This is a genomic window from Empedobacter sp. UBA7248 (assembly GCF_002472945.1).
GTDB lineage: Bacteria > Bacteroidota > Bacteroidia > Flavobacteriales > Weeksellaceae > Empedobacter > Empedobacter falsenii_C.
In genome coordinates this window covers 115,481-202,132 of record NZ_DKSU01000006.1, presented here as the reverse complement: position 1 = coordinate 202,132, position 86,652 = coordinate 115,481, and the positions used below count along the sequence as shown (strand labels likewise).

77 protein-coding genes, 1 CRISPR repeat array and 1 riboswitch are annotated in these 86,652 nt (G+C 31.0%); of the genes, 49 read left to right on the top strand and 28 right to left on the bottom strand.

Annotated features, from left to right (window positions below; all coding sequences use genetic code 11):
* The first annotated feature begins 1,561 nt into the window (after nucleotides 1-1,561).
* From B4A23_RS05630 to B4A23_RS05585, 10 genes are all read left to right on the top strand, one after another.
* Complete coding sequence (locus tag B4A23_RS05630; RefSeq protein WP_038330393.1) at nucleotides 1,562-1,840, top strand: helix-turn-helix domain-containing protein; 279 nt, start codon at nucleotides 1,562-1,564, stop codon at nucleotides 1,838-1,840.
* Between the two features lie 351 nt (nucleotides 1,841-2,191).
* On the top strand, nucleotides 2,192-3,079 hold the full coding sequence (locus B4A23_RS05625; protein WP_291117877.1) for a hypothetical protein: 888 nt from the start codon (nucleotides 2,192-2,194) through the stop codon (nucleotides 3,077-3,079).
* A gap of 110 nt (nucleotides 3,080-3,189) precedes the next feature.
* Entirely contained in the window at nucleotides 3,190-4,017 is an 828-nt protein-coding gene (locus tag B4A23_RS05620) for a hypothetical protein (RefSeq protein ID WP_291117874.1), read from the top strand.
* Nucleotides 4,018-4,220: 203 nt separating this feature from the next.
* Complete coding sequence (locus B4A23_RS05615; RefSeq protein ID WP_291117871.1) at nucleotides 4,221-5,072, top strand: hypothetical protein; 852 nt, start codon at nucleotides 4,221-4,223, stop codon at nucleotides 5,070-5,072.
* 272 nt (nucleotides 5,073-5,344) lie between these two features.
* Nucleotides 5,345-6,007: a hypothetical protein gene (locus tag B4A23_RS05610; RefSeq protein WP_291117868.1), complete on the top strand. Its 663-nt coding sequence runs from the start codon at nucleotides 5,345-5,347 to the stop codon at nucleotides 6,005-6,007.
* Between the two features lie 253 nt (nucleotides 6,008-6,260).
* Entirely contained in the window at nucleotides 6,261-6,899 is a 639-nt protein-coding gene (locus B4A23_RS05605; RefSeq protein ID WP_291117865.1) for a hypothetical protein, read from the top strand.
* 445 nt (nucleotides 6,900-7,344) lie between these two features.
* Nucleotides 7,345-11,454, top strand: a complete 4,110-nt coding sequence (gene cas9, locus B4A23_RS05600; RefSeq protein WP_280046350.1) for a type II CRISPR RNA-guided endonuclease Cas9 — start codon at nucleotides 7,345-7,347, stop codon at nucleotides 11,452-11,454.
* Nucleotide 11,455: 1 nt separating this feature from the next.
* A complete protein-coding gene (gene cas1, locus B4A23_RS05595; protein WP_180906565.1) occupies nucleotides 11,456-12,346 on the top strand; it encodes a type II CRISPR-associated endonuclease Cas1 in 891 nt (296 codons plus the stop codon).
* Entirely contained in the window at nucleotides 12,343-12,681 is a 339-nt protein-coding gene (gene cas2 / locus B4A23_RS05590; protein WP_019976220.1) for a CRISPR-associated endonuclease Cas2, read from the top strand. Before cas1 ends, cas2 begins: the two co-directional genes overlap by 4 nt.
* A gap of 105 nt (nucleotides 12,682-12,786) precedes the next feature.
* Nucleotides 12,787-13,863: direct repeats of the CRISPR family, unit length 49 nt; unit sequence GTTGTAAATACTTTGATAAATATACCAAGATTTGAAATCAATTCACAAC.
* A gap of 728 nt (nucleotides 13,864-14,591) precedes the next feature.
* Nucleotides 14,592-16,319, top strand: coding sequence for a hypothetical protein (locus B4A23_RS05585; protein WP_291117862.1), 1,728 nt, complete (start codon nucleotides 14,592-14,594; stop codon nucleotides 16,317-16,319).
* Nucleotides 16,320-17,419: 1,100 nt separating this feature from the next.
* On the opposite strand, the gene B4A23_RS05580 is transcribed toward B4A23_RS05585, so the two are convergent.
* Entirely contained in the window at nucleotides 17,420-17,623 is a 204-nt protein-coding gene (locus B4A23_RS05580) for a YwbE family protein (protein ID WP_291117859.1), read from the bottom strand.
* Nucleotides 17,624-17,854: 231 nt separating this feature from the next.
* On the opposite strand from B4A23_RS05580, the gene B4A23_RS05575 reads away from it, so the two are divergent.
* The 21 genes from B4A23_RS05575 to B4A23_RS05475 all read left to right on the top strand — a co-directional run bounded on the left by B4A23_RS05575 (nucleotide 17,855) and on the right by B4A23_RS05475 (nucleotide 38,071).
* Nucleotides 17,855-18,307: a hypothetical protein gene (locus tag B4A23_RS05575; protein ID WP_291117856.1), complete on the top strand. Its 453-nt coding sequence runs from the start codon at nucleotides 17,855-17,857 to the stop codon at nucleotides 18,305-18,307.
* Nucleotides 18,308-18,328: 21 nt separating this feature from the next.
* Nucleotides 18,329-20,029, top strand: a complete 1,701-nt coding sequence (locus tag B4A23_RS05570) for a hypothetical protein (protein ID WP_291117853.1) — start codon at nucleotides 18,329-18,331, stop codon at nucleotides 20,027-20,029.
* Nucleotides 20,030-20,047: 18 nt separating this feature from the next.
* Complete coding sequence (locus B4A23_RS05565) at nucleotides 20,048-20,260, top strand: hypothetical protein (protein WP_291117850.1); 213 nt, start codon at nucleotides 20,048-20,050, stop codon at nucleotides 20,258-20,260.
* 38 nt (nucleotides 20,261-20,298) lie between these two features.
* A complete protein-coding gene (locus B4A23_RS05560; protein WP_291117847.1) occupies nucleotides 20,299-20,793 on the top strand; it encodes a hypothetical protein in 495 nt (164 codons plus the stop codon).
* A 40-nt stretch (nucleotides 20,794-20,833) separates the two neighbouring features.
* Nucleotides 20,834-22,348: an ATP-binding protein gene (locus B4A23_RS05555; protein ID WP_291117843.1), complete on the top strand. Its 1,515-nt coding sequence runs from the start codon at nucleotides 20,834-20,836 to the stop codon at nucleotides 22,346-22,348.
* A 241-nt stretch (nucleotides 22,349-22,589) separates the two neighbouring features.
* Complete coding sequence (locus tag B4A23_RS05550) at nucleotides 22,590-23,129, top strand: hypothetical protein (protein WP_291117840.1); 540 nt, start codon at nucleotides 22,590-22,592, stop codon at nucleotides 23,127-23,129.
* Between the two features lie 709 nt (nucleotides 23,130-23,838).
* Complete coding sequence (locus B4A23_RS05545) at nucleotides 23,839-24,375, top strand: hypothetical protein (RefSeq protein ID WP_291117837.1); 537 nt, start codon at nucleotides 23,839-23,841, stop codon at nucleotides 24,373-24,375.
* 326 nt (nucleotides 24,376-24,701) lie between these two features.
* Nucleotides 24,702-25,109: a type VI secretion system tube protein TssD gene (gene tssD / locus B4A23_RS05540; protein WP_180904904.1), complete on the top strand. Its 408-nt coding sequence runs from the start codon at nucleotides 24,702-24,704 to the stop codon at nucleotides 25,107-25,109.
* Nucleotides 25,110-25,295: 186 nt separating this feature from the next.
* Entirely contained in the window at nucleotides 25,296-27,419 is a 2,124-nt protein-coding gene (locus B4A23_RS05535; RefSeq protein ID WP_291117834.1) for a type VI secretion system Vgr family protein, read from the top strand.
* 4 nt (nucleotides 27,420-27,423) lie between these two features.
* Nucleotides 27,424-28,845 (top strand): HNH/ENDO VII family nuclease, encoded by a 1,422-nt coding sequence (locus B4A23_RS05530; RefSeq protein ID WP_291117831.1) that lies wholly within the window; start codon nucleotides 27,424-27,426, stop codon nucleotides 28,843-28,845.
* Nucleotides 28,846-28,847: 2 nt separating this feature from the next.
* Nucleotides 28,848-29,375 (top strand): ankyrin repeat domain-containing protein, encoded by a 528-nt coding sequence (locus B4A23_RS05525; protein ID WP_291117828.1) that lies wholly within the window; start codon nucleotides 28,848-28,850, stop codon nucleotides 29,373-29,375.
* 56 nt (nucleotides 29,376-29,431) lie between these two features.
* Nucleotides 29,432-29,746, top strand: coding sequence for a hypothetical protein (locus B4A23_RS05520; protein WP_291117826.1), 315 nt, complete (start codon nucleotides 29,432-29,434; stop codon nucleotides 29,744-29,746).
* A gap of 3 nt (nucleotides 29,747-29,749) precedes the next feature.
* Nucleotides 29,750-30,742, top strand: coding sequence for a hypothetical protein (locus B4A23_RS05515; RefSeq protein ID WP_291117824.1), 993 nt, complete (start codon nucleotides 29,750-29,752; stop codon nucleotides 30,740-30,742).
* Between the two features lie 12 nt (nucleotides 30,743-30,754).
* Nucleotides 30,755-31,009 (top strand): hypothetical protein, encoded by a 255-nt coding sequence (locus tag B4A23_RS05510; protein WP_291117822.1) that lies wholly within the window; start codon nucleotides 30,755-30,757, stop codon nucleotides 31,007-31,009.
* A 404-nt stretch (nucleotides 31,010-31,413) separates the two neighbouring features.
* Nucleotides 31,414-31,719, top strand: coding sequence for a hypothetical protein (locus B4A23_RS05505; RefSeq protein ID WP_291117819.1), 306 nt, complete (start codon nucleotides 31,414-31,416; stop codon nucleotides 31,717-31,719).
* A gap of 8 nt (nucleotides 31,720-31,727) precedes the next feature.
* On the top strand, nucleotides 31,728-32,351 hold the full coding sequence (locus B4A23_RS05500) for a hypothetical protein (RefSeq protein ID WP_291117816.1): 624 nt from the start codon (nucleotides 31,728-31,730) through the stop codon (nucleotides 32,349-32,351).
* Between the two features lie 196 nt (nucleotides 32,352-32,547).
* The gene (locus B4A23_RS05495) at nucleotides 32,548-33,075 is read left to right on the top strand and encodes a hypothetical protein (RefSeq protein ID WP_291117813.1); all 528 of its coding nucleotides are present in this window, start codon (nucleotides 32,548-32,550) and stop codon (nucleotides 33,073-33,075) included.
* 742 nt (nucleotides 33,076-33,817) lie between these two features.
* Complete coding sequence (locus B4A23_RS05490; RefSeq protein WP_291117810.1) at nucleotides 33,818-35,281, top strand: helix-turn-helix domain-containing protein; 1,464 nt, start codon at nucleotides 33,818-33,820, stop codon at nucleotides 35,279-35,281.
* Between the two features lie 162 nt (nucleotides 35,282-35,443).
* Entirely contained in the window at nucleotides 35,444-36,310 is an 867-nt protein-coding gene (locus tag B4A23_RS05485) for a C1q-like domain-containing protein (protein ID WP_291117807.1), read from the top strand.
* Nucleotides 36,311-36,320: 10 nt separating this feature from the next.
* Nucleotides 36,321-37,124: a hypothetical protein gene (locus tag B4A23_RS05480; RefSeq protein WP_291117804.1), complete on the top strand. Its 804-nt coding sequence runs from the start codon at nucleotides 36,321-36,323 to the stop codon at nucleotides 37,122-37,124.
* Between the two features lie 5 nt (nucleotides 37,125-37,129).
* A complete protein-coding gene (locus tag B4A23_RS05475) occupies nucleotides 37,130-38,071 on the top strand; it encodes a hypothetical protein (RefSeq protein WP_180904893.1) in 942 nt (313 codons plus the stop codon).
* Between the two features lie 157 nt (nucleotides 38,072-38,228).
* Here the strand turns inward: B4A23_RS05475 and B4A23_RS05470 are convergent, their stop codons facing one another.
* The 15 genes from B4A23_RS05470 to B4A23_RS05405 form a co-directional block, all read right to left on the bottom strand.
* On the bottom strand, nucleotides 38,229-39,953 hold the full coding sequence (locus B4A23_RS05470) for a HAMP domain-containing sensor histidine kinase (RefSeq protein WP_291117801.1): 1,725 nt from the start codon (nucleotides 39,951-39,953) through the stop codon (nucleotides 38,229-38,231).
* On the bottom strand, nucleotides 39,950-41,080 hold the full coding sequence (locus tag B4A23_RS05465) for a sensor protein KdpD (protein ID WP_291117798.1): 1,131 nt from the start codon (nucleotides 41,078-41,080) through the stop codon (nucleotides 39,950-39,952). The genes B4A23_RS05470 and B4A23_RS05465 overlap by 4 nt, the downstream gene beginning before the upstream one ends.
* Nucleotides 41,081-42,154 carry a porin gene (locus B4A23_RS05460; protein ID WP_291117795.1) on the bottom strand — a complete coding sequence of 358 codons (1,074 nt, stop codon included), beginning with the start codon at nucleotides 42,152-42,154 and terminating at the stop codon, nucleotides 41,081-41,083.
* Nucleotides 42,154-42,720 carry a potassium-transporting ATPase subunit KdpC gene (gene kdpC, locus B4A23_RS05455; protein ID WP_291117792.1) on the bottom strand — a complete coding sequence of 189 codons (567 nt, stop codon included), beginning with the start codon at nucleotides 42,718-42,720 and terminating at the stop codon, nucleotides 42,154-42,156. Before kdpC ends, B4A23_RS05460 begins: the two co-directional genes overlap by 1 nt.
* Nucleotides 42,721-42,800: 80 nt before the next feature.
* Nucleotides 42,801-44,816: a potassium-transporting ATPase subunit KdpB gene (gene kdpB, locus B4A23_RS05450; RefSeq protein WP_291117789.1), complete on the bottom strand. Its 2,016-nt coding sequence runs from the start codon at nucleotides 44,814-44,816 to the stop codon at nucleotides 42,801-42,803.
* 3 nt (nucleotides 44,817-44,819) lie between these two features.
* Nucleotides 44,820-46,514, bottom strand: coding sequence for a potassium-transporting ATPase subunit KdpA (kdpA, locus tag B4A23_RS05445; RefSeq protein ID WP_291117785.1), 1,695 nt, complete (start codon nucleotides 46,512-46,514; stop codon nucleotides 44,820-44,822).
* An 18-nt stretch (nucleotides 46,515-46,532) separates the two neighbouring features.
* Nucleotides 46,533-46,610 carry a K(+)-transporting ATPase subunit F gene (gene kdpF / locus B4A23_RS16550; protein ID WP_084106879.1) on the bottom strand — a complete coding sequence of 26 codons (78 nt, stop codon included), beginning with the start codon at nucleotides 46,608-46,610 and terminating at the stop codon, nucleotides 46,533-46,535.
* 90 nt (nucleotides 46,611-46,700) lie between these two features.
* The gene (locus B4A23_RS05440; RefSeq protein WP_114999274.1) at nucleotides 46,701-46,991 is read right to left on the bottom strand and encodes a DUF7674 family protein; all 291 of its coding nucleotides are present in this window, start codon (nucleotides 46,989-46,991) and stop codon (nucleotides 46,701-46,703) included.
* 167 nt (nucleotides 46,992-47,158) lie between these two features.
* Nucleotides 47,159-48,499, bottom strand: a complete 1,341-nt coding sequence (locus tag B4A23_RS05435; RefSeq protein WP_291117783.1) for a sigma-54-dependent transcriptional regulator — start codon at nucleotides 48,497-48,499, stop codon at nucleotides 47,159-47,161.
* A gap of 139 nt (nucleotides 48,500-48,638) precedes the next feature.
* Entirely contained in the window at nucleotides 48,639-50,225 is a 1,587-nt protein-coding gene (gene abc-f, locus B4A23_RS05430; protein WP_291117780.1) for a ribosomal protection-like ABC-F family protein, read from the bottom strand.
* A gap of 197 nt (nucleotides 50,226-50,422) precedes the next feature.
* Nucleotides 50,423-50,629: a (4Fe-4S)-binding protein gene (locus B4A23_RS05425; RefSeq protein WP_291117778.1), complete on the bottom strand. Its 207-nt coding sequence runs from the start codon at nucleotides 50,627-50,629 to the stop codon at nucleotides 50,423-50,425.
* A 29-nt stretch (nucleotides 50,630-50,658) separates the two neighbouring features.
* On the bottom strand, nucleotides 50,659-52,053 hold the full coding sequence (locus tag B4A23_RS05420; RefSeq protein ID WP_291117775.1) for a sensor histidine kinase: 1,395 nt from the start codon (nucleotides 52,051-52,053) through the stop codon (nucleotides 50,659-50,661).
* A complete protein-coding gene (locus B4A23_RS05415) occupies nucleotides 52,046-52,729 on the bottom strand; it encodes a response regulator transcription factor (RefSeq protein ID WP_291117772.1) in 684 nt (227 codons plus the stop codon). Before B4A23_RS05415 ends, B4A23_RS05420 begins: the two co-directional genes overlap by 8 nt.
* A gap of 3 nt (nucleotides 52,730-52,732) precedes the next feature.
* On the bottom strand, nucleotides 52,733-53,620 hold the full coding sequence (locus tag B4A23_RS05410) for a diacylglycerol/lipid kinase family protein (RefSeq protein WP_291117769.1): 888 nt from the start codon (nucleotides 53,618-53,620) through the stop codon (nucleotides 52,733-52,735).
* Nucleotides 53,610-55,574, bottom strand: a complete 1,965-nt coding sequence (locus B4A23_RS05405) for an LTA synthase family protein (RefSeq protein WP_291117766.1) — start codon at nucleotides 55,572-55,574, stop codon at nucleotides 53,610-53,612. Before B4A23_RS05405 ends, B4A23_RS05410 begins: the two co-directional genes overlap by 11 nt.
* A gap of 192 nt (nucleotides 55,575-55,766) precedes the next feature.
* On the opposite strand from B4A23_RS05405, the gene B4A23_RS05400 reads away from it, so the two are divergent.
* The 5 genes from B4A23_RS05400 to purM all read left to right on the top strand — a co-directional run bounded on the left by B4A23_RS05400 (nucleotide 55,767) and on the right by purM (nucleotide 63,901).
* Nucleotides 55,767-56,012, top strand: coding sequence for a hypothetical protein (locus B4A23_RS05400; protein WP_038332385.1), 246 nt, complete (start codon nucleotides 55,767-55,769; stop codon nucleotides 56,010-56,012).
* A 192-nt stretch (nucleotides 56,013-56,204) separates the two neighbouring features.
* Nucleotides 56,205-56,303: riboswitch (purine riboswitch) on the top strand.
* A gap of 104 nt (nucleotides 56,304-56,407) precedes the next feature.
* A complete protein-coding gene (locus tag B4A23_RS05395; protein ID WP_291117763.1) occupies nucleotides 56,408-60,115 on the top strand; it encodes a phosphoribosylformylglycinamidine synthase in 3,708 nt (1,235 codons plus the stop codon).
* A 462-nt stretch (nucleotides 60,116-60,577) separates the two neighbouring features.
* Nucleotides 60,578-61,300, top strand: coding sequence for a phosphoribosylaminoimidazolesuccinocarboxamide synthase (gene purC, locus B4A23_RS05390; RefSeq protein WP_291117890.1), 723 nt, complete (start codon nucleotides 60,578-60,580; stop codon nucleotides 61,298-61,300).
* A 19-nt stretch (nucleotides 61,301-61,319) separates the two neighbouring features.
* Entirely contained in the window at nucleotides 61,320-62,825 is a 1,506-nt protein-coding gene (gene purF, locus B4A23_RS05385; protein ID WP_291117760.1) for an amidophosphoribosyltransferase, read from the top strand.
* A gap of 83 nt (nucleotides 62,826-62,908) precedes the next feature.
* Nucleotides 62,909-63,901, top strand: coding sequence for a phosphoribosylformylglycinamidine cyclo-ligase (gene purM / locus B4A23_RS05380; protein ID WP_114999539.1), 993 nt, complete (start codon nucleotides 62,909-62,911; stop codon nucleotides 63,899-63,901).
* A gap of 66 nt (nucleotides 63,902-63,967) precedes the next feature.
* Here purM and B4A23_RS05375 read toward each other — a convergent pair whose 3' ends face one another.
* The 7 genes from B4A23_RS05375 to B4A23_RS05345 all read right to left on the bottom strand — a co-directional run bounded on the left by B4A23_RS05375 (nucleotide 63,968) and on the right by B4A23_RS05345 (nucleotide 69,884).
* Nucleotides 63,968-65,113 (bottom strand): DUF6620 family protein, encoded by a 1,146-nt coding sequence (locus B4A23_RS05375; RefSeq protein ID WP_291117757.1) that lies wholly within the window; start codon nucleotides 65,111-65,113, stop codon nucleotides 63,968-63,970.
* A 13-nt stretch (nucleotides 65,114-65,126) separates the two neighbouring features.
* On the bottom strand, nucleotides 65,127-66,146 hold the full coding sequence (locus tag B4A23_RS05370; protein WP_291117754.1) for a hypothetical protein: 1,020 nt from the start codon (nucleotides 66,144-66,146) through the stop codon (nucleotides 65,127-65,129).
* Complete coding sequence (locus B4A23_RS05365; protein ID WP_286484615.1) at nucleotides 66,146-66,394, bottom strand: hypothetical protein; 249 nt, start codon at nucleotides 66,392-66,394, stop codon at nucleotides 66,146-66,148. Before B4A23_RS05365 ends, B4A23_RS05370 begins: the two co-directional genes overlap by 1 nt.
* 6 nt (nucleotides 66,395-66,400) lie before the next feature.
* On the bottom strand, nucleotides 66,401-66,601 hold the full coding sequence (locus B4A23_RS05360) for a hypothetical protein (RefSeq protein ID WP_180904875.1): 201 nt from the start codon (nucleotides 66,599-66,601) through the stop codon (nucleotides 66,401-66,403).
* Nucleotides 66,602-66,620: 19 nt separating this feature from the next.
* Entirely contained in the window at nucleotides 66,621-67,592 is a 972-nt protein-coding gene (locus tag B4A23_RS05355; protein WP_291117750.1) for an SPFH domain-containing protein, read from the bottom strand.
* An 80-nt stretch (nucleotides 67,593-67,672) separates the two neighbouring features.
* Nucleotides 67,673-68,755 (bottom strand): hypothetical protein, encoded by a 1,083-nt coding sequence (locus B4A23_RS05350; RefSeq protein WP_291117747.1) that lies wholly within the window; start codon nucleotides 68,753-68,755, stop codon nucleotides 67,673-67,675.
* A 22-nt stretch (nucleotides 68,756-68,777) separates the two neighbouring features.
* On the bottom strand, nucleotides 68,778-69,884 hold the full coding sequence (locus tag B4A23_RS05345) for an SPFH domain-containing protein (protein WP_291117885.1): 1,107 nt from the start codon (nucleotides 69,882-69,884) through the stop codon (nucleotides 68,778-68,780).
* Between the two features lie 165 nt (nucleotides 69,885-70,049).
* On the opposite strand from B4A23_RS05345, the gene B4A23_RS05340 reads away from it, so the two are divergent.
* From B4A23_RS05340 to purD, 5 genes are all read left to right on the top strand, one after another.
* Nucleotides 70,050-71,729, top strand: a complete 1,680-nt coding sequence (locus B4A23_RS05340; protein WP_291117744.1) for an AAA family ATPase — start codon at nucleotides 70,050-70,052, stop codon at nucleotides 71,727-71,729.
* A gap of 129 nt (nucleotides 71,730-71,858) precedes the next feature.
* Nucleotides 71,859-72,359 (top strand): FKBP-type peptidyl-prolyl cis-trans isomerase, encoded by a 501-nt coding sequence (locus tag B4A23_RS05335; protein ID WP_286501752.1) that lies wholly within the window; start codon nucleotides 71,859-71,861, stop codon nucleotides 72,357-72,359.
* A 159-nt stretch (nucleotides 72,360-72,518) separates the two neighbouring features.
* A complete protein-coding gene (gene purN, locus B4A23_RS05330) occupies nucleotides 72,519-73,079 on the top strand; it encodes a phosphoribosylglycinamide formyltransferase (protein ID WP_291117741.1) in 561 nt (186 codons plus the stop codon).
* An 89-nt stretch (nucleotides 73,080-73,168) separates the two neighbouring features.
* The gene (gene purH / locus B4A23_RS05325; protein ID WP_291117739.1) at nucleotides 73,169-74,680 is read left to right on the top strand and encodes a bifunctional phosphoribosylaminoimidazolecarboxamide formyltransferase/IMP cyclohydrolase; all 1,512 of its coding nucleotides are present in this window, start codon (nucleotides 73,169-73,171) and stop codon (nucleotides 74,678-74,680) included.
* Between the two features lie 114 nt (nucleotides 74,681-74,794).
* The gene (gene purD / locus B4A23_RS05320; RefSeq protein ID WP_291117736.1) at nucleotides 74,795-76,048 is read left to right on the top strand and encodes a phosphoribosylamine--glycine ligase; all 1,254 of its coding nucleotides are present in this window, start codon (nucleotides 74,795-74,797) and stop codon (nucleotides 76,046-76,048) included.
* Nucleotides 76,049-76,103: 55 nt separating this feature from the next.
* Here purD and B4A23_RS05315 read toward each other — a convergent pair whose 3' ends face one another.
* The 3 genes from B4A23_RS05315 to B4A23_RS05305 are packed head-to-tail and all read right to left on the bottom strand — an operon-like array spanning nucleotide 76,104 to nucleotide 77,707.
* Nucleotides 76,104-76,490, bottom strand: coding sequence for a hypothetical protein (locus B4A23_RS05315; protein WP_291117733.1), 387 nt, complete (start codon nucleotides 76,488-76,490; stop codon nucleotides 76,104-76,106).
* Nucleotides 76,490-76,711: a VF530 family protein gene (locus tag B4A23_RS05310; RefSeq protein WP_291117730.1), complete on the bottom strand. Its 222-nt coding sequence runs from the start codon at nucleotides 76,709-76,711 to the stop codon at nucleotides 76,490-76,492. Before B4A23_RS05310 ends, B4A23_RS05315 begins: the two co-directional genes overlap by 1 nt.
* A gap of 51 nt (nucleotides 76,712-76,762) precedes the next feature.
* Nucleotides 76,763-77,707 (bottom strand): ADP-ribosylglycohydrolase family protein, encoded by a 945-nt coding sequence (locus B4A23_RS05305; RefSeq protein ID WP_291117727.1) that lies wholly within the window; start codon nucleotides 77,705-77,707, stop codon nucleotides 76,763-76,765.
* A 208-nt stretch (nucleotides 77,708-77,915) separates the two neighbouring features.
* Between B4A23_RS05305 and B4A23_RS05300 the strand changes: the two genes are divergently transcribed.
* The 5 genes from B4A23_RS05300 (at nucleotide 77,916) to mtgA (ending at nucleotide 81,447) form a co-directional block, all read left to right on the top strand.
* On the top strand, nucleotides 77,916-78,812 hold the full coding sequence (locus B4A23_RS05300; protein ID WP_291117724.1) for a DnaJ C-terminal domain-containing protein: 897 nt from the start codon (nucleotides 77,916-77,918) through the stop codon (nucleotides 78,810-78,812).
* Between the two features lie 4 nt (nucleotides 78,813-78,816).
* Nucleotides 78,817-79,074 (top strand): chaperone modulator CbpM, encoded by a 258-nt coding sequence (locus B4A23_RS05295; protein ID WP_125349027.1) that lies wholly within the window; start codon nucleotides 78,817-78,819, stop codon nucleotides 79,072-79,074.
* A 67-nt stretch (nucleotides 79,075-79,141) separates the two neighbouring features.
* The gene (rlmF, locus tag B4A23_RS05290) at nucleotides 79,142-80,056 is read left to right on the top strand and encodes a 23S rRNA (adenine(1618)-N(6))-methyltransferase RlmF (protein ID WP_114999549.1); all 915 of its coding nucleotides are present in this window, start codon (nucleotides 79,142-79,144) and stop codon (nucleotides 80,054-80,056) included.
* A 111-nt stretch (nucleotides 80,057-80,167) separates the two neighbouring features.
* Nucleotides 80,168-80,683, top strand: coding sequence for a c-type cytochrome (locus tag B4A23_RS05285; protein WP_180904863.1), 516 nt, complete (start codon nucleotides 80,168-80,170; stop codon nucleotides 80,681-80,683).
* Between the two features lie 92 nt (nucleotides 80,684-80,775).
* Nucleotides 80,776-81,447, top strand: coding sequence for a monofunctional biosynthetic peptidoglycan transglycosylase (gene mtgA / locus B4A23_RS05280; protein ID WP_291117720.1), 672 nt, complete (start codon nucleotides 80,776-80,778; stop codon nucleotides 81,445-81,447).
* Between the two features lie 43 nt (nucleotides 81,448-81,490).
* On the opposite strand, the gene B4A23_RS05275 is transcribed toward mtgA, so the two are convergent.
* Entirely contained in the window at nucleotides 81,491-81,973 is a 483-nt protein-coding gene (locus tag B4A23_RS05275) for an N-acetyltransferase (RefSeq protein ID WP_280046016.1), read from the bottom strand.
* Nucleotides 81,974-82,006: 33 nt separating this feature from the next.
* Entirely contained in the window at nucleotides 82,007-82,762 is a 756-nt protein-coding gene (locus tag B4A23_RS05270; protein WP_291117716.1) for a glycerophosphodiester phosphodiesterase, read from the bottom strand.
* Between the two features lie 169 nt (nucleotides 82,763-82,931).
* Here B4A23_RS05270 and guaA point away from each other — a divergent pair, with 169 nt between their 5' ends.
* The 3 genes from guaA (at nucleotide 82,932) to B4A23_RS05255 (ending at nucleotide 86,354) form a co-directional block, all read left to right on the top strand.
* Complete coding sequence (guaA, locus tag B4A23_RS05265; RefSeq protein ID WP_291117713.1) at nucleotides 82,932-84,464, top strand: glutamine-hydrolyzing GMP synthase; 1,533 nt, start codon at nucleotides 82,932-82,934, stop codon at nucleotides 84,462-84,464.
* Nucleotides 84,465-84,537: 73 nt separating this feature from the next.
* Entirely contained in the window at nucleotides 84,538-85,107 is a 570-nt protein-coding gene (gene xpt, locus B4A23_RS05260; protein ID WP_038334617.1) for a xanthine phosphoribosyltransferase, read from the top strand.
* Nucleotides 85,108-85,181: 74 nt separating this feature from the next.
* Entirely contained in the window at nucleotides 85,182-86,354 is a 1,173-nt protein-coding gene (locus B4A23_RS05255; RefSeq protein WP_291117710.1) for a hypothetical protein, read from the top strand.
* Nucleotides 86,355-86,652: the final 298 nt, after the last annotated feature.

The window sequence follows — 86,652 nt, the reverse complement described above, 5'->3', positions numbered from 1 at the left end:
AACTTTGTTTTTGGGAAAGGGGTTTTTTGTTATGTTTTATGTTATACGCTTAACGTTTTACGGATTATTATCAATTCTATCTTTAACCACAATAGAAACATAGGTTTTTTTAAAAGTTTGACGTTCTACGCTTAACGCTTTACGTTTTTATTCTTATTAATATTCAAATCCTTTTTTAACAACGAATTTTGTCATTCTGAGCTTGTCTCAGAATCGTATCCTTTATAAAACCCCCGATAGACAAGTTTTAAAAAATACATTAATAAATGAAAACTAATAATTAACACTAATTACTTTATGAAGATCATTTACTTTCTTCTTAGGGTGTCTTCGGGGGATAGAATGTGAGTCTATATTTTTTTACATTATACGTTTTTATCTTGTTGTCACATTGAGTGATTTTCGTTTCATAGAAAAAGAAAATAGTATCGAAATGTCTTTTCTTTATTTTCATTTTTTTCTTCTAACTTTTACCTTAATGCAAAAGTTACAAAACATCAAGTCTTTGATTTTCGACGGTCAAAATAAGTTTCAGTCATTGAATGTTTTAAATCATTTGCTCCGCAAACAGTAAAACATTTTAATCATGACTTTCAACTTTTTGACACTCACCTCCAAATCATATGACATTTTTATGATCCTTTTTCAATACTCAAATCCATTTATAACAACGAATTCCAAAATCGTCATTGCTGAAGAGTCGAGTGTCAATTCGACGTAATGAGCGTTAAAAATGATTTACTGTTCGCATTTTATATGCGAATGATTTAAATCATTTAGCGAATAGCCGTTATTGACCGACTTGTAAGCTCGGACTTGATTTTTTTTGATTCGTTTTTTTTATCAAGAAAAAAAATGAATAAATACTGTTCTTCATACTACTTTTTAAGTTACACCCAAAATTCCCCCTCCGACAAGTTTTAAAAAATACATTAATAAATGAAAACTAATAATTAACACTAATCACTTTATGAAGATCATTTACTTTTTTTTAGGGTGTCTTCGGGGGATAACTGTGTGAGTATTTGTTTATGTTATCTCTCTTTTCTTTTCTGTCTTTCTGAACTCGTTTCAGAATCCCATCCAATATGATATTCCAAAATATCTTTCTATCACTTTTCAATTCTAGTAGAATCGAATAACCATCTGCGCATTTCTATTTTAAGAAATACATATTTTTAGAGAGAGTATTTGACTTGATTTGTAGAGGAATAAAACCAAGTGTATTTATTGTATGAAGTTCTGTGCTATTTGTAATGGAAGAAATGACCAAAAAAAGGCGTGGAACTTACAAATCCGAATAGAGGTACTGCCATACCAGGAACGAATAAGTAAGCCCACGCCCTAAGACGTGAGCAAAGATACTTATTTTCCCGTTCCTATTGAAAATTGGCAGTTTTCTATTCAGGAAAAAATAAGACTAAGCTTATATATTTATTTTAATAAAATTCTCTGTATTAATTTTATACATTCAAAAGTACAAATTAAAATTGAATAGTACAATATATTGTACCATTATTTTATTCAAATAGTTACAATTTTATTTTTAACTAAGAATAAAATGACAGAAAAAGAGAAATTAGGTATTTATTTAACCTCTTTGAGAAAGGATATAAAAAGTTCAGATTATATTGATAGAAGTATATCACAACAAGAATTAGCTGATAAAACTAAAGGACTTTCTAAAAATACTTTATTATCGATTGAAAACGGAAGTGCTAATCCAACTCTAGATTCACTAATTATTTTAGCTAATGCTTTAAATCAAGATAAATTAAATATTTTTAATATATCAATAGATGTTAAGAAATATATTAAAGAGAATAATCTTGATTTTTAGTTTTTAAAAATATAAGACATTAAGTGATTAAAAACGTTTTGGTTAAAAACAAATAACTAAATTAGTAAGATTAACCAGTAGGCATGGTTAAAGTTAGTAATAGTACTCTGGAGTTAATTTATTAAGGTTAATTAACTCCAGAGTGTTTTTATTGTAAATACATCAGATTAATATAAATAATGGGTTCTATATAGAACCCTTTGTTTATTTATACAATAATGGTTATAAATTAGTTTTGTTTGTATATTTGTTATTTATACGAAATGTAAGATATAGATGTTTTTTTTATGATACGTGATATATTAATTTCGTGAAGTCACTGAATTAAAGCAATAATTATATTAATACTAAATGGTAACAATACATTTTCAGGAATTTATTAATCAACTTCATATATCTGAACCCAATTTTGAAATAAAAAATGCAGACTCTATTAATATTTTTTTTGAACAAAATGGAAATATTACAAAACATGAAATTCTAAAAAGGTTTAACAAAATACTTTCTGACAATTTTTTATTTTATCTAAGACCTTTAAATAACTTAACTTCGGAATGGGTTATTGATTTAGAGGAAATGAAAGATAATCTAAAAAGTTTGAAAGATCTTAATTATCTTAAGGGTAAGATAACGATAGAACCTGATATAATTTATAATAAAGTATGGAATGAGGTAGATGATACTCACTACATTGATAAAACTATTTTAAAATTTAAATTATTGAAAGAAGATATTAATCAAACTAAATTATATTCGGGGATTAAAGGGATTATGCCTGATGATATAAAAGCTTCAAGCGAAAGGTTTTTTAAAGATAATAACAAAAGTCAAATCACTGCTTTTTTAATGATGAAATTTGAAGATTCTAATATACAATCAAATATAGTAGAAGTAATAAAAAATATTTTTAATAAACATCATATAAAAGTATTAAGAGCAGACGATAAATGGTATTCGGATGATTTATTTACAAATATAAAAACATATTTACATTGTTGTAATTTTGGAATTGGATTGTTTGAAAGAGTAAGATCAGATTATTTTAATCCCAATGTATCATTGGAAATTGGTTATATGATGGCTATGGACAAACCTGTTTTACTTTTAAAAGATGATACGTTAAAATCTTTACATACTGATTTAGTCAGTAGACTTTATTACACTTTTGATTATCAAAATCCAGAAAAACATTTAGAATATGCAATAGAAAGATGGCTAAAGGATAAAGAAATAATATAACTATAGTTATGATTGGTTAATGTGTACAATTTTAAAATAATATATAACGAAGTTAAAGTCCTAGTGCTATTTTATAAATACTTAACTTAAAATAAAACTGAAGAACTAAAATGTTTTTTAAATCAAAACGATTAATAGAGAGATCGGAAGGTCAAAAGCTTTTAAATTTAATTCTAGAAGATAAAAACAAGTCATTAATTATTCATTATTCTTGTGAGTCGTTTGTGACTTCGCATGGAAGAACACCACGTATTACATCAATATGTTTAAGATATTTAGCTTCCTCGCAAACTAAATCATTTTCTATTCATTTACAGGCTCAATTTGAAAATAAGGATTTTAACAATTTAACAACTGAAGAGTATGATCTATTAGAAAAAAAAATGTTAGAAGAATTTTATAAATTTTCAAAATCTCATAAAGAATATAAGTGGATACACTGGAATATGAGAGATTCAAATTTTGGTTTTGATGCAATTGCCAACAGGTATAGGATTCTTGGTGGAGAATCATTTCAAATAGATGATGATAGAAGATATGATTTTCCTAGAATTTTAGGGAAACTTTATACATATGGTTATGAAGAAAATCAACCTTATGGAAGATTGTTAAATTTAGCAAATAGAAATAATATTTCTATTAAAGATGCATTAAAAGGAAAAGAAGAAGCTGAAGCATTTGATAATAAAGAATATTTGAAATTACATAAATCTTCATTAAAAAAAGTAGATATAATAGAAAGTATAATAGATCGTGCAGATAAAAATGAATTAAAAGTAAATACAACTGCAAAACAGATATATGGTTTATCGATCTCTGGTATAATTGAAATCGTAAAAAACAATTGGATTTTAATTTTAATATGGACAATTGTAGTTTATATCTTTGGGGCTGCAAGTGAACCATTAGTTCAAAATTTTTTTGGTACTTCTAATTAAAAAAAAACAAGAAAGACATACATACAATATTGGTAACTATTACTAAACAAAATATTATAGATAATAAAATAACTATATAATCTCGCTAAATGTTTTTAAGCAAGATTGTGTATTTTACACAACAAGGTATACAGTGCAGTTTTGTTTGTATATTTGGGTTTAATTTTACGAAACTAAAGCTATAGTAGTTTCGTGAAAAAACAATGTTAGGTGCAATTATGGAGAACAACCAAATAACAAATTTTCAAGAGCAAAAAATTAAAAAAATTATTTCTGAGATGGGAAGTATTTTTTATGACATACAATTTAGAAATGAATTTTATGACCGTTCTGAAAATGACTATGAAGATATTTTATACCAACTTGAAAATAATTTTATTGATTTAGCGAATAGAGCTTACAAGTTAAGTTCTGCATATTTAGAAAGTAAAAACTTACCTTCTTTCTTGAGTGATTTTAAAAACGAAATAAATAAATATTTTGCAAGTAGAAATGATACTTTAAGTAGTAAATATCATGATGAAAGTGGTGATAGTTATAGTGAATTTATTTCTTCGTTATGGAGTTACTTATCAGTATTTCCGGCTTTTAACGATAATGATGAAAGTCTTTTAAAAAGAAGTGGTTTAATTTATCTTGAAAATATCTTGGAAAGCTCTTCTGTGATTTTAGAAGAAAGAAAAATTAAACCCAAAAATGAAGCTGAAATTTCTAGAAATGTAAAATTTGTTACAAAATCTGTTTTTCCAAATTCACAGTATCCTAGTCAGCCATTTTTAAAAACAGCTAAATGTTATATTCCTGACATTTTAATACCGAGTCTAAATTGTGCTATAGAATATAAGTTAGCTCTAAATGAATCTAAACTAACTGATACTATCGACGAAATATTAATAGATGTGAAAGGTTATGAAAATAATCCTGACTATAAAATTTTTTATGCGGTCTTTTGCGTAAAATCTGGTATCTGTACTAGAAAAAGATTTTATGAAATTTGGGAAGAAAAAGGTTTTCCGCAGAATTGGAAAGGAATTTACGTAGAATCAAATATATAACTGCATATAACAAGGGTAACTATTGCGCAACTCTAATTTCAGGTACAAAAACACAAAATAGTATAAATAACAGCCTCTTTAAAAGCTATTTTAGAGAGGTTTTTTGTTTTTACGTGAAACCGTAGTTTGTTGTTAAATAGTTGTTGTAAGTTTGGAATAATATAACGGAATAATAGATATAGATGTTTTTACGAAACTAATCTATATTTTACTTTGCGAAAAAATAATGTTAATTGCAATTTCATACAAAAACACGTGAAAATTTAAATTATATGAACACACTTTATATTTTTCTAATCATTTTATTTTTTGTTTTATCAATTTTCTATTATTTGAAGTATCATAGAATTGTAAAGTTAAATTCTGATTCAAATTACAAAAATGAAAATCTAATACTTTCTAATAGAATTAATGATCTTTTAAAAAGAAACAAGGAATATGAGTCGACTGCAAAAAGTAACATTGAAGATTTGCAAAATAATATATCAATAAAAGAACAAGAAATACAAAACTTAAAAAAAGAATTAGATGCAAATATTACGAATTATAAAAATGAAATCTTAAATCTAAAAGAAAATTTTCTCATTGAAAAAGAAAAAGTATTTGATAAAGGAATAACAAAAGGAAAAGAACTTTCAAACTATAGAATAGAAATACATCCATATCAAGAAATAAAACAAGTAAAAAAAATACTCGGAAGTGAAGATGTTTTAAATATTGGCTACAAATATATAATGTTTATTAATGATACACCAACTGCATATTCACATATTGAAATTTTTGAAACGGTTTCGAAAAAGGAAATAGACGAAGAAAAAGTCAATAAACTCATATCACGAATTAGTGAAATTAGTAATTTAGTTCCGAACGGAAATGTAAAATTAGTTGGAAACATTGCTGAATTTGGAAAAAACTTACTGAATTTTAGAAAATAAAAACTACAACTAACATCGGTAACTGTTGTACAACTCCAATTTTAGGAGTAAAACACAAAATATTATAAATAACAACCTCTTTAGAAGTGATTTTAGAGAGGTTTTTTGTTTACACAATAAAGTATACAATGTAGTTTTGTTTGTATATTTGAGGTTGATTTTATGAATATAGATATAGGTGTTTTTTAATAAATGCATGCTATATTAGCTTATCGAAATAACAATATTGTGCGAAATTTTAAACCGAAATTACGTGAAAAAGTATTTTTACTTATTAATTCTTTTTAATATCAATTCATTTGCGCAAATGCAAACTGAATTTTACTTAGATGATGTCAAGAATGATATTGAATATTTGACTCTAAACTTTTGTGTAGATAATAGTGGTAAAACTAGCCTTGTCAAAGTACTGCCAGAAAAATCAATCTATCAAAATAAAGAAATTATAAGTCAAATTATAGAATATAGAAAAAATATAGAATATTACTCTGAAACAGATCTTAAGAACAATTGTTATGATCAAATTTTTACTTTTATTAATACTAATTTAAAAGATGCACATATAAATGAAACTGAATTCGATGAATTGAAAAAATTTAGAACTGGTAACTTTCAATATGGAGATTTAAATTATAAAGATGTCAATATTTACAGAACAGAAAATTTTCAAATAGAAGAATTTCAAGGTGAAGTCAGTAAATATAATATTGAGTGGGTGAAACCAAACTCTTATATTTTAACATATCTTGAAGTAAGTAAAGAAGAATATAAATATTTACTTGGTGAAAAAATAAATGTCGAAATTATAAAATTAATTGATGCCAATACCTATGTGTATAAAAGTAATTTACTTAATAGAACATTTATTATAGGTATAATGAAAAAAATATAAAGAAAACTCCGCACAATATATGTAACTGTTGCACAACCTCAATTTAGGTACAAAAACACAAAATAGTATAAATATTAACCTCTTTAGAAGAAATTTTAAGGAGGTTTTTTTGTGTTTACAAAATAAGAAAAATAAAAAAAAACCGAAGATAGTCGAGGCGAAAATTTTCTAAAAATATCTTTCATTATAAATAATTAAGATAAAAAATTTAAATCAATTTACGGTTTTCCGTAATTAATCTTATACTTTACTATTTATATTTGATGTAATTAGGAGTTAAATAAAAATCCCACGGAGTACGCAGGATATAAGTTTTTACTTCGGCTTAAAGCCTTATTGTGAATTGATTTCAAAGTCAAATATAAGGATTTTTATTAAATTACAATATAATTAAGAATAAAATAAAAAATTTTGAGATATCAAAAACCAAGAAATATAAATTACTATGAGAATATTAGGAATTGACGCTGGTACGAATAGCCTTGGCTGGTCCATTAGAGATACAGAAGTTATAAATAATCAAATCATAGATTTTGGGGTTCTTACTTTTGAAAAAGGAGTTGCTTCTGAAAAAGGAAATGAATTTCCTAAAGTTAAAAAAAGAACAGAGAGTAGAGGAAAAAGAAATAATTATCGAGCTGAAAAGTATAGGAAATGGGATTTATTATATTTTTTAATTGAAAATAATATGTGCCCACTTTCACATGAAGAGCTTAATAAATGGAAAAATTATAAAAAGGGAACAAAACGTAAATATCCACAAAATGATTTATTTTTAAATTGGTTACGATTTGATTTTGACGGCGATGGGAAACCTGATTTTCATTTGATAGGAAAAAATAAACATGATAGTTTATTTGCTTTTAGAGCTTTAGCTGTTGATCCTAATTTTCATTCTGTTTATAAAACTAATCCATATTTACTTGGAAGAATTTTCTATCAACTTGTACAAAGACGTGGTTTTAAAGGAAGAGATGAAGAAGAAGCAAAGACGATGTTGCAAGGTAGTGATAAAAATGGTACTAAAGGAAGAGATGATATTGCCGAATTTATCGAAAATCATAAAACGTTAGGAGCTGCTTTATATTATTATCAAAAAGAAACAGGTGAAAGAATTAGACAACGATACAATCTTAGAAAGGATTATGAAGCAGAATTAAAGCTTTTATGTCAGCTATATGATATTAATGATGAGGATTATCAAAAACTATGGAAAGCCATTATATGGCAACGACCTCTTCGTACGCAAAAAGGCTTAGTTGGTTATTGTATTTATGAAAAAAACAAAAAACGTGTACAGGTAAGCCATCCATTGTACGAGGAGTATAGAACATGGGCTTTTATCAATAATTTAAAAATTATTCCTCCTATTGGAGTTGATAAACAGACTTATATTCAAGAAAAAATTTATCCTTTATTTTTTAAGTCATCAAATGATTTTGAACTAAAAACTATTCTTAATCAACTTAAAAAAGACGGCGGTAAAATAGATTCAAAGTTTAAAGAAAAAACAAAAGTAATTTCTGCTAAGCTATTAAAGTCGTTTCAAGATATTTTTGGAGATAATTGGAAAGAGCTTTTGCATTGGGATAATATTAATGAAAGAGATAGTCAGCCATCTAAAAAACAGAATTCATCTTTTAATTATGATGAAATTTGGCACGTTCTTAAAACTTTTGATAGCCAAGAAAATTTAAAAGATTTTGCTTTGAACAAATTAAATCTTGATGATGAGAAAGCTGAGAAGTTTTCTAAAATCAAACTAAATCAAGGTTATGCAACAATGAGTTTGTCTGCAATTAAGAAAATACTTCCTTTTTTGCGAAAAGGTATTCCTTATCATTATGCCGTTTTCTTGGCAAATCTTTATAAAGTTTTGGGAATGGAAACTATTTCTGATAAGATGATCGATTATTTCATTGAGGAATTTAGAGAAGTTGAAAAAAGTAACGAACAAACAAGATTGTTAAATACAGTTGTCAATAGTTTGGTTTTAGATGAGTTAAACAGTAAATATCGTTATTCAATTGAAAATGACAGAGATTTAGACGATTCTGAAAAGAAAAATATTAATGCTAAACTAATTGAAATATTTGGAGAGAAAACTTGGCTTTTATTATCTGATGATGAAAAAACAGCATCTTATGATTATGTAGCCAAATATTACAAAGAGTTTTTGAGAAAATCAGTCCTGTCAAAGACTAATTTATTCATGGAGAATGAGAGAATTCATGATCAAATTTTCAATGTAATTGCTGAAAAATATGACATACCAGAGGATAAGAAGAAATTTTTATGGCATCCATCAGAACAAGAAAATTATACCCAAGCCGAAGAATATGATTATTTTACGCTAAATGGTAAACCTGTTTATATTAAACAAATTGATAGAGAGAATTTTATTAAAAATAATAAAGATGCTGAATTTCAAGGAAGAAGTTTAAAGTTATTAGGTAGTCCAGAACCTGTTACCAAAGGATTAAAAAACCCAATGGCTCTAAAAACAATGCACAAAATGAAGCAGCTTATCAATTTCCTTTTGCAAGAAGGTAAAATAGATGAGGACACTCGAATTGTGATTGAGATAGCAAGAGAACTTAACGATGCCAATAGAAGAAAAGCTATTGAAAAATGGAATAACGAGCGAGAAAAGGAAAATCTAAAGTTCAGTGAAACTATTATTGAAATAAATAAAGAATGCAACACCACTTTTAATCCAAGTGATAAAACGCTTCTTCGTAAAATAAGATTATGGGAAGAACAAAATAAAACTTGTCTTTACACAGGTAAATTGATTAAACTTTGTGATGTTTTAGATGGAAATAAATACGATTTAGAGCATACTATTCCTGCAAGTATAAGTTTTGATAATGAGTTACGAAATTTGACTTTAACTGATACGGAATTTAATAGAAATATAAAAAAGAAACAATATCCGTCACAACTTTATAATCATGTAGATATTTTGAATAATATCCAGTTTATGAAAGAAAAGATAGAGCATTTGGAAGATTTATATAAAGAATGGAAAAATAAAGCTTCGTATGCATCTACTAAGGAAATAAAGGATAATTGTATTCAGCGTTATCATTTCATAAAAATGGATTTAGATTATTGGAGTTACAAATACAATACATTTATTTTGGAAGAATATAAGTCAGGTTGGAAAAATAGCCAGTTGCGAGATACTCAAATTATTACAAAATATGCTCTGCCATATTTAAAAACCTTATTTAAAAGAGTGTCAGTAGAAAAAGCAAGTGTTGTAAATGTTTTTAAAGAAGTATATAATGTAAAATTATTAAGTGATAAAAAAAATCGTTCAACTCATAGTCATCACGCTGGTGATGCAAGTATTTTGACATTAATACCATCAGCATTTGATCGCGAAAGAATTCTTAAACTTTATAACGAAGAAAAAGACAATCATACGGGTAAAATTTATCACGAACAACCTAAAGATTGGAAAGATTTCTCCCCAAGTTATATTAAAGAAATCGAGAATGTTATATTAATTAACAATATAGTTGAAAATAGAACTACTGTTCCAACTTATAAAGTGGTACGCAAAAAAGGAAAAATCGTTTGGGAAGATAAATCACTTGATAAAAAACGAATTGCTCAAGGAGATACTATAAGGGGGCAATTACATGATGAATCTTTGTATGGAGCAATAAAATTACCATTAAGAAACGAAGAAAATAAAATTTTGTTTGATGATAATGGTAAAATGAAACTTACTGAAGAGCCAATTTTGGTTATTCGAAAAGATTTAGTTTATAAACAAAATGCAGATTCTCCAGGATTTAAAACGCTTGAAGAAGTTGAAAAGGTAATAGTCGATAAAGCTCTTTTTGAAATGATAAAAATGCAAGTGGAAGATGCTGTCGGATTTAAAGAAGCTTTAACAAAAGGTGTTTGGATGTTTGATAAGCAAGGAAACAAAGTAAATAAAATAAGAAGAATACGCTGTAAAGGTTTAATGAAATATAATACAGCATTGAAAGTGCATACGCATGCTTTTACTTCAAAATTCGATTATAAAAAAACAACATTAGCAAAAAGTGGAGAAAACGCACTTTGTTTATTTTATAAAAACGAAGATGGAAAAGCAATGGAGATATTAAGTATTTCTGATGTTGCTCAATTAAAATTTAAGAACGATCGTTCTTATTTTTTAGAACCAGAATACAATACAAAATCAATAGGAAAAGGAAAAAAATCAAAAGAAATACCGCTTTATGCTGTTTTACGTTCTGGGCAAAAAGTATTGTTTTATAAAGATAGTATTGAAGAACTAAAAGAATTAGATAATTCTGATTTAACAAAACGTTTATATAAAGTATATCAATTTGAAAGTGATGGTCGTATGAAGTTTAGAAATCATATGGCAGCAGGAATAGACACTGATTTAAAGAAAGAAAATAAGGAAGGGGCATCTTTTAACTTTGAGAATCCAAGTATCTTTTTAAGAATTAGACAAGGTGAATGGAATTTTGCAATTGACGGAGTTGATTTTGAAATGAAAATGGATGGCTCATTAAAATTTAAATAATATGCTAAAACGTACCATTTACATTGGCAATCCATCTTATTTGAAATTGAAAGACAATCAATTAAAAATAGAAGATGTGATAACCAAAGAAATCAAAGGCTCTGTACCTATTGAAGATTTGGGTTTTTTGGTATTGGATCATTATCAAATAACCATTAGTCATCAACTTATAGTGACATTACAACAAAATAATGTGGCAATTATTAGTTGCGACGATAGTCATATGCCTTTGGGATTGATGTTGCCAATGAATGGACATGTAGAGCATAGTGAGCGATTGAAACATCAGATTAATGTTTCGGAACCATTGCGCAAACAGTTGTGGAAACAAACGATTGAAGCTAAAATTTATCAACAGAAAGCATTGTTAAGTAAGTTTGGTTTTGTAGAGGAGCCAATGCAGAATTATTTAACGAATGTAAAATCGGGAGACTCTACGAATATGGAAGGAATTGCTGCGCAATATTATTGGAAACAATTATTTGACAATTTTACGAGAGAACGAGATGGTGATGCTCCTAATAATTTTCTGAATTTTGGATATGCTATTCTTCGAAGTATGGTTGCAAGAGCTTTAGTGAGTTCTGGATTAAATCCTACCATTGGTATTTTTCATCGTAATAAATACAATCCGTATTGCTTGGCTGATGATATAATGGAACCATATCGACCTTATGTTGATGAATTGGTATTAGAATGGATGAATAAGCCTTTTCGACCGACTGAAATGAGTAAAGATGCTAAAGCACATTTATTACAAATAGCAACAAAAGATGTGAAAATAGATGGTTTGAAAAGACCTTTGTTGGTAGCGATAAGCTCTACAACAAGTTCTTTGTATAAGTGTATGACAGGGGAGCAGCGTGTGATTCGTTTTCCTGAAATGACATGAGTTTTAGTCGTTATAATGCTTATCGTATTATGTGGGTTTTAGTTTTGTTTGATTTGCCAACAGAAACAAAAAAGCAAAGAAGTCAGGCAACTCGCTTTAGAAAAGAGTTGATTGACGATGGATTTACTATGTTTCAGTTTTCGATTTATTTGAGACATTGTCCAAGTAGAGAAAATGCTGAGGTACATATAAAACGAACCAAATCTAAATTACCTGAATTTGGGAAAGTAGGAATTATTTGTATTACAGATAAACAATTTGGACAAATGGAAATATTTTTCTCTAAAAAAGAAACCGATTTACCAACAGGTCCACAACAATTAGAATTGTTTTAGAAATAAAAAAATCCGATAGAAAACTCAACTTCTATCGGATTTTACTTTTTTTCTCATTTCTAAATTTCTTCTCAAACCCTTTATAATAATGGTTTGTTAAATGAGGTTGTAAATACTTTGATAAATATACCAAGATTTGAAATCAATTCACAACACTGAAGCGATATCAAATCAATTGTCACTAGTTGTAAATACTTTGATAAATATACCAAGATTTGAAATCAATTCACAACTTAAAAAGAGAATCTTTTCAATCTTTTAAAGTTGTAAATACTTTGATAAATATACCAAGATTTGAAATCAATTCACAACTGAAGCTGTTTTTGGATAAAACATGAAGAAGTTGTAAATACTTTGATAAATATACCAAGATTTGAAATCAATTCACAACCTGGAAAAATCAAAGAATGGGAGGACGCTCTGTTGTAAATACTTTGATAAATATACCAAGATTTGAAATCAATTCACAACTGCAGATATAATCGAAAACAGACTACAACCGTTGTAAATACTTTGATAAATATACCAAGATTTGAAATCAATTCACAACTACACTTTGTTGCGAAAAAAAGAAGATGGTGTTGTAAATACTTTGATAAATATACCAAGATTTGAAATCAATTCACAACTATCAACTCCAATATAAACAACTTCTGCCTGTTGTAAATACTTTGATAAATATACCAAGATTTGAAATCAATTCACAACATGACTCTGTTAACACACCTAATATTAATAGTTGTAAATACTTTGATAAATATACCAAGATTTGAAATCAATTCACAACCTAGTCTTATTCAAATGCGGTGTAAATTGAGTTGTAAATACTTTGATAAATATACCAAGATTTGAAATCAATTCACAACTGTAAAATCTTATTGGACTAAACTAGGTTTGTTGTAAATACTTTGATAAATATACCAAGATTTGAAATCAATTCACAACGTAATAGGATTAATCCCTGCACAACGGGCGGTTGTAAATACTTTGATAAATATACCAAGATTTGAAATCAATTCACAACATACAGATGTTATTATAGATAATGTAGTATGTTGTAAATACTTTGATAAATATACCAAGATTTGAAATCAATTCACAACGACATTACGTTTTCTGTAACCGTTAAATGAGTTGTAAATACTTTGATAAATATACCAAGATTTGAAATCAATTCACAACCCAATTTCAGAGCGTGATTGGTGTACTTCTGTTGTAAATACTTACGTAAAATTACTAAAAAAGCTCTTATCCAAGAGCTTTTTTGTTAAAGAAATGTTTTGGGTAAAAGTACTTTTTACCGAGCTTAAAACAAGGAATCGTCTTGTTTCTCCTCATGCGATACAACGTTTTACAAACGTCACTCTGACTGACGATAATAAGAAGCTGAAATGAATTCAGCTTGACAAATACTCTAACCTCTACTTTTTACATAATACTTTTTACAATATTTATAATTTGCGTTAAGGTTCCCCGTAGGGCATATGAATTCATATGAAAACAATAATAACTCATGAATAAAAAATGAATGAAATATAGTTTTGAAAAACGAGAATAATCTTTCTATCACTTTTTTGAGAGCAAAAAAGTAATCAAAAAACTCTTGTCTTTGATTTTCAACGGTCAAAATTAGTTTCAGTCATTGAATGTTTTAAATCATTTGCTACGCAAACAGTAAAACATCTTAATCATGACTTTCAACTTTTTGACACTCGTCTCCAAATCATATGATATTTTATAATACTTTTTCAAATACCTAATACTTTTTACAATATTTTTAAATTGCATTAAGGTTCCCCGTAGGGCATATGAATTCATTTGAAGAACAATTAAAAAGTTATTTTTAGAAAAATAATTCATTTTATGTTGAATCTTTTGTATTCTCTCTATTTTAGTAAGAAATTAATGATATGAATTTTAAAATACTATTTTTATTTCTTACTTCTACACTACTTTTTGGTCAAAATAATTTTATAACGCCTTACGAAAAAGGAAATAAAAATCAAACCACGACGTATGATGAAATGAATGTGTTTTATCAAAATTTAGCGAATAATTTTGAGACAATACAGTATGTAAAAAAGGGAGAAGACGATAACGGGAAGCCAATTTATGTGGTTGTTTATAATCCATTCAAAGAAAAAGATATAGAGGAATTGCGTAAAACAAAAGCAGTGCTTTTCGTAAACAATGGAATTCATCCTGGAGAACCAGACGGAATTGATGCGACGATGATGTTGATGAGAGATTTGGCAATAAAAAAAATTAAACCGCCTAAGAATTTTATTATTGCTGCGATTTCGGCCTATAATGTGAGTGGTATGTTGAATAGAGGTTCTTTTTCACGTGCAAATCAGAATGGACCTGAACAATATGGTTTTCGTGGAAATGCCAGAAATTATGATTTAAACAGAGATTTTATTAAAAATGATTCAAAAAATGCAAAAAGTTTTCAGACAATTTTTCATTGGTTGAAACCTGATGTTTTTATTGATAATCATGTAAGTAATGGGGCAGATTATCAGTACACATTTACCTATATTTCGTCTTTTAAAGCGCGTGTAGGAAATGTTTTGGGTGATTATTTTTATACGACATATCAAGCAAATAATCTAGCCGAAATGCAAAAAAATGGTTACGAAAGTACGCAATATGTGAACATACATGGCGATGTTCCTGATGTTGGCTTTGCAGCTTTCGAAGATTCTCCACGCTATTCTACAGGTTATGCAACATTGTTTAATGCACTAAGCACAATGCCCGAAACACATATGTTAAAGCCTTATGAAAACCGTGTAGACGCAACATATAAATATATGTTGGTAAATCTAGAAAATTTAGATAAAGAATATTTGACAATCAAAAAATTAAGAAAAGAAAATCTAAAACAATATCAGGTCGGAAATCAATATGGAATTCGTTGGAAAATAGATTCTACTCAATTTACAACAATGGATTTTAAAGGATTTGAAGCAGGATATAAGCGAAGTGAGGTTTCCGGAAAAGATAGATTGTACTATGATCGATCGAAACCATTTACAAAAAAAATTAAATTATTCAATTCTGCAAAACCAATTAGTTACATTACAATTCCGAAATATTATGTTCTCCCACAAGCTGAATATCGCGTTATAGAAGCTTTGAAACGAAATGATATACAGATGAAACGAATAGAAAATGATACATTGATTAATGTAGAATCATATCAAATATCAGATTTCAAAACCAATAAAAATGCTTATGAAGGACATTATAATCATTACGAAACGGTGGTTACAAAATCGATGAAATCGATGAAGTTTTTTGAAGGAGATTACATTGTGCCAACACAACAAGATGGAGTGAAATATATTCTTGAAACTTTAGAGCCAGAGGCATTAGATTCGTTTTTTAACTGGAATTTTTTTGATGGAATATTAGGTCAGAAAGAGTATTATTCGGCTTATATTTTTGAGGATACTGCTGCTGAATTATTGAGAAATAATGTGGTTTTGAAAACCGCATTTGAAGCTGAAAAAGTATTAAAACCAGAGTTTGCTAATGATGGTGAAGCACAGTTGGATTGGGTTTATAAAAATTCGCCTTATTTTGAGAAGAATACTTACAGACAATATCCAATTTACAGGATTCTTAATTAAAATCCGTCATTGCTGAAAAGTCGAGTGTCAATTCGACGTAATGAGCGTTAAAAATGATTTACTGTTCACATTTTATATGTGAATGATTTAAAGCATTTAGCGAGTAGTCGTTATTGACCGACTTGTAAGCACAGACTTGATTTTTGTAATTACATACTCTGTTAGCACAGACTTTGCATTAAGGTAAAAGTTTAAAAATGTACCTAAGCTCTACTAGAGCTTCTCCTTTTAATTTCAAATGTTTTTGCGTCAAGGTAAAAATGAACATATTAGACATTTAGAATAAAAAATGAATGAAATATAGTTTTGAAAAACGAGAATAATCTTTCTATCACTTTTTTGAGAGCAAAAAAGTAATCAAAAAACTCTTGTCTTTGATTTTCAACGGTCAAAATTAGTTTCAGTCATTGAATGTTTTAAATCATTTGCTACGCAAACAGTAAAACATCTTAATCATGACTTTCAACTTTTTGACACTCGTCTCCAAATCATATGACATTTTTATAATACTTTTCTATACTTAAATTCACTTTTAACAACTAATTAAAATCCGTCATTGCTGAAAAGTCGAGTGTCAATTCGACGTAGCGAGCGTTAAAAATGATTTACTGTTCACATTTTATATGTGAATGATTTAAAGCATTTAGCGAGTAGTCATTATTGACCGATTTGGAAGCACAGACTTGATTTTTTTTGATTCGTTTTTTTTTATCAAGAAAAAAAATGAATAATCTTAATTATACCCCTCAACTTCTTGACACTCGCCTTCAAATCATATGACATTTTATAATCCTTTTTCAAATACCTAATACTTTTTACAATATTTTTAATTTTCATCAAGGTTCCCCGTAGGGCATATGAATTCATTTGAAAACAATAATTACTCATGAATAAAAAATGAATGAATAAAGCATTTAGCGAGTAGTCGTTATTTATCGTCTAAGTCTTCGATACAACGTTTTACAAACGTTACTCTGACTGACGATAAAAAGAAGCTGAGATAAATTCAGTTTGACAAATTACATCTCACATCTATTATCTCAAATCTCACATCTCCTATTAATACGAATAAGAGCTTTTAATTTATAATGTGATGCGTTCTAAAAATCGTCTTCAATAATTTCCTGCACACGTCCAATTTGTCCATCCGTCAAACGAACTTTTATACCATGATGATGATAAGGCGAAGAAGTCAATAAATCTTTCACGATACCCTCAGTCAATTCGCCAGTTCGTTGATCCTTTTTCAATACAATATTAACCAGCATATCAGGTTTTATATTTGCTCTTGTTTTACCATCCATGTTACAAATATCTTAAAATAAATGGAAAAGATATTCATTCTGTCGTAAAGGAAATTAAAAAATACATTCATCTGAAAGGTAATAATCAAACGGTAGTTGTTTTTGATCCTCTTTCTCAATAAATATTAAAATTTAGATTTTTTGAAAGTGGTTTTTTGCTTTTACGTGAAACCGTAATTTATTGTGAGATAGTTTTTTGATATTTGATAAAATAGTATAAAACTAAAAATAATGACAAGAATAATTTTACAAAATGACAATATAAATCTTGATACCAGCAAAAAGTCAACAATTACCACAGGTTTTATTAGTGATAGAGATATTTTAAAAAAGCGATCAAAAAAATACATGGATTTGATAGCTGGACTTGATGCAAAAACCCTGACAGAAACAAAAGGAATGGAGGAGTTAATGAATTGTATACAAGAAGAGTTTGGTACAGCCGAATTAGCGAGTTTGCCCCTGGGTATAGTTTCTAAATGTTTTCTTGGACATCCTTATGAAGTACATACACTTGATTTGATTGGTAATCAAATTATTAAACATTACAAAAGTAATGAAATAATGGAGGGTGATTTTGAAAAAGCTAGAACAGTAGCTATGCATAATGCTTATGCAATGGTTGAGGTTTATACTGACAAAATGATCTTAATTCGCGAAGACGGAACAGCATCTAAATTATAAATTTAATAAACACGTATAAATATGTCACAACAGGTAATATCATATGCAGACCTATCTATTATTAATAGTGCTTTACGGTCCATTAGTAGTGATCTTTCAGGCGTACATTCCGAATTAGGAACACTTAATTTTAAACAAGATCAATTAGAAAGTGAATTAGTGAAACTTGCTGAGGCTTTTGCAGATTTTGTTGCAGCAGATATTAAACATAAAGCTTTGCAACTTGCTGAAACACGACAAGGTAACTTGAAACAAGATTTACAGATTAAATTTGGTTATTATGCAGATGTACGAAGAATGGCAACTGGAATTTTACAAGGTGTGGATACAGGTGTTGTGAGTGATGATACATTAAAATTTACAACCGAAGAGGTGATGATAAAAGCACCAGGTTACTGGTTAGCACCCGCTTTAGTAGCGTTAGCAGCTTGGGTAAGAAGTGATAGAGGTACAAATGAAAAAGCATTGAATGAGGCATTAAAAAGAGATGATTATAAAACAACACTTTTCTTTATGCTAATTATGAGGAGGCTTGCAAGAAATGAAGCGAGTATGAAATGGTTAGAACGCTATTTTATGCATCAAAATCCACATCATTTGGACAGAGAATTTATCGTTATTCTTGAGGCTGTAACAACCGGTGTATTTCCTCCTGCTGCAAGACAATTAATGATGACAAATGTAAAAAATTGGTTAGATCAGCTTACGCAAGGAGATACGTATATTAACGAACAAAAATCACAATGGGTAGCATTCTTCGAAGCTAAAGGTCCTTTACCAGAAGGTAAATATCCTTTATTAGAGAAGTTTTCAACCAATTGGGATCTTTTAGAAAATTCTTTGAAAGAAGCTAAAACACATGATATTTTAAATACTCATTTTAATGACATCGTATCTTCTTCAGCAGATTTTTCAAAAAGTGTTAAAGTTCAATTAGATGAGATTCTTTCTTTATTGGTAACAAACTTTGATGATGAAGAATTGCCATTGCAAGAAGAAGTTAGATTGAATCAACTTATCATTCAAATGCATGGAGATAAAACAGCTGCGCAAGCAATGATGAATGCTGAAAAACATATTTTCGATGAAAAGGTTGACTTTTTACAACTTCTAACAAACGCATCGTTTAATCCTGAATTGGCTGGGGCAACAAAAGTTACTCAAGCACTAGCTGTTTCGATAAGTCAACCTTGGATAATTGAAGCTCACGATACATTTACTGCACAAAGTAGAAGTAAAATTCCACAACTAGTTGAACTTAATATAGACGATTTCAAAACAACTACTAAAGATGGTAGTAATGAAAATGAACTTATAGAAGAGCAAGAAATCTTTTATAAGAATATGTTAGATGCTAAACTTCGTGAACTTTCATTTCCTTTTGCTGGTGTATTGATTGGAGCATTTATTTGTATACTAGGTTTTTGGGCTTTTAGTTTGCATCCTATAGCGGGTATAGTTGGACTTGGTATTGGAGCAGTTTTGATATGGAATGCTCTAAATAGTCATAAGAAAAAGAAAAAAAGAATAATAGAGAATATCGAAGAACGTAAGCAAAAAGCAAAAGAAGTTTTAAGAGGATGTATAGCTGAAACAGTTGATTACAGAAAAGAACATACAATGGAAGATAGAAATGCAGAAAAAGTAAGAGAGCTTTTACAATCAATTATTCCCGAAGATTTCTCGAGCATATCAAAAGAAACGGCAAGAAATATTATTTAACATTTTAAACTTAGATTGATGAATAAAATTATTTTAGGTGACAATACCAATGAAAACCCAATAACTAATCAAGAGAATAATATCGAACAAAATAAAGAAAGCAATGTGACTAATCCGAAACCAAATTTGTTTCAGGGAAGAACAGAAGCTGAAAAAGGAAATTCTAAATTTCCTGATTGGGATATAGTTCCGCCAAACCAATTTATAAATCCACGAATCAAACCGCAATAATGGTAGGGCCAACAACATATTCGGACTGGGTTAAACTATTGGATGAATTCGGAAATGGAAATGATACGGTTTTAGAAGACTTGAGTAATGGAAGTTTTACCGTAGATGCTGGAACAGTTTCACGTTTTTATTCAAGAGTAGAAGAAGCTTATAAAAAACGTAAACAATCTTGGCTTGATCAATTTCACCGTTCATTTCAATTTCAAAATTTTAAAACTATGAATGACTTTGAAATTGCTTTGAGAAATGGAAAGCAAAATTTATACCCATTAAATAAATTCGTAGGATTAAAAGGTTTTCCTGAAAATTTACAAAAAACACTAAAGAAAGATCTTGAAGACTTTGTAAATGAAATTAAACAATCTTTAAAAGATAATGTTTCAAAAAATCCTAATGGTAAAGAACAAATGTTAATTATGTTGAATGCATTTAATTTGGGTGAATTACCAGAAGAAATTAAATCTGAAAACAAAAAGAGTAAAGAGATAACAAATACATTAATACCATCAACAGGTAGAAAGATACTATTTTAATATGGCAAATAAAACAGAGTTCAAAACTTCGCTTTTACGAATGTTTCGAGCAAGAATACCTTTTATCTCAATTAGAAGTATAGAAAGAGCACGGGTTTTAGAAGTTATTCAACAATTAGCAGAAGAAATTAATATACCAATTTATGTCCATAGTTTATCTCATGGTACAATGGATATAAAATCAAAGAAGAGTGTAAATGAAGATCGTTCTGTAGCAGGAGGTTTAGATTATGCCGTACAAAATATTTCGCAAAGACAGAATTTAACTTTTGTATTTACAGAAGTTAGTGATGTAGAAGATGATAATTTAGTTTCGAGACATATCTACGATTGTATTGTACAGGCAATAGAAAGAGGAGGAAGTATTTGCTTGATTACGACTAAGAGTATTTGGCCTCAGTTGCAACGTTTGGGAATGACTATAACGCTTGATCCGCCTAATGAAGAAGAAATGCTAGAAGTGGTTAAAGAATGTGTTATTCCTTACAAAGCATCTATATCACTAGAATGGGAAGAAACAGAATATAGAATGGCTGCATCTATTTTAGCTAATATGACAAAGATTGAAGCAGAAAATGTATTGGCAACTCAAATGGCAAAAGGATCTTTGACAAAAGATGATATCAAAGAGTTGAGTAATGCAAAGGATAAGTTATTTAGTGATATATCTGGATTAGAAAAAGTGAAGCTTGATCCTTCTACTTTATCAGTAGCTGGTCTTAGTGGACTCCAAAGCTGGCTTGATAATCAAAAGCAATTATTAACAGCTGATTTAAAAGCTAGAAAGATGAGACCTCCACGTGGTGTATTATTAGTTGGTGTACCTGGTTGTGGAAAATCATTATCAGCAAAATTTATTGCTGCAAATTGGAATTTACCTTTATATCGACTTGATCTTGCAGCAATACAAGGACAATATTTAGGACAATCTGAAAATAGATTAAAAGAAGCATTGGCTTCTGCAGATAATGCGGCACCTTGTATTTTATGGATTGATGAGATAGAAAAGGGGCTTTCTGGTGCTACTGGCGCTAATGATGGAGGAACTTCAACTCGAATGGTTGGACAATTCTTATTTTGGCTTCAGGAAAGTATGGCAAAAGTATTTGTAGTTTCAACGGCAAATGACGTTTCTAAATTACCTCCCGAACTTTTACGTAGAGGACGTTTTGATGAATTATTTTTTGTTGATCTACCAGGAGAAGCTGAACGAATGGATATTATTAATTTATACATAAAACGTAATCTTTTAAATCAACCATCTGCTGAGACTCTCAATCAACTTGTTGAAATTTCAGAAGGATTTGCAGGATCAGATATTGAGGGGGCAGTAAGAGATGTAGCAATACAGGCTGTTATCCATGGGGATGAGATAGTAGATGATACACTTTTTGAAAAATGTTTTAAAAATATAGTTCCATTGAGTAAAACAGCTCCTGAAAAAATTGAATCAATTAGAAATTGGGGTAGAGAAAGAGCTGTACCTGCTTCTGGAGTTTCATGGGGAACCTCTCCATACGATAAAGGAATTGGTAAACGTTCTATTATTATTTAAGCTTATTTATTTTGATCAATTTAGAGATACACATTTTTCTATATTGAAGGAAAGAAATCAATAACCTCGTTTAAATATTTTTAAATGAGGTTTTTCGTTTTTACATGTAATCGTAATTTATTGTGAGATGTTTTTTTTTATATTTATAGGAATATTATATAAAATAAGGATGTCAATAGTATTTTCAGAAAACTTAGTTAATTGATATATTAGCGAAAATATATCGAATTATCGTCAAACTATGAAATTTATAAAAGGTTGCCTTCTTACGTTACTAATTTTTATTACTGCAATAGCCTCTCTGATTTATTTTTACAATCTTAGATTATCAAAAGAACTGATTAAAGAAAACGAAAAACCTAAAAATTCTTTACTTGCATACAAAGACAAAATGTCTGAAAGAAATAAATTAATACTTAATTCTAATGTTTCTGATAGTCTAAAAGTTTTAGCAAAAAAATCGGATTCAATCATCAAAAATTCTAATAAAATAAATGATAATTTATGGACAGAATACAAGATTAATCAGAAACTTTATGATGATAAAAAGTTCAAAAAACTAAATGAAGAATTGCAAGAAAAATATAATCAATATAACTCAGATGCACAGGAATTTAATTTTCGCTGGCTTTTATTTCCTTTAAATATTGTTTTATCTAACAATAACCTTAGAAGTTATGATAATATGTATACAATTGATTATGGAATAGATAATTCCGAAAATATGATAAAACGTAAAAAAGTTGACCATTGGATTGAAACTGGAGAAGTAATAAACTAGAAACCTTTTACTGACAAGTGGAACTACTGTACAAGTATAAAAAAACGTTAGCTGTATTTATAAAATTAAAATCACTGAACCTTAAAAATGTTATTTTCAATTAAGAAAATTCTATCAATATTATTGATCATATTTTTTATCTCTTTCTTTATAGAATCTCCGTTCAGAAAAGGAGGAATTTCTCTAAAATCACAATTATTATTAATAGGTCTAACTTTTGGATTATCGCTAATCTACTCAATTCAAAGACAAAATAAAGAATTTAGTCAAATTCAAAAGTTCGTTAAATTCCTATCAGTTGTTTTATCTACCGGAATTGGTCTAGCTATAAGTACGATCATAAGTCATGATTATTTAGAGAAATTGTATGGTTTGGATTTTCAACTATATTTAAATGAAACAATTTCAACTATTTCATTTTTAACCATATCATTTTTGATATCAGCACTACAAATAGAAATATTAAATAAGATACTTAAAAGTTATAACTACAATTAACTGCGCAATTCTAATTTTAGGCACAATCTCTTTAGAATTAATTTTATAGTTTTTTCTTTTACGTGAAACCGTAATTTATTGTGAGATGGTTATAGTATGTTTGAGGATAATTGTAAGAAGTAATGATATGTTTTTAGGTAACTTAACTATATTTTACTTCGTAAAAATGATAGTAGTTGTATTCTAAAAAAAAACACTCTAAAATTATATTATGTACATTTTCTCTGAATATTTTTCTGAGTTTATAAAGTCTTATAAACCTAAAACTGAATTACCATATTTTCTAGAAATATTAAAATCTATTCAAATTAATTTTGATTATAACTCTTTTAATAAAATTGTTAATCATAACGGAATTGATAAGATAACTGATATTAAAACCGAATCTTTAGACTTCCTAATTTCCTATGCAGATTTTATATTAGAAGATAATGTGATTTCAAATACTGAAATACAAGATTTTACTTTTCTAAAAAGAATTTTTAAGATTAAAGAAGGAGATTTTAAAAAATATAAAAACTTAGAAATGAATGAAATTCTGAAAAAAGAATTTATTAGGATTTATTCAGACAATTTTGTCAATCAAAAAGAAGAACTTTTAAACCTTAATCTTCAATCTCTTTTTAATTTAAGCTACGACGAATTTGAAGAAATAAAAGAAGACGAAATTATAAAATCGTTAATCCAAGGAGCTAATCCTAAAGATCTTGATATTGCGAAATTACCAAAAGGATTTACGCTTATTTAGATACAATTCACAACACTTTTATAATGTTAGTTATAAAAGAAATATATTTCACGCCAAAAAATTCTAAACTTCTTCAAAAAATATTTTTTACAAGAAGTTAAACGTTAATGATTTGGCTTGATTTAATTAAATATACTAAAAATATTATTAGAATAAATATTCATTTTAAAAATATTTTCCTGAATTAATGCGCTACTATGTTATGCATATGTCGTAAAACTACTACATATTCGATTGTAAACGGTTAAAAACGATTAATTAAAATATCTGTTTCTAATTTAGTCCTAGATAAAAATTAAAATAAATCAATCTTAAAATTTACAACTATGGCTAACAATTCAAGAGGAGTCTTAAAATTCAACGGTGGTGAGGACCAAAAAATCATCAAATTAGATTATCAAGTATCAAGAACAACTGATGTTTCGGGGCGTGTAGCTTCTGATCCATCTAACGCTTTAATCAAAGTAACAGTAGAAGCAACTGAAAGTTCTACGATTTTGGAAAGTTTATTAAACGGTAAATATAAACCAACTGTTGGTGATATTACGTTTAATAAAGCACACGAAGAAGGTGTTTTAATTAACTTAAAATGGGAAAACGGTTATGTTATTCAACACGAATTAAATTTTGATGCATTAAACGACAACAATATGTTAATTTCATTTGTAGTGAGTGCTGAAAAAATTGATTACGGAACAGCTTCTTACGACGGTGTTTGGCCTTCTGCTCGATAATTTATTTCAATCGAAAATCGCATAAGTTTACTAACCAACCAACTTATGAAATCTTGAAACTCTTGGTGCGATGCGAAGGCTGCATCAGGAGTTTTTTGTTTGTAAATGAGATGTTTTAACAAAAAATTAATGCATTCTCATTCCTTAATTGTATAATTTTAAGCTAAATACCTAAACTCTATTACTATGTTTCAAGATGATAAACTTCCAAAAAATAAACCATCTGTTGATCCATCTAAACTAAAAGATGATGCAATAAATGCTTTGGACAACAAAATAACGTCGCAAGTTGATGCTAAAATTGCAAAAGTAACGGATGGAAAATTGAATCAATCGTTTGTAAAAACACAAGATTATTCGAAAATGTTCATGAATCAACCGATAGTTCCAAATGCAAAAACGTATGTGGACAAGGATTTATGGGGAAATCAACCTACTTCAAAAATTTACAATGCGAAAACAATTCCTGAACATGATATACTGGGAATTAACCGTGTTGTGAAGCTTAGTTTGGTGATTGAAGGTGAAATAATCAATTTTTTCAAACATTTCAAATTAGTTCAAAGTGCAAAAAAACACCATGAGTTTTCGCTAGAATTAGCGCATGATGTATTGGGTGATGCAGAGAATTACCGCTTGGAGAATGCACAGAAATTTTTAGGAAAAAGGTTAACTGCAATTTTTAGATACAGCGGAGTTGAGGATAGTCCAGAACGTGTTTTTGTTGGTGTCATTACCGAAGTTGGTTTTGTACAAGAACAAGGGAGTTTAGGAAATATTCTGTTAACAGGTTATAGCCCAACAATTTTATTGGACGCTGCTCCTCACACTCAAAGTTTTGGTGGAACAGATTCAATCAGTCTAAATAGTATTGCAGATCAAGTGATCAAACAAGGGATAAGCAAAAGTAAATTTGATTACCGTATTGCAGCAAAATATGGTACTATTACTTATTCAACGCAATATGAAGAGACCCATTATAATTATTTGGCGAGAATGGCAGAAGCTTATGGTGAACAGTTTTTTTATGATGGAGAGGTTTTACATTTTGGAGAACTTCCGCCTCAACAAAAACCAATTACTTTAACATACGGAAGTAGCGTAAATGATATAAAAGTGAATATGCGTGCCCAACATATTAATCCTTCATTTTATGGCTATAACAGTAGTAAAAATGAAAAATTAACCACAGGAACTTCACAAATTAGACATACTTCTGATATTGCAAAAAGAGCTTACTCTATTTCAGAACAAACGTTTAAAACACCATCATTACGTGTTGCACCAATCAAAGCAGCGACTTTCTTAGATATTAGTGCTTCTCAAAAAGGGACAGCTGGTAGTAAGGCAGTTGATGTTTTTGTGACGTCTGGTACCACAACGATTCCATTTTTATATCCTGGCTGTATTGCAGATATCGAAATGCGTCAAACAGATACAAATAAAACCTCTTATTTTACCAAATTAATGATAACCGAAACAACACACGAAGTTGATGCACGTGGTTATTACAACGGAACTTTTGAGGCGATTGCTGCGGATACAGGATTTTTACCACGTCCTGAATTTAAGATGCCGAGAGCCGAAATTCAAGTAGCAAAAGTAACTTCGAATACTGATCCTAAAAATCAAGGACGTGTACAGGTGCAATTTGATTGGCAAAATGGCTATGATAAATCTGAATTCATTCGTGTGATGACACCTGATGCTGGAGGAAGTGATAAAGTAAAAACAAACCGTGGTTTTATGGCTATTCCAGAAGTTGGTGATCAAGTAATGGTTGCTTTTCAACATCATCATCCTGATCGTCCTTTCGTAATGGGTGGTATGTTCCATGGGAAAGTTGGCGGCGGTGGTGGTCAAGGAAATAATGTAAAAAGTTTGAGTAGCCGAAGCGGAAATAAGCTTGAATTAAACGACGGTGTGGGTTCTGTTTACCTTACAGATAAAGGTGGTGCAAACATGAAGTTTGATGGTGCGGGCAATGCAACAACTAACGCAAATACTAATCATACAGTGAATGCAGGGAGTCAACACTCAACTAATGTTGGAAAAGGAGCTTCTGCATTAACCATGGATTCAGGAGGGGTCATTGATTTAAGTGGAAAGTCTCAAATTACTATTAAAACTGGAGCCAGCTCAATTACCATGAAATCCGATGGAACCATTATAATCAGTGGTAAAATTATTGGTATAGGAGGTTCAGATGGTGTCGGAATAAATGGAGGACAAGCAATAGAAATAAATTCTCCTAAAAATCACATAGGTGGAGAAACCAAAATTGACGGAGGAGATTGTTTTATAAACTAAAATTATGGGACACAAAATAATTACCGAAGAAGATTTTTGGATATGTTCAGAAGGTGCAATGCCTACACCGTTCCAAGGAACTCGTACTAGTAATAAAACCATAGATGGTAAAGTTTATATTACTGTAGAAGATACAAAAACAGTAAGTTGGATTGACTTTGGATGCAAAAAATATATGCTCTTGATGGCTATTGTTGCTGCTTTGATTGTAGTTGTAGCAGTTGCTGTTGGCGTTCTTACTGTTGCAACTGGAGGAATTGGACTAGTTTTGTTAGGGGCTATTGCAGGTGTTGCTGGAGGAGTAATAGGTGCTGCTATTGGAAGTATGCTTTGTGGTCATAAAATGGGACCTGCTAGAAAATGGTTAGATAGTAAATCTGATTTTATTTCTACAGGTACTAAAACTATTACGGGTGAACATCAAATGGAATGCAAAGCAGGAGGAATAGTAAAATATGCACCTAATATAAAGAGTTGGTTAGGAGCAATTGGTTATGCTAGTTTAAGTTACGGAAGCGAATTGGTAAAGTGTGCTTTTGCGGGAGCAGCTGTTGGTACAGCTGGTTCTATTTTAGGCGTGGGAAGTGTTGCTACAGCAGGAACAGGAGGAACAATTGGCACAGGTATTAGTATATCTAGAGCAAGCATGCAACTGGCATGGCCGACTTTGCGAAGTGTAGGTAGTAATATTTTAACAAGTTTTGGTATAGGAGGTGGATGGACAGGAGCTGGTATAGCTTTAGGTTCTAGAGGAATATTTGGAGCGGAATCTGCAGCACAAACATATGCGACGGATGCAGTAGATGAAAATGGTAACCCTATTAGCGTGACAGATAGTTTTGCAAAAGGAGCTTTACCAGAATATGAATTAGCTAGTAGATTGCATGAAAAAGGTTTGAGTGGATTACAATGGTCTGATGCGATGTTTTTATTATATTTCTTAAATTTAAAAACAGACCCTCCAGCTACTTATAGAGATAAAAATGGTAAATTACGAAATACAAAAAATAATCCTAGAGGGCAAAAACCAGGAAGTATTGCTAAAGACCCGAGGAAAACGAAGAGTGGTGGGAAAGGAAAGGCGTATGAAGATGGTAGACCATCTTATAAAAATGAAGCTAAATTGAATGAAGAAATATTTAATAATGCAAAAGATTTTGAAGGTAGAGTGTATGATCCAGTACCAAACGGAGAAGAAATAAAATGGAAACCTGGAGAACCTTTAAAAGGAACATGGGATAAGTCACATTTACCAGGATATGAATACAAACATCTGATAAAAGCACTTAGAGAAGGTAGAATTACAAATGAACAATTTATTGAACACTACAATAATCCAAAGTATTATAGACCAGAAACACCAAGTACAAATAGATCCCATCAACTGGAAAGTCCAGAATCTTTATATGAATTTGATAACCCATAATTATGAATGACGATATTTTTAAATTGAGTATAAAAGGAGATACTGAAAATTTAGTTAAACTTTTGAATAATAGTTCAAATAAGGACGGTCTTATTAATGCAAAATCCGGAGATATTGAATATACTCCCTTAATATTTGCCGTTTTGCAAGAAAGAATTGAAACAGTTAGACTTTTACTCGAGTTTGGAGCAGACCCTAATTTACAGGATGCATATGGTAAAACAGCATTACATCTATTACCTGAAAAGCAACCAATTGAATGGACAAGTATAAATAATAAAATCAAAATCGCTCAATTATTAATACAAAATGGAGCAGACATTAATAAATTAGATTATGAAGGAGCTACTCCTCTATTTTATGCAACGTTCTATATTAAAAAAGAAGAGGACTTAAAGTTGTTAGAATTTTATTTGCAAAATGGAGCAAACCCAAACAAGAAATCTGACAAAGGTGAAAGTAGTTTAGAATTTGCAAAAAGAATCAATTCCCAAATCAGGATAGATTTATTAGAAAAATATAATAAATAAACAGAAATTTTTTAATCAATACTTTTTCAAAACCATTCATTGATATTTTAAAAAAAATGAAAACAAGAAATATAACATACGATTCTGTTGAATATAGTGGAGAATCAAATCTAAATTTAGAGGATGCCAAAGATTTGTTTGAAAAAATGAATTGGGATGATAGCTTTTATACACTACTTTTTGGAGATTCTTTTTTACAATTTTTAACAGTTAATCCCGACGAAATTACAGTTGAAATAATGCTGAATGAAGATGATTTATTAGTTGCTACTAAGATAGTTTCAATAGAGGAAGGTTTAGAATTAATTGAATACTATTTCGAAAATGATAAAATAGGTGATATTTCAACTTTTGAACAAATAAATTTATAAATAATGTCAATAGATAAAAAAATTCTCATAAAACAAATATTTAATGAACAGTATACTTTAGTTGTGGAGATGGAAGCAAGATTGATTGATAGTTATATGACTTCTTGTACAAAACTACGTTATGATTTCACGATTATCAATTTTGATGAGAATAGCATAGAATGTAGATTAGTATTATTAGACATCTATTTAGAGAAATCAAATAATGACTTAATTAGAGAAGTGGCTCAACTTACAGCAGCATTTAATCGTATGTTTAATGAGTTGCATTTAAAACTTTCGCAAAAAGGAGATGTTATAGAAGTTATAAATATAGATTTAATAGTTTCTAAATGGGAAGAAACAAAATTAGAAATGAAAAGCGTTGTAGCTAATAATGAAGAATTAAAGAAGTTAATTGCAATAAATGACGCTCTATTTACTAATAAAGAAAAACTTAGAACTGCTATACAAGGAAATGAGTTTTTTAGTGTTTACTTTGGGCATATTTATAATGTTGATCTACCTAATAGAAAAAAAGTTTTTGGTACTAATATATTTAATACTGCAAATATGGAATGGGATGTAGAATCAGAGTCTAATATCAAACTTCCTTCTGAAAATTTAGAAACTTTAGTAATTCTTACAAAAGCAAAACCTGAAATACCATTAAGTTTAGGAACTTTTAATGCAGCTTATAATCAATTTAAAGATAAAATCAATATAGATCCTGTCAAAATAAAAATATTTCAAGAAGAAGAGCGTAGTATTGATTATAGAACTGGAAGATTGAAGAAAGCATCTGTAAAAAAAGTAGAGGATGTTGTTTCTGAAAAGTTATATAATAAGTTTACATATACAATGACAAGTGATTCTGAAAAGAAAAAAAATAATCTTGAAAAACTTGAGCCAGCTCACAAAAGTGAAATTTACACGGATGAAAATGGAAAGGAATATACTCATGAAGAGTGGATAGAACACAAAAAAAAATTCTGGGGAACAGGTTCAATTGAATAAATTAAGAGTACTATGAAAAAAAATATTCAAATAAAGAAAACTGTTTTAGAAACTTCAAAATGGAAAAAATCTTTAAAAATTTTCAATAATGAAATAATATTGGGATTATCTACTCAGCAGAGTTGTACATCTTTTTTTATACAAAGAAGTTTTACAAAAGGTGATTATGTTTTTTTGAAAAGTCATATTTTTCAAAAAATAAAATATCAAGATAAATATAGGTTTGCTCATCATTCTCGAGAACAAATACTAAAAAAAAATGTTTGATAGAGAATAAAATAACTACAGAAAAAAAATGGATTTGTACCAATGAACTGTTCCAGAACTTATAGGCTATTGGTGCATTAGCTATTTTAACAGTTGCAACAGGAGGTACAATCTTATTTGTATTAGCAGCAGCTACTTCTGCATATTCTGCAGTAAGAGAAATAGTACATGATTGCGATGCTACTTTAACTTCAAAATGGATAGGGTTTCATGGTTCAGTTAAGTTTAATAGTGCAAGAGAAATAGAAGGGAGAATTACAGGTGAAATTCAGCCAAAAGAAGCAGGAGTTCTAGGAACTGTTTGGGGCGCATTACCAGATGGAGAAGGAACCTTTAACGCAGGAAGAGATGCTGCAATAGGTGTAATGACTGAAGCTTCTTACAGTCCTGAAATGATTACCGCCATGACTAATAATGCTACTATTATAAAAGCTTATCCTGCAATTGTAAGGGGTTCTTTAGGAACACAGTTTCCTATGGCTTCCTTAAGATTAAATTCTAGTTTATATTTCGCGGCAGCCAAACAAACCTTTAATCCAAATGTACTTAAATCATTAGGAACAGGTTTTGCTTGGGGTATGGCAGGTGCTGTGGTTGATGGAGCTTCTGACCAATATGAAAATAGTATTTATGATGATACTTTGAAATTCTTCATTAAACTTATAGAAGATAATTCAAAATCTAAAGGGATTAATGTAATTGCAAAATAACATTTAGAATGAGAATGATTGGTTATTTTTTAGGCGCAACTTTTGGAGCGACTCTCGTATTTTTCCTGATAAGTTTTATATTCCTAAGACCACGAAATGTTGAAGAAAATCTAATTGAAGATTTTATAAAAAACTCACAACCTGTAAATATAAAAACAGTTCCTTATGTTGGTGGAATTTTATCTAACGATGATGAAAGACTGGGAACAAATATAATTAGTAAAACAACATATTTTAGTAATCGAAACATGTCTTATATCAGGGGTGAGGCATATTTGTATTTTAGTAAAGAATTAAATAAATATGTTCAAACTATGGTAATTAGTGAAGGTGGTTATGTAAATCGAGAAATTTTAAAATTTGGTGATTCAGAGAAAGATAAAAATGTTTATCCAGATATCATTTTTTACTATAATAAAATACAAAATGAAGACCCTAGTTATGGTACGATAGACAAGCCTTTGCCTATTTTACACTTCAGAAGTGCTAATCCTGCTCTTCGATCAATGCGGAAAGAAAATAAAGATGCTGATGAAGCTTACCTAAAAAAAGTTTACGAAGAAAACGTAAAACTATATCTTCAATATTTTATAGAAAAAGAAGATTTCAAAAAACTTTTCCCAAAAGAATAAATGAAAACAATTGGATATTGTTTTTAAGGATCTAGTATTGTTGTTTTACAAACATCTTATTTATATAAAACTCTTAAAAATAACCTACAATATTTAGCGTATCATTTAAAGCTATAATAATAAATGAACCCAAAGAAATTAGAATATCTATGAAAATTTTATTTTTTAATAGTCGTTTAGAAAAGCAGAATTATAAATGAATGTTCAAAAACAAAGTATAGGAAAAGCATATTATCATCAGCAAATGATTAAAATGACGTATGCTTATCTACCAATATTTTCACTTATTGTTTTAGTGTGTTCTGCTTTTGAAAAGTTAAGATTCTTTTTATATCTGACAGTGGTAGGAGCAACTTATGGATATATACTCAATCAAATGAAGAAAAAACATGTCATGATTGAGTTTAAAGAAAATGATATCATGGTGGATAAGACTTCTTACAATTTTAAAGATATAGAAAGCTATCATCTCTCTTTTCCTTTAAACGAGTTATTAATGTTAAGAATAAGAACAATAGATAAAAAAGATCTAGCTATTTATGTTGATAAAGATTTAAAACAAACTATTGAAATGTTTTTTAATAAACATTTTATAATATCCCATAAAACTAATCATGATAATTATCTACAATACGGACATTTAATATTTTCTCTTTTATGTATTTTTTTATGTGGAATGATGTATGCTCTTTATAATCTTATTTATTATAAAATATTAAATTAATCTTTATGAGTAAAGTTTATATACCTAAAAATACTTGAGTTGTTTGCACCATGCAACAAAACTCTACTCTTAAAAAAATTCCTATATAAATCTTATTGGACAATCGGTAGGAAAGATTATTGACTTAGAATAGATATTCAACCGCCAATTGGCGGTTTTTTTATTTAAAATTTAAAGGTTAATTGCTAAAAATAATACGAATGAAAAAAACTATTTTAGAATTAAAATGAAATATCTTTAATATTATATATTTAATTAAGATTTATCGTTATATGACTTCTTGTACAAAACTACGTTATGATTTCACGATTATCAATTATAATGAGAATAGCATAGAACGTAGTAAAATTAAGCTCTAGACAAACAAGTTAAGTAGGAGTGACGAATGACGAGCCTAATTGGTTAATGGAGGTTGTATGCCTTAAAATTATTTTTTTATGTATCGGTTGTGTATCTTTGCTATATTGATTCTGTATCAGTTGTATATCCATTTCGTATGATTTGTTCGATGCTCGTGTATCGATGCATGGATTACCTTTTAGTCAAAAAAATACCTATTCAACTAAAAGAATAGATTTATTACATAAAAGTTTACTGAAAAAGTGATTCAAAATTTGTTTTCATTAAAAATAAATTAGAGTTACTTTGAATATCGAAAACGAAGGTTCCTTTGGCATATTTTATGAAATACTAAAGTTATCTTTCTACTATTACATATTTATAAAAAACCTAAAGCTTATATATGAAAAAGACTCTTTACTTTTTTATGGTATTATTCTGTTCTGTAATTTCTGCTCAAAAATCTGAATATATTTATGAAAAACTGCGAACAGAATTAACTACTTCTCCTAATGAATTCTTTAAAAATATTGAAAAAGAAAAATTAAATGCATTAGCCTCGCAAGATTTAAAATTGGTAACAAAGCTAGATTATTTGAAAGGTTTTGGTTATTATTTGAATAATAATGCCGATTCATGTGTCTTCTACGCGAATGAAGCTATAAATAGAGCAGAGCATATTTCTTATATAGAAGGAGAAGCAATGGGATTGCGACTTATGGGGACTCAGTATGCGAAAATGGGATTGTTAAGTGAGTCTGATTCTGCTTTAGATAAAGGGTTGGTATTAATAAAACATCTAGATAATGAGGAAGCAAATGATTTAAGAGGAAGTCTGTTTGCTTCAAAACTTGTTTTAATGGATGATACTGTAAATCTAGAAGAAAAACTAAATGTTGCTAAAAAATCTATCGATTCTTATGAACGTTTAAAGTCATTAAAGAGGAAAAAAGAAGTTTTGCCATCTGCTTATACAAATGTAAGTTATATGTATACAAAATTGGAAAAGTACGATTCTGCATATAATTACTCAAAAAAAGCTATATCTATAGTAGATCCTTCTGATAAGTATATGAATGCAGCAATATATCATGATTTAGGTTTGATTTTTTTGAGAAAACATGAGTATAGTAAAGCGATAAATTACTTAGAAAAAGCATTGGATTATTGTAAATCAACAGACTTTTTAAGTAAGAAACAAGAAATTCTAAAAAGATTGGTTGAAGCTTATACTGGGGTAGGAGATTATAAAAAGGCAAATGAAGTAAACGAAGAGTTTATGGAATTGACTCATGAAATAGATAAGTCAGCAAAAACTGCTGTAAGTTCAGTTGTTCAACAAAAAAATTCTAAAATAAATAGTTTGACGAAGTATGAAAAACTGTTTTATATTGGTTTAATCTCTTTTCTACTTATAACTGTTTCAACAATATTTTGGTTTTATACTAAAAGAAGCACTAAAATCTCAGGTGATAATTCTATTGATTTAACTGAAAAAGAAGATTCGTTTTCGATTAATGATTCAACAAAAAATAAAATTATTGAAGAATTGAAGAAATTCGAAACAGAAGAAGGCTTTATCGATCAACATATTACTTTATATCATTTGTCTAATAAAATAGGATGTAATACAAAATATCTTTCTCGTACAATTAAAGAAGAATATGGAAAGAGTTTCTCAAACTATATTAATGAACTTAGAATTGAATATTTACTCGAAAAGTTGAAAAATGAAGAATCTTTTCTAAATTATAAAATAAGTCACTTATCTAAGTTAGCTGGTTTTTCATCTGATCCTACTTTTATAAAAGCATTTCAAAAGAAAACAGGAATGAACCCTTCCGAATATTTAAAACTGAATAAATAATTAGAGTGTTTATTTATAGTTGTTTAGGTTTTTAAAAATAAGAATATTTAATTTAAATATTGAAAGAATTCTGAATTTTTAAAATATGTGAAATGACAAAACCATTATATTAATTAACCATATGATAGTTTTGTAGGATCAATTTAAAAACCAAATCAACCAATGATCAAAGACCTTAAAAAAAGATTACTTCTTTTATTTTTTTTTGGTAGTACTTTCAGTTTATTCGCTCAGATAGGAATTAATACAAAAGATGTAAAAGGGGCATTTCATGTGGATGGAAAGATAGACAATTTTAGTACACCTACTAATGAACAAGCCGATAATGACTTTGTAGTAACAACGAATGGAAATGTAGGAGTAGGGACGATAACACCTGTTACAAAACTTGATCTAAGATCAACTTCTAACTCTAATAATGCTTTGGGTATTGGTTTTACATCTAGAACAGCAGAGTCAGTAGGAGCAGGAGTTATTCGTTATGTTAACACTTCTGGAGGAAAGTTACAAATTTCTGATGGTATTCAATGGATGGATATTTATTCTGTTCCAAAGAAATCGTTTGTAGTAGCGAGGATTAGGACTGCAGATAAAGCAATTAAGTTTACTTATGATACTGCAACTATAATCGCTGGTTGGGAGATTACGAATGATATTTCTAATAATTTTAATGCTACAACTGGTGAGTTTGTTGCTCCTAGAGATGGCGTTTATACTTTTAGTTTTGCTTATGATTTTGTTCAAGAAGGGAATGCATTCTTGGCAAATAGTTCGGTTGAGAGTCAGTTTGTGAAAAATACTAATGTAATTGAAGTAAAATGTTTAAAAACATATGGTAAATCAACAAGAGGAGCTCAAGCTGGAGGAAGCTGCGTAAGTAGTATGAAATTAAAACAAAATGATAAGGTAGTTGTAAAATTGCTACAAAAGATTGACAATTCTACGAGTGGAGGGAGAGGTCTTCGCTCGGATGCTGTAGTAAATAAGCCCAATTTTGGATTCAATAATTTGACAATTGTAGAGCAGTAAAATATAGCATATGAAAAATATTTATTTAATTCTTAGCTTTCTGATTACAACAGCTCTTTTCGCGCAAGTGGGAGTGGGAACAACTAATCCTCAACAAGTTTTACATATAGACGCTTCAATGAATAATGATAGTTCTACTCAAAATATTTACGAAGATGATGTCGTTGTGACAGCAGAAGGTAAATTAGGTGTTGGAACTATAAATCCTATAACAAAAGTTGATTTAAGAAGTAAGACGTTAACAGATAATGTAATAGCTGTAGGTTCTACTACACAAACGGCTACTCAAGCTAAAGAAGGTGCTTTGCAATACAATGGTAATTTAAAACTTTCTGATGGTACAAATTGGATAAATCTTCCTGGTAAATCATTAAATGCTTTGGTATACGCTAATAATTCTTCTAATCAATCTTTAGCAAATAATACACAAGTTTTAATAAAAAGTTGGACAAAACAAGAAGATGTAACCAATAGTTTGGATGCTGTAACTGGAATTTTTACAGCTCCTAAAGACGGAGTTTATGTAGTAAGTTTTAATGCAGCTTTGTCATCTGCTGCTATTCCTAATAATAGTTATATCGAAATACATTTAAAATCTAATGCAAGTCAAGGTGTTCCTGAATATAGATGTTTAAACTCTTATCCAGGATTCTCAACTGGGAATGCAACGAATATCAGTTCTATAAACTGTACAGGTATTTTTTATCTGAAAAAAAATGAGACATTATCACCTAACATTTTCCATACTTTTGGTGGTAGTCGAAACTTAATTAATGATGCGAGTTATAATACCTTAACAATTTACGGCTTATGAAAAATATGATTATATTTTTAACATCCTCTTTTTTCGTTCTTTCTATAAATACGAATGCACAAATAGGAGTAGGGGTAGAACAACCAAAAGGAATTTTGCATATTGATCCTTTAAAAAATACAGTTAACACAATTTCAAGTGCAACAGATGATTTTTTAGTAGAAAATATAACAGGAAATATAGCGATAGGAAATAACCTGCCTAAGGTTAAATTGGATGTTAGAGGAGCTACAGAAAGTGCTATAGGGTTAGGAAATACAAGTCAAACAGCAATAGAAGCAGAAGAAGGAGCGATTCGATACAATACGGAATCTAAAAAAATACAATATTCTAATGGAATAGAATGGAATGATGTAATTATTAATCCAATTGAGAAGTCAGTATTTATCGCGACTAAAAATTCGCAAGAAGTGGTGTGTTATGAGCAGGGAGGTGTAAGTCCAGGAACCTATAACGGTATGCCACATCGTACTCCTTGTTATTTAACATCATGGACTCAGAAGTATAATAATTCCAATGGTGGAGGAACTTTTAATCCTGCTACTGGAGAGTTTACAGCAAAAAGAGATGGAGTTTTTACAGCAACTTTTACATTTGCTTTAGAGTCAGGAAGAATAAGGGCTTTGAATGGTTCTAGTGCTGCTATTGACAACAACCAAATTGAAGCTATTTGGAGATTAAAGGACTCTAATAATGTGGAAATAAATGCAGTTAAATGTGCTAATAATTTCCCTAGTGATAGTAGAAATAATACAAATGATGCGGGGAGTGCACCTGCTGCATCTAATTGCACAGCGAGTTTTTATATGCTAACAGGACAAAAAATTAGACCTGAAGCTTGGATCGATTTAGATCCTGGTCAACAAAAGTTATTCAATTCTACAGCATCGGGAAGTGGAGCTACCTTAAATTCATATTATAATAATATGACTATTATAGAGAACTAAGTATTATAAAACTTAGCCATTAAAACTTTGAATAGAATAATATAAATTATTTAAAAACGTAAAAGAATATCAAGTCTCCTGTTGAAGTAACTCTTGACTTGCTAAAAGCTTGAACACTGGTTCAAGCTTTTTTGTTTTCAAACTAAACGAATAGATTTTATGAATATTCTTTTTGTGATAACCTCATCACGAATTCGCTTCCGACGCCATATTCGCTAAATACATCCAACGTTCCTTTTTGAGCTTCAATAAATTCTTTGCTAATAGCCAATCCCAAACCTGTACCTTCTTTGTGAGTGCCTGGTACACGAAAATAACGGTCGAAAACTTTGGGTAAAAATTCGGTTGGAATCCCAATTCCTTCGTCTTTAACTTTGAAGGATGTTTCGGTTGTTGTTTGTTCAATAGTAATCCAAATTCGAGCATTTTCGTGAGAATAATGTATTGCATTTGAGATTAGATTTGATAAAACCCAAGCTGTTTTTTCAAGATCAACTTTTATAGATTCTAAATGATTTGGTATATTCGTTTCTATGATTAAATGCTTTTGTTCAGCTAAAGTTTGGTTGGCTTTAACCGCATTTTCTACAATTTCGATTGGGAAAACTTCTGTTTTATTCATTTGAATTGTACCACTTTCTATCTGTGTTAAGTTGAGAAGTTCTTTTGTTATTCGCAATAAACGATGTACATCATCGTCAATACTAGTTACCAAATCATTTTGTTCTTCGTTTAATGTTCCTATTTGCTTATTTCGAAGCAATTGCAAACTCATTTCCATAGATGAAATAGGCGTTTTAAATTCATGCGAAACTGTAGCAATAAATCGTGTTTTGGCTGCATCTAGTTCTTTAAATTCGGTAATGTTTCTAAGGATGATCACATGCCCAACAACTTGTTTTATCGTTTCTCCTGTTGGAATTATTTCGATATGAAAAATTTCTTTGGTAAAAAATTGTTCTTTTTCATCCACTACAATTTGCAAAGGTTTTTCGTCTTTTATAATTTCTGTTTCGATATTTTGCAATAACAATCGAATCAAATCATTGTGCAAAGCCAAATCTTTACCTGCCTTATTTACCATTTGTTTAGCAGATAATCCTGTTACTTTTACAGCTTCATTATTTGCGAAAATTACTTGCATTTGTTCATCCAAACCAATTACAACATCGTGCATATTATTAATTAGCGTTTCCATTCTTGTTTTTTGTTTTAGAATAGTTGCTAAATGACTTTCGTTGTATTCTTCTAATTTAGAAGCCATGGTGTTAAAAGATTGCGCTAAATCGCCAAACTCATCTTTTTTGTCTAAATAGACACGCTCTTTGTAATTATTCGAAGCAATTTCCTTGATACTATTCGTTAATTTTTGAATAGGATTTGCAATATTAGACGGAATCTTAATTAAAGAATTAAAGGCTATAAAAATACATGCGATACCTGTGAAAATGATTAATAAAATAGCTTGGTTAGCGGTTTTTTCAGCAAATTCACTTTTAATTTCTATGGCTTGCATATTCATTTCCATCATTTCTAAAAGCGAAATTCTAACATCTTTTAATAGTTCTGGAGAATGATTTCCTTCTTTATAAGCATCAAATTTATCTCGAATCTGTTGATTCAATTCTTTTTCACCTTGTTCTGTTGCGTTTAATTCTTGATTTGCTAATTGCTTTTCAAACGATTTGAAATTAAAGTTTTCCGCATCATTTAAATTTCGCATCATACTTTTTGCATAAATCAACGAATTGTAATTATCATGCAAAATATTTTGTGTATCATTTTTCAATGAATAAATAGACGTAGTTGCTACAGCTGCCAATAATACAATCAATAAAAACAGCAAGCCTAATCCTAAGCGAAGTTTAGTTTTAATTCTCATTTTGATAAAATAATCACATCAACATGTAACGAAGATAGTTTTTTTAGTAATTGATTAAATACATTCGTAGCCAAAATAATCTGGATTAAATTTAACTTTGGTTTTCCCAAACAAACAGTGGTAATATTACGCAATTCAATTTGTTGAATGATAGCTGTAGAAACCCGTTGATTTTTTACCTTAATAATCTCAGCACCTAATTCTGTAGCTAATTTTAAATTATTGATGAGATGTCGTTGTTTGTCCAAAGCAATTTTATTAGGATGCTCTTTTGGCGTTTCTACGTACAATACAAACCAACGTGAATTATAATATCCAGCCAAACGAGCGGTTTTTCGAATAACAGTTTTGGCATTTTTATCATTGCTACTAATGCATGCCAAAAAACGCGACGGTTTTGCATAAACAGATGATACATATTCGGTTTCAACCTTTTTTTCTACATGAGAAGCAACTTCTTTTAAAGCCAATTCACGTAATTGTAAAATATTTGAAGGAATAAAAAAGTTATTTAAAGCCGTTTGAATTTTATCTTTCGGATAAATTTTTCCTGTTTTTAATCGTTCAATTAAATCATCTGCTGTTAAATCAATATTTACAATCTCATCTGCTTGTTCCAAAATTATATCAGGAATTCTTTCCGAAACATCGATTGTTGTAATTTCAGAAATACTATTATTCAAACTTTCTAAATGTTGGATATTTACAGCAGAAATAACATTGATACCAGCATCTAAAATTTCCATAACATCTTGCCAACGTTTTGCATGTTTGCTTCCAAAAACATTAGAATGTGCCAATTCGTCCACAATAACAATTTCGGGTCTTTGTCTTAGGATTTCTTCCAAATCTATTTCTTCGACAGATTTACCTTTGTAGTAAATTATTTTTCGTGGAATTATGGTTAATCCTACAACAAGATTTTCTGTTTCGACACGTTTATGCGTTTCGATATATCCAATTTTTACATCGATTTTATTTTTTTGCAATTCGTGTGCTTCTTGCAACATACGATACGATTTTCCAACGCCAGCGCACATTCCAATATATACCTTAAACTTGCCTCGTTTCGATTTCCGAATCAAGGCAAGAAAGTCTTCTGCAGTATGTTGTGTTTCTTTTTCCATTTATAGTTTTAATGCTAAAGAAGTTGTGAAAAATGTTTCATTTGATACATTTTTATCATTTCGAAAATAGATATCATCTTTACTCGAAAAACTTCTAATTTCTGTTCTCCACATCAAATTATTTGTAAAATAATGATCTAAATTCAAAGAAAAACCAACTGTTTTGAAACCATTTTGTGTATTCGTTGAGATTATTACACCTTTTTCGTCAGCATAATATTCGGCACGTGCAGTTGCAGACCATTTTTCATTGAATGTATATTGCCCAACTAAAATAGGACTGTACCAAATATTATAACTGTCTGATCCTTTCGATTTTTGTTGTGCACCAATATCAAAACCTGCGGTTATTGAAAGCTTTTTAATAGGTTTAAAAACAGCATAAAGATGATGGAAATAACGCATTTGACGCAAAGAATCAGGAGTATCGCTACCAATAAACGAACTGCTGTTGATCGAAAATTTTTCATTTGGTGTGTAAGTAATTTGATGTCCAAAAGCTGGTGTAGAATTACCATCAAGACGCTTGATACGTTGCCAACCATTTAAATAATGCAAACTCATTGCCCATTTGTTATTAGGCGAAATATAACTCAGCTTAACGCCAGTTGAAAAATACGGTGAATTCTCTGCCTGAATACTTCGTGTAAGTGTTGCAACATTAGCACCAATCGCACTTTCAAATCCAATGTGAGAAGGCATAATACCTGCATCTAGCCACAAGTTTTTATTCTTTGAAAGTTTGACACCGATATTTGCTTCGTAAATATTTCTTAAACCATCAGGTTCTGCAGCAAGATTTGATTGCGCATAAGTTCCTGCCATTAAAGCAAGATTTCCTCGAACTCGTTCATCATTATATTGCAACTGAATTGTTCCGAAGTTTAAATTCACCTCATTGTGTCGATTAAACGAATACAAATAATTTGGAAGCTGATTGTTTTTTGGTTGATTAAAATCGTAGGTATAATAAACTTCTGCATAACCAGAAAGTTTTAATTTCTGAATAGAATCGTTTTGAGCTTGAACATTTAAACCCAAAATAAAAGAACCAAAAGCAAGTATTTTTTTCATTATTTTGATAATTTATCCAATTCGATATTCAGTTTTAACACATTGATTTTATCAGGACCTAAACTACCTAATAAAGGTTTTTCAATTTGGTTATCAATCAATTCTTTTACTTTTTGGTGATCTAAACCTCGTACTTTTGCAATTCGATCAACTTGCACAATTGCTCCTTGAACTGAAATATTAGGGTCTAAACCACTTCCACTAGCTGTAATTAAATCTACAGGAATGTCTTCTTTTTTTACTGTTGGATTTTTTTGAAGAAAATCATTTAAGCGTTTTTCAACTTCTTGCAAATATTCTTCATTATTTGATCCTTTGTTACTTGCGCCAGAACCTGCTGCATTGTAATCTACAGCCGATGGTCGTCCCCAGAAATAATGATCTTTTGAAAACGATTGTCCAATATTTTCGTAATAGTGTTGATTATTTTTATCAGCAACTAAAAAACCTTTTCCTTGATTTGGAGAAAGTTGGGCAATTCCCCACATAGCTAACGGATATAGTACCATTAAAAGGAGCATTAAGCTAAATGTTAGTAAAATTGCTTTTATACTATTTTGTTTCATTTTGTATTAGTTTTAAAAATTTGCTGTTTTGAATTTATTAATAGAATATTGAACTCCTTCAAAACAGCTCATTACATTAATTAAAAGAATATGGAAATAAAGATGTCGATTAGTTTTATTCCGATAAATGGAACGATGATTCCTCCAATTCCATAAATCAGTAAATTTCTTCTCAAAAGTGCACTTGCTCCAATTGGTTTGTATGGAACACCTTTTAATGCTAATGGAATTAAGAAAGGAATAATAATCGCATTGAAAATAACAGCCGATAAAATAGCGGTTTCGGGACTATGTAAATTCATGATGTTCAATCCTTGTAAGGCTGGAATTGCTGTAATAAATAAAGCGGGTATGATGGCAAAATATTTTGCTACATCGTTGGCAATACTAAAGGTTGTTAAGGTTCCGCGCGTCATTAATAATTGTTTTCCAATTTCAACAACTTCAATTAATTTGGTTGGATCATTATCTAAATCCACCATATTTCCGGCTTCTTTTGCTGCTTGCGTACCGCTGTTCATGGCTACACCAACATTAGCTTGCGCTAGAGCAGGAGCGTCATTTGTACCATCGCCCATCATCGCAACCAAACGACCTTCGGTTTGTTCTTTTTTGATGTAATTCATTTTATCCTCCGGTTTTGCTTCCGCAATAAAATCATCTACACCTGCTTTTTCTGCGATAAATTTTGCAGTCATAGGATTATCACCTGTTACCATAACCGTTTTGATTCCCATTTTACGTAAACGAGCAAAGCGTTCTTGAATTCCAGGTTTGATAATGTCTTGTAATTCGATAACTCCTAAAACTTGTTCATTTTGAGAAACAACTAAAGGTGTTCCTCCATTTTGAGCAATCTCATTGGCTTTCATTTGAATTTCGTTTGGAAAAGTATTTCCAACATTTTCAACCAAATTTTTGATAGCATCTACAGCTCCTTTTCGAATACGAGTTTGATCAAAATCAATTCCTGAACAACGTGTTTCTGCGCTAAAATTGATAAAAATAGGATATTGAATTGCGTATTTTAATGGATCTATTTGAACTAATTCTACAATTGATTTTCCTTCTGGAGTTTCATCACTCATCGAACTAAGCACTGCTGCTTTTTCTAAAGCTTCCATTTCTATTCCAATTGCAGGATATAAAGCTGTTGCTTTACGATTTCCGATTGTAATGGTTCCTGTTTTATCCAATAATAAAACATCTATATCGCCTGCTGTTTCCACTGCTTTTCCACTTTTTGTAATGACATTTGCGCGCAAAGCTCTGTCCATTCCAGCAATTCCGATTGCGGATAATAAACCACCAATAGTGGTTGGAATTAAACATACAAATAATGAGATTAAAGCGCCAATTGTAATGGGAACATTTGCATAATCAGCGAATGGTTTTAGGGTAACCATAACTATGACAAATACTAATGTAAAAGCAGCTAGTAAAATGGTTAAAGCAATTTCATTTGGTGATTTCTGACGATTTGCACCTTCAACTAATGCAATCATTTTATCTAAAAAGCTTTCTCCTGGTTGTGTCGTAACTTTGACTTTAATTCGATCCGAAAGAACTTTTGTTCCTCCAGTAACCGAACTTTTATCACCTCCAGCTTCACGAATTACAGGCGCGCTTTCTCCAGTAATAGCACTTTCGTCGATCGTTGCTAAACCTTCTATAATTTCACCATCGGTTGGAATTATATCTCCAGCTTCACAGATGAACATCATATCTTTGATTAGAGCAGAGGATGAAATCGTTTCACCATTTTCTAATTTTGCAGGCGTTTCTTCTCGTGTTTTACGTAAACTGTCGGCTTGAGCTTTTCCTCTTGCTTCGGCAATTGCTTCAGCAAAATTGGCAAATAACAATGTAAAAAGAAGTAAGATGAAAATTGAAAAATTATACCCAAAACTACCTTGAGATGTTTCACCTAAAAGAATCCAAAAACAAACTCCTAACATAATTGCAGTACCAATTTCTACAGCAAACATGACAGGGTTTTTATATAAAGTTGCTGGATTTAGTTTGATGAAAGCTTCTTTGAAAGCTGTTTGTACCAATGTTTTTTCAAATAAATTGGTTTTATTTTCTCGTGTCATTTTCTAAAATTTTGGAGTTGAAAAATAATCTGCAATGGGTCCTAAGGTTAAAGCAGGAAAAAATGCTAAGGCTGCAACAATTAAGATGATGGCAAAAACAATACTTCCAAAAGTTGCTGTATCGGTTGCTAAAGTTCCTGAACCTTCTGGGACAAAATGTTTTTTTGCTAATAATCCAGCAATTGCAACAGGACCAATTATAGGTAAGAATCGTCCTAAAATCAATACAAAACCAGTTGCGATATTCCAAAATGGAGTGTTGTCTCCTAAGCCTTCGAAACCAGAACCGTTATTTGCAGCAGATGAAGTAAATTCATATAACATTTCACTAAATCCATGATACGAAGAGTTGTTTAAGGTTGATAGTGTTTCACTTGGTATTCCAGCAGCCAAAGCTGTTCCTACTAAAATCAAGAATGGATGTAAAAGGGTAATCATCATGGCGATTTTCATTTCTTTGGCTTCTATTTTTTTTCCAAAAATTTCAGGTGTTCTACCAACCATCAATCCACTAATAAATACCGCTAAAATTACAAATACAAAGAAGTTTAAAATACCAACTCCCACACCTCCATAAACACTGTTGATCATCATAGCTAACAATTCGTTCATTCCAGATAATGGCATTGTACTATCGTGCATAGAATTGACTGAACCTGTAGAAATAACGGTTGTTGCGATGCTCCAAAATCCTGAAGCGGCAGAACCAATTCGAACTTCTTTACCTTCCATTGCACCTAATGAATTATTAATACCGAGTTTTTCAATCATTGGATTTCCTTGCGATTCCATGTAAACATTCGGAATCGTTAAACATAGAAAGCCTACAGTCATTACACCAAACATCATCCAAGCGAATTTTCTGCGATTTGTATAAACGCCAAAGGCAAATAACATCGCCAACGGAATTAGCATTTGTGCAATCATTTCCGTCATATTACTTATATATGTTGGGTTTTCGAATGGGTGTGCAGAGTTGGTTCCAAAGAATCCGCCTCCATTTGTTCCTAGATGTTTTATGGCTATAAAAGCTGCTGCAGGTCCTCGAGAAACTTCCACTTTATTTCCTTCTAAAGTCATCATTTTATCTTTTCCTTCAAATGTCATTAGAGTTCCTTGAAAAATTAAGATTGAAGATACAATTACACATAATGGCAATAAAATACGCGTAATAGATTTGATGAAATAGGTATAAAAATTACCTAAAGTTTTCGTTGTTTTTTGTCGAAAAGCTTCAAATAATGTAACTGCTGCTGCCATACCAGTTGCTGCACTCACAAATTGTAAAAACATCAGCCATAATTGTGCTAAATAACTTACGCCTGTTTCTCCTGAATAGTGTTGTAAATTACAATTCACCACAAACGAAATAATCGTATTGAAAGCCAAGTCAGGGCTCATACTTGGATTTTTATCTGGATTAAAAGGCAACAAACCTTGTGTCATTAATAGAATAAATCCAATGACAAACCAAATCAAATTAATCGTTAACAATGCACTTAAATGTTGTTTCCAATTCATCTGCTCCTCCGAATTGATACCTGATATTTTGAATAACAACTTTTCTATTGGGGAAATTAATCGGTCTAAAAAAGTTGGTTTATTGAGATACACTTTTGCAATGTAATTTCCTAACGGAATGGAAAGAGCGATCGCAACTAAAAATTGTACGATAACGCCAAATATTTCTGAATTCATTTTTACGAATAATTAAGTTTAAAATTTTTCGGGTTTTAATAGCACATATACTAAGTAAACAAACAAAGCAATAGCGATGAGTAATAAGAAAATCATGGTGAATGAATTATATATTATCAAAAAAGTCAATGGATTTGAAGAATACTCCAAAACATAAAATCCCAGCTAATAGTAATACAATTGTTATCATATTCCTGAATGATAAATTTGTTTAACGTATTCTGATTTCAAATTCATTGGAAACAAATTCAAAAATTGTTTTCGGTTTTTGAAATCCGCTTCAATCATCAAAGTAACGGGTAGTATAAACAGATTATTGATGTATGTTTTACCCAAATCATTTGTTTTTGAAAACAATTTTCCTACACTATAACATAGCTGTTTTACACGTGCTGGATTATTATCTAAAATGTTTTGCAGTACTTTACTTTTAAGTTCTTTGACTTCATCTAATGAAATCGTTTGTTTCATTTTCATTTTGTAGATTTTTAAATTTCTCTACATAAGCCAATCAAAATGCCAAAGCAATTAGAATTAATTAGACGAAACAAAATCAATACGTTATGTTTTTATAGATTTTTACTCAAATAAAAAACCCTTCCAAAATGGAAGGGTTTATTTTCATTATGATAAAGTATTTTATATTAATTCAGTTCATATTCGGCTATTTTTCGATAAAGCGTTGTTAAGCCAATACCTAATAATTCTGCCGTTTTTGTTTTGTTACCTTTTGTAAATTTTAAAACTTTCTGAATATGTTTTTTTTCCATTAAAGCTAATTCTAATGAATTTTCGTTCTGATCAATTTCGCTTGTTTGAATAAATGAAGGAAAATCATTTGTAGAAAGTTCTTCATTTTCCGACAAAATAATAGCACGTTCGATCGTATTTTTTAATTCACGAATATTTCCTGGCCACGAATATTTTTTTAGAAAAAGTAAAGCTTCCTGATTGATAGATTTTATATTTTTTTGATAATAGTGATTAAAGTGTTTTATAAACTGATTCACGATTAGTTCGATATCCGAAACGCGTTCACGTAAGGAAGGTAACTCGATATGGAACACAGAAATTCGATAAAATAAATCTTCGCGAAATGTTCCGTTTGCAATTTCCTTTTCCAAATTTCGGTTAGTGGCTGCAATAATTCGTACATCAACTTTAGTAGGTTTTGTTTCGCCGATTTTAATAAACTCACCCGATTCTAAAACTCGCAATAATTTTGCTTGTAAATCCAAAGCCATTTCGCCAATTTCATCTAAAAAAATAGTTCCTAAATGAGCTTCTTCAAACAAACCTTTTTGATCTTTCATTGCGCCTGTAAACGCACCTGCTTTATGACCAAATAATTCACTTTCTAATAAGTCTTTACTAAAAGCAGAACAGTTAATAGCAACAAAATTTTGGTCTTTACGCAAACTTGATTGATGTATAGCTGTCGCAAAAACCTCTTTTCCGGTACCTGTTTCACCCGTTAAAAGAACGGTAGCATTTGTAGGTGCAACTTTTTGAGCTAATTTTAAAGCGTGTTCAAAAATTGGAGATTTACCCAATAATAAATTACTATCTAATTTTGTTGATGTTGTTTCTTGAGAAATTTCATTCTCTTTATTATATTTCACACGATCCAAAGCTCTATACAACAAAGGTAAAATACGATTGTTATCGTCACCTTTCGTAATATAATCAAAAGCTCCGTTTTTAATGGCTTGAACGCCATCAGGAATATTTCCATAAGCAGTAAGCAGAATAATTTCTATCAAAGGAAATTTTTCTTTGACTTCTTTTGCAAACTCAACTCCATTACCATCAGGTAATTTTACATCACATAAAATAACTTCAGGAGTAAGTGTTTTAATTTTCTTAAGCCCTGATTTTAAATCTTCAGCTTGATGTATTTCAAAACCTTCTAATTCGAGAATTCGAGCTAGGAGTGTTCTGATTTTTGTTTCATCGTCTATGATTAAAATTGAATGCATTTTCATTACTTGTGAACAACGAAGGTATTGTTTTTATACATATAGCTTTTATAAACTCATTATTTTTTTCTTCTTCCAACTTTTTCAAAAATTTCAATAACACATCAAATGTAGGATTGAGTAACTTTTGAATCTATTGCAAGTTTTATAAATCAATCGTCCGTTCTATTTTTATTTGCTCCAAAAATGCTTCGTCGTGTGATACAACGATTAACGTTCCTTGATATTCGTTTATGGCTTTTGTCAAAATTTCAATGTTCTGAATATCTAAATTATTGGTAGGTTCGTCCAAAATAATCATGTCAGGAGCTTTGTTGCTAATGGTTAGACAACAAAGTAATAAACGCATTCTTTCACCACCACTTAACGTTAAACAAGGTTTCTCCCAATCATCTTTTGAAAACAAAAATCGGTTTAAACGAATCTTGATTTCATGTTCTTGTAATGCTGAGGTATTGAATTGTTGTGCTTGCTCATAAACTTCTAGTTTATTATTAAGTAACGAATAATCTTGGTCAATGTAAATAGATTTATTTTCTGCTCGATAAATTGTTCCTTTTTGCGGTTTTATCTTTCCTAAAATAAGCTTTATCAATGTGGTTTTTCCTGAACCGTTTTTTCCTTTTAATGCAATGCGTTCACGACTTATAATCTCAAAATTTAAGTTATTTTCCCAAATCAGTTTATCGTTATAACCAAAGTTAATGTTAGTTGCGGTAAGTAAAACTTTTCCTTTGTGCAAGTCTGAATGATCAAAACCAAATTTCATTTTATCTAAAGGTGATAAAGAGGAGCGAAGCGTTTGTAAATCCTGAGAAATTCCATTAATTTTTTCTGCATGAACATCTTTTAATTTTGATGTACTATTTTCGGCATTATTTCGCAAAGTGTTCATCATTATTCGAGCAACACCTGATTTTTCTTGTTTACTTTTTCCACGATTATCCAATTTTTGTTGCCGTTCTAAAGTATCTCGTTCTTTATCTTTGGCTTTTCGCAATGCTTTTTCTTTGTTTTGAATATCTTGACTCAAGGCATTGTTTTCAATCTGTTTTTGAGCTTTATAAAAGTCGTAATTTCCACCATAAACTTTAATCCCGTGTTTACTTAACTCATAAACACTATTTAGAAGGTTTAGAAGTTTTCTGTCGTGGCTTACGATGATTAACGTGCTTTTTGTATCGAGAACTAGATCGTATAAAAGTTGACGGCTTACATTATCGAGATGATTGCTAGGTTCATCCAATAAAATTAATTCGGGCTGATGAATGGAAATTCCAGCTAAAAAAACCTTTGTTTTTTGTCCACCACTTAGAGTTTCCATTTTTTTGGATAAGTCTAAATTATTGAGTTGCCAATAACTTAATGCTTCATTGCAACGGTCTTCGATTGTCCAATCATCATCGAGTGAATTGAAATTATCTTCACTTGTGTTTCCTTTTAAAATATCGTGCAATGCACTTAATTTATCTTCAATTTTCAGTACTTGAGCGATTGTTAACTGATCGAATTGTCCGAAAATTTGTGGAACATAATAAGGTTCGGTTTCAACGTTTATTATTCCGTTTGATGGTTGACTTTTTTTGGCGATAATTTTTAATAAAGTAGATTTTCCTACTCCATTATTACCAATTAAAGCAATTTTTTCTTGATTTTGTACTGTTAAATTAATGTCGCTAAACAGTATATCCTTGTTTGGATGTTGATATGAAATATTTTGTAAAGTAAGCATAATTCCTTTCTTTAGAAGTGAAACAATACAGCAACCGTTTTGAGGTTGTTGTTCTGATTTGTCTGAAAGAAATTATTTTTTACATTGTATCTTACTTAAATTTTGATTCTGCGAATATACGAAGTTTATTTAATTAATAAGAAATCGGAGGGGAGCTAAAGATTAGCTACATCGGAACATTAAATATTGATAAAATTTTACTTCTTTATACTCAACGCACCTGAAGGACATTGGTGAACTTGTTTGATAAGTTCATCACTACTTGCATTTTCTGGTTTTAGCCAAGGTTTTTCTTTCGGATTATATACATTTGGAAGTAGTTTTACGCAAATACCTGCATGTTGACATAATTCAGGCTTCCAGATTATAATAATTTCTCCGTTGGTATATTCGTGTTGGTTCATTTTGATATTTTTAGATGAATTGAAGTTACTTAAAAATTTTCAATATTCAACGTTAAAATAATTTTAGTTCCAATATTTTGAGAACTCTCAATTCGCATTTTAATGTCAGACATTTTAGCTAATTGTGTTGCAATATTTAGTCCTAATCCAGAACCAGAAATATGGAGTGTTGAATCATTTTTAATACGGAAAAATCGTTCTTGAACAAATTTTAAATCTTCTTGATTCATTCCAATTCCATTGTCTTCAAAAATCAATTCATAGCAATCATTTTCGATGTTAGAAAGAATTGTGATTTGACCTTTTAAGTTCGAATACTTTATGGCATTTGATAAAATGTTATCTATAATAATCTCAAAAAATTCTTGGTAATTATTAATTTCATAAGCTTGAAGTTGTTCCGTATCGACAGAAATTTGTTTTTCTTGTAACAAAACATCAAAACGTTCAATTGATTTTAAAACTTCTGATTTTAGTTCAAATAATGAAGTTTTTAACTCCAAACTATTATTTTCGACACGAGAAAGCAATAAAAATTGTTCCACCAAACGATCCAAACGATTCACTTGTTTCAATGTGTAATCTATTTTTTCATTATATTGTTCAGGCGTACGTTCGCGTCGAATCAAAATTTCCAATGTTCCTTTTATAATTGCTAAAGGTGTTCGAAGTTCATGTGAAGCGTCAGCCGAAAACTGTTTAGCTTTTAAAATTTGAAACTCTAATCGATCTAACAGTGAATTTATTGTCGTTGAAAGTTGAAATAATTCATCTTTATTTTTAGGTAATTGAATGCGTTCTGAAAGATTATTTTCTGTGATAGACTGCGCTGTATGAATCACATTGAAGACAGGTTTAATCGATTTAGCAGCAATAAAACGAGCTAAAAGAAACGTCAATAAAACCGAAATAGGAAAGATAATAAGTAAGGCAGTTTTCAAATAATCTAGCGCCAATTGATTGTGTTTTGTCGAAACTCCGACGACCAAATATCCCACAACTTCGCCGTGATGAATCAATTTTGCTTGAGAAATTAATAACTGAATTGAATTATATTCAGCGTAAAAAGGCTTATTTTCTGGTTCTTCATTGTTCCAATCCAATTGATTTTGCACCATATTCGGAGAGCTCTCAATTAATTTGAAATTTTTATTATAAATCGATATAAAAACAGGATTCAGTGCAATGTCTGTATGTTCAACTTCTTCCCATTCGCGCGGTTGAACAAAGTTCTCTAATGTTGGTTCGTGTAAAACATAATCAACGTGACTATTGATTTCTTCCTCCAACGTTTCGTACATCGTTTTGTTGATGCCTCGGTTTACAGAAAAATAAATTAAATAAAAGATAATCAGTAAAATTACCGAAAAAGTAAGGCTATAAAAAAGCGCAATTCTATTTTTTACTGAAAATTTTTTAAGCATCTTTAGAAATGTAACCAGCGCCACGAATGGTATGTAAGCGCGGATCGTCTTTTTTTAGATTCAATTTTTTACGAATCGCATTAATAAAAACATCAATCACACTTGTATCGTATTCAAAATGAATATCCCAAACGTTTTCAATGATTTCTTTGCGTGTACAAATTCGGTTTTTATTTTTGAATAGATAAGCTAAAAGTTGAAATTCTTTTAGTGTTAATTCAACTAAATTATTGTCTAAAAAAGTTTGATGTGTTTCTGTATTTAATGAAATATTTCCGAAATTCAAAAGGTTATTCGATTCATTTTGACGAAGATAAACGTTAATTCGCGCTACTAATTCATTGAAATCAAATGGTTTTTTGATGTAATCATTTGCACCAGCATTCAAACCTTCAATTGTATCTTGAACTGTATCTTTCGCTGTAATGAAAATAATGGGCGTTTTTTTATTTGGATTTTCAGTAGATCGCGTTGTTTGACAAACTTCTAATCCAGAAATATTTAACATCATCCAATCCAATAAAACAACATCAAATTTCTCGTTATTTATTTTCACTAAGGCATCTTCGCCGCTTAAACAGTGCGTTGGCGATAAATTTTCTTCTTCTAAACCTTGAAGCATAAAATTGGCAATTCCCAATTCATCTTCAACAATTAAAACTTTTGGTTTGTTCATTTTCTAATTTGGAACAATAACATTTAAAGCATTCGGAACAATCGAAACTTCAATAGATTTTTGGTTAAAAATAACAGCTTCACCATCAACTTGTGCAATGGTTTTTGTTTGTTTGGAATTGAATTTTACTGAATTAACTTGCAATACTTTTGCTTGCTTCATTTTTTCAATTCGTTTTCCTAAAACATTCGCTGAAAACTGAATTTGTTGGATAAAATTAAGCTTTTTTACCGCAAGAAAGTCTAATTTTCCATCATTTAATTTTGCATTGGGCGAAAATGAGATTCCGTAACCCGCTTCGTTAGAGTTGGAGCAGAACACAAAGTAGAAATCATCATCTAATGTATGTTCGTTGTCTAATTCGATGCTAAATTTTTTCGGTTGAAAGTTGAAAATTGCTTTTGTACTGGCGGTTACATATCCCAAAAAGTTTCTTGTTTTGGTTTGTGCGTAATTGTTAATCACATCTGCATCAATTCCCAATCCCATATTGCTGAAAAAGTATTTTTCGTTGATTTTTCCTGCATCAATTTTATTGATTTTTGCATTCAGAATCATTTCAAAAGCTTTTTCAGTAGATTTAGGAATATGCAAATTAGCAGCTAATCCATTTCCAGAGCCAATCGGAATAATTCCCAAAGCAACATTGCTACCAACCAAAGCTTGAGCGACTTCGTTTATTGTTCCGTCGCCGCCACAAGCTACTATTATATCAGGATTTTTTGTTAGAACTTGATTTGTAATTTCAGTTGCATGACCAATACTTTCAGTCAAAAATGTTTCGAATTCAACATTTTTTTGATTAAAATAACTTTGAATTTCAGTTTCAATCATTCGTCCTTTTCCCTTTCCCGCAATTGGATTGATGATAAAAATGATTTTATTTTTCATTTAATAAATGATTGCTAAATAAATAATCGGCTGTTTGATAATTAGATATGATAGAACGCTCGAAAATAGGATCAACCTTTGTATCGATTAAATTTTTATTAATCCATTTGTATTGATTAATTTTCTTTTGATCGGATAAAATCGAAACATCTTCACCTTTTTTCATTCCTAATTTAATATATGTACCAACAAAAGAACGCGATTTGTATTGCGGATCGAAAATGTCTTTTCCGTAAAATTGAGATGTATATTTCCAATTGAACAACGAAAATAATGTTGGGAAAATATCGATTTGAGAAACTTCTTTTGTGACATTTTCGTTGGCATGCGATTTCAAATTATAAATAAATGCAGGAATATGATGATTTTTTACATCAATCGCATCTTTACCCGCGCTACTTGCACAGTGATCGGCAATAAACACAAAAACGGTATTGCTGAACCAAGGTTTTGTTTTCGCTTTTGCAATTAAATCTCCAATCGCATAATCGGCATATTTTACAGCACCAGGACGACCAGTTCCAGACGGAATATCAATTTTTCCATCTTCGTATGTATAAGGTTTGTGGTTAGAAGTTGACATTACGAAAGCAAAAAAGGGTTGTTTTGTTTTGTATTTTTCATCGGCAACTTTGATTACTTTTCTGTAAATATCATCGTCGGCAATTCCCCAAGCATTTTCAAAATTAACTTCATCATCATTAATATTGAAACGATTAGTATTGATTTTATCACTCAAAACGCTACCACGACCGCGATCGTAAATGTCAAAGCCATTTCCACCATAAAACGCATTCATATTATCAAAATAACCATCGCCACCATAAAAGAACATATTGTGATAACCTTTTGCTTTGAAAACGTTCGAAATCGTATATAAATTTTGATTATCAACACGTTTCACAATACTGTTTCCAGGAGTAGGCGGAATTGATAATGTAACAGCTTCCATTCCGCGTACAGTACGCGTTCCGTTAGCATACATATTCGAAAAATAGATGCTGTTATTTGCAATATCATTAAGGTTTGGAGTGATTGATTTTCCGTTGAATTGCTCTTGCAAAAATGAAGCGCTCATACTTTCCATCAACACAAAAATCACGTTTGGTTTTTGTTCTGCTTGTGACGGATTACTCGCTAAAATTGTTCTTCGTATTGGATTTTTGAATTGTTGATCGAAAACAGTTTTCGAATCTTGCAATTCAGATTTCATTACTGCAAAAGCATCTTCAATCGGAATAGATTTATAATGTTCGTCGTATTTTAAGTGATTATTTCGGAAAGCTGAAAAGAATGAAAAGATTCCAGCTTTAGAAATTTCATTGTTGTATCGGTTTTCAGAAGTTGAACTACTATCGTTGTTTAAAAGGAATAATGAACCAACCGCAAGTAATAAATTGAACACAAAAACGCCAACTTTTTGACTTGTTTTTGGTTTGTTATGAAATGTATTGTAGAAGAAATAACCTTTTTTTGTTACGAAAATTGTCAAGCCTGTAATCAACACAATTCCGCCAATTAAAACAGGTAATGGATATGATTCTTGAATGTTTTTGACAACTTCGTATGTATAAATTAAATAATCGACTGCAATAAAATTGAATCGACTTTTGAATTCGTCCCAAAATGTAACTTCGGCAAAAAATGTAAAATAAATGATTACCAAATACAATGTATAAACGAAATACACGAAAATTCGATCAAATAAAGAATTGACGAATTTGTTTGGTAAAATCATAAAATAAAATGATAAGAATAACGTGAAACAGCTTACAACACTAATGTCGTACACTAATCCATAAAAAATAGTGTGTAATAACGAGCCGATATTCCAATCGAAATCACTTTTTACCCAAATCGCAAAAATTAGGCGTAGAATAAATGAAATTAGAATAAATAACGAACTGAAAAATAGTAAAATACTGTAACGTCCTTTTAAATTATTTGTAAACATTTTGTTTTTGAATTATTGTTCAAATGTCTTGATATTTAATAGATTATTAACATGAGAAAGTGAATCTTAAGCGAATCTTAAGTTTGCGAATTTTGAATGAAAGATAGAAGCTGAAAACGTTAATAATTCGTGAAAAAATGGTTTTGATTAGAAATAGTTGTAAATTTGTAATTGGTTTATAAAGTAGGTATAATGGAAGAGATATTAATCAATGAAAAAGAAGAAAAGTTTTTAACATATTGGGAGAAAAGATTCTCTACAATTTTTAAAGACAATACAAGTTGGACAACTTTGTTTATGACAGTTAACAAAGCTACTTTTCCAGATTCATTAAATATTGAAACGTTTTGCAAAAAGTTTATGCAAGATTTCAATATGAAATTATCATATAAATATGATGAATCAGACAACGAATACGATTTGACAATTACAAGATAATTACGGAAAACGAAAAATCCTTATCAAAATTGATAAGGATTTTTTGTTGTAAAATGGGACATTTGATTGATAATCATGCTTAAATTTTAAGAAAAATATTTAACCAAAAAATTAAATAAAATATTGTTGATTTAGATTTGATTTTACTAATTAAAATGTTTAATTTTGCAGTTCACTTTTAAAGGTGATTTAGTTTTTAAAGTTTACAACATTTGTATAGCTCATAATAAGGTTGAGCGTCTCTACGGCAGACCATAAAAAATTGCCACTACAAATGAATTTTTTTTCTACAAAATGAGTCTTGATCCACTCTTGTTAGAAAATAGTTTGTTTGTTGATGTAGATGATACAAATGGTTTAAACACATTAAACCAAATAGTACAGCAAACAATACAATGAACCACAGACTTTTCATTCAGAAGAAATCGAATTTTGACGTTATCAGTCAGAAGACTACAATAGAACTCAAAAACCTTGTACCTACAATTGTGTGCAAGGTTTTTGTTATTTATGATCTATTTAATATAGAAGAAAGCCAATTACAAGAGGTTCAAAATAAGGTGTTTGTCGATCCTGTGACAGACGTTGTTTTCAAATACGTAGAAGATGCAGTTAACGAAAGCATTCCTTATTCTAAAAATTATTTTGCAACCGAATTTTTACCAGGTCAATATAATCAACGCGATGATTCTTCGGAACAATGTTTAGTGTTGATGAATGTTGAAAATGTAACCGTAAAATCTGGTTTATTATATGTTTTCAATGATGATTTGTCTGCGGAAGATTTAAAGAAAGTAAAAGATTACTTAATCAATCCAATTGAGTCGCGTGAGAAAGATCTTTCTAAAATGGAAATTCCAGCTAATCCAGAAGCAACAGAAGTTCCAATTATTGAAGGTTTTATTTCTGCTGACGAAAATAAACTACAAGACATTTACAACCAATTCGGATTATCTTTAGAAATGGATGATTTAGTTTTTATTCAAGACTATTTCAAATCAATCAATCGTAATCCAACAGAAACTGAGTTAAAAGTTTTAGATACATATTGGTCTGATCACTGTCGTCATACAACTTTTGAGACGGAGATTACAGATGTTCAATTTAATTCTAAATTTAACGAAACACTTCAAAAAACATTCGATTATTACCAACAAGTTCGTCAAGAATTAGGAACTACAAAACCAATTCGTTTGATGGATTTAGCAACTGTGATGGGAAAATACCTTTCTCGTACAGGAGTTGTAAAAAATATTGATGTTTCAGAAGAAATCAATGCATGTTCTATTGTCGTTCCAATCGATGTAGATGGTGTTGAAGAAGAATGGTTATTACAATTCAAAAACGAAACACATAATCACCCAACAGAAGTTGAGCCATTTGGTGGAGCTTCGACATGTGTTGGTGGAGCAATTCGCGACCCTTTGAGTGGACGTTCTTACGTTTTCCAAGCGATGCGTATTACAGGAGCTGCAAATCCTTTAGAAAAAATTGAAGAAACGTTACCAGGTAAATTACCACAACGTAAAATTTCGAAAGAAGCAGCAAACGGATACAGTTCGTACGGAAATCAAATTGGCTTAGCGACAACTTTTGTGAAAGAAATTTACGACGAAGGGTACAAAGCAAAACGCATGGAAGTTGGTTTTGTGGCTGGAGCTGTAAAAAAAGAATATGTTCGTCGTGAAGAACCCGTTGCAGGTGACCGAATTATTTTATTAGGTGGAGCAACAGGTCGTGATGGAGTAGGAGGAGCATCAGGGTCATCTAAAACACATGATGGTTTAAAATTAGACGATTTATCAGCAGAAGTTCAAAAAGGAAATGCAATTGTTGAACGTAAAATTCAACGTTTATTCCGTAATCCAGACGTTTTAGCATTAATCAAAAAATGTAACGATTTTGGTGCGGGAGGTGTTTCTGTTGCGATTGGTGAAATTGCACGCGGAATTAATGTTAATTTAGATTTAGTCCCACTGAAATATGCTGGATTAAACGGAACAGAATTAGCGATTTCTGAATCTCAGGAACGTATGGCTGTTGCGGTTGAGGCAAAAGATGTGGAAACATTTATCGCATTAGCAAAAGAAGAAAATCTTGATGCGACTTGTGTTGCTGAGGTAACGGGAGATGATACAATGACTTTGGTTTGGAAAGGAACAAAGATTGTTGAATTAGACCGTAAATTTTTAGATACAAACGGTGTTCGTAAACAAGCTAAAATCGAAGTTACGGACGAAGAATATACAAACCCTTTTGAGAATAAAGCTTTCAATAAAGAAGCGTTTATTGCAATGATGCAAGAGTTAAATCATGCGTCGCAAAAAGGTATGGTAGAGATGTTTGACAATAACGTTGGTCGTTCTACTATTTTAAATGCTTTTGGTGGACAAACAATGGATACGCCAGAAGATGTTTCAGTACAAAAATTCCCAACAGACGGATTTACAAATGCGGTTTCTATTGCTTCATTTGGTTATAATCCTACAATTTCTCGTTGGTCAAATTATCACGGAGCTTATTTCGCGGTAATTGATTCGATGACAAAAATTGTTGCTGCTGGTGGAAATTACGCTGATATTCGTTTAACTTTTCAAGAATATTTTGAAAAATTACGTGATGAAGCAACGCGTTGGGGAAAACCATTTGCGGCTTTATTAGGAACGATTGAAGCACAAAAACAATTTGGAATTCCTGCTATTGGAGGTAAAGATTCGATGTCTGGTTCTTACCAAGATATTGATGTTCCGCCAACGTTAATTTCTTTTGCAGTTGCGCCTTCTAAGACTGAAAAAATTGTACAAGGAACTTTAGTAGGAAAGAATTCTAAACTTTCAGTTTTTATTCCAACGTTGACTGAAGACTATTTAATCGACGAAACAAATACAAAAGCTATTTTTGATTTTATCGGAACAATTAATGATGATGTAAAATCAATGATGACGGTTAAATTTGGTGGAATTGCTGAAACTGTAGCGAATATGGCCTTTGGTAATGAAATCGGATTTGAAATCAAGACTGATTTAGATTTAGCAAAATATTATCCAGCTTCTATTGTGATTGAACATTCAGAAGAATTAAATATTCCTGTTGAAATTGCTCAAAATTGCCATGTTTTAGGTCAGACAAATGATTCAACTTCATTCAACTTTAATGGAGAAGAAATTAATTTGAACGAATTGAAACAACAATGGAAAGAAACATTCAATTCATTGTTTCCATACAAATCAACTTCTGAAACAGTTGTAGAGGAAAAAGATTTGAAAGCTGAACAAATTTGTTTTGCCTTCGCAGATCATAAAGTGGAAAACCCGAAAGTATTTATTCCAATTTTCCCAGGAACAAATTCAGAATATGATTCAGCAAAAGCGTTCCGTAGAGAAGGAGCAATTGTTTCGACTTTGCCTTTCCGTAATTTAACGCAACAAGATGTTGAAGAATCGGTAGATGCTTTTGTAAATGAAATCAATCAAGCTAATATTTTCTTTGTACCAGGTGGTTTCTCAGCTGCTGATGAGCCAGATGGATCAGGTAAATTTATTGCAACGGTTTTACGCAATGAGAAAATCATAAATGCAATTCACAATTTATTAGAGTGCGATGGTTTGGTTTTAGGAATCTGTAATGGTTTCCAAGCGTTGATTAAATCAGGATTATTACCTTACGGACGTATTCAAGATTTAGAAGAAGATACACCAACATTAACGTTCAACGAAATTGGTCGTCACATTACACAATTAGCGAAAGTGAGAGTGAATAAATCGCATTCACCTTGGTTGAAAGGAATGGAAGGACAAGAATTCTGGATTCCATTTTCTCATGGAGAAGGTCGTTTCGTAGCAAATGAGGTTGAATTAGAAAAGTTAATTGATAAAGGACAAATCGCTACTCAGTTTGTTGATTTGGATGGGAAATTAGCAGGTAAAATGCCTTATAATCCAAATGGATCTACGTTTGCGGTAGAAGGAATTGTATCGCCTTGTGGAAAAGTATATGGACGAATGGGGCATCCAGAGCGTTACGAAGAAGGATTATTCAAGAACATTCCAGGAAATGGATATATGAATATCTTCAAAAATGCGGTAGAATATTTTAGAGGGTAAATATAGATTTGAGATATTAGAAGTTAGATATGAGAAAAATCGAGCATCTAAATACTCAATAAAAGTTGTCATCCTGAACTCGTTTCAGGAACTCATTCTAAAAGAGTGAGAAGCTGAACTAAATTCAGCTTGACATTGAATGAAAATAAGGAATTTTGAAGTTAGAAATTAGTTAGAAAAAAATCTAAATACTAATATCTAACATCTCAATACTAAGTAAAAAAACAAACAACAAACTAATACCAATTTCGATCCTGAACCAATCGAAATTAATCTCGAAAGTTAACCTTGAACAAGTTAATTTTCAAAACAAACAACAAACACGAAGTGGACTTTTTCATTTCAAACAAAACAAAAAAACAAACTTTAGAAGTTCGTTTTTAGAATTTCGAAATTAGAAAAAAATAAAACTAATTTCGTATTTCGAATCTCGATTTTCTAATGAAAAAACAAACAACAACGATGGGCTTAACAAAAAAAGACTTCATTTACGAAGGGAAAGCAAAACAAGTTTACTCAACAGAGGAAGCAGACAAAGTAATTGTTTATTACAAAGATGACGCGACTGCATTTAATGCGCAAAAGCGTGGAACTGTTGAGGACAAAGGAGAAATGAACAACAAAATTTCGACTTTAATTTTCAACTATTTGATTGAAAAAGGAGTTAAAACTCACTTCATCGAGCAGTTGAATGATCGTGAGCAATTGGTGAAAAAAGTATCAATTATTCCAATTGAAATGGTTGTGCGCAACTATGTTGCTGGGTCTATGGCTCAACGTTTAGGCTTAGAAGAAGGAGCGAAATCTCCAGTTACAATCTTCGATATCTGTTACAAAAAAGACGAATTAGGAGATCCATTAATCAACGATCATCATGCAGTTTTATTAGGTGCAGCGACTTATGATGAGTTAGATGAAATGTATACACAAACAGAAGTAATTAACGAAGCGTTGAAAGAATTGTTCTTAAAAGCTGGTTTAATTTTAGCTGATTTTAAAATTGAGTTTGGTAAAGATGTTGATGGTAATATCATTTTAGCTGACGAAATTTCTCCAGACACATGTCGTTTATGGGATGTTGAAACAGGTAAAAAATTAGATAAAGACCGTTTCCGTCGTGATTTAGGTGATGTTTCAGAAGCTTATCACGAAGTATATAATCGTTTGACAGAAGTTTTAAAATAAACATTTTTTTCATTCTATAATGATTGATAAAAAATTACATAAAAGCCAATTAAAAGCTGAATATTTAACGAATTTCTACGAAAGAAATTTATTAAAAAAATATGCAGCCGATACTGTGGATAGTGTAAACGAAGAATGTGGTGTTTTTGGGGTTTATTCTCCAAAAAATATCAACACTTATTCTATTGCGCAGTTTGGTTTATTTGCGCTTCAACACCGTGGACAGGAAGCGTGTGGTGTTTCTTTCTTGAAAGATGGAAACATCAAAACGGTGAAAAAAACAGGGTTGGTATTGGACGTTTTCAAAACAATGGAAGCCGAAATTGAAGAATACCAAGGAAATGCTGCGATTGGACATACGCGCTACACAACTGCTGGAGGTGGAAGTCGTCGTAACATTCAACCACTTTACACGTATAATATTTACGGAAAACCTCATTTCTCTATTGCACATAACGGAAATTTAATTGAAGTTGAAGCATTGAGAGCTGAATTAGAAGCAGAAGGTTTACCATTTTTAGCAACTTCGGATACGGAAGTTTTATTACGTTCTATTCAAAAATATTCGCATTTAGATATTGTAGAAGCTATTCAGAAAGGAACAGAAAAAGTAAAAGGAGCTTATTCGGTTTTGTTATTAGCGAATAATCAAATGGCAGCTTTTCGAGATCCAAATGGTATTCGTCCTTTATGTTTAGGTAAATTGGATGATGCGTATATTTTCTGTTCAGAAACATGTGCGTTAGATGCTGTCGGAGCAGAGTTTATTCGTGATGTAGAGCCAGGAGAATTGATTGTTGTAAATGAGCAAGGTTTGAAATCTTATTCATTAAATCAACCAACGCAACGTAATATTTGTGCTTTTGAGTACATTTATTTTGCACGTCCTGACTCGAATATAGAAGGAAATGAAATCTACGATTTACGTGTAGAATCTGGTCGAAAATTATACGAACAATCTCCTGTTGATGCCGATATTGTGATTGGTGTTCCAGATTCTGGAATTCCGTCTGCAATTGGTTATTCAGAAGCTTCGGGTATTCCTTACGAACCAATTTTGATTAAGAATCGTTATATGTCGCGTTCGTTTATCGTGCCATCGCAAGAAATGCGTGAGCGTGTGGTAAACTTAAAATTGAATCCCATCAAAAATAAAATCAAAGGAAAACGTTTGGTTGTTTTAGATGATTCGATTGTACGTGGAACAACTTCGAAATTATTAATCAAAATCTTAAAAGAAGCAGGAGCAAAAGAAATTCATTTTCGTTCTGCTTCGCCTCCAATTATTGCACCTTGTTATTTAGGAATTGATATGCCTTCTAAAGCAGATTTAATTTCAGGAAATAAGTCAATTAAAGAGGTTGAAGATTATTTGAATGTCGATTCGTTAGATTTCTTAACAGTTGATAATCTGATTGATTTATTAGGAAGTAAAGAACATTGTTTTGGATGTTTTACAGAAAAATATCCTGTAAATTATTCTAATGAAGAGTGTAAAGAGGTAAAACCTTTGCATATAGATTAGATAAATTATAATTGTAAAATGTAAAAAGTCTAATGTAAAATGTACTTAATACTTGTTACATTTTACACTAATACAACAAAAAAATGAGCAATACATATAAACAAGCCGGAGTAGATAAGGAAGAAGGTTATCAAACGGTATCGAAAATTAAAGATGCAGTTGCAGCAACACACAATTCAAATGTGTTGAATGGAATTGGAAGTTTTGGTGCATTTTACCAATTAGGAGGTTACAAAAATCCTGTTTTGGTATCAGGAACCGATGGTGTAGGAACTAAACTACGTGTGGCTTTAGATTCTAAAGTTTACGATACAGTTGGGATTGATTGTTTCGCAATGTGTGCAAATGATATTTTGTGTCATGGTGCAAAACCATTATTTTTCTTAGATTATTTAGCTTGTGGAAAATTAGATTCTGATATCGCAGCAGAAATTGTAGGTGGAATTGCACAAGCGTGTAAAGAAACTGGAACAGCATTAATTGGTGGAGAAACAGCAGAAATGCCAGGAATGTACCAAGTTGGTGATTATGATGTTGCAGGGTTTTGTGTTGGAGTAGTAGAGCGTGACGAAATTATCGATGGTTCTAAAATAAAAGCTGGACAAGTAATTATTGCGTTACCATCAAGTGGTTTCCATTCGAATGGATTCTCTTTGGTTCGTAAAGTTTTCCCAGATTTTAACGAAGAATTTGAAGGTAAACCTTTGTTCGAGACATTATTAGTTCCAACAAAATTATATCAAAATGATATTTTCAAAATCAAAGATGCAGGAATCGAAATGTCTGGAATTGCTCATATTACAGGAGGTGGATTAATCGAGAATGTTCCTCGTATTATAAATGACGGTTTGACGGCTGTAATAGAAAAAGCAAAAATAAATGTACCAACAGTAATGCAAGAATTAGCGAAACGCGGAGGAATTGCAGAAAACGAGATGTTTGGAACATTTAATATGGGTGTCGGAATGGTTGTCATCGTTGACCAAACTGACGCTGAAAAAGTATTGAATATTATTGATGGAAGTGCGTTGATTGGAGAAATTCAAGAGGGTGCTGACAAAATTATATTGAAATAGTAGATTAAATAGTTTAAAAAAGCCGGATAAGATTTCTTATCCGGTTTTTTTGTTTTAGGTAGAATATTAAAACTCAATATCATCAGCGATAGTTCCGCCCATTTCGTTTTGAAATTGTTTTAAATATTCTTCTTTCTTTTCCATTTGATAAGTAATCATTGTTGAATAATTACCAGAACGAGTCCATTCCATCGCTTGATTTTGGAAGTCAATAATTCCAATTCCGTATTTATCCAGAATATATTGTGCGCCATCTTTTCCAACTTCTATTGCAGCATCTCTTTCGGCAGCTAAATCATAGAAGAAATGTTCGTCCGTTTTCAAACGTTCTAAGTTTGGATTTGAAGTTGTATCAGCAGTCAAATTTCCGTTACTTCCTAATGTTGGATGCTCATCAATTTTTGTAAAATATTGGCTGTACAACGTCATCACAGTCATTTCTGTATCTTGTTCCATACGTTGATTCCAAATCAAACTTGCTTCGTCCCATTGCGGTTTATCAACTCCCAAAGCTTTCAAAACATCAGTTTCAGGAACATTAGAACCAATTTTCACAACTCCTGCAGCATAATCGTACAAAGAAATTCCATGAATCGGCTCTAACAAAGGATTGTCTTTTGAATCTTCAAGCACTTTTGCGTCATGTTGTTGATACATTTGTTCAATTCCAATATCCGAATTTTTATCTTCATATTTCTGAACAAATTTCTCTAACTGATCATTAATACGATCATACAAAGCCATTTTATTGTTTTCAGCTCTGTCATATAACTCTTGTTGATTTGGGGCATCCGTTAAAAAGGCTTCTGCATATTTCTCAAAATCATTTTCGATGTTTTTTATTTTATCATCAAAATATGCAATCGCATGTTGTTGCAACGAATCATCACCTTCATAAGGTCCCATTTTACGCACTTGCTCTTTGTATTTTTCAAGATCGTTTTTCCAAATAGTAATTGCTTTTTCTACTTTTTGACGATTATTAGAATTTAAAGCATTGTAAAAATTCTCGTAATTGTCTACATAATGTTCATCAATTTCTGGAATGATGTTACTATAATCGATGTAATCTTCAAAATAAATAGGTTCTGGTTGATAAGAACTTTGAACAGATTCATTCTCTGAATTTGATGATTGAGTTGTGTTATTTTCTTGTAAATTTTCAATTGCTTCTTCTGCTTTATTGAAAATGTTTTTTAATTTTCCGAACATAGTTTTGAGTTGTTTAATTATAATTATTTTGTTGTTTTAATGATTGATAATGGTTTTCTAAATCAGTCAGAATTGTAGTTTTTTCTACAGCTTCTTTCATGAAATTCATACTGAGTAATTCTTTGTTCAAAATCGTTTCAAAAGCAAGTTGATCTATTTTTTCTAAATCATTTATAGTCGAATTTTGATTGATAAATTTTGTTCCAAATTGATCGATAATACTTTGATGAAAAGCTGCTTCTGTTTCCGTTTCATGCTGAAAAGTTTGTACAAAATCATTAATTTCTCTTTTATAAACTTCTTTGTAAGAATCGGTTAATTCTGGAATTAGATTCTTTTTGATAAAGAATTGCTGTCTTGCATGTTTTTCATTGTTCAAAAACTTTTCAAAAACTGAATTTCCAGGAATTGGATAATCTAAAATCCCTGTTTTTTCTGTTGCAATTTCTCTTACCAAATCAGGTAAAAGTGACATTCTGGTTGACGGAACAAATGTGTTTTGTGTTTGACAAAATTCGCATGTAACATAAGCAGAAACAAAATAGACTTTCTCGATTTTTAGGTTCGCTCCACATTGCGCGCAACAAAAATTGTTCTTCGTTGTTTCGTATTCTACTAATAATTTTTTGAGTTTATCTTCAGAACTTTCAGCTTTTACTTGACTAAAAATATTTCCCAAAATCGAGTCAATTTTATCATCAAAATCATCTAACAAAAGCGAAGTTTCATAAATCTTAGCATCATGAGAATACATATAATCATCTGCTCTTAAATCTTTATCTGAGTAATAATATGAAAAAGATTTTTTCTCAATTTGCTCTTTGAAAATCTCTTTAGCTTTAGCTTTTAATGTTTCATATTGTCCTGTAATTCCAGCTTTGAAATGAATAAATCTTATTTCATCCAAATCATTTATTTGTTGGCCAGCTTCTATCGTTTCAGTTTCTAATTCTAAAGCGCGTTGTTCTAATTTCAATAAAAAGCTCTTGAAACGATCAATTAACTTGTCTAATTCTACAAAGTTATTTTCCATTATTCTCTCGAATTATCTGAGGTTTTAATATGTATTCCATCGTCCAATTTTCCACTAATAAATTCGTAATTGCAATAGGCGCATTTGGTAACACCATCTTGTTTTGCACGACCAGCACCGCAATTTGGGCAATCTACAGTTTCTAGCTTTGATTGATTTTTCATGAAATCTCCTCCAAGATTCGTTTGATTCTCTGCTTGAAGTTTCAATTTTTCAATCAATGATAATTTTGGCTTTTCGTCATTCATATTATTTTAATTTGCGATATTTTCTTCTTGTTTTCTTCCCATAAAATAGAGAATAGCACCAACGATAACGAACGCAATTTTAATTCCCCACGCAACGCCTTCGCCCCAATTGTAGATCCAAGCCAAAAGACGAGGAACGGCATTAAAGAAGTTCAGAACAATTGCTAATAATCCGAAAATAGCCATGTAAGTTCCAATAGTTTTCATAAAATTTAGTTTTTAGTGGTTATAATTTGTCTAATAATTCAGCTTTTTTTGACTGATATTCAGTATCTTCAATCAAGCCTAAATCATAGATTTCTTTTAATTTTTTTAGTTTATCTACAACTGATTCTTCTTGATTTTGAGTAGGTTGTTGAGGTGTGTTTTGTTGCGTAATTCCTTGCATCATCAATCCAAGTGCAGCTGCATCTTGCACACTTTGTTGCATCGGATTTCCATCTTTTCCAATCGCTAAAGAAGTATTGAATTGTTGAAATTTGTTCATATCATCAATCATATTCATACTACTTATTTTATCAATGTTGTCGTTTACTTCTTTTGGTAAAGTCGCCGAACTAATGGTGAAATGAGTGACATCGATTCCGAATTGCTCGAAATGTGGAGTGATTAATGGTTGGATTTTTTGATTAAGTGTAGAAAGATTTCCTGCAATGTCAAGCGCAGAAATATTAGCTTGAGCTAAAACTTCGGCAAAAATAGGTGCAATAAAATCACGTAATTGATGCTCTAATTCGAAAACAGTCAGGATAGGAAAAGTTCCTGCATATTTTGAAAAGAATTTTCTGACATCAGAAATCTTAATATTATAACTTCCAAAAGCTTTGATACGAATTGGACCAAATTGTGGATCACGAAGTAAAACAGGAGCAGGAGTTCCCCATTTTAAATTGGCAAAATCTTTTGTCGAAAAATAGTAAACATCTGCTTTGAAAGGTGATTGAAAACCATATTTCCAACCTTTTAATTTTGATAAAATAGGAATATTTTCGGTTGCTAAAGAAAATGTTCCCGCTGAAAAATCATCTGCAAAAACCCCTTGATTAAGAAATAATGCGGCTTGGCTTTCTCTTACGATTAATTTCGCGCCATTTTTTATCTCCTTGTCTTGATCAGGAAATTTTAGCATCAACAGATTTGGATCTTGTTCTATCCACTCGATGATTTCGATAAAAGGTCCGCTTGATGATAAATTCATGGTAGTAGTTTTTTTGAGTTCTTGTATTACAAAGTTGTAAAATCGTCACTCAAAAAAACTCACTATTTTTAGCTAAATTGTTATCTAAACATCATTATTAAAATTAGTAATACAATGATTGTGGCAATTACCATAAATACAATTTTAATAGTGCTGTAAGGTCTGTTTCCAGCTATTTGACCCGTCATTCCGTTGATATAGAAGGTGTAGTTTTTGTTATTGTACAAAAAAGAACTAACATAAATTGGCAACAATATGTGTTTGAATGTTATTTTATCGAATTTTGTTAACATGTCATTTATGCGTTGTTCATCTCCGCCGATATCACGTTTCACACTTTCTCGTTCGTATTGAATAAAGATATTTTTTGCCCTCGCGTAACTATCTTTCAAATCAACTTGATATTTTTCGGTAATATAACCTTCGAGATAATTTGGGTCAATTTTTACAACAGCTTTCGGATTCCAACCTCTTTGCACATTGTTTAAAATGGTAGGATTAAGACTTTTGGTTCCGCAAACCAAAACGTCATCATAAAAATTGTTTAGACTTCCCGCTTTATAAGACCAATCGACACGTCTTATTTGCCTTCTATTTTTTCCAGAACCAACTGTTTCGTAATATGCATCACCGCGTTCGCCTTTGTAGTCTGTAAAAGTTTCTGTGTCAAATGTCCAAAACGGAACATAAATTCCATTGATATTATCTGCTGATAAAATTGCTTTTTTTAGATTGTCTGGAGCAAACCAAAAACCATTTACCCAATTTTTCAGAATATCATTTATTCTGATTTTATCAACCTGAAAAGGCAAAACATAACTTGGTTTTATATATCGTTCTTCGTGTATATTTTCTTCAACTAAAGGCGAACCACAATACGGACACATCATCGAACGCAGATTTTCGTCTACGGTTGGTGTCGCTTTACAATTGTTGCAGGTTATAACTTTTGTTTTATTAAATTCTTCTTTTTCGTAGGTTTTGATAAAACTTTCAAAATCAATTTCATTTAATATAAAATTCTCTTGTTTAATCTCTTGCGTGCTATTGCAATAGGTACAAACCAGCAAATTTGTACCAGCCTTGTAAACCATTGGTGCGCCGCAGGATTTGCAAGAAGTGGAAGCTGTATTATTTGCTTTATAAATTTCTTCGGTAGCCAAGTTTTCTTTTTTTAGTTAAGAATTATGTTTGAGGTAATGGAGGAGGAGTTTGACCAAATAATGAAGTTAATTCGCTCTGATTTGCGGCACTTTCCCAATTTGCCATACCAGTTTTCCAAACCAATGTGTCTTTTGTAAGTTGTCCATTTGCAATCATTTGTTTCAAAGTTGTCAAATCGAATGGACCAGTTTGTTGACCATTGTTTGCAACAAAAAACGAAACTGAAGTTGACGAAATAGGAGGAGGCGTTTGGTTTTGATTTGATTGATTATTATTTTGAGCGAAACCTTGCGTAAATTGATTTGCCATCGCAAAACCAGCACCCATTCCAACGCCAGCACCAGCCAATCCAGATGGATTATTTGCTGCTGCTTCCATTGCTTTTGCAGCTTTTAGTTGAGCAAATTTGTTCAAATCTATTTTATCCAAACGACTCAATTCGAAGATTTCTTTCTTGATTTCTTCTGGCATCGAAATATTTTCGATCAAAAATTTAGTCACATCAATTCCATAAGCTCCAAAATCATCTTTCATATAATTGAAAATTGCTTCGGATAATTCATTCAAATTTGCAGCATAATTTTCAATTGGTAAATTTGCTTCTCCAATAGAATCTGTAAAGCGAGTAACAATTACGCTTCGCAATTGTTCATTGATTTGCTCTGTTGTAAAAGAACCAATTGTTCCAACAATTTCTTTGATAAATTTTCCTGCATCCGAAACTTTAAATGTATATGTTCCAAAAGCTCGAACTTCTATCATACCGAAACGTTCGTCGTTTAGAATAATAGGATTTTTAGTTCCCCAACGTTGATCCAGAAAAGTTTTTGTACTAACAAAATAAACTTCTGCTTTAAATGGACTATCAAAACCATATTTCCAACCTTGTAAAGTCGATAAAATAGGAAGATTTTGAGTGTTTAGCGTATAAGTTCCTGGCGAAAAAATATCTGCCAATTGTCCTTCATTAATAAAAATAGCCAATTGCCCTTCACGAACAACCAATTTTGCATTATTTTTTATTTCGTTTTGATAACGTTCAAATCGATGAACAATCGTATTTTGATTATTATCTAAAAATTCGATAATATCGATAAATTCACCTTTTATTTTTTTGAAGAAATCCATCATTTGAATTGATTTAGTTTGATTTAGTTATAAATCTAAAGTATAAAAATTTAATTAATATTTGCATCATTTTTTTTAAGACTTAAATATTTATCATTTCCTTACTTCATTCAATCTTTGTATCTTTGCATTTCATTCAAAAAACTCCAAATTCACTCATAAGTTATGCAACAATCTAAGGCTTTGGCAATTCTAAAATCTGGTCGAAATGTATTTTTAACAGGTTCTGCGGGTGCCGGAAAAACTTATGTGTTGAACCAATACATTCAATATCTTAAACAGCATGGTATTCCTGTTGCTATAACGGCTTCTACGGGAATTGCTGCGACGCACATGAATGGTCAGACGATACATTCTTGGGCTGGAATTGGGATAAAAGATTATGTTTCGGATCGATATTTAGCTTCTCTTCGAGACAAAAAATATTTTCGTGATAAAATGGACAAAGTAAAAGTCTTGATTATTGATGAAATCTCAATGTTGCACCGAAATCAGTTGGATGCGGTTGATTATGTATTGAAATTTTTCAAACAAAATGATGAACCTTTTGGAGGTGTTCAGGTTATTTTTTCGGGAGATTTTTTCCAGTTGCCACCGATTGGTGAAGAGTGGGAAGAATCGAAAGATAAATTCTGTTTTATGTCAGATGCTTGGGTGCAATCGAAAGTGCATATTTGCTATTTGACAGAACAATATCGTCAGACAAATAATGCATTGAATGATATTTTAAATGAAATTCGCTCTGGAAATATTTCGCAAAAAACTGTTGATTTATTAGAATCTCGAATCGAATATTTTCCTGATGAAATAGATTCACAAACGCGTTTGTATACACATAATATGGATGTAGATCGAATCAACAAAGGTCAATTGATTAATATTGATTCTTCTTCCAAAACATTTGAAGCAAAAGTTGCGGGAAATCCAGCTTTGGTTGAGGTTCTTAAAAAATCTGTTTTAGCAGAAGAAATTTTAGAATTGAAGATTGGAGCAAAAGTGATGTTTGTTCGTAACAATTTCGAAGTTGGTTTTGTAAACGGAACGCTTGGAAATGTATCAGGTTATACCGAAAAAGATGAGCCAATTATCAAAACTTTGGATGGTGAATTTCATGTTGCAAAACCAGAAACTTGGGCGATAGAAGATGAAAGCGGAAAAGCGTTGGCTTCATTCACACAAGTTCCGTTGCGTTTGGCTTGGGCGATTACAATTCACAAATCTCAAGGAATGACGTTAGATTCTGCGTTTATAGATTTGTCGAAAGCGTTTGAAAAAGGACAAGGGTATGTTGCACTTTCACGTTTACGAGATCTCAATTCGTTGATGTTACATGGTCTTAATCAAACGGCTTTAGAAATTGATTCGCTTGCGATGAAGGCTGATAGACGTTTTCAGGTTTTATCGAATGAAATGGATGAGTTTTTAGACGAAAAAGAATTGCAAAATTCTTGGGCCACTTTTATTCGATATTCTGGAGGAACGTTGGATAAAAAGCAAATCGCGAAGAACATCGAAAAGAATAAAACCAAAGAAAAAGGACAAAAGAAATCTACTTACGAAATCACACTAGAATATGTGAAAGAAGGGTTGACGTTGGAACAAATTTCAGAGAAAAGAGGGTTAACTACTTCAGCAATTGTCGATCATATTGGTAAAATCAAAGAAAGTGAACCTGATTTGGATTACTCAAAATTTAAACCTTCTGACAAAGTTATTGATAAAGTTCGATTGGCTTATAGTGAAATCGAATTTGAAGAGAATAAAGTTTTAAAACCAATTTACGATTATTTCAATGGTGAAATTGGTTATGAAGACATCAAAAAAGCATTACTTTTTATTGATTAAATAAAAAATGTCAGTTCAAAAATCTAAATAACTGACAAAATTGGTCAAATTATTCGAAAGGAATAATTGTTGTTAAAAGATAAGTATTAAAAATGAACGCTTTTATAAAGCATCCATAATTTACAATTTATGTCAATAGAAAACAACAATGTAGTTTCAGTAAACTACTCATTACATACCATCGAAGCGAATGGTGAAAAAGTATTTGTAGAACAATCAAATGCAGAAGAGCCATTAACTTTTTTATTCGGAGCTGGAATGATGATTCCAAAATTTGAAGAAGAATTAAAAGAATTAGCAGTTGGTGATAAAAAATCATTCGTAATTACTCCAGCAGAAGGATACGGTGAAAGAGTAGAAGAAGCTGTTGCTCAATTACCTTTAGATATGTTCAAAGAATCTGGATTACCACCAGTTGGAGCAATTTTACCTTTAACTGATGATGCAGGAAATCAATTCCGTGCTTCAGTTGTAGAGGTAACAGAAGAGGCTGTAATTGCAGATTTGAATCCTCCAATGGCAGGAAAAACATTAGAATTTGAAGTTGAAGTTTTAAATGTTCGTCCAGCAACTGAGGAAGAATTATCTCACGGACACGCACATGGAGTTGATGGAACTCAAGGTCACTAAAAAATATTTTCAAAAGGCTATTTCGATAAGAGATAGCCTTTTTTATTTTTAATTGTGAATAAATCATTAATAAATAGATTAAATCCAAGTTATATTTTTCAGCTTGCTTCAACTAAAATCTTATCTTTGTAAAACAAACAAGATTACTTACAAACAAACATGAAAATAGCTGTATTTGTTTCCGGAGGCGGAACAAATCTTCAAAATATTATTGATGCAGTTGAAGACGGAACGTTACCAAATGTCGAAATTTCGATGGTAATGGCAGACCGCGACTGTTATGCAATAGAACGATCGTTGGATAAAGATATTCGAACGTATGTCTTAGACCAAAAAACTTTTTCGGAAGATGCTGAACATAATTTAGAAGGAGAAGAAATCGACTTAATTGTTTTGGCAGGTTTTTTAACCATATTATCTCCAGAATTTACCTCGAGATGGGGCTCGAAAATGATTAATATTCATCCTGCATTATTACCAAAATTTGGTGGAAAAGGAATGTATGGAGCAAAGGTTCACAAAGCGGTTTTAGAAGCTGGTGAAAAAACATCAGGAGCAACCGTACATTTTGTGACGGCTGGTGTAGATGAAGGGCAAATCATTTGTCAAGGAACTTTTGAGATCGAAGAAGGTGACGAAGTAGCAGATTTACAACGTAAAGTTGCTGAGGTAGAAAGTGAAATCTACATCAAGGCAATCAAGCAAATCAGCGAAGCATAAAATATAGAATGCCTCAATGTCGTGTACATTGAGGTTTTTCATTTCCAATAAAATAGTAAACAAACAATAAACTTTAAAAACTAAACACAATGCAAAAACAAGCGCTAATCAGTGTTTCGGACAAGTCGAACTTGTTAGAATTTGCAAAATTCTTGGTTGAACAAGATTACAAAATCTTATCAACTGGAGGAACTTACAAACATTTACAAGACAATGGAATTGAGGTTACAGAAGTAAAAGATGTAACTGGTTTTCCTGAGATTTTAGATGGTCGCGTAAAATCTTTACATCCTGCAATTCATGGTGGTATTATGGCGCGTCGTTCGGACGAAAACCATATGGCAACAATTGCAGAACATGGAATTAATCCAATAGATATCGTTATTGTAAATCTTTATCCTTTCTTCGAAAAGATGAACACAGGTCTTTCTGAAGCGGAGATGATTGAATTTATTGACATCGGTGGACCATCAATGTTACGTTCTTCTGCAAAGAATTTTTATGATGTAACGGTTGTAACGGATGTGAATGATTATGAAGTGGTGATGAATGAAATTCGTGAGAATGGTTCAACTTCTATCGAAACGCGTAAATTATGTGCTGGTAAAGTGTTCAACTTAACTTCTGCTTACGATGCGGCGATTTCTACTTACATTTTAGGAGAAGATTTTCCTCAGTTTTTAGAGTCTTCTTACGAGAAAGTAATGGATTTACGTTATGGAGAAAATCCACATCAAAAAGCGGCTTATTACGTTGACAAAACGAAAAACGGAGCAATGAAAGATTTCGAATATTTACAAGGAAAAGAACTTTCTTTCAATAATATTCGTGATATGGATTTGGCTTACAAAGTAGTTTCAGAATTTGAAGAAACAACTTGTTGTGCAGTAAAACATTCAACACCTTGTGGAGTTGCGATTGGAGATAATGTTTTAGAAGCTTATGAAAAAGCTTATGAATGTGATCCAATGTCAATTTTCGGTGGAATCATCGCTTTTAATAGAGAAGTTGATGGAAAAACGGCAGTAGAATTAAATAAAATTTTCTTAGAAATTGTGATTGCGCCTTCATTTACAGAAGAAGCATTAGAAATTTTCAAACAAAAGAAAAATTTACGAATTATTAAAGTGAAAAATCCTGTTTCTGATAAAGTTACTTACGTAAAAGTTGATGGAGGATTAATTGTTCAATCGACAGATAATCAATTTTCAACAGATCTTAAAGTGGTTACTGAAGCTCAACCGACTGATCGTCAAATGACAGATTTAGTTTTTGCTCAAAAAATTGTTAAATGGGTAAAATCTAACGCAATTGTTGTAGCGACAAATGGTCAAGCTTACGGAATCGGAGGTGGCCAAACTAACCGTATTTGGGCGGCTCAACAAGCGATTGCACGTGCAAAAGAAAAAGTGGAAGAAGATTTAGTATTAGCTTCAGATGCATTTTTCCCTTTCCGTGATGTAGCAGATTTTGCAGCAGAAAATGGAATTAAAGCAATTATTCAACCAGGAGGATCAATTAAAGATCAAGAATCTATTGATGCTTGTAACGAACGTGAAATTCCGATGGTTTTCACAGGAATGAGACATTTTATGCACTAATTGATTAATTAGTTAATGTGCTAATTTGAAAATTCGTCAATTCGAGTGTTTTCGTAGAAAATGTATCGAGAATAGAATTTTCACTATTCATTTTTCATTAAAAGATTAAAACAAATGACAAAAATATTAGTAATCGGTTCAGGAGGTCGTGAACACGCAATCGGATGGAAATTTGCTGAAGACTTCAAACAAAAAAGTCAAGAAGCAGAATTATTCTTTATTCCAGGAAATGCAGGAACAGCGCAAATTGGAACTAATGTTTCGGTTTCTTCGATTGAAGAAATGAAAAATTTCGCGAAAGAAAATCAAATCGATTTAACTTTTGTTGGACCAGAAGCTGAATTAGCAGAAGGTATCGTTGATATTTTTCAGAAAGAGAATTTAAATGTTTTCGGACCTCATAAAGCTGCTGCGCAATTGGAAGCTTCTAAAGCTTTTGCGAAGGATTTTATGGATAAATATGGTGTGAAAACAGCAAAATATAAGAATTTTCAAGGACCAATGTTGGCGATTGATTATTTGAAAATACAAGAGTATCCAATTGTAGTGAAAGCCTCTGGTTTAGCTGCTGGAAAAGGAGTGATTATCTGCCAAGATTTTGAAGAAGCGAAACAAGCTGTTTTGGATATAATGGAAGATAAAACCTTTGGTGATGCAGGAAACGAAGTGGTTATCGAAGAATATTTAGAAGGTTTTGAAGCTTCTATTTTGTCTTTCTTTAACGGGAAAAAAATCGTTCCATTTGTTTCGGCAAAAGATCACAAGAAAATTGGTGAAGGTGAAACTGGTTTGAATACTGGTGGAATGGGCGTTATCGCTCCAAATCCATTGTTTACGGAAGAGCATTTCAAAATGTTCGAAGAAGAAATTATGGAGCCAACAAAATGTGGTTTAATTAAAGAAGGATTAGAATTTGCAGGTGTTATTTTCTTTGGATTAATGATTACGACAAAAGGAGTTTATTTGTTGGAATATAACCTAAGAATGGGCGATCCAGAAACGCAAACAACTTTACCTTTGTTAGAAAATGATTTGGCTGAGGTTGTAAATAAAGCTATTAAAGGAGAAGATTTCGACTTGACTTTCAAAAATCAACATGCATGTTGTGTGGTGATGGTTTCGGGAGGATATCCAGGAAATTACGACAAAGGTTTTGAGATTCGTGGTTTAGAAAATGTAACTTGTCCTAATTTTATTGCTGGTGCAAAATTATCAGGAGAACAAATTTTGACTTCTGGTGGACGTGTAATCAACATAGTTGGATTAGGAAATACATTAGAAGAAGCACGTGAAACCGCTTACGAAAACATCAAGAAAGTACATTTTGATTACGAATATTATCGAAATGATATTGGAGTAATTCAATAAAAAATACAGTTTATATTATTAAAAAATGCGTTTCATTTGAAACGCATTTTTTAATTTATTCTGAAAATTCGACGTGATAAACATCGCTTTTATTTCGATTTATTTTTCGGTATTCAAAGCCTCCAGCTTGCGGAATAATTTCGACCAAATCAAATGATTGACAACTTTTTGGCAAACCATTGAAAATTAATGTGAAATGAAGAGACGAACCTTCTTCGATATACGTCCAATTTGGATACATCGTAATTCCGTCTGCAAAAACCAATTGACAACGTTTTCCTGATTGATTATCAATAATAAAAGTAGAAGGCCAAATACGTGCAGCATTTGCATATTCGTCTGCCGTCATACAACAATGTATAATAACCTGACTTTCTTCTTCGATATTGGCTAAAAGCTCAGAATCAATAAAAATCTTTTCTTCAAGAATAGTTGCACTCATTATTTTGCAATTTTTTTGATGTACAATTCTTCCACTTTTACACGTGCCCAATCTGTTTTTCGAAGAAATTTCAACGATGATTTCAAACTTGGATTATCATTAAAACATCTGATGTTAATTTGATTTCCCAAACCTTCCCAACCGCCGTAATAAATCACTAATTCTTCGATAATATCGTCTAAACGTTTTCCGTGTAATGGATTATTTTTTTGACTTTCCATTTTGCAAATTTACGAAAATGTTTTTGGTGAATTTAGAATAGTTCAACCTTTCTAAAATTCATATTTTTCTTCCAATTGTTCTGCTAAATGTAAAATATCATCCACTCGCGCCAATTGTTCAATCCAATTGGTCGGAATTGTTTCTGCATCATAATAAATTCCTGCAATTCCACCAGCAATACAAGCAATTGTATCGGTGTCATGCCCTAAATTCACAGCTTTCAAAACACAATCTTTATACGAATCTGTATGCAATAAACACCAAATAGAAGCTTCTAAACTATCCATAACATAACCAGTTGATTTAATTTCATCTTCTTTTAAATCAATTAGTTTTCCACTTAAAATTCGTTCGAAATATTGAAATTCGTTTTTATAAATTTCATTTTCTTCTAAGAATAATTTTAACCAAAAATTTGTATTCAGATAAGCTTCTTCTAAATTTTCGGAATCCAAAACATTCAACGCAAATTCAATATAATAAATACATGCCAAAACAGAACGATTGTGCGCATGCGTGATAGAAGAAACTTCTTTGACAATTTCACAACGTTCATCAATCGATAAATCTTTTGTGAAAATTGCTAAAGGAAGAATACGCATTAACGACCCATTTCCATTATCAGATTCGGCTGTAGAACCAGCTTCGGTTGGATTTTTTACAACTCGTAAACGATTTATTGCTTTTCGTGTAGAAATTCCCACATCAAAGACTTCTCCGTCAGCCGTCCAATAACCTTCATGCATCCACATCTGAAATTTTTCTGCAATATCATTTACATTATAACCATTACACAACGATTCTGCTAGACAAAACATCATCGAACTATCGTCAGAAAAAGTGCCTGGAGGCATATTGTATGTTCCATAACCCATCATATCTGTGACAGGATTTTGTTGTAAATATTGCCTGCTTTTAAACTCAACAGGAACTCCTAATGCGTCGCCAACCGCCGATCCAATTAATATATTTTTCGAAAAATTTCTTCTATTCATAACCTTCTTTTATAAATGAAAAATAATTGTTTTTTTTGAATATATCCAAATTATTTTTGAAAATTTATAAATTAATCATAATAAATTTATTCATTTTAGATAAAATATTAAAAATTTTATAATGAATAAAAAGAATAAGTCGTATTGTCAGTTTTGAAAAAATTGGAACTGATTTTGATTAAATTAAGACACAAACTTATTAATTACTATGGCTTTTATAGATTATTATACAATATTAGGTCTGCAAAAGACCGCATCACAAGATGAGATAAAAAAAGCTTATCGGAAATTGGCACGTAAGTATCATCCCGATCTTAATCCAAACAACGATGAAGCTGCACAGAAATTTAAAGAATTAAACGAAGCAAACGAAGTGTTGAGCGATCCAGAAAAACGTAAAAAATACGATAAATATGGAGAAAATTGGCAACATGGTGAAGAATATGAGAAAGCTCGTCAGCAACAACAGCAACAATATCAATATAGTAATAGCGATTTTGATGGGACTGAAGGTTTTGGTGATTTCGATGGTTATTCAGATTTTTTCAGTTCGATGTTTGGACGCGAAGGTAGAAGTAGATCAACAGGTTATAAAGGGCAAGATGTAAATGCCAGTTTGACACTAAATTTGACAGATACATTGACTTCGCACAAACAAACTTTTGCGGTGAATGGTAAAAATATTCGAATTACAATTCCTGCTGGAGTAGAAGATGGACAAACGATTAAGGTAAAAGGTCACGGAGGAAAAGGTTATAACAATGGGCCAAATGGAGATTTGTATATCACGTTTCATATCGAAAATAATACATCCTTTGAGGTCAATGGAGCAGATTTATCTACCATTGTTGAGATTGACTTATATGATGCGATTTTGGGTGGAGAAGCAATGGTTGATACGCTTTCTGGAAAAGTAAAAGTCCCGATAAAAGAAGGAACAGAGAATAATAAAAAGGTGAAATTAAAAGGAAAAGGTTTACCAATTTATAAGAAAGATGATCAATTTGGAGATTTGTATGTGACATTTTCTGTAAAAACTCCAACTAATTTATCAGCAGAAGAGAAAGAATTATTCGAGAAATTACGTTCACTTAAAAAAGCTTAAAACCATGAAAAATGTAACGATATCTGTTATTCAGTTTAGTAAATATCATCAGATTGAGCCTCAATTTGTGATTGATTTGTACAAAAATGATTTGGTTGTTTTGCACGAACGTAACCAAGAATATTTTATCGAAGAAAATGATTTGAAATTAATCGAACGATTTATTGAATTTCATTATAATTTGGGCGTTAATTTAGAAGGTTTAGAAGTGATTCATCATCTTTTGAAACAAATCGAAACGCTACAAAAACAACTTAAATAATCGAAATCAAAAGCAACCTTTGCAGAAAACTGCAAAGGTTGTCTTATTTTTGCATAAATATTTTTGTATGGATACTCCCGAAAAGAAGAGTAAATTAAAAAAATTACATTCGCGCAATCGTCATTTAGCGCCTTATAATTTCGAAAAATTGTGTGCGATTTATTCGCCACTTTCCAAATATATCAAACCCAATAAAGAGAATGAACCAACGATTAATTTCTCGGATAGAGAAGCTGTAAAAGCGTTGAACAAAGCGTTGTTGAAAACATATTATGACATTGATTATTGGGAATTGCCAAAAGATAATTTGTGTCCGCCAATTCCTGGTCGCGCCGATTATATTCATTACGTTGCCGATATTTTGGGCGAAAGTTTTGATGGAGTAATTCCGCGTGGAAAAGATGTAAAAGTCTTGGACGTTGGTGTTGGTGCGAATTGTATTTATCCGATTATAGGAAATTACGAATACGATTGGAACTTTGTTGGTGCAGAGTTGGATTATGCTTCTTTTAAAAATGCGGAAGAAATTGTGAAGAAAAATGCTCGATTACGTAACAAAGTTGAGATTAGAATGCAATTTAATCCGAACAATATTTTCAAGAATATCATCAAACAAGGCGAGAAATTTGATATTACAATTTGTAATCCTCCTTTTTTTAGATCGAATCAAGAAGTGATGGAACAAACAATGCGTAAACTGAAAAACTTGGGTCAAAAATCTGATCAAAAACCAATTCAAAACTTTGGTGGAAATAATTCTGAGCTTTGGTGTAGAGGAGGAGAGCGTCTGTTTATCACGAAAATGATAAAAGAAAGTGCAGACTATAAACATCAAGTAAAATGGTTTACAACATTGGTTTCTAAGAAAGAAAATGTTCGAATTTTAGAAGGAATTTTAAAACGTGAAAAAGTAAGAGATTACCGAATTGTAAATATGCAACAAGGGAATAAAATTTCGCGTTTATTAGTTTGGAGATTTTAATTGATTTATTTTTAATTCATTAAAGGTTTTATTTAAAATTATTCCAAATTTTTCTGAAGGGTTTATTCGGTTTAAGATTTGTTTTACCTTGTATAAACAAAATTATTACAAATGAAAACAAATAGAATAATGGCTTCTTTGGGAGTTTTAGCGTTGATGTTTAGTATCTTTTCGTTTACAACTTCTCGCCAAATTGACACAGGAAAAGCAATTTCAAGTTCAGAATGGAAAAACCTAAAAGTATTACCACAAAACATTTCGGAAGATAGTTTGAAAGGTTTGATGCGCGGATATAATGCTGCTTTAGGAGTGAAATGTAATTTTTGCCACGCTGAAAATCCAGATACGAAAAAGATGGATTTTGCAAGTGATGCAAAAAAAGAAAAAGAATTTGCACGTCATATGATTGTGATGACACGTGATATAAACGCAAAGAATTTCAATTGGGAAAATGCAAAAAATCCTGAAATGATTAATGTTGTAACATGTGTAATGTGCCACAGAGGTAACGAAAGTCCTACAAAATCATTGATTGAGCCTGTAAACGTTGAGTTAAAAAACGTGAAAGATGTTGCAAAAGAAAAATTAGCTCCAGCATCTGGTTCAGCGAAAGTTGAGAAAAAATAAAGAATAGAAATATAAGCTCCATTTTTGGAGCTTTTTTTATTTCTAAAATTCAATAAATCGTATAACTTTGCTTTCAAATTTAAAGAAATAAAATGTTTAAATTTATTCGTAAGGTTATACTTTATCTTTTTGTAGCTCATCTTGTATACATTGTTGTGTTAAAGTGGATTAATCCGCCGTTCACGATTACGCAAGTTCAGCAAGGTTTTGAACAAGGAAAATTTAAGCGCGATTATATTTCCTATGACGAAATGGGACGAAATATAAAATTGGCTGTAATTGGTTCTGAAGATCAAAAATTTCCTATGCATAATGGATTTGATATGGATGGAATACAGGAAGCGATCGAAAAAAATAAAGAAGGTAAAAAACTTCGTGGAGGTTCTACAATTTCTCAACAAGTCGCGAAAAATGTGTTTTTGTGGCAAGGTCGTTCTTGGTTGAGAAAAGGATTGGAAGTTTATTTTACGTTTATGATCGAAAAAATTTGGGGCAAACAACGTATTTTAGAAATGTATTTGAATACTTCTGAAATGGGAATTGGTGTTTTTGGAGTTGAAGCAGCTTCTGAATATTATTTTAATAAGCCTGCTAAGGATTTAACCAAAAATGAAGCGGCTCGTATTGCAGCAGCTTTACCTTTGCCACGAAAATATAATGTGAATCCGCCTTCGTCTTTTATCAGCAGACGTGCAAGTCATATCGAGCGACAAATGCGAAATATACAAGGAAGCACTGATTTGGAAAAGGTTTTAGGAGAATAAAATAGAAAAGAGAAGTTAATAAGCTTCTCTTTTTTTGTTTTTATTACTCTCTCCAGTTAATTTTAACCGCAGAAATTTTATCTAATTCCAAACGAGTTTCAGGAAGTAAATTGAAATCATTTTTCATATAAAAAGCTAACGGAGAACGATAAGGCTCTCCATTCGCTTTTGTATCTTTTTCATGGTCGATTACCCAACCATTTAATTCTGTCGAAAATGTTTTTAATCGATTAAGAATTTTACGTCCCAAACCAATTTGATGCAATTCGCTATCCACAATTATTGCAAACCATTTTTCATAATCTCTTTCGAAAATCACCGCCCAAGCTTGCATTTGATTGTTTTCATCAACAGCAAAAAAATGTTTCGCTTCAATCAAACTATTCAGATAATTTTCGGTGTCCTGTAAACTCTCAAAAGCCAAATTAATAGGATATTCGTTGTTCCAAATTTTAAAAATATAATCTTTATGAATTTGGTTTAATGTTGTAAATGAATAGATTTCGAATGAGTTAAGTTGAGACATAAAATGATTTCTTATTCCGCTAAATATACTAATTTATTTAGTCAAAATTTCTTTTAAAATCAAAGGTTTATCAGTTGTAATATAATCAGCTTTCATATCAATCATTTCTTGCATCACTTTTGGGTCGTTAACTGTCCAAACATTAACCAATAAACCCAAATCTTTCGCTTCTTTCACCCAAGTAGGATTTTTCTGAAAAACACTATAATGATAATCAATTCCATTCCAATTTTTCGCTTTTACTTCTTGAGGAGACAAATCTCCAGCTAAATAAGAAACGTGAAATTTAGGTGCTAATTTCTTGAATTCATCACAAATATTTTTACTAAATGAAATGATTTCAACTTGTTTTTCTACTTTATGTTTTTTGATGATTTCAATTGCTTTTTTTACTGCACGATCTTCATTTTCTTTTGATGAGTGAGGTTTTAATTCAAAAATTAATTTAACTTTCTTATTCTTTTTTCCTTGTTCAAAATATTCTTCTAAAGTTGGCATGTTTTCGTTGTTAGCCAATTTCAACGTTCTTAAAAGAGAAGAATTTGTAGTTTCTATTGTATGACCTTGGTAATGATCATCATGATTTACCATCAAAACATCATCAGCACTAATTAAAACATCAAATTCAGAACCATAAGCACCAATTTCTTGTGCAGATTTTAGAGATTTAATCGAGTTTTTTGCGTTGTTTTCGGTGTCCCAATAACCACGATGAGCTATAATTTTTTGAGCATTTGCCATATTTGTAAGCATAAAGGTTGTTAAGGCAGTAAATATAAATTTTTTCATGATGAATTGTTTTTTCGAGGTAAAATTATTTCGATTAATCGGTTTTAAAGTTATGAAAATATTAAGTTCTCGGAAAACCATAAAAATCTGTCCAAAAGCAGTAAAATTTGACTAGAATAAAATTGTGATTGCGCCGAATTTCACTTAATTTTGCACAAAGACAAACACAATGACGCAAGGAATTATTATTTTAGATTTTGGCTCGCAATACAATCAATTAATCGCGCGCCGAATTCGAGAATTTGGAGTTTACACAGAAATTATTCCCTACAACACTTCAATCGAAGAAATCAAAAAACACAATCCAAAAGGAATTATTTTATCAGGAGGACCTTCTTCAGTTTTTGGAGATGAAGCCGCTTTGGTAGAAAAAGAATTATTCGAAATGGGCGTTCCTGTTTTAGGAATTTGCTACGGAATGCAATTGATTTCTCACTTATTAGGCGGAGAAGTAAAAAAAGGTGAAAAAGGAGAATATGGAAAATCTGAATTAACAGTTTTAGCTCAAAACAGTTTATTCGCAGGTGTTCCAGAACAATCTACAGTTTGGATGAGCCACTTCGACGAAGTGATGACAGCGCCAACAGGATTTACGGTTTCAGGAAAATCAAACATAGATATTGCGGCAATCGCAAATGAAGATAAAAAGATTTTTGCGGTACAATTTCACCCAGAAGTAACGCATTCAGAATATGGTTCTACAATGTTAGAAAACTTTGTTTTCAATATTTGTCAAGCTGAAAAGAATTGGGTTTTAAAAGATTTTATCGAAACAGAAATTGCTCGTATAAAAGAGGTAGTTGGTGATAAAAAAGTTATTTTAGGACTTTCTGGAGGTGTTGATTCTTCTGTTGCTGCGGTTTTAATTCATCGTGCAATTGGCGATCAATTAACGTGTATTTTTGTTGATACTGGTTTATTGAGAAAAGATGAAGGGAAAAAAGTAATGGAAAATTACGGAAAACACTTCAACATGAACATCAAAATGGTTGATGCTTCAGAGCGTTTCTTAACAAATTTGAAAGGTATCGATGAACCAGAAGCAAAACGTAAATCAATTGGTAAAGATTTTGTGGCTGTTTTTGATGAAGAATCGAACAAATTCGAAGATGCAGCATTCTTAGCACAAGGAACTATTTATCCTGATGTGATCGAATCTCAATCTGTAAAAGGACCTTCTGCAACTATTAAATCTCACCACAATGTAGGAGGTTTACCAGAAGATATGAAACTTCAATTATTAGAACCATTACGCGAATTATTCAAAGATGAAGTGCGTAAAGTTGGTGTAGAATTAGGAATTCCTCGCGAATTAGTTTACCGTCATCCATTCCCAGGACCAGGTTTAGGAATCCGTGTTTTAGGTGAAGTTGACGAAGAAAAAGTACGCATTTTACAAGAAGCAGATCAGATTTTTATCGACGAGCTTTATGCACATAATTTATACGACGAAGTTTCTCAAGCTTTCGTGGTGTTATTACCTGTAAAATCTGTTGGAGTAATGGGAGACGAGCGTACATACGAATATACGGCGGTTGTTCGTTCAGCAAATACGATCGATTTTATGACAGCAACTTGGTCTAAATTACCTTACGAATTCTTAGAATTAGTTTCGAACAGAATTATCAATGAGGTAAAAGGAATTAACCGTGTAGCCTATGATATCAGCTCAAAACCACCAGCAACAATCGAGTGGGAATAAGCTAAAAAATATATCAAAGCCAGCCAATGTGCTGGCTTTTTTTCTATGTAAACTTTAAAAAACTAAATATTAAATGGAACTTTTAAAAGAAAGAATTCTGAAGGATGGAAAAAGTTTCGATGGTGGAATTCTAAAAGTTGATAGTTTTATCAACCACCAAATGGACCCTGTTCTGATGAAAGCAATAGCGTCGGAATTTGTCCAGCGATTTTCGGATTTAAACATTAATAAAATCATTACAATCGAAGCGAGCGGCATTGCACCAGCGATTATGGTTGGATTAGAATTGAATTTGCCTGTTGTTTTTGTGAAAAAAGCTAAACCTAAAACAATGGCAGATTTTTATGCGTCGCAAGTATATTCATTCACGAAAGACCGAACGTACGATGTTTGCGTAAGTAGCCAATTTCTGAATGAAAATGATAATGTTATTTTTATTGATGACTTTTTAGCGAACGGAAATGCAGCGTTGGGTGTTGAAGATTTGATAAAACAATCTGGTGCAAACCTTTTGGGAATGGGCTTTATAATTGAGAAATCATTTCAAGAAGGACGCGATCGTTTACTGAATGAAAACATCAGAGTTGAATCATTAGTAAGATTAAAATCTTTAGGAGACAACTCGATTATTTTTGAAGAATAAAAAATATCAACCAAAAGCCAATTTATATTGGCTTTCTTTTTACTTTTAAAAAACAAAAAACTTACCTTAATAATATGAAAATAAAATTACTTGCTTTAACGCTCTCTTTACTATTCTTTACAAATTGTAATTCGTACAAATCGGCGAATTCAGCATTGGTTTCTGGTAATTTTCAGCAAGCTTTTGAGCAATCTACGCAAGCTTATTTTAAAAATCCATCGGAGAAAAATGGAATCAAATATGTCCCATTAATTTTTGAAGCGTATAACAAAGGACAGCAAGAAGATGAAAATAGATTGAAACAAATTGAAACGTTGACTAATCCTTCTAAATATCAGGAAGCGTATCAAATTATTAATCGTTTGCAAGAAAGACAAAAAACGATTGCAGGAATTGATGGAAGATCGATTAGTGGGAAAACGTATAATTTCAAAACCAAAGATTATTCAGCAGCTTATAAAACGATTCACGAAAAATATGCGCAATTTTTGTATGATGAAGGAAAATCTTTTTTAAATCAAGGAGGAAAATTGAATGCGCAAACGGCATATCAAAAGTTTCAAGTTTTAGAAAGTGTTTATTCTAATTATAAAGATACTCGTAGTTTGATGAATACCGCTCGTGCAAACGGAATGTATAAAGTTTTGGTACAATTGGTAAACAATACAGAAGTTGTTATTCCTAAACTATTAGAGAAAGATTTGTTAGATTTTAACTCATATGGATTGGATTCTAATTGGACTGAATTTTACACAGGAAGACTAAATAGCTCGTATGATTATGTGATTCAATTAAGTTTTGAGACAATAAATGTTTCGCCTGAAAGAGAAAAAATTGAGGTACATAATTTTGAGAAAAAAATTGTGGATGGCAAAGAAGAATTGGTGCAAAATGGAGTAGTAGTGAAGGATAAAGACGGAAAACCTGTAATGGTAGATCGTTATATTACGGTAAAAAGTAGATTCGAAGAAGTACAACGCATCAAGGAAGCTGCAATTACGGCGAGATATTATTTGATCGATAATCAAAAAGAACAAGCTATCGATTCTAAAAACTTAGCAAGTCAGTTTATTTTTAGAGATTCTTATGGAACTTACAAAGGTGATCGACGTTCTTTGGATCGAGATTATATAAATATGATTGGTAGAAGACCAGCTCCATTTCCATCAAATGAGCAAATGATTTTTGATTGTGGACAAGATTTGAAACGTAAATTCAAGAACGAAATCATCCGTATGAAGCTTTGATAAAAAAAATGTAAAAAAATTAATCATTTTTTAAAATTCATTTTCAATAGCTTATCACATAAAACGTCTGTTTTAGCTAAAAACTTGTAAAATTAGTTTTGGTGAATTAAAAAACCTTTCTATATTTGCACAGCAATTAAGACATAGACCCATGGTGTAACGGTAGNNCGAATCCCTGTGGGTCTACAAAAGTCTTATGCCTCGATAAGCAATTGTTGAGGCATTTTTATCTAACTTAGTTAAGAGAAAAGTTGCAAAAATTGAAATAAAATTTAGTCAGACCCATGGTGTAACGGTA

Excerpts from the sequence above, each read along its gene's own strand:
- B4A23_RS05630 (WP_038330393.1), top strand. The coding sequence starts at position 1,562 with ATGACAGAAAAAGAGAAATTAGGTATTTATTTAACCTCTTTGAGAAAG.
- B4A23_RS05625 (WP_291117877.1), top strand. The coding sequence starts at position 2,192 with ATGGTAACAATACATTTTCAGGAATTTATTAATCAACTTCATATATCT.
- B4A23_RS05620 (WP_291117874.1), top strand. The coding sequence starts at position 3,190 with ATGTTTTTTAAATCAAAACGATTAATAGAGAGATCGGAAGGTCAAAAG.
- B4A23_RS05615 (WP_291117871.1), top strand. The coding sequence starts at position 4,221 with ATGTTAGGTGCAATTATGGAGAACAACCAAATAACAAATTTTCAAGAG.
- B4A23_RS05610 (WP_291117868.1), top strand. The coding sequence starts at position 5,345 with ATGAACACACTTTATATTTTTCTAATCATTTTATTTTTTGTTTTATCA.
- cas9 (WP_280046350.1), top strand. The coding sequence starts at position 7,345 with ATGAGAATATTAGGAATTGACGCTGGTACGAATAGCCTTGGCTGGTCC.
- cas1 (WP_180906565.1), top strand. The coding sequence starts at position 11,456 with ATGCTAAAACGTACCATTTACATTGGCAATCCATCTTATTTGAAATTG.
- cas2 (WP_019976220.1), top strand. The coding sequence starts at position 12,343 with ATGAGTTTTAGTCGTTATAATGCTTATCGTATTATGTGGGTTTTAGTT.
- B4A23_RS05585 (WP_291117862.1), top strand. The coding sequence starts at position 14,592 with ATGAATTTTAAAATACTATTTTTATTTCTTACTTCTACACTACTTTTT.
- B4A23_RS05580 (WP_291117859.1), bottom strand. The coding sequence starts at position 17,623 with ATGGATGGTAAAACAAGAGCAAATATAAAACCTGATATGCTGGTTAAT.
- B4A23_RS05575 (WP_291117856.1), top strand. The coding sequence starts at position 17,855 with ATGACAAGAATAATTTTACAAAATGACAATATAAATCTTGATACCAGC.
- B4A23_RS05570 (WP_291117853.1), top strand. The coding sequence starts at position 18,329 with ATGTCACAACAGGTAATATCATATGCAGACCTATCTATTATTAATAGT.
- B4A23_RS05565 (WP_291117850.1), top strand. The coding sequence starts at position 20,048 with ATGAATAAAATTATTTTAGGTGACAATACCAATGAAAACCCAATAACT.
- B4A23_RS05555 (WP_291117843.1), top strand. The coding sequence starts at position 20,834 with ATGTTTCGAGCAAGAATACCTTTTATCTCAATTAGAAGTATAGAAAGA.
- B4A23_RS05550 (WP_291117840.1), top strand. The coding sequence starts at position 22,590 with ATGAAATTTATAAAAGGTTGCCTTCTTACGTTACTAATTTTTATTACT.
- B4A23_RS05545 (WP_291117837.1), top strand. The coding sequence starts at position 23,839 with ATGTACATTTTCTCTGAATATTTTTCTGAGTTTATAAAGTCTTATAAA.
- tssD (WP_180904904.1), top strand. The coding sequence starts at position 24,702 with ATGGCTAACAATTCAAGAGGAGTCTTAAAATTCAACGGTGGTGAGGAC.
- B4A23_RS05535 (WP_291117834.1), top strand. The coding sequence starts at position 25,296 with ATGTTTCAAGATGATAAACTTCCAAAAAATAAACCATCTGTTGATCCA.
- B4A23_RS05530 (WP_291117831.1), top strand. The coding sequence starts at position 27,424 with ATGGGACACAAAATAATTACCGAAGAAGATTTTTGGATATGTTCAGAA.
- B4A23_RS05525 (WP_291117828.1), top strand. The coding sequence starts at position 28,848 with ATGAATGACGATATTTTTAAATTGAGTATAAAAGGAGATACTGAAAAT.
- B4A23_RS05520 (WP_291117826.1), top strand. The coding sequence starts at position 29,432 with ATGAAAACAAGAAATATAACATACGATTCTGTTGAATATAGTGGAGAA.
- B4A23_RS05515 (WP_291117824.1), top strand. The coding sequence starts at position 29,750 with ATGTCAATAGATAAAAAAATTCTCATAAAACAAATATTTAATGAACAG.
- B4A23_RS05510 (WP_291117822.1), top strand. The coding sequence starts at position 30,755 with ATGAAAAAAAATATTCAAATAAAGAAAACTGTTTTAGAAACTTCAAAA.
- B4A23_RS05505 (WP_291117819.1), top strand. The coding sequence starts at position 31,414 with ATGACTAATAATGCTACTATTATAAAAGCTTATCCTGCAATTGTAAGG.
- B4A23_RS05500 (WP_291117816.1), top strand. The coding sequence starts at position 31,728 with ATGAGAATGATTGGTTATTTTTTAGGCGCAACTTTTGGAGCGACTCTC.
- B4A23_RS05495 (WP_291117813.1), top strand. The coding sequence starts at position 32,548 with ATGAATGTTCAAAAACAAAGTATAGGAAAAGCATATTATCATCAGCAA.
- B4A23_RS05490 (WP_291117810.1), top strand. The coding sequence starts at position 33,818 with ATGAAAAAGACTCTTTACTTTTTTATGGTATTATTCTGTTCTGTAATT.
- B4A23_RS05485 (WP_291117807.1), top strand. The coding sequence starts at position 35,444 with ATGATCAAAGACCTTAAAAAAAGATTACTTCTTTTATTTTTTTTTGGT.
- B4A23_RS05480 (WP_291117804.1), top strand. The coding sequence starts at position 36,321 with ATGAAAAATATTTATTTAATTCTTAGCTTTCTGATTACAACAGCTCTT.
- B4A23_RS05475 (WP_180904893.1), top strand. The coding sequence starts at position 37,130 with ATGATTATATTTTTAACATCCTCTTTTTTCGTTCTTTCTATAAATACG.
- B4A23_RS05470 (WP_291117801.1), bottom strand. The coding sequence starts at position 39,953 with ATGAGAATTAAAACTAAACTTCGCTTAGGATTAGGCTTGCTGTTTTTA.
- B4A23_RS05465 (WP_291117798.1), bottom strand. The coding sequence starts at position 41,080 with ATGGAAAAAGAAACACAACATACTGCAGAAGACTTTCTTGCCTTGATT.
- B4A23_RS05460 (WP_291117795.1), bottom strand. The coding sequence starts at position 42,154 with ATGAAAAAAATACTTGCTTTTGGTTCTTTTATTTTGGGTTTAAATGTT.
- kdpC (WP_291117792.1), bottom strand. The coding sequence starts at position 42,720 with ATGAAACAAAATAGTATAAAAGCAATTTTACTAACATTTAGCTTAATG.
- kdpB (WP_291117789.1), bottom strand. The coding sequence starts at position 44,816 with ATGACACGAGAAAATAAAACCAATTTATTTGAAAAAACATTGGTACAA.
- kdpA (WP_291117785.1), bottom strand. The coding sequence starts at position 46,514 with ATGAATTCAGAAATATTTGGCGTTATCGTACAATTTTTAGTTGCGATC.
- kdpF (WP_084106879.1), bottom strand. The coding sequence starts at position 46,610 with ATGATTTTCTTATTACTCATCGCTATTGCTTTGTTTGTTTACTTAGTA.
- B4A23_RS05440 (WP_114999274.1), bottom strand. The coding sequence starts at position 46,991 with ATGAAAATGAAACAAACGATTTCATTAGATGAAGTCAAAGAACTTAAA.
- B4A23_RS05435 (WP_291117783.1), bottom strand. The coding sequence starts at position 48,499 with ATGAAAATGCATTCAATTTTAATCATAGACGATGAAACAAAAATCAGA.
- abc-f (WP_291117780.1), bottom strand. The coding sequence starts at position 50,225 with ATGCTTACTTTACAAAATATTTCATATCAACATCCAAACAAGGATATA.
- B4A23_RS05425 (WP_291117778.1), bottom strand. The coding sequence starts at position 50,629 with ATGAACCAACACGAATATACCAACGGAGAAATTATTATAATCTGGAAG.
- B4A23_RS05420 (WP_291117775.1), bottom strand. The coding sequence starts at position 52,053 with ATGCTTAAAAAATTTTCAGTAAAAAATAGAATTGCGCTTTTTTATAGC.
- B4A23_RS05415 (WP_291117772.1), bottom strand. The coding sequence starts at position 52,729 with ATGAACAAACCAAAAGTTTTAATTGTTGAAGATGAATTGGGAATTGCC.
- B4A23_RS05410 (WP_291117769.1), bottom strand. The coding sequence starts at position 53,620 with ATGAAAAATAAAATCATTTTTATCATCAATCCAATTGCGGGAAAGGGA.
- B4A23_RS05405 (WP_291117766.1), bottom strand. The coding sequence starts at position 55,574 with ATGTTTACAAATAATTTAAAAGGACGTTACAGTATTTTACTATTTTTC.
- B4A23_RS05400 (WP_038332385.1), top strand. The coding sequence starts at position 55,767 with ATGGAAGAGATATTAATCAATGAAAAAGAAGAAAAGTTTTTAACATAT.
- B4A23_RS05395 (WP_291117763.1), top strand. The coding sequence starts at position 56,408 with ATGAACCACAGACTTTTCATTCAGAAGAAATCGAATTTTGACGTTATC.
- purC (WP_291117890.1), top strand. The coding sequence starts at position 60,578 with ATGGGCTTAACAAAAAAAGACTTCATTTACGAAGGGAAAGCAAAACAA.
- purF (WP_291117760.1), top strand. The coding sequence starts at position 61,320 with ATGATTGATAAAAAATTACATAAAAGCCAATTAAAAGCTGAATATTTA.
- purM (WP_114999539.1), top strand. The coding sequence starts at position 62,909 with ATGAGCAATACATATAAACAAGCCGGAGTAGATAAGGAAGAAGGTTAT.
- B4A23_RS05375 (WP_291117757.1), bottom strand. The coding sequence starts at position 65,113 with ATGTTCGGAAAATTAAAAAACATTTTCAATAAAGCAGAAGAAGCAATT.
- B4A23_RS05370 (WP_291117754.1), bottom strand. The coding sequence starts at position 66,146 with ATGGAAAATAACTTTGTAGAATTAGACAAGTTAATTGATCGTTTCAAG.
- B4A23_RS05365 (WP_286484615.1), bottom strand. The coding sequence starts at position 66,394 with ATGAATGACGAAAAGCCAAAATTATCATTGATTGAAAAATTGAAACTT.
- B4A23_RS05360 (WP_180904875.1), bottom strand. The coding sequence starts at position 66,601 with ATGAAAACTATTGGAACTTACATGGCTATTTTCGGATTATTAGCAATT.
- B4A23_RS05355 (WP_291117750.1), bottom strand. The coding sequence starts at position 67,592 with ATGAATTTATCATCAAGCGGACCTTTTATCGAAATCATCGAGTGGATA.
- B4A23_RS05345 (WP_291117885.1), bottom strand. The coding sequence starts at position 69,884 with ATGGATTTCTTCAAAAAAATAAAAGGTGAATTTATCGATATTATCGAA.
- B4A23_RS05340 (WP_291117744.1), top strand. The coding sequence starts at position 70,050 with ATGCAACAATCTAAGGCTTTGGCAATTCTAAAATCTGGTCGAAATGTA.
- B4A23_RS05335 (WP_286501752.1), top strand. The coding sequence starts at position 71,859 with ATGTCAATAGAAAACAACAATGTAGTTTCAGTAAACTACTCATTACAT.
- purN (WP_291117741.1), top strand. The coding sequence starts at position 72,519 with ATGAAAATAGCTGTATTTGTTTCCGGAGGCGGAACAAATCTTCAAAAT.
- purH (WP_291117739.1), top strand. The coding sequence starts at position 73,169 with ATGCAAAAACAAGCGCTAATCAGTGTTTCGGACAAGTCGAACTTGTTA.
- purD (WP_291117736.1), top strand. The coding sequence starts at position 74,795 with ATGACAAAAATATTAGTAATCGGTTCAGGAGGTCGTGAACACGCAATC.
- B4A23_RS05315 (WP_291117733.1), bottom strand. The coding sequence starts at position 76,490 with ATGAGTGCAACTATTCTTGAAGAAAAGATTTTTATTGATTCTGAGCTT.
- B4A23_RS05310 (WP_291117730.1), bottom strand. The coding sequence starts at position 76,711 with ATGGAAAGTCAAAAAAATAATCCATTACACGGAAAACGTTTAGACGAT.
- B4A23_RS05305 (WP_291117727.1), bottom strand. The coding sequence starts at position 77,707 with ATGAATAGAAGAAATTTTTCGAAAAATATATTAATTGGATCGGCGGTT.
- B4A23_RS05300 (WP_291117724.1), top strand. The coding sequence starts at position 77,916 with ATGGCTTTTATAGATTATTATACAATATTAGGTCTGCAAAAGACCGCA.
- B4A23_RS05295 (WP_125349027.1), top strand. The coding sequence starts at position 78,817 with ATGAAAAATGTAACGATATCTGTTATTCAGTTTAGTAAATATCATCAG.
- rlmF (WP_114999549.1), top strand. The coding sequence starts at position 79,142 with ATGGATACTCCCGAAAAGAAGAGTAAATTAAAAAAATTACATTCGCGC.
- B4A23_RS05285 (WP_180904863.1), top strand. The coding sequence starts at position 80,168 with ATGAAAACAAATAGAATAATGGCTTCTTTGGGAGTTTTAGCGTTGATG.
- mtgA (WP_291117720.1), top strand. The coding sequence starts at position 80,776 with ATGTTTAAATTTATTCGTAAGGTTATACTTTATCTTTTTGTAGCTCAT.
- B4A23_RS05275 (WP_280046016.1), bottom strand. The coding sequence starts at position 81,973 with ATGTCTCAACTTAACTCATTCGAAATCTATTCATTTACAACATTAAAC.
- B4A23_RS05270 (WP_291117716.1), bottom strand. The coding sequence starts at position 82,762 with ATGAAAAAATTTATATTTACTGCCTTAACAACCTTTATGCTTACAAAT.
- guaA (WP_291117713.1), top strand. The coding sequence starts at position 82,932 with ATGACGCAAGGAATTATTATTTTAGATTTTGGCTCGCAATACAATCAA.
- xpt (WP_038334617.1), top strand. The coding sequence starts at position 84,538 with ATGGAACTTTTAAAAGAAAGAATTCTGAAGGATGGAAAAAGTTTCGAT.
- B4A23_RS05255 (WP_291117710.1), top strand. The coding sequence starts at position 85,182 with ATGAAAATAAAATTACTTGCTTTAACGCTCTCTTTACTATTCTTTACA.